This window comes from Bacillus velezensis, from assembly GCF_001461825.1.
GTDB classification, from domain to species: Bacteria; Bacillota; Bacilli; order Bacillales; family Bacillaceae; genus Bacillus; species Bacillus velezensis.
In genome coordinates this window covers 569,677-685,019 of record NZ_LLZC01000012.1, presented here as the reverse complement: position 1 = coordinate 685,019, position 115,343 = coordinate 569,677, and the positions used below count along the sequence as shown (strand labels likewise).

General features: G+C 49.0%; 72 protein-coding genes and 1 pseudogene (2 of these 73 only partly in view). 17 read left to right on the top strand and 56 right to left on the bottom strand.

The genetic code is table 11. The features are described from left to right. A protein-coding gene (locus AR442_RS07435; RefSeq protein WP_014418285.1) for a DUF1002 domain-containing protein crosses the window boundary here: on the top strand, window positions 1-800 show its 3' portion. 100 nt of this gene lie to the left of the window's left edge; 800 of the gene's 900 nt are visible here — the last part of the coding sequence; its start codon lies beyond the left edge, outside the window; it ends in the stop codon at window positions 798-800. A gap of 44 nt (window positions 801-844) precedes the next feature. Here the strand turns inward: AR442_RS07435 and lysA are convergent, their stop codons facing one another. From lysA to AR442_RS07315, 24 genes are all read right to left on the bottom strand, one after another. Next, window positions 845-2,164, bottom strand: coding sequence for a diaminopimelate decarboxylase (gene lysA, locus AR442_RS07430; protein WP_012117893.1), 1,320 nt, complete (start codon window positions 2,162-2,164; stop codon window positions 845-847). Window positions 2,165-2,288: 124 nt separating this feature from the next. Beyond that, window positions 2,289-3,770 carry a spore germination protein gene (locus AR442_RS07425; RefSeq protein WP_017418066.1) on the bottom strand — a complete coding sequence of 494 codons (1,482 nt, stop codon included), beginning with the start codon at window positions 3,768-3,770 and terminating at the stop codon, window positions 2,289-2,291. Beyond that, a complete protein-coding gene (spoVAEA, locus tag AR442_RS07420) occupies window positions 3,724-4,332 on the bottom strand; it encodes a stage V sporulation protein SpoVABEA (RefSeq protein ID WP_087920769.1) in 609 nt (202 codons plus the stop codon). The genes AR442_RS07425 and spoVAEA overlap by 47 nt, the downstream gene beginning before the upstream one ends. Before the next feature lie 3 nt (window positions 4,333-4,335). After that, window positions 4,336-4,686 carry a stage V sporulation protein AE gene (gene spoVAE, locus AR442_RS07415; RefSeq protein ID WP_007409415.1) on the bottom strand — a complete coding sequence of 117 codons (351 nt, stop codon included), beginning with the start codon at window positions 4,684-4,686 and terminating at the stop codon, window positions 4,336-4,338. After that, window positions 4,687-5,703: a stage V sporulation protein AD gene (gene spoVAD, locus AR442_RS07410; RefSeq protein ID WP_015240132.1), complete on the bottom strand. Its 1,017-nt coding sequence runs from the start codon at window positions 5,701-5,703 to the stop codon at window positions 4,687-4,689. Window positions 5,704-5,714: 11 nt separating this feature from the next. Beyond that, window positions 5,715-6,167, bottom strand: a complete 453-nt coding sequence (spoVAC, locus tag AR442_RS07405) for a stage V sporulation protein AC (RefSeq protein WP_053284901.1) — start codon at window positions 6,165-6,167, stop codon at window positions 5,715-5,717. Between the two features lie 12 nt (window positions 6,168-6,179). Then, window positions 6,180-6,605 carry a stage V sporulation protein AB gene (locus AR442_RS07400; protein ID WP_014418289.1) on the bottom strand — a complete coding sequence of 142 codons (426 nt, stop codon included), beginning with the start codon at window positions 6,603-6,605 and terminating at the stop codon, window positions 6,180-6,182. Further along, window positions 6,595-7,215 carry a stage V sporulation protein AA gene (locus tag AR442_RS07395; RefSeq protein WP_003153349.1) on the bottom strand — a complete coding sequence of 207 codons (621 nt, stop codon included), beginning with the start codon at window positions 7,213-7,215 and terminating at the stop codon, window positions 6,595-6,597. The genes AR442_RS07400 and AR442_RS07395 overlap by 11 nt, the downstream gene beginning before the upstream one ends. Window positions 7,216-7,341: 126 nt before the next feature. Beyond that, the gene (gene sigF, locus AR442_RS07390; protein WP_003153348.1) at window positions 7,342-8,109 is read right to left on the bottom strand and encodes an RNA polymerase sporulation sigma factor SigF; all 768 of its coding nucleotides are present in this window, start codon (window positions 8,107-8,109) and stop codon (window positions 7,342-7,344) included. Between the two features lie 11 nt (window positions 8,110-8,120). Next, window positions 8,121-8,561, bottom strand: a complete 441-nt coding sequence (spoIIAB, locus tag AR442_RS07385) for an anti-sigma F factor (RefSeq protein WP_003153347.1) — start codon at window positions 8,559-8,561, stop codon at window positions 8,121-8,123. After that, window positions 8,558-8,911 carry an anti-sigma F factor antagonist gene (gene spoIIAA / locus AR442_RS07380; RefSeq protein WP_007409411.1) on the bottom strand — a complete coding sequence of 118 codons (354 nt, stop codon included), beginning with the start codon at window positions 8,909-8,911 and terminating at the stop codon, window positions 8,558-8,560. The genes spoIIAB and spoIIAA overlap by 4 nt, the downstream gene beginning before the upstream one ends. 95 nt (window positions 8,912-9,006) lie before the next feature. Then, complete coding sequence (locus tag AR442_RS07375; protein ID WP_021494259.1) at window positions 9,007-10,176, bottom strand: D-alanyl-D-alanine carboxypeptidase family protein; 1,170 nt, start codon at window positions 10,174-10,176, stop codon at window positions 9,007-9,009. Window positions 10,177-10,312: 136 nt separating this feature from the next. Then, complete coding sequence (locus AR442_RS07370) at window positions 10,313-11,131, bottom strand: purine-nucleoside phosphorylase (RefSeq protein ID WP_007612343.1); 819 nt, start codon at window positions 11,129-11,131, stop codon at window positions 10,313-10,315. A gap of 11 nt (window positions 11,132-11,142) precedes the next feature. Continuing rightward, a complete protein-coding gene (gene deoB, locus AR442_RS07365) occupies window positions 11,143-12,327 on the bottom strand; it encodes a phosphopentomutase (protein WP_015417748.1) in 1,185 nt (394 codons plus the stop codon). Window positions 12,328-12,495: 168 nt separating this feature from the next. Further along, window positions 12,496-13,386, bottom strand: coding sequence for a site-specific tyrosine recombinase XerD (gene xerD, locus AR442_RS07360; protein ID WP_007612347.1), 891 nt, complete (start codon window positions 13,384-13,386; stop codon window positions 12,496-12,498). A 7-nt stretch (window positions 13,387-13,393) separates the two neighbouring features. Next, window positions 13,394-13,621, bottom strand: a complete 228-nt coding sequence (locus tag AR442_RS07355) for a YqzK family protein (RefSeq protein ID WP_003153331.1) — start codon at window positions 13,619-13,621, stop codon at window positions 13,394-13,396. Window positions 13,622-13,735: 114 nt separating this feature from the next. After that, window positions 13,736-14,185: a ferric iron uptake transcriptional regulator gene (gene fur / locus AR442_RS07350; protein ID WP_003153330.1), complete on the bottom strand. Its 450-nt coding sequence runs from the start codon at window positions 14,183-14,185 to the stop codon at window positions 13,736-13,738. Window positions 14,186-14,297: 112 nt separating this feature from the next. Next, window positions 14,298-14,942, bottom strand: coding sequence for a stage II sporulation protein M (gene spoIIM, locus AR442_RS07345; RefSeq protein ID WP_053284902.1), 645 nt, complete (start codon window positions 14,940-14,942; stop codon window positions 14,298-14,300). 76 nt (window positions 14,943-15,018) lie between these two features. After that, the gene (locus tag AR442_RS07340) at window positions 15,019-15,246 is read right to left on the bottom strand and encodes a hypothetical protein (RefSeq protein ID WP_012117898.1); all 228 of its coding nucleotides are present in this window, start codon (window positions 15,244-15,246) and stop codon (window positions 15,019-15,021) included. 56 nt (window positions 15,247-15,302) lie between these two features. Then, entirely contained in the window at window positions 15,303-15,593 is a 291-nt protein-coding gene (locus AR442_RS07335) for a hypothetical protein (RefSeq protein ID WP_003153325.1), read from the bottom strand. A 110-nt stretch (window positions 15,594-15,703) separates the two neighbouring features. Further along, window positions 15,704-17,017 carry an NAD-dependent malic enzyme gene (locus AR442_RS07330; RefSeq protein WP_007409402.1) on the bottom strand — a complete coding sequence of 438 codons (1,314 nt, stop codon included), beginning with the start codon at window positions 17,015-17,017 and terminating at the stop codon, window positions 15,704-15,706. A gap of 12 nt (window positions 17,018-17,029) precedes the next feature. Continuing rightward, entirely contained in the window at window positions 17,030-18,436 is a 1,407-nt protein-coding gene (gene nhaC, locus AR442_RS07325) for a Na+/H+ antiporter NhaC (RefSeq protein WP_007612350.1), read from the bottom strand. A gap of 141 nt (window positions 18,437-18,577) precedes the next feature. Further along, window positions 18,578-20,005 (bottom strand): aspartate ammonia-lyase, encoded by a 1,428-nt coding sequence (aspA, locus tag AR442_RS07320; RefSeq protein ID WP_003153322.1) that lies wholly within the window; start codon window positions 20,003-20,005, stop codon window positions 18,578-18,580. A 37-nt stretch (window positions 20,006-20,042) separates the two neighbouring features. Next, entirely contained in the window at window positions 20,043-21,032 is a 990-nt protein-coding gene (locus tag AR442_RS07315; RefSeq protein ID WP_003153321.1) for a type I asparaginase, read from the bottom strand. A gap of 176 nt (window positions 21,033-21,208) precedes the next feature. Here AR442_RS07315 and AR442_RS07310 point away from each other — a divergent pair, with 176 nt between their 5' ends. After that, a complete protein-coding gene (locus tag AR442_RS07310; RefSeq protein WP_003153320.1) occupies window positions 21,209-21,562 on the top strand; it encodes a helix-turn-helix domain-containing protein in 354 nt (117 codons plus the stop codon). Between the two features lie 12 nt (window positions 21,563-21,574). Here the strand turns inward: AR442_RS07310 and AR442_RS07305 are convergent, their stop codons facing one another. Together AR442_RS07305 and AR442_RS07300 are read right to left on the bottom strand one after the other, a co-directional pair. Then, window positions 21,575-22,723: a TIGR00375 family protein gene (locus AR442_RS07305; RefSeq protein WP_053284903.1), complete on the bottom strand. Its 1,149-nt coding sequence runs from the start codon at window positions 22,721-22,723 to the stop codon at window positions 21,575-21,577. Then, a complete protein-coding gene (locus AR442_RS07300) occupies window positions 22,723-23,277 on the bottom strand; it encodes an NUDIX hydrolase (protein WP_003153317.1) in 555 nt (184 codons plus the stop codon). Before AR442_RS07300 ends, AR442_RS07305 begins: the two co-directional genes overlap by 1 nt. 78 nt (window positions 23,278-23,355) lie before the next feature. Between AR442_RS07300 and mciZ the strand changes: the two genes are divergently transcribed. Both mciZ and AR442_RS07290 read left to right on the top strand, forming a co-directional pair. Further along, window positions 23,356-23,478 carry a Z-ring formation inhibitor MciZ gene (gene mciZ, locus AR442_RS07295; RefSeq protein ID WP_003153315.1) on the top strand — a complete coding sequence of 41 codons (123 nt, stop codon included), beginning with the start codon at window positions 23,356-23,358 and terminating at the stop codon, window positions 23,476-23,478. Window positions 23,479-23,540: 62 nt separating this feature from the next. Further along, window positions 23,541-24,461, top strand: coding sequence for an aldo/keto reductase (locus AR442_RS07290; protein ID WP_014418294.1), 921 nt, complete (start codon window positions 23,541-23,543; stop codon window positions 24,459-24,461). A gap of 32 nt (window positions 24,462-24,493) precedes the next feature. On the opposite strand, the gene AR442_RS07285 is transcribed toward AR442_RS07290, so the two are convergent. Continuing rightward, window positions 24,494-24,718 carry a YqkE family protein gene (locus tag AR442_RS07285; RefSeq protein ID WP_007409396.1) on the bottom strand — a complete coding sequence of 75 codons (225 nt, stop codon included), beginning with the start codon at window positions 24,716-24,718 and terminating at the stop codon, window positions 24,494-24,496. 122 nt (window positions 24,719-24,840) lie between these two features. On the opposite strand from AR442_RS07285, the gene AR442_RS07280 reads away from it, so the two are divergent. Further along, the gene (locus AR442_RS07280) at window positions 24,841-25,755 is read left to right on the top strand and encodes an alpha/beta hydrolase (protein WP_025649815.1); all 915 of its coding nucleotides are present in this window, start codon (window positions 24,841-24,843) and stop codon (window positions 25,753-25,755) included. Between the two features lie 39 nt (window positions 25,756-25,794). Here the strand turns inward: AR442_RS07280 and AR442_RS07275 are convergent, their stop codons facing one another. The 5 genes and pseudogenes from AR442_RS07275 to AR442_RS07255 all read right to left on the bottom strand — a co-directional run bounded on the left by AR442_RS07275 (window position 25,795) and on the right by AR442_RS07255 (window position 28,235). Continuing rightward, complete coding sequence (locus tag AR442_RS07275; protein WP_003153307.1) at window positions 25,795-26,034, bottom strand: DUF2552 family protein; 240 nt, start codon at window positions 26,032-26,034, stop codon at window positions 25,795-25,797. Continuing rightward, window positions 26,009-26,371 carry an iron-sulfur cluster biosynthesis family protein gene (locus tag AR442_RS07270; RefSeq protein ID WP_014305346.1) on the bottom strand — a complete coding sequence of 121 codons (363 nt, stop codon included), beginning with the start codon at window positions 26,369-26,371 and terminating at the stop codon, window positions 26,009-26,011. The genes AR442_RS07275 and AR442_RS07270 overlap by 26 nt, the downstream gene beginning before the upstream one ends. Window positions 26,372-26,445: 74 nt before the next feature. Beyond that, a pseudogene (locus AR442_RS07265) lies at window positions 26,446-27,411 on the bottom strand (GNAT family N-acetyltransferase); the annotation flags it as partial. Then, a complete protein-coding gene (locus AR442_RS07260; protein WP_014418297.1) occupies window positions 27,408-27,752 on the bottom strand; it encodes an antibiotic biosynthesis monooxygenase family protein in 345 nt (114 codons plus the stop codon). The pseudogene AR442_RS07265 and the gene AR442_RS07260, both read right to left, overlap by 4 nt. A gap of 12 nt (window positions 27,753-27,764) precedes the next feature. Then, complete coding sequence (locus AR442_RS07255; RefSeq protein WP_014418298.1) at window positions 27,765-28,235, bottom strand: GNAT family N-acetyltransferase; 471 nt, start codon at window positions 28,233-28,235, stop codon at window positions 27,765-27,767. Between the two features lie 215 nt (window positions 28,236-28,450). Here AR442_RS07255 and AR442_RS07250 point away from each other — a divergent pair, with 215 nt between their 5' ends. The 5 genes from AR442_RS07250 (at window position 28,451) to AR442_RS20285 (ending at window position 31,742) form a co-directional block, all read left to right on the top strand. Continuing rightward, complete coding sequence (locus AR442_RS07250) at window positions 28,451-29,677, top strand: DNA polymerase IV (RefSeq protein ID WP_014418299.1); 1,227 nt, start codon at window positions 28,451-28,453, stop codon at window positions 29,675-29,677. Window positions 29,678-29,692: 15 nt separating this feature from the next. Next, the gene (locus tag AR442_RS07245) at window positions 29,693-30,037 is read left to right on the top strand and encodes a YolD-like family protein (RefSeq protein WP_014418300.1); all 345 of its coding nucleotides are present in this window, start codon (window positions 29,693-29,695) and stop codon (window positions 30,035-30,037) included. Window positions 30,038-30,137: 100 nt separating this feature from the next. After that, entirely contained in the window at window positions 30,138-30,344 is a 207-nt protein-coding gene (locus tag AR442_RS07240) for a YqzH family protein (protein ID WP_003153294.1), read from the top strand. A 73-nt stretch (window positions 30,345-30,417) separates the two neighbouring features. Continuing rightward, window positions 30,418-31,488, top strand: coding sequence for an AI-2E family transporter (locus tag AR442_RS07235; protein WP_014418301.1), 1,071 nt, complete (start codon window positions 30,418-30,420; stop codon window positions 31,486-31,488). Between the two features lie 86 nt (window positions 31,489-31,574). Further along, window positions 31,575-31,742 carry a DUF4083 family protein gene (locus AR442_RS20285; RefSeq protein ID WP_007409388.1) on the top strand — a complete coding sequence of 56 codons (168 nt, stop codon included), beginning with the start codon at window positions 31,575-31,577 and terminating at the stop codon, window positions 31,740-31,742. A gap of 1 nt (window position 31,743) precedes the next feature. Here AR442_RS20285 and AR442_RS07230 read toward each other — a convergent pair whose 3' ends face one another. The 5 genes from AR442_RS07230 to AR442_RS07210 form a co-directional block, all read right to left on the bottom strand. Then, window positions 31,744-32,133 (bottom strand): VOC family protein, encoded by a 390-nt coding sequence (locus AR442_RS07230; RefSeq protein ID WP_029973629.1) that lies wholly within the window; start codon window positions 32,131-32,133, stop codon window positions 31,744-31,746. Between the two features lie 24 nt (window positions 32,134-32,157). Next, window positions 32,158-33,117, bottom strand: a complete 960-nt coding sequence (coaA, locus tag AR442_RS07225) for a type I pantothenate kinase (RefSeq protein ID WP_003153290.1) — start codon at window positions 33,115-33,117, stop codon at window positions 32,158-32,160. A 74-nt stretch (window positions 33,118-33,191) separates the two neighbouring features. Continuing rightward, window positions 33,192-34,541, bottom strand: coding sequence for a D-serine ammonia-lyase (gene dsdA, locus AR442_RS07220; RefSeq protein WP_021494269.1), 1,350 nt, complete (start codon window positions 34,539-34,541; stop codon window positions 33,192-33,194). A gap of 16 nt (window positions 34,542-34,557) precedes the next feature. Continuing rightward, window positions 34,558-35,334 carry an SDR family NAD(P)-dependent oxidoreductase gene (locus AR442_RS07215; protein WP_021494270.1) on the bottom strand — a complete coding sequence of 259 codons (777 nt, stop codon included), beginning with the start codon at window positions 35,332-35,334 and terminating at the stop codon, window positions 34,558-34,560. 5 nt (window positions 35,335-35,339) lie between these two features. Beyond that, a complete protein-coding gene (locus AR442_RS07210) occupies window positions 35,340-36,299 on the bottom strand; it encodes an MBL fold metallo-hydrolase (RefSeq protein WP_021494271.1) in 960 nt (319 codons plus the stop codon). A gap of 396 nt (window positions 36,300-36,695) precedes the next feature. Here AR442_RS07210 and proC point away from each other — a divergent pair, with 396 nt between their 5' ends. After that, window positions 36,696-37,535: a pyrroline-5-carboxylate reductase gene (gene proC, locus AR442_RS07205; RefSeq protein ID WP_021494272.1), complete on the top strand. Its 840-nt coding sequence runs from the start codon at window positions 36,696-36,698 to the stop codon at window positions 37,533-37,535. Between the two features lie 36 nt (window positions 37,536-37,571). Here proC and AR442_RS07200 read toward each other — a convergent pair whose 3' ends face one another. The 15 genes from AR442_RS07200 to fabD all read right to left on the bottom strand — a co-directional run bounded on the left by AR442_RS07200 (window position 37,572) and on the right by fabD (window position 107,101). Further along, window positions 37,572-38,318, bottom strand: coding sequence for a polyketide synthase (locus AR442_RS07200; RefSeq protein ID WP_014305356.1), 747 nt, complete (start codon window positions 38,316-38,318; stop codon window positions 37,572-37,574). A gap of 59 nt (window positions 38,319-38,377) precedes the next feature. Next, window positions 38,378-39,625 (bottom strand): hydroxymethylglutaryl-CoA synthase family protein, encoded by a 1,248-nt coding sequence (locus tag AR442_RS07195; RefSeq protein WP_053284904.1) that lies wholly within the window; start codon window positions 39,623-39,625, stop codon window positions 38,378-38,380. A gap of 57 nt (window positions 39,626-39,682) precedes the next feature. After that, complete coding sequence (locus AR442_RS07190) at window positions 39,683-40,837, bottom strand: cytochrome P450 (RefSeq protein WP_053284905.1); 1,155 nt, start codon at window positions 40,835-40,837, stop codon at window positions 39,683-39,685. 81 nt (window positions 40,838-40,918) lie between these two features. Beyond that, entirely contained in the window at window positions 40,919-47,134 is a 6,216-nt protein-coding gene (locus AR442_RS07185) for a beta-ketoacyl synthase N-terminal-like domain-containing protein (RefSeq protein ID WP_053284906.1), read from the bottom strand. Then, window positions 47,131-53,286, bottom strand: a complete 6,156-nt coding sequence (locus tag AR442_RS07180) for a type I polyketide synthase (RefSeq protein ID WP_053284907.1) — start codon at window positions 53,284-53,286, stop codon at window positions 47,131-47,133. Before AR442_RS07180 ends, AR442_RS07185 begins: the two co-directional genes overlap by 4 nt. Window positions 53,287-53,308: 22 nt before the next feature. After that, window positions 53,309-61,027, bottom strand: coding sequence for a type I polyketide synthase (locus AR442_RS07175; protein WP_053284908.1), 7,719 nt, complete (start codon window positions 61,025-61,027; stop codon window positions 53,309-53,311). A gap of 4 nt (window positions 61,028-61,031) precedes the next feature. Beyond that, window positions 61,032-76,646, bottom strand: a complete 15,615-nt coding sequence (locus AR442_RS07170) for an SDR family NAD(P)-dependent oxidoreductase (RefSeq protein ID WP_053284909.1) — start codon at window positions 76,644-76,646, stop codon at window positions 61,032-61,034. 51 nt (window positions 76,647-76,697) lie between these two features. Then, on the bottom strand, window positions 76,698-82,424 hold the full coding sequence (locus AR442_RS07165; RefSeq protein ID WP_053284910.1) for a type I polyketide synthase: 5,727 nt from the start codon (window positions 82,422-82,424) through the stop codon (window positions 76,698-76,700). 39 nt (window positions 82,425-82,463) lie between these two features. Then, complete coding sequence (locus AR442_RS07160) at window positions 82,464-88,760, bottom strand: type I polyketide synthase (RefSeq protein WP_053284911.1); 6,297 nt, start codon at window positions 88,758-88,760, stop codon at window positions 82,464-82,466. Between the two features lie 18 nt (window positions 88,761-88,778). Next, a complete protein-coding gene (locus tag AR442_RS07155) occupies window positions 88,779-101,372 on the bottom strand; it encodes a type I polyketide synthase (protein WP_060557613.1) in 12,594 nt (4,197 codons plus the stop codon). A gap of 39 nt (window positions 101,373-101,411) precedes the next feature. Then, window positions 101,412-102,149, bottom strand: a complete 738-nt coding sequence (locus AR442_RS07150) for an SDR family oxidoreductase (RefSeq protein ID WP_029973905.1) — start codon at window positions 102,147-102,149, stop codon at window positions 101,412-101,414. A gap of 14 nt (window positions 102,150-102,163) precedes the next feature. Next, complete coding sequence (locus AR442_RS07145) at window positions 102,164-103,528, bottom strand: long-chain fatty acid--CoA ligase (RefSeq protein WP_022552997.1); 1,365 nt, start codon at window positions 103,526-103,528, stop codon at window positions 102,164-102,166. Beyond that, window positions 103,525-103,797, bottom strand: a complete 273-nt coding sequence (locus tag AR442_RS07140) for an acyl carrier protein (RefSeq protein WP_003153264.1) — start codon at window positions 103,795-103,797, stop codon at window positions 103,525-103,527. The genes AR442_RS07145 and AR442_RS07140 overlap by 4 nt, the downstream gene beginning before the upstream one ends. Window positions 103,798-103,821: 24 nt before the next feature. Beyond that, window positions 103,822-104,802, bottom strand: a complete 981-nt coding sequence (locus tag AR442_RS07135) for an LnmK family bifunctional acyltransferase/decarboxylase (RefSeq protein WP_053284912.1) — start codon at window positions 104,800-104,802, stop codon at window positions 103,822-103,824. Between the two features lie 40 nt (window positions 104,803-104,842). Next, a complete protein-coding gene (gene fabD, locus AR442_RS07130) occupies window positions 104,843-107,101 on the bottom strand; it encodes an ACP S-malonyltransferase (RefSeq protein ID WP_014418318.1) in 2,259 nt (752 codons plus the stop codon). 734 nt (window positions 107,102-107,835) lie between these two features. On the opposite strand from fabD, the gene loaP reads away from it, so the two are divergent. Together loaP and AR442_RS07120 are read left to right on the top strand one after the other, a co-directional pair. After that, complete coding sequence (loaP, locus tag AR442_RS07125) at window positions 107,836-108,366, top strand: antiterminator LoaP (RefSeq protein ID WP_014418319.1); 531 nt, start codon at window positions 107,836-107,838, stop codon at window positions 108,364-108,366. Between the two features lie 35 nt (window positions 108,367-108,401). Then, window positions 108,402-108,635, top strand: a complete 234-nt coding sequence (locus AR442_RS07120; RefSeq protein WP_014721476.1) for a cupin domain-containing protein — start codon at window positions 108,402-108,404, stop codon at window positions 108,633-108,635. A 75-nt stretch (window positions 108,636-108,710) separates the two neighbouring features. On the opposite strand, the gene AR442_RS07115 is transcribed toward AR442_RS07120, so the two are convergent. Then, entirely contained in the window at window positions 108,711-109,589 is an 879-nt protein-coding gene (locus tag AR442_RS07115) for a LysR family transcriptional regulator (RefSeq protein ID WP_012117931.1), read from the bottom strand. Window positions 109,590-109,727: 138 nt separating this feature from the next. On the opposite strand from AR442_RS07115, the gene AR442_RS07110 reads away from it, so the two are divergent. From AR442_RS07110 to AR442_RS07100, 3 genes are all read left to right on the top strand, one after another. After that, a complete protein-coding gene (locus tag AR442_RS07110) occupies window positions 109,728-110,051 on the top strand; it encodes a GlpM family protein (protein WP_053284913.1) in 324 nt (107 codons plus the stop codon). A gap of 138 nt (window positions 110,052-110,189) precedes the next feature. Further along, complete coding sequence (gene namA / locus AR442_RS07105) at window positions 110,190-111,206, top strand: NADPH dehydrogenase NamA (protein ID WP_003153250.1); 1,017 nt, start codon at window positions 110,190-110,192, stop codon at window positions 111,204-111,206. 113 nt (window positions 111,207-111,319) lie between these two features. After that, complete coding sequence (locus tag AR442_RS07100) at window positions 111,320-112,093, top strand: alpha/beta fold hydrolase (RefSeq protein ID WP_014418323.1); 774 nt, start codon at window positions 111,320-111,322, stop codon at window positions 112,091-112,093. 49 nt (window positions 112,094-112,142) lie between these two features. Here AR442_RS07100 and rpmG read toward each other — a convergent pair whose 3' ends face one another. Both rpmG and rnz read right to left on the bottom strand, forming a co-directional pair. After that, window positions 112,143-112,292: a 50S ribosomal protein L33 gene (gene rpmG, locus AR442_RS07095; RefSeq protein WP_003153246.1), complete on the bottom strand. Its 150-nt coding sequence runs from the start codon at window positions 112,290-112,292 to the stop codon at window positions 112,143-112,145. Between the two features lie 78 nt (window positions 112,293-112,370). Beyond that, on the bottom strand, window positions 112,371-113,297 hold the full coding sequence (rnz, locus tag AR442_RS07090; protein WP_017418101.1) for a ribonuclease Z: 927 nt from the start codon (window positions 113,295-113,297) through the stop codon (window positions 112,371-112,373). A gap of 208 nt (window positions 113,298-113,505) precedes the next feature. Here rnz and zwf point away from each other — a divergent pair, with 208 nt between their 5' ends. Then, window positions 113,506-114,975 carry a glucose-6-phosphate dehydrogenase gene (zwf, locus tag AR442_RS07085; protein WP_012117935.1) on the top strand — a complete coding sequence of 490 codons (1,470 nt, stop codon included), beginning with the start codon at window positions 113,506-113,508 and terminating at the stop codon, window positions 114,973-114,975. An 89-nt stretch (window positions 114,976-115,064) separates the two neighbouring features. Here zwf and gndA read toward each other — a convergent pair whose 3' ends face one another. Continuing rightward, window positions 115,065-115,343 carry the final stretch of an NADP-dependent phosphogluconate dehydrogenase gene (gndA, locus tag AR442_RS07080; RefSeq protein ID WP_003153241.1) on the bottom strand. It continues 1,131 nt past the right edge of the window, so the window shows 279 of its 1,410 coding nt (coding positions 1,132-1,410); its start codon lies beyond the right edge, outside the window; the stop codon is at window positions 115,065-115,067.

The following is a 115,343-nucleotide window of genomic DNA, read 5'->3' as shown; positions in this document are numbered from 1 at the left end:
CACTGGGGGCGGATCTGTCAAACGAAAACCGGCAGAAAGTGCTTGACGAATTAAATGTCCCTGATAACGCGACAAAAGTGACGGTCACGAATAAAGAAGAACATGAATATCTGGGAAAATATATATCGAATGCCCAAATCGGCACAAGAGCCATCTCTTCATCATCCATCACGGTGGCAAAGAAAGGGTCCGGGCTTGACGTTAAGACCCATAATATCGATTCCATCACGGATGAAATGTACTTAAACGCCCTGATGACAGCAGGAGTGAAAGATGCAAAAGTATACGTGACGGCGCCGTTTGAGGTATCAGGCACCGCAGCATTAACTGGAATCATCAAGGCATATGAAGTCTCATCAGACAAAGCGATTTCAGAAGATGTAAAACAGGTCGCCAACCAAGAGCTTGTCACCACTTCAAATCTCGGGGATAAAATCGGGGATAAAAACGCCTCCGCGCTCATCGCAAATATTAAAGATGATTTCGCGAAAAACGGTGTGCCCGATACAAAAGAAGGAATCGAGAAAAAGGTCGATGATGCGGCTTCAAACCTTAACATTACACTGACTGACGCTCAAAAAGACCAGCTCGTTTCATTGTTTAATAAAATGAAAAACGCCAAGATTGATTGGGGCCAAGTCGGCAGCCAGCTCGATAAGGCAAAAGACAAAATCACGAAGTTCATTCAATCCGATGAAGGCAAAAGCTTTGTTCAAAAAGTCATTGATTTCTTCGCTTCGATTTGGAATGCGATCGTGTCTGTATTTACAGGAGACAGCGGATCAAGTTCTAACAGCTGAATGCAAAAAGAGACCGGACGCCATCGTTCCGGTCTCTTTTTTATTTATTGTTTGACCCCCGTCTTAAACGGCAGATCCAGTTTTACAATGTCTTCATAAGTTTCCCTTCTAATGACAAGATGCGCTTCGCCGTCTTCCACAAAAACGACGGCGGGACGCGGAATGCGGTTGTAGTTGTTAGCCATGCTGTATCCGTACGCTCCCGTGCAGAAAACGGCGAGAAGATCGCCTTCTTTCACTTCCGGAAGGTCTATATCCCAAATGAGCATATCCCCGCTTTCACAGCACTTACCCGCGATGGATACCGTTTTGTCGTGGTGTTCTCCGATTCTGTTTGCCGATACGGCTTCATATTTCGCCTGATACAGTGCAGGACGGATATTATCGCTCATGCCCCCGTCAACCGCTGCATATTTACGGGTGCCGGGCACTTCTTTTTGCGAACCGATGGTATAAAGCGTCGTTCCGGCGTCTCCGACGAGCGAGCGTCCCGGTTCAATCCAGATCTCCGGAATGTCAAAAGCGTGCAGCGCTGCGTTTTCTTTTACCGCTTCGATAATTTTTTCCACATAAACGGCGGGATGAAGAGGTTCATCCTCCTCCGTGTAGCGGATGCCGAAGCCTCCCCCTAAATTCAGCACTTCAGAGACAAAGCCGAATGATTCTCTCCATTCATTCAGTTTTGCGAAGATTTTTTCTGCGGCCAGCACAAAGCCCGCCGTATCAAAAATTTGCGATCCGATGTGGCAGTGAACGCCGAGAAGGCGGATATGGTCCGACTGTAATACTTGTTCAATCGCCTTTTCTATTTGCCCGTTATGCAGATCAAAACCGAATTTGGAATCTTCCTGTCCCGTCGTAATATAATCATGCGTATGCGCCTCTACCCCCGGAGTGATCCGCAGAAGCACATCCATTGTGCGCCCTGATTTGCGGCACAGTTCCGCGAGTAAGGAAATTTCATAAAAATTATCAACGACGATGCAGCCGATTTGATGATCGAGCGCCATTTTCAACTCTTCTTCGCTTTTGTTATTGCCGTGAAAATGAATCCTGTCAGCCGGAAAACCAGCCGCAACCGCCGTAAACAGCTCTCCGCCGGATACAACGTCCAATGAGAGCCCCTCCTGCTCAGCGAGCTGTATCATCGCAACGGAAGAAAACGCCTTGCTCGCGTACGCGACCTGCGCCTTTAAATCCGCGTCAATGAATGCCTGTTTAAAGCTTTTAGCGCGCTCACGTATTAAAGCCACATCGTAAACATAAAGAGGCGTGCCGTAATGCTCCGCTAAATACAGCGCGTCCACACCTCCGATTTCCAAATGACCTAGTTTGTTTTGTCTGCTTGTGCCATGTAAGAACAATGCTCATTCCCTCTTTCTGATCCGCATATGGGTGAAAAGGACAGCTTCTTTTGAGCTGTCCTTATACAAGTCCCGTATAAGTTAAGACATACAATATCATAATCTTCTGTCGGTTTCAATGCGATTATGAACCGCTTGGCTGTCTTTGACGGTCTTTCGGGTGAACAATGCTCGGTCTGACTTTCGCTCCCGGCACTGTCGTCCGGACGAGCACCTGCCACAGCGCCTTGCCGTTAAACGGTAAAAACGGCCATAAATACGGCGTATGAAACGAGCGGATATTCGCCATTATGATCAGCAGCAATGTAAAACCTATCACAAAGCCTTTCACTTGGAAAATGGCCACGAGCACCATTAAGATGAGGCGTATCATTTTATTGGCGAGGCTGAGCTCATAGCTCGGGGTCGTAAATGATCCGATGGCGGCGATCGATACGTACAGAATCACTTCTGCTGAAAACAGCCCCACCGCTATGGCGATTTGACCGATCAGCACCGCCGCAATCAGACCCATGGCGGTGGATAAAGCGGTCGGCGTATGGATCGCGGCCATCCTGAGAAACTCAATCCCCAAATCGGCCAAAAAGATTTGCAGAATGATCGGGATATGCGTATTTTTATTTAAACCGATAAAATCCAATCTTTCAGGCAGAAGAGACGGTTCAAGAACAAAGAGGAACCAGATCGGAAGCAGAACAGTTGAAGCGATAATACCGAAGAACCTGATCCATCTTAAAAATGTTCCCACTGAAGGCGCCTGCCTGTATTCTTCCGCATGCTGAACATGGTGAAAAATCGTGGTCGGCGTTATGATCACGCTCGGTGACGTATCAACGACGATGATGACGTGCCCTTCTAAAATGTGATTGGCGGCCACATCCGGCCGCTCCGTGTATCTGACCATCGGAAACGGGTTGTAGCCCTGTTTGACGATGAATTCCTCCACCGTTTTATCAGCCATCGTCAATCCGTCAATGTCAATCGCATTCACTTCGTTTTCGACGATGCTGACAAGGTCCGGGTCCGCGATGTCTTCTATATACACAATCGCAAGATCGGTCTTAGAGCGCTCGCCGACTTTCGTAATTTTGACGCGGAGCCTTTCGTCCCTGATTCGTCTTCTGATCAATGCTGTATTAATGACGATATTTTCGATAAAACCGTCTCTTGCCCCGCGGACGACCTTTTCCGTATCCGGTTCTTCAGGTGTGCGTCCGGGGTAACTTCTGACGTCGACGACGAAAGCGAAGCCCGCGCCTTCAACGATAACGGCGACAAGTCCGGAAAGCACTTGATCCGTTGCTTCGTCGAGCGTTTTGACTTTTTGGACCTGCTGATTGACAAGCCTGTTTTCAACAACGTCAATCGCTTCATCCGCATTTTCGTCATAATTATTGACGTCGACGAGCTGTTCCATTAAATGAATGATAAACAAAGTATCGGTTAATCCGTTGACAAAGTAAATCTGGACTTCCCGGTCTAATACTCGAACTTTGCGGACGCCGACATCATAGCTCGTTCCCATACCGACGCGGTCTTTAAAAAATTGTTCATTTTTTCTAGGATCCCGGTACACCTTGATCATGTTTTCCGGTTTTTCCGGCATGGCTTTCGCTCCTTTCTAAAATGAATTCGACCGCCTTCATCGTAATCGGCGAGCCTTTGGATATGTCATCTTTTCTCCCCATCTTTCCTATGTCGCCGATTCCCACAATGAGGGGAACGTCCAATTTATCCAGACAATACACCGTATCTCCGTTCATTCTGTGCTCGTCCATTTCTCTCATTCCGGTTTTATCGACGCCAAACTCCGTCACTTCTCCATCACGGTCAATGGAGACATCGACTTTCGTCCATTCAGCCTGATGGGTCTTAGAAGCGACCGCAATCACCCCCAGCACTTCAATGTCCTGATGTGAGGCGACATATTTCAGCGCCGTTTCGCCCGGCCCTTCCCCTTGCAGGCCTGAATCGTCAAACATGACAAACACCGGGTCATTCGGCGCGGCTTTAATCAGCTGAACAAGTTCGGGGCCGCTTCTCGTTGACGGATTGCCTTTTGATTGGGAAATACACCGTCCGCCTGCTTGTTCCGCGGCATATTCAATTGTTTTGGCGGCGTATACGTCCCCGTCTGTCACAAGAATGACCTTCCGTTTCGTCATCAGGCATTATCCTTTCGGTTTAAAAATAACGGCTACAAGAAATGCGAATAAAATCGCTGAAGATATACCGGCGGAAGTAAGTTCAAAAATCCCCATGGCGATCCCGATAAATCCATGCTCGTGAGCTTGATGCATGGCGCCGTGCAATAAGCTGTGACCGAAGCTGACGATGGGAACCGTCGCGCCCGCGCCCGCGAATTCGATAAATTTGTCATATATTCCGAACCCATCTAACAAGGCGCCGATGACGACAAAAGTTGTCATTACATGGGCGGGTGTCAGTTTAAAAATGTCAAGCAGCAGCTGACCGATAATGCATATGATTCCCCCGCAAACAAAAGCCAACAGATATTCCATTTATGATGCACCTCCCGCCCGCTCAAATACCACACCGTGCGCGATGGTCGGAATGGTTTCCTTCTGCTGGATCATTGTCGGACTTAAAAGCGCTCCTGTCGCGACAACGAGTACCCTGTTTAGAGTCCCTGCTTTTAATTGATTAAAAATATGTGTGTACGTAACAAGCGCGGAGCAGGCGCAGCCGCTTCCTCCCGCAAACACCTGCTGGTCCGGCGTATAGATGAGAAGACCGCAGTCATCGTGTTTCGTTCCCACGGGATAGCCTTCTTCTTTGAGCAAATCTTTCACGATCGGCGAGCCAACGCCTGAAAGGTCACCCGTTAAAATCAGATCATAATCATCCGCCGTGCGGTTTAAGTCCTGCAGGTGCTGTTTGATTGTGTCGGCAGCGGCGGGCGCCATGGCCGACCCCATATCGAATGGGTCTGTAATTCCGAGGTCGCTTACTTTTCCCACTGTTGCGCTTGTAATCTTGATGTCAGAAGGGTTTTGGCTGATGATGACCGCCCCGCCCCCCGTGACTGTTGAAGTGGCGGTATCCGGTTTTTGCCCGCCATACTCCGTCGGATTGCGGAATTGCCGTTCTGCCGTCGCGTTATGGCTGCTCGTGGCTGCGATCGCCCGGTTCGCAAAACCGCCGTCAATGAGCGCGGATGCGACCGCAATCGTTTCCATTGATGTCGAACAGGCGCCGAACAGACAGAGGAACGGAATTTTCAGATGTCTGGCGACGTAGTTGGCGGTCACATTTTGATTTAAAAGATCCCCCGCGAGTAACAAATCAATATCGCTCTTTTTCAAATTCTGTTTTTGCAAAGCGGAGTTGATGGCATCTTCCATTAACTGACGTTCCGCCATTTCCCAGTTTTTCTGATTGCAATGCATTTCATCGTATGTCTTATCAAACAGCGAACCGAGCGGGCCGTCTTTTTCTTTCGGCCCGGCTGCCGTCCCCGCCGCATTTACAAATAACGGGTTTTCAAACACCCAGGTTTGCTTTCCGGTCAATTTCATTTTTTCTCCTCCTACGAAAACAGTTTTTCAAAAGCAAACCGTATCAGGCCTACGATATAGGCTGCCACGACGCCGAATACAATGACGTTTCCCGCCAATTTAAACATGTTTGTCGCTACTCCGAGCACGAGTCCTTCACTTCTGTGTTCCAGAGCCGCGCTTGTCATACTGTTTGCAAAACCCGTCACCGGCACGGCTGAACCCGCTCCGGCAAACTGCCCGAGTCTGTCATAAATGCCGAATCCGGTCAAAAGGGCGGAAATTAAAATAAGAGTGGCGGACGTCGGGTTGCCCGCTGTTTTTTCATTAAAATTAAAAAAGTGGATGTAAAAGTCTTGAAGAGCCTGCCCGATCAGACAGATCAAACCGCCGATCAGAAAGGCTTTGACGCAATTCCAAACATATGGCGGTTTCGGCTGATAGTCTTTCACTTTTGTTTTGTAATTTTCTTTTAAGTTTGTCACGTCGGTTCCTCCTTATGAATGATGGATAAAATACAGCCAATGAAATAAAGAGCCGGCTATTTTGCCGAACACAATGGCCATCAGCAATATGATGATTTTGCTGCCGAAGCCGATCCGTTTGGCAAGAATGGGAAGCACATTCAGCACTTCTGTAAGCGCGGCGGCCAGCATGCCGACAAACATGCCGGCCAAAAGCCCGACCGGAACGGCCAGCCATTCAGATAAAAAAAAATGATTCATATTTAAGGTTTCCCAGCCGCCGAACACAGCTCCTGAAATAACAGCTCCTTCGTAGGCCTGTACAAAGCGCATTGTTTTTGTCAGCTGCATAAGGCGGGGGACGATTCCCATAACGGTTAAAAAAGCCACAAAGCCTGCCCCCACGGTCAGCCCTCCGCCAAGCCCGACAAACATAACGAAAAGAATGCTAACGATCATGCAGATCTTTCATCGTCTCTTCATTTTCGTGCATTGCGACATAATGATCGAGATCAAGCTGATAATTAAACATCTCGACTTCCAGCGGGCTTGGCTCTTCATTCAGGCGTTTTTTGAAGATGTGATTAAAAAAGACGATCATACCGAGACCGAGGCCGATGCTGTATGGAATCTGAAGCAGATACGGGTATTCATTCCGTTCGCCCGTTATGATTTCATATAAGGCGATATGAACTTCTCTCATACTGACATCTTCATGAAAATTCATAATGGCAAGACATGAACCGATAAAAAGCAGGAGCCAGACACCGACGAACAAAACGGCTGACAGCTGCTTTTTCTGGTAATGGATTTCCACTATCGTTTCAGCGCCGCCGACGGTCTGTACATCAAGCGCAGGAAAAGCGGTATGAATGGTTTTCAGCACTTTTATAATGTCCAGCACGACGATATTTTTGTCTTTTTTCGTGACCTTATACAGCGGCAGTGCCGACAGTTTTTTTTTCAGCTTTTGCTGTCCCGCGATCTGCGCGGCGTCGCCGACTGTGATGATATCTCCGGTATGAGCCTTCACGCGGTGGCGAAGTCTGAGAAATATTCGTCTTTCCATCTTGCATCACCATCTTTCGGGTGGTTATATATGTAGTATGTGGTTCACTTTTGTTCTCATTCATCAGCGGCAAAAGACCATAAATTACCACCGATGCACAAATAAAAAAAGCCGGCCCGTAAAAGGTCAGCTTTCCGTATGATCCATCTGCACTTTAATCTGCTTTAATATTTTTTTCTCCAGCCTCGATACCTGGACTTGGGAAATCCCGAGCCGTTCGGCTACCTCCGACTGTGTCTGATCTTTATAATATCTCAGATAGACAATGAGTTTTTCCCGTTCTTCCAAATCACTGATCGCTTCCTTGAGGGCGATTTTGTCAAACCACTTCTCTTCTGAATGATCGGCGATCTGATCAAGCAGGGTGATCGGGTCTCCGTCATTTTCATACACGGTCTCATGAATGGATGAAGGCGCCCGCACCGCTTCCTGCGCAAGCACCACATCCTCCGCATCAATTTCTAAATGGTCCGCGATTTCCTGGACGGTCGGCACTCTTCCGTATGTTTTTGACAGTTCATCTTTCGCCCGGCGTATTTTATTGCCGAGCTCTTTTAAAGATCTTGATACTTTGACGGTTCCGTCATCGCGGATGAAGCGCTGGATTTCTCCGATAATCATCGGCACGGCATAAGTTGAAAAACGGACATCATAGGACAAATCGAATTTATCAACGGATTTTAACAATCCGATACAGCCGATCTGAAACAGATCGTCCGGCTCATAGCCTCTGTTTAAGAACCTTTGAACGACGGACCACACAAGACGCATGTTTTTTTCTATGAGGAGGTCTCTTGCCTGCTGGTCGCCCTCTTGGCTCTTTTTGATCAATTCTTTGACTTCATGGTCCTTGAGCTGCGCGTTTTTGCTGTTTTTCTTAACCTCCACATCCATAACAAATCTCCTTAATTACAAAGCGCTTTGCTTTTTGATAGGTGTTTTGTTAAGCGTATCGTCGTTCCCATCTCCGGCGAGGAATCAATCGTGACATCATCCATGAAGTTTTCCATAATGGTAAAGCCCATTCCGGAGCGCTCAAGCTCGGGTTTTGTCGTAAAGAGCGGCTGGCGCGCTTCCTCAAGATCCGTGATCCCGAGGCCTTCGTCACGTATGGTCAGATAGACGACATGATCCTCCAGCGTAACGGAGATGTACACCTTTCCGTCGCAGTTTTCTTCATAGCCGTGGATGATCGCGTTTGTTACCGCTTCTGATACGACGGTCTTGATTTCCGTCAGCTCATCCATCGTCGGGTCGAGCTGTGCGATAAAAGAAGCAACTGTTACGCGCGCAAACGATTCGTTCTGACTGAGGGCTGAAAATTCAAGATGCATCTCGTTTTTCATGATGCCACCCCCAACGTTAAAAGCGCTTTTTGTTCTGATTGTTCAAACCTGATGATTTTAAACAGGCCGGACATGTCAAACAGACGTCTCACCGCGGGCGAAATCGCGCACACGACCATTTCTCCGCCGAGCTGTTTAATTTGTTTATAACGCCCTAAAATCACGCCGAGGCCGGAGCTGTCCATGAAGGTAAGATCTTCAAGGTTCAGCACGATGTGACGGATGCCGTCAGCCTCCAGCGATTCAGTAACCTTTTGTTTTAATGATTCTGCCGTATGATGGTCGAGTTCACCTGTTAATCGAATACAAAGCACGGATTCTTTGACATGAAAGTCAATTCCAAGGCTCATGCTCATTCCTCCTTGATATGATCGGATAATGAGTGTTTCGATTTTCGGGAAAGCAATTCCTTCACTATGACAAAACTAGTGCCCGTTCGCCACGATTATTTAAATTTTGTCCAATCCCCCATCGTGCGCTTCAGAAAAGTGAGAAAACCCGCTTTTTCCATGTCGTCTTTTGCCGTGACCGGGCTTTCAACGAGCACCTTTCCGTCTTTTTTCAGAACGAGGCTGCCGAGCACCTCTCCTTTTTTAACCGGAGCTGTTACATTGCCGTTGATTTTCACTTCTTTTTTTACTTTGTCCATGTTCTCTCCCTTTTTGGCCAGAAGAGAAATCGGCTCAGATGTGGTCAGCTTAACCAGTTTCTGTTTTCCTTTTTTTACTTTTACCGTTCCGACGATTTGATCCCGTTTGTACAGCGGGTGTGTTTTGAACTGGCTGAAGGCGTAATCAAGCATTTTGGTCACTTGGGCGTTTCTTTCTTTCGGAGTGCTGGCTCCGAAAACGACAGCAATGACCCTCATATTTCCTTTTTTAGCGGTGGCGGTTAAACAATACTTCGCTTCGCCTGTAAAGCCCGTCTTCACGCCGTCTACACCCGGATAAAATTTGATCAGCCGGTTTGTATTAACGAGCCAGAACTTTTTGTCTGTATTTTCTCTTAAATAATCCTCATACGTTCCCGTAAATTGAGTGATTTTATCATACTTTAATAATTCCTTCGCCATTTTCGCCATGTCATAAGCAGAGCTGTAATGGTCTTTTTCAGGCAGTCCCGTCGGGTTTTTGAAGGAGGTATCTTTCAATCCCAATTCTTTTGCTTTTTTGTTCATCCGGCTGACGAAATCCTCTTCTGAACCGGCGATATACTCCGCCATTGCGACGGATGCGTCATTTCCGGAAGCTATCGCAATTCCTTTGAGCATTTCTTTTACCGTCATTTCTTCTCCGGGTTCAAGGAAAATCTGTGATCCGCCCATGGACGCGGCATGTTCACTCGTCCTGACTTTATCGCTCATCTTTATTTTCCCTTTGTCAAGCGCTTCCATGATTAAAAGCATGGTCATAATTTTTGTCATGCTTGCCGGCGCCAGACGCTCCCGGCTGTTCTTGTTATAAAGAATGCTTCCCGTATCGCGTTCAATCAGCACGGCGCTTTTGGCTTCATGAGCGAGCTCCGATGTATGTTTTCCGTCCGGCTTTGCAAAAGCGGACGGTGCTGATGCCGTTAATAAAATGCCAATCAACAAAGTGGATATAAGACGTTTCATCTCCAAAGCCCTCCATTTCATAATCCTTTTTATTTTTTCCAAATCCGGTGGTTTTATACGCCTTATCTGGAAAATGTTTCGTGTTGAGGGCATAAAAAAACAGCTGCTTCCGAAGAAACAGCTGACTTATGCTGACTTATTTTTGAGATCGTGCGACTACGGCTTTTACAAGCTTCAAAAAGCCGCCTTTTACTTTTTCCGTCATTTCCATTACTTCTTCATGGGATAACGGCTGGTCAAGAATACCTGCCGCTGCGTTGGAAATGCATGAGATGCCGAGCACGCGCATCCCCGCGTGGTTGGCGACGATGACTTCCGGCACGGTCGACATGCCGACAGCGTCAGAACCCATCGTTCTTAAAAACCGAACCTCAGCAGGCGTTTCGTAAGACGGCCCCGTAACAGCTGTATACACCCCTTTTTGAACAGGAATGCCCAGCTCATCGGCCGTTTTTTCAGCCAAGCTTGACAGCTCTTTGTCATAGGCTTCTGACATGTCCGGGAATCTCGGTCCGAATTCAGCTTCGTTCGGCCCGATTAACGGGTTGGTGCCCGTAAAGTTGATGTGGTCTGTAATGATCATCAGATCGCCGGCGCGGAATTCAGTGTTGATACCGCCGGCTGCGTTCGTCACGACAAGAGATTCAACGCCGAGCGCCTTCATCACGCGGACGGGAAATGTGACCTGATCCATTGAGTAGCCTTCATAGTAATGAAAGCGGCCCTGCATCGCGATGACCTGCACGCCTTCAAGCGTTCCCATCACAAGCTGGCCGGCATGGCCTTCTACCGTTGAGACCGGAAAATCAGGGATCGTTTCATATGTAAGCTTGACAGCTCCTTCAATTTCATCGGCCAATACGCCGAGCCCTGACCCTAAAATCAGACCGATCTTTGGTGTTTCTTTCACGTGTTCTTTAATAAATGCAGCAGCACGTTCGATCTTTTGTTTCAAAAAAAGTCCCCCTACTGTAATCTTGATAAAAAGCTTTTTCCGTATTCCGGCTTTTCCGTTTTGAAATTATCCGCAATGGTTGCGCCGATATCGGCAAATGTATCCGCAAGCGGCAGCTGTTCAGTGTGTTTGTGCTTTTTGCTGTAAACAAGAAGCGGCACATACTCCCGCGTGTGATCCGTGCCGTGATGGACAGGATCATTGCCGTGATCCGCAGTGATGATAAGCAGATCGTCTTCTTTCATTTTTTCAAACACTTCCGGAAGCCTCGCGTCGAATTCCTCGAGCGCTTTTCCGTACCCTTCCGGATCGCGGCGGTGTCCGTACAGCGCGTCAAAATCAACGAGGTTGGCAAAGCTCAGGCCCGTAAACTCTTCACCGAGCGTTTCAATCACTTTGTCCATGCCGTCCATATTAGATACCGTGCGGCGGGAAGATGTAATGCCTTCTCCGTCATAAATATCAGAAATTTTGCCGATGGAAATGACGTCTAATCCGCTGTCTTTCATTCCGTTCATTACCGTGCGGCCGAACGGTTTGAGCGCATAATCATGACGGTTCGGCGTGCGTTTGAAGCTGCCCGGTTCTCCGACGAACGGTCTTGCGATAATCCGGCCGACCATGTACTTCGGATCAAGCGTCAGTTCTCTTGCCGTTTCACAGATGCTGTACAGCTCGTCAAGCGGAACGACATCTTCGTGAGCCGCAATCTGCAGTACGGAATCTGCTGATGTATAAACGATCAGCGCACCCGTTTCCATATGTTCTTTTCCGAGCTCGTCCAGAATTGCCGTGCCTGAAGCCGGCTTATTGCCGATGATTTTCCGTCCTGAACGCCGCTCAAGTTCCTGAAGAAGTTCATCCGGAAATCCTTCCGGGAACACTTTAAACGGTTTTTCAATGTAGAGGCCCATAATCTCCCAGTGCCCCGTCATCGTATCTTTCCCGTTTGACGCCTCCTGCATTTTTCCGTAGTACGCAAGAGGGTGCTCCGTTTTTTCCACGCCCTTAATGTCTCCGATCAGTCCGAGACCGAGCTGCGCCATATGGGGCATATGTAAGCCGTTCATGTGCTCTGCGATGTGTCCGAGCGTATTTGCGCCTATATCATTAAAATCGGCGGCGTCCGGCGCTTCACCGATTCCGACAGAATCCATTACGATCAAAAATACCCGGTTATATTTGTATTCAGACATCATAAAAGCCTCCTTTTCTTCCATCTGTCCATTGTAGCTTACAGAGGTCAGACAACTCAAGTATAAACCGTTTACATTCTTGTTGACAATGCCGATTCAAATAATTAGAACCTTCTCTGTATTCCGCCAATCCGGCAAAAAAAGCCGCGGCCCCTCTGGCAGCGGCTCCTAAGCGCGCGGATGATACTGTTTGTACACGTCCTTCAGCCTTGTTTTCGTCACATGCGTATAAATTTGCGTCGTGGAAATATCGGCATGTCCGAGCATCTCCTGCACGGCGCGCAGATCCGCGCCGTTTTCGAGCAGGTGCGTTGCAAAGGAGTGCCGGAGCGTGTGCGGTGTCAGCTCTTTTTTAATCCCCGCTTCAAGGGCGATTTTTTTCAGGTTTTTCCAGAATCCCTGACGGCTGATCTGCCTGCCGTGATGATTCAGAAAAAGCGCTTCGGTTACGTTTTTCTTTAATAATTTCCCTCTGGCTTTTTCAATGTACGCTTCTATCGCATGAGAAGCGGCTTCACCAATCGGCACAATCCGCTCTTTCCGCCCTTTTCCGAAGCAGCGGACAAATCCCATCGTCAAATGGACGTCGGATAATTTCAGCTCGATCATCTCGCTGACCCTGATGCCGGTCGCGTACAGCAGTTCAAGCATGGCTTTATCCCTGAGACCGAACGGGCTGTCAAGCTTAGGCGTGTCCAATAACCGCTCAACTTCGTGAAGCGCCAATACTTTCGGAAGCGTCCGCTCTGTTTTTTGTGTTTCAATATGTACCGAAGGATCTTTATCCGCGGCTTTTTCCCTTAACAGAAATTGATGAAAAGACCGGATTGACGCCAAATGCCTGGCAGACGTCTTGCCGGATTTCCCGGAGTCCTTTATATGCTTTAAATATTGAATAATATGAAGACGGGTCACATCATTCCATGAAGTGATCTGAAGGCTTTCAGTTAAGAAGAGAGAATAACTTTTCAGATCACGCTCATAGGACATCATCGTATTTTGGGACAGCCCTCTTTCAACCCTCACGTAATGGATGAAATCCTTAATTTGATCCTTCACTCTCGATCTACTCCCCGTTTTGGTAAAAAAAGATCAATCGGCCGAACCAGCCGTCTTTCTCCTCATGTTCCGTTTTGGCCACTTTGACGGCGGAGCCTTCCGGTTTATCGTACCGATGATAGTTTTCATACTCTGAATTCACCCATATCATAGCATAATAGAACAGCGCGGTAAAACCTGTGAACAGTATAAACACTTTGATCGTATCCGCGGCTGTTTTTAAGAATCTGCCCATCTTTCGATCGACCCTTTCTTTGGCGGCTGTTAGTACACCTTATGCCAATTTCAAAGGCTTTTATACATAAAAACAGTAAAAAACCCTTTCCTGGCAGAAAAGGTTCGTAGGCTTTTACTCTGTTTCATCCCCGCGGCAGCGGTGGCAGATTCCGTGAAAAGTCAATCTATGATCTTTAATTTTAAATTTCCAATCACGTTCAATCACTTCTTCAACGTCTTCAAGCAGATCTTCTTCAATTTCATCGACGGCTCCGCACTCCATGCACACCAAATGGTGATGAAAGTGAGCCGCGCCTTCTTTGCGAAGGTCGTAGCGGGATACGCCGTCCCCGAAGTTAATTTTATCAACGACTTTTAATTCTGTTAATAATTCTAATGTACGGTATACTGTAGCGAGACCAATTTCAGGAGATTTCTCTTTTACGAGGAGGTATACATCTTCTGCGCTTAAATGGTCTTCTTCGTTTTCAAGCAGCACTCTTACCGTTGCTTCCCGCTGTGGCGTAAGCTTGTAGCTTGACGAGTGCAGCTGCTTTTTAATTCGATCAATACGGTTTTCCATGTCTTTCCCTCCTACGCCGCATTCCATGACTCATTATAACAAAATACGCGCAGAGTTCCAACTATAATTATTATAAACTGATAAATAAAAGTATTATTTTGTGATAATCATTCTAAAATATGCGTGATAACAGCTTTTCCATAAACAGCGGAGACACGTACGCCTCGAGCAGCGAGGCGATGACCGAGAAGAAAACGATGAGAATCAGCACGAAGGCGTAGCGTCCGAACCATTGGATCGGCGCGTCATGAAGGCTGCGTTTGACAAACAGCTGCCGGATCAATTTCAGGGAAAAAGCGATGGAGCATGTCCCCATGATAAGGTATGCCGGAATGAGAACGATGTTTTGCGGCAGAACCGAAATAAATGACAGGAAAAACCCGTTCATCCCCATTTGATTCACTAAAAAACCGACCGTGAAGCCGACGACGATTCCTTTTAAGAACACCATAATGAAAATAACCGGAAGACCGATCACGGAAATACCGAGAATCCACATCAGCCCCAAATATTTTACATCATGAAAGACGGCCTGCCAAAACATTTCTGAAGCGCCGGCATGTTTTCCGTCAGACAGCTGTCCGAAAAACTTGCTTAAATAGTAATACAGATCTTCTTTCTGCGTGATGGTCATGCTGTTGACGATGATTGCCCCGAAAATGACCCCCATCAAAAACAAGACGAACACAAATATATAAAGTGACAGATGATCCTTTACATGGCGAAAAAACAGTTCTTTGTACGATTGTTTTCTCATACCGCTTTCCTCCCGCTAATCTATTGACTTGATTTAGTAGATTGTATGAAAGAAAAGAGAAAACATGACAGAGAAATCATAGAAAGGCGCGAGATTCCGGCATAAAAAAAGAACCCCCGTCATCACTCCGGTGATCATAGGGGTTCCTTTTTTTATGCTTTATTCTTTCAAGCCTGTCTTTTTTGGTTTTCGTCACTCTTTCATGGGTGCTGAAAGACGGCGCCGTCCCCCTTGACAGGACTGCGTCACGCATCCCGTTTCTTTTGAGATGCTCCCGCATTTTTTTCGTTTTGCTCTTCGCCATGTGCCAATCGCTCCTTTTTCCCTTTTCTTTATCATAACAAAAAAATCCAGATGTGTTCATGAATACGGCTCATGTTTCGACCGGTAAGCGCGCAGAGACGTTTTGGCAGATGAATAGCTCCCCATTGCGGCGTATCCGTAAAAAAACCCCATAAAAATCCCCGCATACACGTGTTCATGATGACCGAAAACGATAGACACAACATTTCCGGCAGCAAGGGCAATCGTGGGAACGAATATGCCCGGAACCCGGCAGAACACTTTGATCAGCTGTGTGACGCATAAGACGACCGGCACGCCGATCACAGCATCCCAAATATTTGTATGGATCAGCGGAAAATAATCCACATCGACACCTCTTTATTCCGTCTTTTGCTATCTGTTAGCCTGCCTAAGAATTCCGCTTCCTATTCATGAAAAAAACAGCACCGGCACATGTCCGGTACTGTAAGAGTTGTTTATTTTCCTGCCGCAGCCCGTTCTACGGCTGCTGATACGGCCTGATGCACGTCCGCATCCAAAGGCTGAGGCACGAGATCGCCGTGTTTTGTGCAAGAGGCGATGGCTTCTGCGGCCGCCACAAGCATTTCATGGTCGATTTTCTTGCTTTTGGCGTTCAGCGCGCCGCGGAAAATCCCCGGGAAGCCGAGAACATTATTGACCGAACGGCCGTCAGCTGCATAAGCGGCTCCGGCTTGTAATGCCTCTTCCGGTTCAATCTCCGGCTTCGGATTAGATAAAGCCAGAATGACGTGTCCTTTTCTGACATCCTCTTTTTTAATGAGACCCGGAACTCCTGTGGTGCTGATCACAATGTCACACGTGTCCATTAATTCTTTGATGCTTCCAAGCGGCTGACCTCCGTACTGAGCGAGGCGGTTCATTGCGTCTTCTGACTTGTCCGTTCCGCAGACCGCTTTGACTCCGTATGCCATAAACATGCGGCAGATGGCGACGCCTGCCGCGCCGAGACCGATCTGACCGACCTTCGCTTCTTTTAAATCAAGACCGGCGCTTTTACAAGCGGAAATGGCGGCGGCGAGCGTGACGACCGCCGTGCCGTGCTGGTCATCGTGCATAACCGGAATGTCCAGTTCTTCTTTCAGGCGGTCTTCAATGTCAAAGCAGTGAGGCGAACCGATATCTTCAAGCAGAATTCCGCTGAACCCCGGAGAAATATGTTTTACCGTGCGAATGATTTCTTCCGGATCAGAGGTATCGAGCAAAATCGGAATTCCGCTGATACCCGCCAGCTGGTCAAAAAGCGCGGCTTTCCCTTCCATTACGGGCATTCCGGCGACAGAGCCGATATTGCCGAGGCCGAGAATCGCCGTGCCGTCGGTGACAATGGCGACAGAATTGCTGATTGTCGTATAGATGGACGCTTTTTCAGGCTCGTTTTCAATCAGTCTGCACACATCGGCGACACCCGGCGTATAAACACGGCCAAGCTCAGCCAATGTCCGGATCGGCATTTTGCTTTTCATCTGAATTTTGCCGCCTTCATGAGCAGAGAGCACTTCATCTGAGACTGTATGAAGACGGATGCCTTCACCGAGAGCTTCAATGGCTTGAATGATTTCCTGCAGCTGCTCTTCATTTTCAGCCTGCACCGTAATGTTGCGCATTGTGTAGTTCGGGCCGACTTTAACGGTTTCAACTTCCCCGATATCTCCGCCCATCACTCCGATGGCGGTTGCCACTTTTCCGAGATTTCCGGGAACAGTCGGCGTTTCAATCATTAACGTCCGAATCATATGCTTTGTAATCATGAAATGAACCTCCTAACCCAATTTTTGAGATTGTAAGGATTTTTCTTTCGTGTACCAAATGAATTTCCCCGTGTATCCGTACAATATTGCCAGTCCGATAGATACAAAACTGAGCCACATGAACGGCAGATAAGAAAATGTGGATACGCCGAGAATGCCGGCCATATAGATGCCGTTATCAGACCACGGCACCATCCCTGAAGTAAGCGTGCCGCCCACCTCTGCGTTCCGGGATAAAACTCTTCTGTCAAGTTTCAGTTTATCATAACTGTTCTCCATGATTTTCGGCGTCAGAATCAATGACACGTACATCGCACAGCCGAAAATGTTTCCTAAAAGGGCGACGATCAATGTCGAAAGCGTCACATTTCCCGGTGTGGTCAGCTTTTTCTCAAAAGTTGAGACAATCACTTTTAATACGCCGAGCTTCTCAAGAATTCCTCCAAAACCAAGACCGAACAGGATAACGACTAACGTATCCAGCATACCGGTAATGCCTCCGCGGTTTAACAGGCCGTTTAAAAATTCGACGTCCGTTTTAATAGAAAAACCATTATAAGCAGTCGCGATGGCACTGGCAAAATTCATTCCCTGAAAGACGGAAGCCCAGATTGCGCCAAGCAAAGCACCGATGATAATAACGGGCATAGACGGCTTTTTCAAAATCAGAAGGACAACGACGACAACAGCCGGAATGAGCATCCATATATGAATGTCAAACGTTTTCTGCAATGAAGATTTTAAAAATTCCACTTTGTCGAGATCAATATTTTTTCCGCCGTATATAAATCCCGTTACGGTAAACAGAATGGCCGTAATAATATAGGACGGAATTGACAGATACATCATCGCTCTGACGTGTGACAGCACATCCACCTTAGAAAGCGTGGAGGCAAGCACCGTACTGTCAGACAGCGGTGAAAGCTTGTCTCCGAAGTAAGCGCCGGACAAAACGGCTCCCGCTACGATCGGAAGCGGTATACCCATTCCCTCTCCGATGGCAATCATGGCGATCCCCGCTGTACCCACGGTTCCCCACGACGTTCCGGTCGCAACGGACATAACGGAACAAATAACCAGTGTAGCAAGCAGGAAAACATGAGGATTAATAAACTCTAAACCATAATAAATTAACGTCGGCACAACGCCGCCGGCAATCCATGTCCCGATGAGCGCACCGACCGAAACAAGAATCAACACCGCTTCAAGACCGTTTGATATCCCGGTGACAATCGAATCCTGCAAGTCTTTATATGAATATCCCAGCCTGACTCCGAGAATAATAGCGAAAAACCAGGATATTAATAGAGCTAGCTGGATCGGCAGGTCTAAAAACACTGTGAACGATAAGACAAGTGCTAAAAACCCGAATAATAAGATAATTATTTCCAATAAATTTGGCAATCTGACCTCTTTCACAAGAAAATCCCCCTAGAAGAAAAAAGCTAAAACGCTTTCATCAAATGATATAACAAATTATACTATACTGCCTCATCCCTTTGTATGGCAACCGCCTATTCACTAAAAAACGTGAAAAGGCGGCTGTTGTTGCTTTAAAATTTATTTTTCTAATAGATCTTTTCCGGCAATTCCCGGTTTTGTCATTTCATACGGATTCAAAATGATATCCAATTCTTCTTCTGTCAGTACATCATTTTGAAGGCAAAGATCTCTTACAGATTGCCCCGTCATGATTGCTTCACGGGCAATTCGCGCAGCCGCTTCATACCCGAGGTGCGGATTGACCGCTGTAATGACGCCGACGCTTTTTTCCACGTATTGCTTCAGACGTTTTTCGTTGGCTTCAATTCCCGCCAGACAATGATCGGTAAATGAACGGAACCCGTTATTCATGATGCTGATGGATTGAAGCAGGTTAAATACGAGCACCGGCTCCATTACGTTAAGCTCCAGCTGGCCCGCTTCTGAAGCGAGGCAGATCGTATTGTCATTCCCGATGACCTGGAAGGCGATTTGGTTGATCAGCTCTGCCATTACAGGGTTGACTTTCCCAGGCATAATGGATGATCCCGGCTGACGGGCGGGCAGTGAAATTTCCGCAAGTCCCGCGCGCGGACCTGAAGCCATTAAGCGCAGATCGTTGGCGATTTTAGACATGTTCATCATGCATACTTTCAACGCGGCTGAAACTTCCGTATACGCATCAGTGTTTTGTGTGGCGTCAACCAAATGGCCGGCGCCGACAAGCGGCAGTCCGCTGATGTCAGCCAGGTGCTTCACAACCTGTTCTATGTAGCGCGGATCGGCGTTAAGTCCCGTACCTACGGCCGTTGCCCCCATGTTTACTTCATACAGATGCTGGCGGGATTGTTTAATTCGCTTTATGTCACGCTCAAGCACGCGGCTGTATGCTTCAAATTCCTGTCCGAGACGGATCGGCACAGCGTCCTGAAGGTGTGTGCGCCCCATTTTAATGACAGAATCAAATTGTTTCGCTTTATCTTTAAAGACACTGAGCATATGCGCCATCGTATCAAGGAGCTTATCCAAAAGTTTCAAGGTTGAAATATGGATTGCCGTCGGGAACACGTCGTTCGTCGATTGTGACATGTTGACGTGTGTGTTCGGGCTGAGGTGAATGTATTCACCTTTTTTATGCCCCATGATTTCAAGAGCCCTGTTGCCGATTACTTCGTTGGCATTCATGTTCATGGACGTTCCGGCTCCCCCTTGGATCGGATCGACGATAAATTGGTCATGCCATTTTCCCTCAAGAATTTCATCTGCGGCCTGTACAATCGCATTCCCGATTCCTTCATACAGCCGTTTTACATCCATGTTGGCAAGCGCCGCCGCTTTTTTGACGATGGCGAGCGCATTAATCATTTCTTCGTGGATGCGGTATCCGGTAATCGGAAAGTTTTCTTTCGCGCGCAGCGTTTGTATTCCGTAATACACATCAGCTTCAATTTGTTTTTCTCCGAGGAAATCTTTTTCCTGACGATATTCTTTTTGCGCGTTTGTCATGCTAAAACCCTACTTTCTCTTTGTGGTAGTCATGTTTTTACAGTACAACGTCGTCTGCGATCGGTGTCTCCATAATGTTTTTGACTTCAGCCAAGTTGTGAGACTGGCCGAGCGCCCACATTAATTTCGGCACGATGGCTTCCGTGTTCATATTTCTGGAGCGGATAATGAGATCTTGATTGACTCTTCGGCCGACTTCATAGACGCTCATGTCCTCTCCTTCTTCAAGACATTGTGTCGTAATGACGACGACAATGCCGCTTTCAATCATTTCATTGACTTTGGCGAGAATGTCTCTTCCTTCAAACGGCACGCCGCCGCTGCCGTAGCTTTCAATGACGATTCCTTTGTACATGCCCTTTAATGCGTCAAACATTTCCGGTTTCAGCCCCGGGTGGAGCTTGAGCAGGCACACGTCCGTGCAAAGTGAAGTATTGACCGTAAAAGCATCGTCTTTTGGCATGTGCACTTGTTTGTTATATTCAATTCCGTTTTCGGTAATAAACGCGATATACGGATAGTTAATGCTCTCAAATGCATCATAGCTTTTCGTTCTTAATTTAATGGCGCGTGTGCCTTGAATGACTCTGCCGTCAAATACGACGTATACGCCGCCCACCCCTTCACATGCGAAGCGGATCGCGTCCGTGATATTTTTTTTGGCATCGGTTTTTTGAAATGTAATCGGGATTTGCGAACCCGTAATGACGATCGGTTTATCAGCATGCTGAAGCATATAAGACAGTGCCGCTGATGTATAAGCCATTGTGTCTGTCCCGTGCGTAATGACGAACCCGTCATATGCGTCATATTTTTCTTTGACAGCATTTGCGATTTCGGCCCAGTATTCAGGCTGCATATTTGTGCTGTCGATGTTCATTAACGAATGGGTTTCCATCGTGTAATCGTTATCAAGTTTTGATACGTAGGTTAACAATTCGTCTGCTTTCACCCCGGGTGCAAGCCCGTTTTCTCCTTCGACTGAGGCGATTGTTCCTCCGGTTGTTAACAGCAATAATTTTTTCATACCCTGCACCTCTTCATCCATTTCTCAAGATGTGTTAAGCATTCGCTTTTCGCATACTTTTAATCAAATTATAGACAGACGAATGAAATTAATCAAGTGATTATTATTCAGTTCGCGTACACTTTTACATATCGATATGATATAATTTGCTCAAGTGAAAAGGAGCGGTTTTGAATATGAATTTAGATCGTTTAACTGAACTGAGAAAAAAGAAAAATTGGTCTCTTCAATATACGGCTGACCGTCTCGGCATCGCCAAAAGCACGTACGCCGGGTATGAATCAGGATACCGGCGTCCGTCATTCGAGGCGCTGGGCACGCTTGCCGATCTGTTTGACACGACGTGCGACGATTTACTGGGGCGCACTGAAAAAAAAGCGGAGCCGTTTACCCAGACCATCGAATTAACAAACGCCGCACAAGGCCGCGGCACACTGACCGTTGACGGACAGCCGCTGAATCAGGATGAAATCATCGAATTGATTGCGTTTGTCCGCACGAAAAAGAAGGTGCAGGAGGAGCTCCGCTAAAAACCGGCTTTTTTACGGCTTGATTCGGCCGTACGTCCCTCCGCCCCCGGCCTCAAGGACAAGTTGCCCGGTGCGCGCTTTATGAATGACAGCCGCTATTTTAGGCTGGACGACACGCGCCAATTCCTCTTCTTGCGCCTGATGAAGAATCGCCATCTCCGTCCCGAAGGCCCGTTTCAGTTTTTCTAACGTTTTCGGCCCGACCCCGGGAATGAACTGCAGCGGGGTTTGATGAATATACGGCGGCCGCGGCACGCGGCTTTTTTTCGGGCCGCTCAGTTCCTCCAGCCGTTCACTGACCCCTTTTGTCATTGTTTTCCCCCCGCACTCCGGACATGCGGAAGCTCCTTTTTCAACCGGGCTGCCGCAGCGGTCGCAAGCCGTCCGGTAATACTTCCCGAGCTTCGGGTTCAGCCCGTAATTCGCCGTGATTTTTCTTCCGTCCTTCCCTTTTAAAGCCAGCGAAAATTCCGTGAAATTCGCCTCTTTAAGAAGCATTTCATTATATTCTCTGCCGATTTTCCCTAAGGAATGCGCATCAGAATTTGTTAAAAATGTATACGGATCAAGTTCCGTTACCCGCGAAGCCATGTCGGTGTCGCAGCTTAACCCGAGTTCCGCCGCATCAAAAACTTCTGTCAAAGAAGATCTGACCCCTTTTCCGTACAGGCTTTTATGCGGGGTGAACATATGGGCGGGAATAAACAGCCCGCCCAATTCCTTTGTTTTCCTCTGAAGATTCAAACCGGTTTCATAAATGCGCTGGGAACTGAGATGGATATTTTTAAGCCTTTTTGCGAGCCACTCAGAAAACATCTTCATTTCGGCAAGAGACGGCATAAAGACGAGAACGTGAATCGGCCCGCGGCATGTGTGATCATAGATTTCAAGCTCACTGCCCAATAGAAGCGTCGTATTCCGATACCGGATGCCGCCTTCTTTCAGCTCACGGTATCTGCCTTCATCAATTCCGCGCTCGATTTCTTCTATGACTTCCGGGGAATGGCAGTCGATGATGCCCAATAGTTCAATTCCCTTCCCCTCACTGGCTTCTTCTAAAATCCGGTGCAGCGTCAACGTTTTGGCCCCGGTGATTTTGACCGGTTTTCCCGTATGGGTGCGGCCGATATGAATATGCAGATCCGCATAGATGGTTTTCATCATTTTTCCTTCAGCGCTTCTTTCAGCTGGAGATACTGAATCGCGTACGCCGTTTTTGCGTCATACACCCTGCGGGATTCAATCAGCTTCACGGCCTCTTCAAGCGTGACCTGCATGACTTCGACAAATTCATCCTCATCCAGCTCTCGTTTTTCTTCCAGCGGCGAAAGCCCTTCCGCAAGAAAGAGATGCACGATTTCATCAGCAAACCCGGGTGATGTATAAAAAGCGGTGATTTTCGTCAAGGTTTCCGCCGTATATCCCGTTTCTTCCTCGAGCTCTCTTAACGCCGTATGTTCCGGCTCTTCTCCCTTTTCAAGCTTCCCGGCCGGAATTTCAACGATTGTCCGTTCCAGCGGCTTCCTGAACTGGTTCACCAAAATGATTTTTCCTTCCTCGGTCACCGCAAGTACGGCCACCGCTCCCGGATGTTTGACGATTTCCCGCTTGCTTGTTTTTCCGTTCGGGAGCTCTACATCCTCTAAGTAAAGATCTATGACTTTCCCGTCATACAGCTTTTTTTTCGCAAGTGTTTTTTCTTCTAAATGTTTCATCATGTCATCTCCCGTTCTGTCTCTCTATTATGCCTCATATATTTTATCATACATGCATGAGAGGGAGGTGCTTTTCGATTGAAGGTGTACCGGAAGGATAAGAGTATCGTATTGGTCGGAAAGGCGTGGGAAGTGCGGGCTAAACTGAAAGAATACGGACGGACATTCCGCTATGTCGGAGATTGGATCACCGGGCCTTAACAGTTGAAAACTTCGCGCCTTTATATTACGGTCAATAAAAGACTATAAAAAGGAGCGAAACGATGAGAAAACGCACACTGGGACATTCTGATTTAGAAATAAGCGAAATCGGGCTCGGCTGTATGTCGCTGGGTACGGATAAAGCTAAAGCGCTGTCTATTTTGGATGAAGCGATCGAGCTTGGAATCAATTATTTAGATACCGCTGATCTTTATGATTTCGGCAGAAATGAGGAAATTGTCGGGGAGGCCGTCAAAAACCGCAGGCACGACATCATTTTAGCCACGAAAGCCGGAAACCGCTGGAATGATGATAAAGACGGCTGGCATTGGGACGCTTCCAAAGGATACATAAAAGAAGCGGTCAAAAACAGCCTGCGCCGGCTGAAAACGGACTATATCGACCTTTATCAGCTGCATGGCGGCACGATGGAAGACCATATTGACGAAACGATCGAAGCTTTTGAGGACTTAAAACAGGAAGGTGTCATCCGGTATTACGGCATTTCCTCGATTCGTCCGAATGTTATTAAAGAATATGTGAAAAAATCAAATATCACCAGCATTATGATGCAATACAGCCTGCTGGACCGGCGTCCCGAGGAGTGGCTTCCCCTTTTAGAGGAGAACGGAATCAGCGTAGTCGCAAGAGGGCCTGTCGCTAAAGGGCTTCTTACGGAAAAACCGCTTGATCAAGCGGCCGCAAGCGTAAAAGAGAACGGCTATTTAACATATTCTTTTGCAGAACTGGCAGAAACCAAAAAAGCGATCAGCGCTGCCGCACCTGACTTGAGCATGACGGAGCTTTCTCTTCAATACTTGCTGTCACAGCCGGCCGTCGCTTCTGTCATCACCGGAGCCAGCTCACTTGAGCAGCTGAGAGAAAACTGTTCGGCTGCAGAGGCCCGGCGTTTAAGCAGCCATGAAATCAAAGCCCTGCAATATCATACAAAACGGGACGTATACGAAGCCCATCGTTCTTAAACAATAAAACCGGCACCTTTTCAGATGCCGGTTTATTTATATTTGTGCCAATCGAGACTGCTTTCATTCAGCAGCTCTTCAAAGCTTTTATGTTTTTCTTTTTCTTTTCGTTTTCTGATTTGTTCCGCCTTTTGCTGCGCCTGCTTTTTCTCGTCTTCTTCCTTCAGCTCACTTTTCATTTGCAAAAGCCTGGCCTTCAGATCTTCCTCCAGATCGTCTTTTAAGCTGTGTTTTTCTTTAGGCAGCTGCTTTTTCATCATTACGCCCCCCGTATCTGAATATGGTGAAGCAAGTGTACCACGGAGCGCCGGAGGCCGGCAACGTTCACGGTCCCAAAAAGCCGGAGGAAGGATTTTTTATATTAAAGGAGGGTGCCTGTGTGAAAAAATGGCTGGCGGTGTTCGGTTCGGCTTGCGCAGTCTTTTTGGCTGCCGGATTCGCTTTTACGAATCTGATTATGTTTATGAAGAAAAAGACGGATGAAGATATCATGAAAAAAGAAACGGCGGACGGGCATGATAGATTTGATTCCTTTCAGGCCATGGAAAAAGAAGAGGCCGTCATCCTGTCACGCCACGGGTATGAGATCAAAGGCTTTTACGTCGCCCCGCATCATACGGCAAACACCATGATTATTTGTCACGGCGTTACCGTAAATTCGTTCAATTCATTGAAATACATGGATTTATTTTTAGATTTAGGCTGGAATGTGCTCGTATATGACCACCGCGGGCACGGAAAAAGCGGCGGCAGAACGACGAGCTACGGCTATTTTGAAAAAGATGATTTGGAAGAAGCCGTGAATTGGGTGAGACACAAAACCGGAGACGGCGGTCAAATCGGCATCCACGGGGAATCGATGGGAGCGGTGACGGCCTTATTATACGCGGGCGGGCATCAGGATGAAAACGGCGCTGATTTTTATATTGCGGACTGTCCGTTCGCAAGCTTTCGCGATCAGCTCGCCTACAGGCTGAAGCGGGAGTTCCGGCTGCCTCCGTGGCCGCTTCTGCCTTTGGCTGATTTCTTTTTGCGGATGAGAGAAGGATACCGTATCCGTGATGTATCTCCTCTATCGGTTATCAGCCGCATCCGGCAGCCCGTGCTGTTTATTCACAGTAAGGAAGATGATTATATACCTCCCGCTTCTTCCGAATTGCTGCACCGCAGAAAACGCGGCCCTAAGATGCTCTATCTGGCCGAATCGGGCGGGCATGCCATGTCGTACACCAAAAATCCGGAGAGCTACCGCAAAGCCGTTCAAACCTTTTTAGATACCATGACGCAAACGTAAAAAAGCGAAAGAACGTATGCTGGTTCTTTCGCTTTCCCGTCATAAAACGTCGGTAATCCCGTCCATATTTTCTCCGATCCAGTCAATGGCGAGGTCGATTGTCGTAAACTCCTGCGCTTTGAAGGTCATCTCATCCTGAAGCAGCCAGACATCCTTCTGAACGGATTCAGCGCCTCCGATGGACCAGTGCAGCAGACTGTACGGATGGTTGTTGTTCAAAAAGGATACCCACGTTTTATGCTGTGCCGTCTGTTTAATGGCTTTCAGCTTTTGATTCACTTTCCGTTTCTCCCTGCTTTACTAATATGCTCATTCTCGGGCTCAGCATCTCTGCCGGGCTTTTTAAGACGAGCGTTTTTGCCTTTTCATTGTAATCGATTGTCATTTCCTCGTCAAAAAACACTTTTTGTGAGGTCTGGATGTAAAGCGGAAGTCCGTTGGTTTCAATAGCTTCGCATTGTCCCGTTAATTCGTCCGCCAGCCAGATGGTCGGCACGCCGCTCACCGCGCACCCGCAGCCTTCTGCGTCATAGCGGAGCTGCGCTTTTTTCCCCGGGTTGGCGTCCATCGCCTGCTGAAGTGTGTGTTTCGCCGCATCCGTCACATGTATTTGCATAGATGATCCTCCGTTTTTCATTTTCGCCATTGTAGCATACCGAGCCGCTGTATGCATTGTTTCTGCTTTCTTTACAGCAGCCCGCTCTCCCAGACCTTTGCCTCTTGTTCAGCCGCCTTGATCCAGTCATTTTTCCCTTCACTATACTTTGCCATATCGTATGGGTGTGTCTCAGCGAGGTGCCGTTTCAGTTCCATGTATTGAGCCGCTTTTTCAGGCTTTGCAGTGAGGTAATCCCGGAACAGCAGATGACGCTTCACGTCCGGATGGCCTGTTTCGTATATGTGAACGTGGTGTGTGCGCTTGTTGCCGCCTTTTTGAAAGAAACGCCGGCCCTCTATCCCGTTTTCCCCTTTCGCCTCATAGCCGAGCGCTTCCAGCTGCGGACTGAATCGGTCGGCATCCAAAATATCTTTGACCTCCGCCAGTATATCGATGACGGGTTTGGCGGCCATCTGCGGGATGGAGGTGCTGCCGATGTGGCTGACAGAATGAAGTGCTGGACCGAAGATTCGGATCAAGTCCGCCTTCTCTCTTTCAAACATTTCTTTCCATTCCGGCTTGTACGGAACAACTTCCGCTTTCCTCTTCGGATAAAGATGAAAAAACGAGAGGGTCAGCCCTTCCGGCGTCTCAATCTGTCCGGCTTCCGTGAACCCGGTTTTTAAATAGAGAGAGACTGCCGGAACGTTTTGGCTGGCGGTAGCCGCCTCTATTTTTTGGGCGTCCCGGTTCTCGTCTATCACAAATTGAAGAAGCGCCCGTCCGATCCCTTTCCGAAAGCCGGACGGATGCACCGTCAGCCTGCATATGACAAGGTCATATCCCCTTTTTTCATACGAAATGACGCCTGCAAGCTGATCTTTTTCCTTGAAACCGGCAAACGTCTCCCGTGACCGCTGTATATCATCGGGTGTTTCATGCAGGGCGGGAATGCCGAAAAAACCGATCAGCTCGGCTTCTTTTTGATAAGAGCAGCGCTGAACCGCCGCAATTTCCCGCGCGGTCTGTTCTTGTGTATGCTGTAAAAATGTAATCAATCTTCCGCCCCTTTTGACGCAAACATCCGCTGTGACTCCGTCTTCGTAATGCGGACCGCGTACGCTTCATACCAGGCGCTTTTTCCTTTTTGTTTTGCCGCCTGGTGGTCCGTATGATCTTTCCACCTTTTAATCGCCTCCAGGCTGTCCCAGTAGGAAACCGTGATGCCGCAGCCGTTTTCCTCCCGAACGCTTTCCGCGCCTAAAAATCCCGGCTGTCCGCCTGCCAAATTCATCATGCGCTCTGCCGTATGTTCATATTCCTTATCATATTTTCCCTTTATTGATGAAAAAATGACCGCATAATAGGGCGGTTTGGGCGTGTTAGCTAAAAAACCCATATTCATCCCCCTCTACATATATTTCACAAACAGAATCCGGTCTTCTCCCGGACCGTCATAATTCGCAAAAACAGGGATTCCGTTTACGGTTTTGGTTCCTTTTTCAACTTCAAAGCCTAATTTTGTATGATAAGCGATTGATACTTTATTGACAGGCGCCGTCACGCAATTGACTTTTGTGCAGCCCCTTTTCTTCACCGTCTCCATAAATCGGTCGTAGAGCTGTTTTCCAATTTGCATTTTTCTGAAATCCGGATGCACACCGGAAAAATGAATGTAGGCTGTCTCAGGGTCTGTTTGTGACTGAAAACCGATTAAAAAACCGGTCATTCCCTCCGGCCCGTACGTGATAAAGCTTGTGTCCTGAAAATGTTCAAAAAACAAGCGCGGCAGTTTGTCTTTCATCTGCCTGCCGCCCCACCATTCATTCAAAACAGACGTAACCATTTCATAGTCTTCAGAGGTAATTGTTCGAATATCCATTATCGATTGACTCTCCTTTTCGTCCGGCAAAATGAATGTCAGCTCTTCTCATTGGAATATAAAAAATTATATGTGGGTTGTTTGCAATTGTAAATGATTTCTTTTCAAGCAAACGAATCAGCATGCCTTCCAGCCGGGGAATGATTTACCAGTATAAACGTGATCATTGTTCGGGTACAATGAAAAACAGAACAAATGTTCCCGGAGGTTTTTTTATGGCTGATATTCTTCTTGTAGATATGCAATCGTTTTATGCGTCTGTGGAAAAAGCGGAAGCGCCTCATCTCAAAAACCGGCCCGTGATTGTCTCGGGAGATCCCGAAAGACGCAGCGGCGTCGTGCTTGCGGCTTGTCCGCTCGCCAAACGATACGGCGTAAAAAATGCCGAACGGCTGTGGGAAGCGCAGGCCAAATGTCCCGACGCCGTTATTGTCCGTCCGCGGATGCAGCGGTATATTGATGTATCCGTCATGATTACCGAACTGTTTGAACGGTATACCGATCTTGTAGAACCCTACTCCATCGATGAGCAGTTTCTCGACGTGACCGGAAGCAGGCGGCTGTTCGGTGATCCTTTTACAATTGCCAAAAGCATTCAGCAAGCGATTATGCGTGAATTCGGAATTTATGCCCGTGTCGGCATCGGGCCGAATAAGGCGCTCGCGAAAATGGCTTGCGACCATTTTGCCAAAAAAAACGCATCCGGCATCCACAGATTGGATATGTCAAATATCAGGCAGGATCTGTGGCCGCTGCCGGTCGGAAAATTATTCGGCATCGGAAAACGGATGGAGCATCATTTAAGACGGATGGGCATCAGCACAATCGGCGGGCTTGCCGGGCACCCAGCCGAACTGCTGAAAAAACGCTGGGGCATTAACGGCGAATTGCTTCAGCGGACAGCCCGCGGCATCGATCCCTCTCCGGTCACCGTCAACACGCACAGCCGGCAAAAAGCGATCGGCCATAACATGACCCTCCCGAGAGACTACAGCCGCTTTGAGGATATCAAAGTCGTGCTGCTGGAGTTAAGCGAAGAAGTGGCCCGCCGCGCCCGTTTCAAACAATACATCGGCCATACGGTTTCGGTCAGCATCAGAGGCGCTGATTTTGAATTTCCTTCAGGTTTTCACAGACAGAGAAAGCTGGTGTCTCCGACTAATTTCGGAATGGATATTTTCAAATCGGCGGTCAAGCTCTTCAAAGAGCATTGGAACGGTGAGCCCGTCCGCAGCGCCGGCGTCTCCCTTTCCCAGCTGGAGCCTTGTGATTATGTTCAGCTGAGCCTGTTCGATGCCCAGGAAAAAAAGATCAGTCTCGGCAAAGTATTGGATGATATTCATGAGCGGTACGGCCCTGCGTCGCTCCTCCATGCCGCTTCACTGACAGAGGCCGGCCAAGCCTTTCACCGGGCTGAAAAAATCGGCGGGCATTACAAATAATTTGAGGTGATATACATGAATCCGAACAAATTAACACCCGGGTATAATGTCATGTGGGAATCAAGCCGGATGATGCTGCCCGAACATCGGGAGCAGCTGCTTGCGAAAAAACGAAAAGAACGGGAATTCCGGCCTCCGGAACTGAGCGAAGAGCAACTGAACGACATGAACCGCATCATTGCGGCGTCAATTAAAGAAGACAGGGCCATTTCGGTCACCTACGCTTCCGCACACGGCCCCCGCCGCTTTTGGGGCTGGGTAAAACAAGTGATGCATGACGAAAAACGTTTAAAAATCATAAACGATGAAGATGCGTTAACGCTGCCGTTTCATCGTATTCTCTCAGCTGAATTGGAATAAAAATCCTACCCCGGCCTGACAGAAAATATGATAGAAGAGTGGGAGGATCACATGATATTTAGTAGAATAAAGATGAATGACAAGAATAGGAGAATATATGATGGATCAATTTATAGAAAAAATGCTGGGACAAGCCCTCCGCCAGTATGGACGGAATGTGTCGACAGATCCGCTGAGCCCCTATGAAAAACAGAGTTTAAAAAAAGCTTTAGAAGAAAGAAGGAATGAAGAACCCGATGAGGATCTCCATGCCCATGTAGAAGATATTATCTACGATTACGTCACCAATCAGGGGCAGTTTTCCTGACACGGACGTTTATGCACCGGGCGATAAGGGAAACGTCCGAGAGTAAACCCTTAAAGATTGCGTGGTGCAGGATATGCCTGTCGGGCCTTATTTCAGGATCGGCTATGCCGTTCTTCTGTTATTTCTCATCATTTATCTCGGAACATTAATAGACTTTTTGTTCCAGCCTGTTGTGATTACGGTTAAAACCTTGTTTCCGCCTATTGTATTATCGGGCGTCCTTTACTATTTGTGCCGCCCGCTCGTCAGAGTGCTGCATGCGAAATTAAAGCTGCCCGAAGGAATCGCGATTTTAGCGATTTATGCGGGAACAGCCGGCCTTTTTGTCCTCTTCCTTTATACGGCGGGCCCTGCCGTTCAAAAACAGTTTACAGCCTTCACAGATCATATTCCGGAGCTTTCCGCAAAAGCTGAAAATTGGATCGGGCATCTTCAGGACAGCAAATGGTTTTCCCGGCTTCAGCATGGGGATTCCTTTAAAAAATTAGCAGACAAAGCCGCAAATTATTCCGGTTCAATCGCTGATTCTCTCAGCAGCCTGGCCGGTACGGCTGCCAATGCCGCCATCACCGCCGCCATTATTCCGTTTGCGCTGTATTACATGTTAAAAGAAGGACACAAAGCCCCCCGGCGACTGCTGCGGCTTCTTCCGGAAAAACATCAAAAAGAAGGAAAACAAATCCTTCGGGACATGGATGAAGCTCTCAGTTCATACATACAAGGACAGCTGCTCGTCAGTTTTTGTGTCGGCGTTCTCGTCACAATCGGCTATTTTATAATCGGGCTCGATTATCCGCTCGTTCTGGGCGCGTTCGCCATGGTGACAAACCTGATTCCGTTTATCGGGCCTTGGATCGGCACATTTCCCGGAGTCATTGTCGGATTGTTCGATTCACCGACCGAGGCGGTGCTGGTGATTACGGTCGTCGTCATTGTCCAGCAGCTTGAAAGCCAGCTGATTTCCCCGCAAATTATGGGACGGAAGCTGGACATTCACCCGCTGACCATTATTTTTCTTCTGCTTGCCGCCGGCAAATTCTCAGGAATTGCCGGGATGCTGCTGGCCATTCCGGGATATGCGGCCGCAAAAGTGGTCATAAGCCACATGCAGAAACTATTCATTCTCAGAAAAACACAAAGCTAGGACTGATTCATCCCCCATGTCTTCACATCGGTCAAAATGAAAAAACGGCGGGCTTCTTCAGCCCGCCGCACACGGAGGTAAAAAAGATGAACATCGGTGATGTCATTTTTCAATTGATTTCATTTATTGCAGCCGCGTTTTTCCTGTTTGCCGTGATATACGTATTCAGAAGCTTGAACAAGCGCCGCATACAATTGGACAGAATCGAAAAGAAACTCGACGCGCTGCGCGAAGAAAAAAACGAAAAGTTATAGTTCATTCAGAAGCAGGAGCAACGAGCTCCACTTTTATCCGATCCGGGTCCTCCGTGTATACGGCGTAATGCGTGCTTCCGCCTGCATATGGATGGCGGTCCCTGTAAAGCACGGGGCATCCTCTGGCAAGCAGCTTTTCTGTCATCTCGTCAACCTGCTCTCTTGATGCAGCATGAAAAGCCAGATGGTTCAGCCCGACCCGGCATCTGTGGTACTCCGGTGTTAAAAAACGCTCCTCTGTCTGTACAAGCACAACATAAAATCCTGCGTTTTTCCAGCTGATGCCGGAGTCCCAATTTTGAAATTCCCTATAACCGAGCTCACCTAAAAACCATCCCCAAAACCGGGCGGAGGCTTTCAAGTCAGATACATACAATTCAATATGATGCATCATAATATTCGCTTCCTCCTCACATCACACCCGCCTTACCAGCACCTCTTCAACTTTATGGCCGTCACCTTTTCTCAAAATCAAATCCGATCTGAATTTTGTCGGCAGGATATTTTCATACAGATTCGGACGGTTGACGCTCTCCCAAATGGAGGCGGCCATGGTATCCGCTTCTGCATCAGACAAATCCTTAAATTTATGAAAATAAGAAGCCGGATCCTGAAAAGCGGTTTCTCTTAAGAGGCGGAAACGCTCCAAATACCACGTGAAAATCCGGCTTTCTTCGGCATCCACATAGATCGAAAAATCAAAGAAATCCGATACAAAAATCCGCGGATCTTCCCTGTCGTCCTCTAATGTCGGCGACTGCAGGACATTGATTCCTTCGATAATAACGATATCCGCACCTTCGACAACCTCGACGGCGCCCTCTTCCCTGTCATACGTAAGATGGGAGTATACGGGCGCCTCCACTCTCTCTTTCCCTGACTTTATATCGTTCAGAAATTCAAGCAGCGCTTTCACGTCGTAGCTTTCCGGGAATCCCTTTCTGGACAGGAGGTTTTTCCTTTTTAATTCCGCTGTCGGATACAAAAAACCGTCGGTTGTCACCAGGCTCACCTTCGGCCTGTCCGGCAGACGGGAAAGAAGCTTTTGCAAAATTCTCGCCGTCGTGCTTTTGCCGACGGCGACGCTGCCCGCGATTCCGATGATAAACGGGATTTTGGCTGAATGCGGATGCTTCAGAAACACGTTGACATGCTGATTCCGTCTTGCGGCAGACGTGACATGAAGATGGAGCAGGCGCACAAGCGGAATGTAAATCGTTTCTACTTCTTCCACCGACAGGTAGTCATTCAGCCCCTCTACGGCCTTGGCTTCTTCCTCTGAAACGGCAATGGAAAGGTGGCCGCCGAATCCGGCCCACGACTCGCGGCTGTGCTGCGTATACAATGTATGTAAGTTCAATTCTTTACTTTTCACAATTCACACCAATCTCTCTGTATGGCTTTCCGATAAAAAACAAACGCTTACAAAGATTGTAACGGAAAACCGCTTCACTGTCTGCCCATTTTTTTCACAAATGAGGAACCGATCCGGCTGTACTCTTCCATTTCCTCCTCCGGAACCATGCTTCCGCCGGTGCTCCACACAAGGTGCACGGCATTTTCCATCTCAAGCCCCCGTTCTTTTATATAACGGTTTCCGGCTTCGGTCTGAACGACCTTGACGGCTCCGGCCAGTCCGGCGAGTGCAGAGGGTTCAAGGCTCTTATTCTCGGCCGCCCTTAATTGAAAAAGCAGCGAAAAAAGCGTGCCGTCATCGGCGGTATAACAGCCGCTTAGTATAGGCTCCATCAGAGGGCCGGCCAGTCCGGACGGCCTTCCCACCGCGAGTCCGTCGGCGGCCGTTTGATTATCAAGACCGATATCCTGCACGCTGATTCCGTCATGCAAGCCGGAAAACAGTCCTAACAGCATACACGGTGAATGCGTCGGCTCACCGAAAAAAATATGGACATGCTCGCCATAGATCAGCTTTAGCGCAAGCGCGACGCCGCCCGGGCCTCCTCCGACCCCGCACGGCAAATAAACGAAAAGCGGTTCATCTGCATCAGGCTTTATGTTCATTTGATCGAGCTGCTTTTTCACACGGCTTCCCGCAACGGCATACCCCAAAAACAGATCCCGGGAATGCTCATCATCAATAAAATAACAATAAGAGTCCTGCTTCGCCTGCATGCGCCCCTCTTTGACAGCCAGACTGTAGTCTGCTTCATATTCGATGACGCGAACCCCCTTTTCCCGGAGCAGCTCCTTTTTCCACTGCTTTGCGTCACTGGACATATGAACGGTCACACAAAAGCCGAGCTTCGCGCCGATTATGCCGATACTCAGACCTAAATTGCCCGTAGAGCCGACGGCTATAGAGTATTTTGAGAAAAAAGCGGTAAACCGTTCTTCAGTCAATATGCTGTAATCGTCGTCTGCTGAGAGCATTCCCGCTTTTACCGCGAGATCTTCGGCATGCTTCAGCACTTCGTAAATCCCGCCGCGCGCTTTAATGGAACCGGAAATCGGAAGTTCGTCGTCGCATTTCAAAAGCAGACGCCCGGGGAAAGCCTGAGCGGCGCTGTGTTCCAGACGCTTTTTCATTTCATTGATTAAGACAAGCGGAGACTCAATGAGGCCTCCCTCCGCTTCCGTCTCCGGAAAAGCCGATGCGATATAAGGCGCAAACCGGCGCAGCCTTTCTTCCGCTTCGGCAATCTCCTGTTTCCATTCAGCACCATGCTTTACTGGATCATCGGTTTTATGCGGGTTGATCCAAAATACTTCACGCGCCTCCGCCATTTGCCTGACGAAAGGCTCTGCCATCAATGTCTTGTGTATATCCCGGTCGGACATTCCTTTTTCCCCCTTGTTACTTTTTCTTTAATGCGCGGCCGGCCAGTTTTTCTGTAAACGATGGAAAAAGCTGATACAGCTTCGTCCCGAGGCTCATCCATCGCGGAAGATTCATTTCCCGTTTATCCGTCAGAATCATGGATGTAATGCGCTCTGCCACATGGTCGGCATCAAGCATCCATCTGCCGACGCTTTTCACATAACCGCCCTCTTTATCTGCAATTGTAAAGAAGTCTGTTTTGATCGGACCGGGATTAACCGTTGTCACAGCTACACCCGTACCGGCCAGCTCAAGCCGCAGCGCATTGGAATACCCTAACACGGCGTGCTTCGTTGCAGAATAAAGGCTTGATTTCGGCGTCGCCAATTTGCCGGCCTGTGAGGCGATATTGATAATATGGCCGCTTTTCGCATGAAGCATCACAGGAAGACAGGCCTTCGTACAGGCGATTAATCCGAAGACGTTGACTTCAAACATTGCCTTCATATCATCCAAAGATGAATCAGCGGCCGTTTCAAAAATGCCGAAGCCGGCGTTGTTGATTAATACGTCAACATGACCGATCAAACGCCTTACGTTTTCAGCCTCTTCTGCATGCCGGACGTCAAACGGAATGACATCACACTGCCCGCCGCGCGCGGTAATCGTCTTTTTCACTTCCTGCAAGCGGTCCTCCCGCCTCGCGGATAAAAAAACATGAGCTCCTTCTGCCGCGCAGGAATATGCAAGCCGTTCTCCGAGTCCGCCGGATGCTCCGGTGATCCAAATCCGCTTATCCGTTAATCTGCCCATTTCCTTCACCCCTTCACAGCTTTAAACATCAGAGTGTTCCCCGACTGAAAGGATACAGCCTTCCCTTCGGCGGCCAGCACGTCAAGATGGCCGATCGTTTCTGACATCGTTAAAAACATTTCATTTTCATAAACAGCCGGAAACAGCCGCCGGCATACCTGGAAAGCCGTCAGCGTATCCTCTGACAACAGGCGCAGCACATATTCCGACCGGTTTCTCTGTTTTTCAAGCCGCCTGTCAAAAGCAGGCTTTACGTCTGTCAACAGATCGCCGTGTCCCGGATATAATAAGGACGGGTTTAAGTCATACAGCCGCTTCATTGAGTTCAAGTAGTCGAGCATCGGGGCCGCGCGCACGCCCCCCTTTTCCGGAGCTTCCAGAATCGGATTGGTGGAGCTGTTGGACAAAAGCAGATCGCCGCTGAACATTTCACCGCTTTTTTCATGGTAGAGCGCAATGTGAGAAGCGGCATGGCCCGGGATTTCGAGCACCGTCCAGCCGTTAAGCCCGTCAATTTTTCCGCCTTCTCCCACTGTTTTCGTTAACGGACGGTTTGCAGAAAATAAGTATGACAGCTTAACTGTTTTATGTATGTCTTCAGGCGTCAGGGGAACGTCCATTTCAGTCATAAGCGACAGGAAAAAGTCCTCCTGCCGGGCGATATACGACTGATCCTGAGTAATGTACCTGTCATTCAGCGGATGCCCTATTACTTCCGTATCCTCAGAAAAAAGGTGCAGCAGACCTGAATGATCTGCGTGATGATGAGTGAGCACCACCTGTTCTATATCCGCCGCAGAAACCCCGTGTTCCTTAAGCTGCAATGAGAGCGATTCAGCCGCTTCCTTTGTATTCGGGCCGCAATCAATAAGGGTTAAGGCTTCATCTTTTATTAAATAAACGATAACGTCGCCGACTGCAAACGGAGTCGGCACACGTATCGGAATGATCTTTCTCGCTGCCATGTTTACGCTCCTTCGTTCTTTTCATTCCTGAATAATCATATTTTAGCGTTTTCTTTTCACTGTGTCATTATTGCCGCATATCGGAAAAAAAGATTGACATCCCGCTCTTGCGCATAGCATAATGAACAACAAACTAGAAAACACGGAACGCGATGACGAGGAACTAGTATATAAACAACGGCAGCAGAGAGCAATGTCCCCGGCTGAAAGACATTGCGGCCCTCTTGTTTACAGAACCTGCCCTCAGAGCGGTTAGGAAAACCTAAACGTATCCCCTCGTTACGGGATTTGAGCTGAGCACGGCTGATTCGTGCTAATGTAAGGTGGTACCGCGAAACCTTTTCGTCCTTTTTGACGGGAAGGTTTTTTTGTGTTTTGAGAAGAAGGAGGATTTATATGAAGAAAATCGGTTTTATCGGGGCCGGATCAATGGCGGAAGCAATGGTGAACGGACTGCTGCAAAGCGGAATGACAGCCCCCGGACATATATATATGACAAACCGGTCAAATGACAGCCGGCTTGAAGAGCTCCAAAAAACGTACGGAGTGAAACCGTGCCGGGATAAAGAAGAGTTTTTCAGCAATACCGACATTATCGTTCTCGCCTTTAAACCGAAAGATGCGGCAGAAAGCATTGAGAACATTCGCGAATACGTGAAAGATCAGCTTGTGATTTCTGTCATCGCAGGGCTGACGATTCACACGATTCAGCAATATTTCGGCAGAAAGCTCACCATCATCCGGGCGATGCCGAATACATCCGCGGCCATTCAGCAATCGGCGACCGGTTTTTCCGCAAGCTCCGAGGCGAGTGAAGCTGAAATCCGGACGGCAAAAGAGCTTCTGGAAACAATCGGAGAAGCGACGCGCTTTGAAGAAAAACACCTTGATGCCGTCACAGCCATTGCCGGAAGCGGTCCCGCCTATGTGTACCGGTATGTCGAAGCGATGGAAAAGGCCGCCCTTCAAGCCGGCCTGCCGGAAGAAACGGCAAAAGAGCTGATTTTACAAACCATGGCCGGGGCGACGGAAATGCTCAGAACAAGCAGCAAACGGCCTGAACGCCTGCGCAAGGAAATCACAAGCCCGGGCGGCACGACTGAAGCAGGCCTTCGCGCATTAGACGAGCGCCGCTTTGAAGAAGCCATCATGCACTGCATCGCAGAAACCGCAGCCCGGAGCGCCGAAATTAAAGAACAATTCGCAGGCTCCGTTCTGCAAAAGACGGATCAGTGATAAAGCATGGGGCTTCCCATGCTTTTTTCATTCTGTTTAACTGCCGTATAAGCGGCTGATTCTCTCTTTTACTTCTGGAAGATGGAATGTGGCTTCGTGCATGTTCACCTCTTCCTCAACCGCTTTTGTCAGCTCTCTTTTGATCCGTGCGGTCACATTGGTTTTCAGCGCAACCAGTGAGGCTCTCGGTTTATCCGCCAGCAGCCGGGCTAATTCGCGGCCTCTTTGAAGGGCGTCTTTTTTCGGCAGCACTTCAAACGGAACTCCCCGTTTTTCCAGAGCGGCGCCGCTGAAGTTCGCGGCCGTAAACAGCATTTCTTCCCCGAGGACAATTCCCAGTTTTTCAGGCACAATATACGTCGCGCCCATTCCCGGTGTAAATCCGTACTTCATATAATTACAAGAATAAAAACTCTCCCTGCTTAAAATCACGAAATCCGAGCTCAGACCGATCGTAAAGCCGGCTCCGATCGCATGCCCCTGCATGACGGAAATCACGGGAATCCTGCAATCCAATAAAAGACTGTGAAGCTTTAAATCTGTAAATTGGAGCTTTCCGCTCTGAATGGTCAAAAGCCCCTCCTGCGTTCCTCCCGTGCAGAAATAATTTCCGTAACCCGTCAGAAGGACGGTTTTATAGGACGGATGGGCATTGATGTCTTGGAATACCCGGTGCAGCTCTCTGACAAACTCTTCTGACAGCCCGTTTTTCCCGGCCGTATCCTGCATTGTGACCTGCACAATGCCCGGTTCTGTTTCCTGTACATCAATCATTGGATTCATGTTTATTCTCCGTTTCTTTAAAAATACTCAAGCCTTTCCGGCTCTGAGTGTTTCTGATACTAGGTCGTCCATTCATACTTTCTGTGAAACTCTTTTATTTCAGCCAGCACCAATCGCGCTTTTCCTTGATGCGCATTCGGGATGTCTGCTGCGGGCGCGGCATTTCTTGTGCCGAATTTTACGATGCCGCTGTCTTGGAGCAGCCGGTCGTAATCAGCCATCGATAAACGGACGCGTTCATCCAAATGCCGGCTGATCTGAAATTGATTCTGCCGCGTCCGGCTTTGCGGCATAACGACACCGCTGTAAAATTCAGAGCAGCAGCCCGAACCGTATGAAAAACAGCCGACGCGTTTCGGCGTTTCAAAAGAGCCGTTATCAATCGTGCTGGCAAGAGATAAAAATACGGTGGCCCCCATGATGTTGCCGACGCGCTGGCAGTATTGAATCCCAGGCAGCACGCGTTGCTGAAAATCCGCTTCAATGTCTTGCGGCTTAGCCTTTTCCAATTTTCTCATCATCGTCCGATGCGCTCCTTTTACCATTCCGCCAAACGGAGTATGAAAAGAAAGGTATTGAAATGTATTCTTATAATCCGCCCCGCTCACACGCTTTCCGTATTCCTGAAATGATTTTTCACAGCAGTCCAAATAAGACATGAGCGACAGATCAGCATCCCCCGCTTCACTATCCGGAATCGGGCGGCAGGTATCCATGACTTCATACCCGTAATACCCGCTTGCGCCTTGATCAAGCAAAAAGACATGAGGGGTGCTGCTGACTAAAAGCGCCACAGCTCCCGCCCCCGCACTCGGTTCGGCATAGGACCATTCCTCCGTCAACGCGTCACCGCCTTCAGCCACTAAAAAGCGGGAAATATCCGTTCCGATGATGAGCGCTTTCGCTCCCGGCGATGTTTGCGATAAGATGAAATTCACGCCCATTTGAAACCCGGCCGTTAAAGAATAGCAAGCCTGTTTCACCTCAAATAACCGGCAATTCCGCTTCAGCTGCAAATAATCATGGACGTATGTACTGATGGATTTGCCAAAATCAATCCCGGATTCCGTACAGGTGATGACCATTTCAATCTGATTCCGTTCCTCTTCTGACAGAGAGTCGATAATCGGTTTTGCGGCATTTACGGCGAACGTAATCGGATCTTCAAACGGAAGCGCCACCACTTTTTCTTTCATCAGCAGGTTCTCAAACCTTTTTTTATCCAGGTTCCGATGTTCCGCAAGCTCCATGACGTCTACATACGCGGTTCCGCCAAACACGTTCATTGCTTCGATTCCTACATTCATTTCTCCAAGCCCCCAGAGTAAAGAGGCTTCCTGCGGAAGCCTCTTTTATTTTTTCGTTCAAAACTCAACAAGCAGCCTGTCAACGCCGTGAAATACAGGGCTCGGAACCAGATTCGGCTCTTGATCCTCAGTAAAACGCCATGCGGGCATCTGTTCAAAAAAGTGGGAAAGCGCGATTTTCGCTTCAAGCCGGGCCAGCGGCGCTCCTAAACAATAATGGCTGCCCTGACCGAATGACAGATGCTGATTCGGCTTTCGTCCAAAGTCAATCTGATCGGCATTTTCAAACTTCTTTTCATCTCTGTTCGCCGATCCAATCCACGCATACACTTTTTCTCCGGCCGGAATCGTTTTTCCGCCAATCTCGCTCTCAACCGCGGTGTAGCGGGTTACCCGCTGAATGGAAGGTCTGAGGCGGATGACTTCCTCAATAAAGTCAGGAAGGAGCACCTTATTTTCAAGCAGCCGGGGCAGAATGTCCGGGAACTCCTTGAGACTGAGAAATGAATTTCCGATCACATTTTCCGTCGTTACGTGCCCCGCGACGATCAACAAGCCGCAAAAACCGATTAATTGCTTGTCTGACAGCGGCTCTCCGTCTAAATCAGCTGAAATTAAATGGCTGATTAAATCATTTTGCGGCTGTTTTCTCCGCTGTAAAATAAACTGCATGAAGTATCCGATCATCTGCTTTTGCACTTCATTCATTTTCTTTTCATCTTTTACATTCTGGCTTTGGTCGACCCAGCTTTTAAAGATATCCCTGTCTTTCGGAGGAAATCCTAGAAGCTCTGCGATCACGATAATCGGAAGCGGAAATGCGTAATCTTCAATAATGTCCATCCTGCCTTTTGAACGGACGGCCTGAAGCAGGTCATCAGCGATAGCGGCTATACGCGGTGCAAGAGACTCAACCGATTTCGGCATGAACGGCTGATTGACCAATTTTCTGAAGACGGTGTGTTCAGGCGGGTCCATTTTCAAAAGGCTGTCTTTGTTAATATGCCGGATCATTTTTTCCTGTTTGTCCGCACTTAAGTATTTATGATCGGAAGAAAAATGACTGTAGTCAGAAATCACCCGCTTCACTTCATCATAGGTGAAGATTTCCCAGCAATCTTCCTTTTCATTGTAATGAACGGGAGAGGTTTCTCTCATCGTTTGGTACCACTTGTACGGCTGCTGCTGTCTGATTTTTGTTAAACTGGTCATTTTCATTCCTCCAAGATGTGATCAAGATTTGAAATGACCCGCCGAAGCTTACGAGTAAACCCGGCGGGCGGATATATGAATTTACGGTCTTGTTTTGGCGGGCTGCTTCAGCATCTCACCATGCACGTTCAGTATCTTTTCCTGCAGCTGCAGGAAGCTGTGTTCTGTCATTCCGTCTGCCGAATATAAAACGCCGCAAAATTCAGAAATCGTTTCGGCTGCGCTGTCTTCAGCCAATAACGTCATATGGTTGGATACCGCCACATCCATGATGGCGATGTTTGTCATATGCTCTTCCCACTGGCTCCAATAGTTGACGAAATCAGCGGATAAAATATCAGCCCTGATCGTAAAATACGGATCAAGCTCACCCAAGAAAATACCGTTTTTATTTCGAAAATAATAGCATGTCACCCCGTTCGGATCTGGAAGCGGCAGGAGTTCGTAATCAGTGATTTCGTAAGCGTCCTGAACATTTATATTCTGCCTGATCAGATTTTTCACCAACGCGTCCGTCTTCGTTAACCCCCGCTGTTTGGCTTTTGCGATTAATTGCTCTAAAAATATGTCTTCATGAAGATCGGCATCTAGTTCATCACGATGAATCAAGGTTTCAGAAATGCGTTCCGGATATTGATAGATTGGTGCAAATAAAGCCATGTTCACCGTCTGCAGCATCATATTTTTATCAAATAATTCATCAGGAATGTTTATTTCCCGCGCACCCGCCGAGTCAAAGGAGTCGAGCATGACGATTGACTCAACGGTTTCTCCAGCCAGCTGCAATTGCCGGGTGACTTCATAAGCGAGCATGCCCCCTAATGAATAGCCGCCTACATCGTAAGGACCCCGGGGCTGCACGGTACGTATGAGCTTAACGTAATATTCGGCCATGTTTTTAATGCCGCGGATCGGTTCCCGGTCTGTCATCCATCCTCTTGCCTGAATTCCGTAAAAAGGACGCCCGGTCCGTTCGGCAACAGGCTGGTACAGCTCCACTGCCCCCAGCGCGGAATGAAACCAGAAAATCGGTCTTCCCTTTCCACCCGGGTTAAGACAGATCAGCTCGGGCGGTTCTTGATCATCTGTCTCTTCTGATATATCGTTTTGTTTCGTATGTTCCTCATGTACTTCCTCGGTGTCTTTTTGGACAGAACCGGTCAGATACCCGGCTAATGTTGCGATTGTCGGATATTCATAGACCAGATTTGCCGTAATAGACGCTTGATAGGTTTTATTAATGGACTGAACCCATTCCACACCGATAATAGAATCCAGCCCCATCTCAATGAATGCTTCATGCTCATCAATATCTTCCGGCTTCAGAAACAGGATGTCCGCAAGGCTTTCTTTGAGCTCTTTGCGCAAAGTGCCGTCAGAGATGCCGGCAAGGGGCGTTTCTGCTTCCGGGATTTGCGGACGTACCGCTGTTTCCTCCGCTTCAGCATACTCGGGTTTCTTTATTTGCCCCGCTATATATTCCGCAAGCTCCTTAAGCGTCGGGTGTTCATACACCTTATTGGCAGTAACCTCAGTGTGGTGCGTTTTATTTACTGTTTGTATCCATTCAACCCCGATAATGGAGTCAAGCCCCATGTCGATGAAAGGCTCATCAGCATCAATATCTTCCGGTGACAAAAATAAAATATCTGCCAGGCTTATCCTCAATTCTTCAAGCAATGTTCTATTGTCTTCGAAAGCGGCTTTTTCTGGATGCCGGACAGAAAAAGTACAATCCAAAGGCTGTAACACGATCGGTTTTTGCAATGTCTCCGGTTCAAATGCTGTCATTTCGATCTCAGTTAAAGGAGTCAGAGAAATCAGCCCTTCATGTTCAGGCTGCGGCGAAGACGGGAGAACGGTTTGCGTTTCAGACTTTTTCATGGCTTGGCCTGGTAAAGAACTGTTTACATCAGCCGCCCAATACCTTTCTTTTAAAAATGGATAGGCAGGCAGCGGCGTTTTATAATATTTCCCTCCGTCAAAAAGCCGTGTAAAAGGAAGATCATACCCTCTGCAAAAAAGGTCAGCGATATGTGCCAGGCTTTCTCTGTACTGTGCTGGCGAAGCCGCTGAGCGGCACTGTTCAATGCATTCCATTCCGAATGTTTTCATTCCGGCTTCTTCTGCCGGCTTCTGATCCTTCAAATTGGACACAAACACACCCGGAAGCTCTCTTTTTACAAGCCACTCCGATAATACCCGCTTCAGTTCGTCCGCACTGCTTACGATACAGGCAAACCGGTGATGTAAATGCTTTCTGCCGAGCAGGAGCGTATAACTTATATTTCCCAGATCGCTGTCTTTGTTCTTGCTGAGTGAATCCAGCAGGCGTTCTGCCTGAATTTCCAGCTGACGCTCCGTCCGCGCAGATAAAGGAATGAGGCAGGCCGGTTTTGCCGGTGACCGGCGCACGGTTTGCGGCGCCTCTTCAATCACAAGATGGGCATTTGTTCCGCTGAATCCGAATGAACTGATGGCGGCTCTGCGCGGTGCATCCGGGTTCCGTTCCCACGGTATCAGCTTGTCATTCACAAAAAACGGGCTGTCCGCAAATTGAATATGCTGATTGGCTTGGTGAAAATGCAGGGAAGCCGGAATCTGCCGATGCTTCAGCGACAGCAGGATTTTAAACAGTCCGGCCATCCCCGCGGCCGCAGCGGCATGTCCGAGATTGGTTTTCACAGAGCCGATGGCGCAATATCCTTTTTTATCCGTATAGCGGCGGAAAGCGCGCGTTAAGGCGCCGAATTCGATCGGGTCGCCCAGTGCAGTGCCCGTTCCGTGAGCTTCCACCATTTGAATGGTTTCCGGATCAATGTGAAAAGTGTCATAGACATGCCGTTCCAATCGTTCTTGAGATAGCGCGCTTGGAGCGGTGATTCCGTTTGTAGCGCCGTCCTGATTCATTGCCGAGCCTTTTATGACGCCGTACACATGATCTCCGTCACTAACGGCGTCGCTAAGACGTTTCAGCACCACCGCTCCCACGCCTTCACCCGGCACGAACCCGTCCGCGCTTTGATCAAACGTATGGCAGCGTCCGGTCGGTGACAGCATATTCGCCTTATTTGACGACTGATAAAAAGCGGGAGTGGATTGAATGAAAACCCCGCCCGCCACCGCCATTTCCGTTTCTTTCGTCCAAAGCCCCTGACATGCCAAATGAATGGCTGTCAGCGAACTGGAACATGCTGTATCAACAGTGATCGCCGGACCTTGTAAATTAAGGTGATAGGCGATCCTTGCCGGAGTGACGGAATTATGATTGCCCCAAAACGCCTGCGCGGGCCCCTGCTGTTTAAAAATGGCCTGGTAATCTCCGCCGCAGGAGCCGGCATACACGCCGCATTCCCGGCCTCTTACCGAGTCTCCCGCATATCCCGCATCTTCAAGCGCTTTCCATGATTCTTCCAAAAACAGCCGCTGCTGAGGGTCCATATAGGTCGCTTCACGTCCCGATATATGAAAGAAAACGGGGTCAAAACATTCAATGTCCTCTATAAAACTGCCATACTGGCATTGGCTGTCAGAGACATCCCATCTGTCTGCTTTTTTAATCAGCTCCCGTCCGGCAGCTAAGTGTTCCCAAAACTCATGGACATTCTCCGATTCAGCAAACCGCCCGCTCATCCCGATAATCGCGATCGGTTCTTTTTCAGGTAACACAGCTGCTGATTTTACTGTATCGGCCGGATCCTTTTGTTCGGGGCGGTACGTCATTTGATACGGCTCAGAAACGCTGATGACGATTTTCCCGATATTTCCGCGGTCATCCAGACAGTGATACGCTTCTTTTATGTCTTCAAAGGAAAAGATTTTTGAGATGACAGGCTGAATGACTCCCTCTTCCGCCAGCCGCTGCAGTTCCAATTGATAGTCCTTGACCTGATCCGGATTTTGAAGGGACAGCTTCCGCAAATCCACGCTGTGAAACGATTGATTGTTATGAAGGACGGACAAGTCGACTGATTTAGCGGATTTCAGCGCAGTCATGGCAATTTCGATATATCTTCCGCCCGGCGCCAGGCAATTCATCCCTTTTTGCATGGCATCACCGGCCAGGGTATTAATGACAACATCCACTCCACGGCCGCCGGTCATTCGCATGATTTCCGTTTCAAAATCTTCTTCTAAATAGCAAATGGTATTGTGGACCCCGAGCGAATGCAAATACTCAATTTTTTTCTGTGATCCGGCCGTGGCATATATTTCCGCGCCGATATGCCGGGCCATTTGCACCGCGATCAGCCCCGTTCCTCCCGTCGCGGTCTGAATTAATATTTTTTCGCCTTTTTTAAGTCCGGCTTTCCGGAAGGCGTCTATCATTGTCACCGCCACGGTGGGAAGAGCGCATGCTTCTTCAAAGGTCAGCCGGGCCGGTTTATGATAGACTTGATGTTCTTTACATGTGATGAGATTCGCCTGAGATCCAAATTCCTCTCCCATGCCGACAATCACTTCATCACCTGGAATGACGGATGTTACATGCCTACCTGTCTTGATCACGACGCCGCTTGCTTCAAATCCCGGAGTGAACGGATAAGGCGGCATCGTCGGGTACAGCCCTCTGACACAAAGCAAGTCTCCGAAATTTAAAGAAAAGGCGCGGACGGCTATTTGAACTTCGTCATCTTTTGTCTCGGGCACTTCACTGCGGGCAATCATCAGATCTTCAATGCCGCCCGGACGGTCAATCACAACCCGGAACATTCCCGAGTCATCGGACTTTGCGAAAGAAGGCGGCATACGTTCTTGTTTCGGTTTCTGATAACCGGTTTCCTTTCTTTCCGTCTGCAGAGGTTTTTCAGCAGGCCGTTCTTCCTGAAGCGCCGGGCGGATTTTCGCTCTTTCGGTCTCCAGAGACGAGGCTATGATGGTTTCGTATTCTGCCGAGATATAACCGGTCAGCAGTTTCACATGATAGTAATCAAATAAAATCGTTGTCTGCAGTGTAAGATTCAAACGCTTATTAATCTCGTTAATCACATTGACGGCCAAAATGGAATCAATGCCGTATTCAGAGAAATTCAGTTCTTCCTGAATATCCTCTTCTTTCATTTTTAATACATCGGCAATACTTGTTTTGATGACAGAGCGGACATGGGAAGCGACCGATTCCCCATCAGCCTTAACAGCTTGATGCTCCTCTGGCGCGCGGCTGCGGGAAACAGGCTGTGCGGGCTTTCGGAAAACTTCGGCCGGGGCGGCGTATGGCTTTCTGCCGTCTCTGATCCCTTGCATCCGGACGAGTCCGTCACTCTCAGCTGCGATAATCTGCTGACCTAAATCATGAGCCGTTTCAGCAGGGAAACAAACCGCTCTGTATCCTTCCGAATGCAGCACACACTCCCACGATTTTGGATATAAGCCGGGACTTCCCGGAATCCGAAGCTCAGCATCCTCATAGGACCACCACCCGTCAAGCAGCCCGAAGGTTAAATGGGTAAAAACAGAACGATCGCTGATTTCGTTTATCAGAATCATCCCGTTGTATTTCAGGAGCGCTTTCAGACGGCGAAGTGTCAAACCGATATTTTTTGTGGCGTGAAGCACATTGGCGGCGATGATAATATCGTAAACACCCGTTTTGATATTTTGTGATTCGCAAGGCTCCTCCGCATTAAACAAGGCTGTTGTCAAATACGGCACATCAGGTCCGTATTCCTGTTCGGCATGCATTAAAAAAGCTTTAGAAACGTCCGTATAACAATATTCCGCAATCTGTTTTGCGAATGGTTTCAGTTTTGTAAACAGCATGGCGCTCGTTCCGCCCGTCCCGGCCCCTACTTCTATCAGCCTGATGCGGGCATCGGGGTGTTCTGTAAGATAAGCTTTCAAGTAAGCGGCCGCGGAATCTGCTAACACTTCATTAAAATAATCCGCGACAGGATTATGCTTATAAACACCTTCAACGAGCCGCATTGATGAATCGGGAAATACGATATCCGTAGCCGGACGTTCCCCTTTTAAAATGGAAGGCATCGCTTTTATCGTCGCCTCAGCCAATTCAGCTTGCGCCTGCTCCCCATTGGGAAGCAGGCGTTTATGGGCATTCCACTCATTCCAGACTGTGCGGCCGTCCGGGCGCTGATCCCTGAGGAGAGTGATCGTGTATCCGTCATACGTGATATACCCGTTTTCTTTTAATAGATTCAGGCTTTCTTCCAGCCATCTGCCGTATGTGCCGATCACGCCGGCGCTCCGCATGGATGCTGAAGCTGTGGTGACAGGCTCGCTGAAAAACCCGATTGACTGTAATTGGTAAAAGAGCAGTTTGCAAAGAAGGCTGTTCATATGCGCAACTCCATTTCTCGTTTTAAAGTCTCAAGCCGTTCATTCCGATCCGGATTTTGCCGCTTGACGCTTTCCATAAATGAAGGCTTCGGGCCGGATACAACCGATATTGCATCTTGATCCGTCAGCGCGGCTAAGCCGTGCGGAGCAGCTTTAATGAATGCCGCTTGGCTGAACGGTTCTGATAGTAAGACTTCCAGAGCCTCCATTGCTTCATCGGGTTCAATAGAACCGATCCCTGACGCCTCCATCCGTTTTCTGTAAGACGGGTCTGATACAACGCCCAGACTGCCCCAATATCCCCAATTCATGACTTTCACTTCACAATCAAGCAAAGAAGCGATATGGCGGGCAAAGGCGTCTTGAAATGTACACCCTGCCGCATAGTTGCTTTGCCCGGCATTTTTTGTGAAAGAATTAACGGATGAGAAAAACAGCACAAAATCAAGCGGTTCTCCCTTAAAAGCTTCGATCATTCGGACGCTCGTATTCACCTTAGCTGAAAAAGCGTTTCTGAAAGAAGCTTCATCCATATTCGCCATACTTTTGTCGGCAAGCGTTATCGCGGAATGGATGACTCCCGTTATATTGCCGTATTGCTCTCTTACGGAACGGACGGCAGCCTTAAGCGCTGCGGCATCTTGAGCATCAGCCTGTATATAATGCGGCGCGGGGCCTGCTAGCGCCAGCCTGTCTATTTTGCTCTGAATCTCCTGATCCTTCGGCCGCCTGCCGATCCATATCATTCGTGCCTTGTAACGGGTGATCATGTATTTGCTCCATGCTTCTCCAATGCCGCCCGCTCCGCCGATGACAGCATAAACGCCGCCTTCTCTGTACGACATACGCGGAGCGGAACTTGTCAGCACTCGGACTGTTTTTTGCTTGTGCCAAGCTCCGTTACGGTACGCAGCAGCATTTCCGTCCGGATCTGGAGGAAGGCGCCAGATGTTTTTCATCTCAGACGAATCACTGCCTTCTTCTGTATCAATCAGCCTGATGTCCCAGTTCGGATATTCTTTTGCCAATGAACCGATCAAACCGTGTACACCTGCATGCTCAGGCTGCTGCAGATCACCCGGATACACGGACTGTGTCTGCCGGGTGACCGCCGTAAAGCTGATGTTTCGGTTTCCATACCCGAGTGACAGCAGCGCTTTGATGAAACGGAAACATTGAATCACCCCATTCTCCTGCTCATCAAGCATTTCCTGACTGACGGATGCGGGTGCGAAACGATCCGGCGCAATCCATAAGAAATGGCGGATATCCTGATACCCGGCTGTCAATTCACGTAATGTTTGCTCGCTTGAATGATCCGGCGTCTCCGCCAGATGGGCGCGGGGCCACATTTTTGCCGCAGCCTTTATGGTATGTCCCGGCTTTCCGATGATCAGCAATTGTTCCTGATCAACCGCTCGATTTTCTTCCAGAGAAAAGAAAGTTTTGTCCCAAACAGGGGCAAGCATCGCTGTCTGAACTTCCTGCCGCTTGCTTTCGGTTTGGTTTGTCTGCCGGACAGCCCGGCAGGAGAAGCCTGTCAATCTCATACAAACAGCGCCGTTTTCATCACATAAATCAATATCCAGCGTCAGCGCTCCGTTATCTGACCGATCGCTCTGTTTGCGGACAAGCGCCCACATCGTTTTCTGAGTCGGCTGAAATATTTCTGCCTGCCTCAGGGAAAACGGCAGCATCGGAGTGTCTCCGGCAGTATCTGAACCGGCACCCAGTGACGCCTGAAACGCGGCATCTAGAAGACTCGGGTGGATGACAAACTGATCGGCGGTACTGTCTGCCGTTTCCGGCAGCGACAGCCGGGCTGCAGCGCCCCTCTCTCCGATCATCAGCTGATCAATTCCTTGATGGCTCGGCCCGTATATCATACCCGCATGCCGGAAAGCCTGATAAACCTCATCAGACGTCATAACCGATTGGCTGCACCCGGACAGCCAGCCCTCTAAGTGAACTGACGGAACCGCTGCTATCTCTCCTGATACCGCGGTGCCTTTACTGTATAAAATCCGTTCTCCCCCGGGTCCTTCCGATAGGCTGTAAATCGTAAATTCAATGTCTTCATTTTCCTTAAGGATAAGGCTGATATGGACTTCTACATCCGTCCCCTTATGAACAACAGGCCTCATCCATATGAGATCTTTTAAATACATTCCTTTACGTCCGTCCGGCACAGCGTATGCGGCACGCTCAACGGCCGCCCTGGCCATTTCGATCACGGCGGCTCCCGGGAGCACTTTCTCCCCATTGACTGTGTGATCAGTGAAAAAGAATTCCCGTCCGGTAAAAACAGAAGTGAATTTCAGCTCCCACAGATCGGATGTGTTTTCATGAAGCAGCGAATGGATCACCGTTTTGCCGTCATCCCGTTTTGAAACCGCCTCGGCTTCATCTTGAATCCAGCATCTGACCTTTGCAAACGGATAGGCGGGAAGGCTGATTCTCCGGGGTTTTTGTCCCGAATATAACAAGTTCCAGTCCACATCGACTCCCTGCACCCACATGTTCAGCAAATGACCGTACTTTCTCTTTTTCAGCCATTTGCCCATGGCTTCCTGCAAATCTTCATCAGATTCAAACACAGCCACTGTCTCATGATTTCGCTTCGCCCGCCCCCTGTAAAGATGCGGTGCGTTTTCATTTTCCAAGTACGATCTGAGCTTGTCCTCCAGCTCCTTAAGGGAGTCCGCAATGAAAGCCAGCCGCTCATCCATCGCTTCCCGCCCCGCTTGTAAAGTGTATGCGACATCAAATAAGTCCGGCTTATCCGTATGCTTCTTTTGAAGAAAAGCAAGAAGGCGCTCCGCATATTCTGTCAGACGCTCCCCATTTTTCGCAGACAGCAGAATGACAGCCGGCTCTTGGCTGCTGATTGCTTGTTTTACAGGAGCCTCATATTCTTCAATAATGATATGCGCGTTAGAACCGCCCGCACCAAAGCTGCTGATCCCCGCCCTGAGCGGCTGTTCTTCTCCGTCTGCTGCAATCAGTTTCCAATCTGTTAATTCCCGGCAGACGGAAAACGGCCCTTCGTCAAATTGGATATTCGGATTTAAAACATCCGCATGCAAAGATGGGGCGATTTGTTTGTGCTTCATCTGCAGCAGCACTTTTGTGACAGCGGCGATGCCTGCTGCCGATTCCCCATGTCCGATATTTGATTTGACAGACCCGATGAGACATGTTTCAGGAACATCACCGAATGCATCGGTTAAAGCCCGGATTTCAATCGGATCGCCTAATTTCGTCCCTGTCCCGTGCGCTTCCACATAGCTGATCTGGCCCGGAGATACCCCCGCTTCCTGTAAAGCTTGAGAAATGACTTCGCTTTGCGCCTTGGGGTTCGGTACGGTGTAACCGCTCGCTCTCCCGCCGTGATTAATGGCAGCTCCTTTAATGACGCCGTAAATCCGATCTCCGTCTTGTACGGCGTCTTCTAAACGTTTAAGAAGCAGCACCCCGACCCCTTCTGCCGGAATATAGCCGTCACCCCCGGCGCCGAAACTCCCGCAGTGTCCTTTAGATGAGATGAACTGCCCCTGGCTCAGCATGAAGTACTTGTTAGGATGAACGGTGAGATTCACTCCGCCGGCAAGCGCCGCGCGAATCCGATGATCCCGCAGATCCCGGCACGCCATGTACAATGAAGTCAGCGAACCCGAACACATCGTATCGACCGAAATGCTCGGCCCTTGAAAATCGCAATAATAGGAGACACGGTTAGCAATGGATGAAATCCCGCCGGGGAGCCCGATATGCCGTCCTTTCACTCCCGCTTCAGCCGCGAATAACGGGTATTCCTGATACATGACTCCGGCATACACACCTACCTGACGGCCCAGTTCAGGTGATGTCCTCGTATATCCCGCATCCTCCATCGCCATCCACGCATGCATTAAAAACAGCCGTTCCTGAGGATCAAGGTGTTCCGCTTCACGGGGGGAAATCTTAAAGAACTCAGGATCAAAATCGGCGATCCCGTCAATGAATCCGCCCCATTTGCTGTAAATCGCTCCCGGCGCCGTACGGTCCTCGGAAAAGTAATGTTCCCATTTCCAGCGGTCTTTCGGAATTTCGGTAATACAATCCTTTCCTTGTTTGAGATTTTCCCAAAACGCATCGATATCATCGGCCTGCGGATACTTGCCGGAAATTCCGACAATGGCAATATCCAGCGGGTTTCCTTTCGTTTTCTGACGGCTTTGATTCCCGGACGGGGCAAAAGACGCATTTTCAAGCCGATTTGGCTGAAGCACTTCTTTCACAGACGCGTTTTTCAATTCCGCCAGCTGTTCTCCGGTATGGCTGAGGACTGCGGCGTCAAATGAGAGAAATCCGTCTTTTTTATGTTTGATTGTATTCACCACATAGACGGTATCAGACATGACAGGTCCGTAAAGCGTCAGCCTCTCAATCATGAGCGGAATGTGAATCCGCTTTTTCAGCTGCAATTCTTCTTCACCGAGCGACATATAACATGAATTCAATATAAGCGGGTCAAATGCAAAGTGATGCAGATCGCCTTTTTCTTTTTTTCCTGATAAGTCCAGCTGCAATAAAAAGGAGCTCTCACTCATTTTGTATCCCGCCGTTACCGTTTTCAGCATCGGGCCTATCGTGAAGTCGGCAACCGAATCGTACAGACGGGAAATGACATCCGGCGCTACCTTTTGTGCATGCGCCTTCATTTGTTCAACGTCATATGATTTTTTTACGGGTGCCTCTATACCTCTGCTTATTTCTCCTTCGGCACACGTCTTCCGGCTTTCTTTACCGGAGACAGTGTAGCTTGCGGTAAAGCGTTCGGCACTCTTTTCTGCCGCAAATGAAATGTCAACATGTGCGGCCTCTCCCGGCTCCAGTGTGACGGGCCCGCCCGTAAAACGGATATCTTTCAGCCCGGCGGGATACGTGCCGGAATGAGCCGCTCCGGATGCTTCAAGCACCAGACACGGATACACTACACCCATCAGTGCCGGTTTGCCGAAAACCAGATGATCCTGAAGGAATGCTTCATGTTCATAGAAAGTAAATGTCTGACTGCCTGATTGCGTTTCAGAGACCGGTGCTGCATCCGCGACAAGGCCGGGAGATTCATCTGTTCCTTTTGTTTTTATGTCTTCAAGCAGTTCGGATATGCTGCTGCATTCAAATAAAAGAGTCGGATTCAGCCGCAGATCAAACGCCTCTTCGATGTCTTTAATAATGGCCAGAAGCTGTGACGATTCAAGGCCTAATTCAAAAAATACGGTGTGCGCATCATTTCTTGTGACAGGACGGCCTACGTATGTTGAGAAAATGCGGTATAAGGTTTCCTCCATCTGCTGAACGTCTGGTATCAGCTGCCGGTCTGTCCGCACCTTTTTGGCTGTCAGGCCGAGCAGTGAAGCAATATGCGCACCGCTGGGGTTGTAAAAGTCAATATCCATTTTCACCATTTCAGAAGGCGTGCCGGATTTTTTCGAAATCACCGCGTAACAGCGCTCCGTAACCGTCTCAGCGGCAATAAACGAATCATAATAAATCGGTAAAAACAAACCGGCGCCTGCAGCTGTCTGCAATACGCCGGAGGCCATGGCGGCACCGTCCATCAGCGCGGGATGAAAGAGAGTGCCGGGGAGATTTTCCTGGCATGAATCAGACTGCCGAATATCAAGGAAACATTCCTCTTCATTTGCATAGATCTCTCCCTCCGGCTTCATCAGCCCGTCATGCGACAGTCCGCGGCTTCTCGCGTCTTCGTAAACCGTATGCAAAGAGACTGATGGAAGTGCGGCTTGTTGTTTTTTCTCCTCTGCGTCAAGGCGCCCATCTGATGAGAAGACTCCTTCATGCACCTCCGCTGATAAGAAAACCGTCCCGGAATCCGCCCCGCAAATCGAGGCTGTCCAGAACTCCTTTTCTTTACTGAATATGACACTCACATCAAGCCGCTCTGACCGTTTCACTGATAAAGGATGATAAATGGTCACCCGTTTCAGACAGATGGAACGGAATGAAAGATCAAGGCTTTGCTTTGCCAGCTGATACAGCATATCAATATAGGCCAGACCGGGCATGACAGATTCTCCGTGAACAAGATGGTTTTTCATAATGGGATGTTCTGCCGTCAGGCGCAGATTCACTGTTTTTTTCATGGTTAGTCCCCTTTTAAAAACGTCACGTTGTCACCTGCCAAAACGAGTCTGCAGGTGCAGTGCTTGTCTCTGCTTTTTTCTCATATTTCTTTAAAAGATCCGCGATGTCTGTTTTTTCATTACTTGTTTTTTCCGTTTCACTCTCCGTGCTGTTCCAGCCGCCCAAAAGCAGGTAGTGTTTTTTTCTGAATTCCGGCGGCTGAGGCGCCCGGTGATGTTCCCGCTGCCTTTCACCTCTGTATTCTTCAACGAGGATATGAGCATTTGTCCCGCCGTCAGGAAATGAACTCTGAGCTGCGACGCGGGGTTTCTTCTCTGAATGCCAATCAACGGGTTCACGATTAAAATGAATACGCGACGCTTCAAAGTCATAATGTTCAAATGGCTCACGCGCTGATAAGAAAGGCGGAATCCGCTTATGATAGACGCTCAGCACACATCGGATGAAGCCCGCAAGACCTGAAGACAGAAGCAAATGCCCTACATTCGGTTTCACCGATCCGATCCGGCAGGGCAGAAGCGTTTTCCGGTTCAGCTGATAGACATCTGAGAGCGCCTTGATTTCCACCGAATCAACGATTGGGGAACCGCCTCCGTTCACTTCTATATATCCAATGTCTTCGGGCGACTTTTCCGCCATGTCAAGCGCAGTTTGAATGGCGTCTCTCTGCGCTCTTATATTCGGTGAACCGGGACCGAGCGTCCGGCCGTCATTGTTTACCGAGACGGCTTTTATGACGCCGTAAATACGGTCTCCGTCCCGCACCGCATCGCTCAATCGTTTGATAAAAACCGCCCCCGCTCCTTCTCCGAGCACTTCTCCCGCTGATTCACGGTCGAATATATGAAACACGCCGTTCTCATTTAAAATATGGCGCGCTCCGAATAACCGGTGCGCGGACGGAGATAAGAGCAGACTCACCGAACCGACTAAGGCCGCGTCAATCCTTCCGGCCAAAAGGGCGTCTTTTGCAAAGGACAGCCCGATCAGCCCCGAGGAACATGCTGTATCCACGACAAGGCTCGGCCCTGTAACATTCAAAAATCGTGAAATGTTGGCCGCCAAATAGTTTTGCCCCGCCCCCAAAATCGGGTTAGGCGCCTGCAGGATATGTTCCATACCGGCTGAAGGCTGCGCCCTGCCGCCGATGTACACGCCGACTTTCCGGCCCGATAAATCCTTTTGGCCGTACCCGGCATCATAAACGGAATGAACCGCTTCTTCTAATATGATCCGCGCCTGCGGGTCCATAATTGCCGCGTCTTTTTCAGAGATGCCGAAAAAGCCCGCATCAAACATGTCGATATCATCAATCCACCCCGCATAATCCTTTGCATGTGCTGTTGCATGCCAACGCGTTGCGGGGACAGGCCGGATGGCGGTGTTTCCTTTCATCAGCAGCTCCCAAAAAGCATCCGTTCCGCCCGCCCCCGGAAAACGGCAGGACATGCCGACGACGGCAATATCGTCTTCGGTATCCGCTTTCGGCTTCATGGATGTTCTCTCTTCAGCAGCGGCGGTTAAATCAGGCTGTACGTCCCTGTCTTGAACGAAACCATTTTCTTTTGTCACAAAATCGGCTTCATGATGCGCTGCGAAATAGTCAACCATTTCTGTAATCGTTTGATATTGAAGCATTAAGGACGGTGTTAACTTTATGCTGATCCGTTTTTGCAGTGATTGAACCAATTCCGCAAAGAGTATTGAGTCAATCCCGTATTCATCAAACGGCATATCATCTTTTATCTGCTCATCCGTCATTTTCAGTTCTTCGCTGAAAACGGTGCGCACCCATTGACGAATCGTATCCTTCACCTTTTGGTCACCGGCAGTGCTTTTTTTCACGGGAGCTTCAGATTTCTTCACCTTCAGAAGATCACCAAAATCAGCCTCACTGTCTTCTGGAACACAAGGAATTCCGCAGCTTTGTCCGTTTAATATGATGTAATCTAAAAGCTTCAGTCCGTCTTCGGCAGACAGCCTGGAAAGTCCTGATTTTTGATAAGCAGGAGTTTCCGGCAGGCCTTCAGCCATGCCGGTTTCTTTCCAGACGGGCCATTGAACGGCTTTAACAAACACGTTTCCTTTACCTGCCTGATGATTTGCAAAAGAGTCCATAAATGAATTAGCCATCGCGTAGTCACTTTGCCCCGCAGCAAGCGAAGGGATCAGACCCGAAACGGATGAGAACAAAATAAAAAACGACAGCGGCTCATTCTGAACGGCTTCATAGAGACCGCGAAGCCCTGTTACTTTCGGCGTGCAAACGCTTTCGATTTCAGTTTCGGTTTTGTTATAAAAAGCGGGGTGTTCTCCCATTGCACCTGCGCAATGAAAAACGCCGGTAATCGGTCCCATCGTGCCGCGGATGCTGTCCGTCATGTTCCGGAGCCCCTTTTGATCCGTAAGAGAAACGCTGTAATAACGGATCTCCGCGCCCCGCTCGGCTAACCTCTGCATCCGCTCGGCTTTTTCCGGGAGAATGCCGTCCTTTTTCATGTCTGCCCACTCTGAGGAATCGGGAAGCGGCTCCCGCCCCATGATGACCAGTTTCCTGCATCCGCGTGAAACGGCATGCTCCGCCGCAATTGCGCCGATCCCGCGCGATCCGCCCGTTATTAACAGCACATCATCAGACGAATAGGAAAGCTCAGGCGCCGCCGAAACATTCATACCCTGCTTCAGAAACGGCACATAACGGCGATTCAGCCTGTAGCAGCATTCACTGCCGCTTTTGGCCCGCGGCTGTAAAAATTCAGTCTCAATCTGTCTGCTTAATTCTTCTGTATGCTCAATCGCACAATCGCTATCTATCGTAAAAGAATGAATGTTGGCATACTCAGCGCCCAGCATCCGGTACAGCCCCGCCGTTTTCGCCCCTTGCATTAGAGGTTTACTTTCTTTGAAAGGCTGGAGGCGGTGTGTCACTTGGCTGAACACAGCGCCGCTATGACGGAATGATTCAAGAGCCTGCTGTAAAAAGGCAAGCTTTCCGTGTTCTATCTCTTCCTGCCGTTCATATTCCGCGTCATATGCGGTTATGTCGACGACCCCGAGTATCTGTTTGTTTTGAAGAGACTCCCGCACTCTGCCGTAAAGGTTTCGCCCCGATGCGGCGGCGTAATAATCGGCGCCGTCTTTTGCCTGATGGATGAAACAGATCGTTTCAATATGGCTGTTTCCTTTAAAAAGAGCATCGGCCAATCGGCGCGTCTTATCCGTTGCAAGTATCATTACTGTTCCTGATAATGCTTCAGATTCCGCCGGATCTTGCTGCTTCCAGTCTTTTTGAAGAATGATCTTTTGGTTTTCCGCCGGTTCGTCTGTCTGTTTCCGGATATCCGCGGGCACAGGCACCCAATACCGCTCCTTCGCGAACGGATATACAGGAAGGCTGACCCGTTTCGGCTTCTCTCCTTCGTATAACAGGCTCCAGTCAACGGCGGCTCCTTTTGCCCACTCAGTGAGCAATCTGGAATATTGCTTGTTTTTCAGCAGCTCGGCCATTCCACTTGATGAAATATCATCTTGAGCACGTCCGCGGAAACATCCTTCAATTTCTGTTTTCCGTTCAAGCACATCCTTCAGTTTCGCTTGCAGGCCGCAAACGGATGTAACGATCAATGCCAGCCGTTCAGGCATCGCTTCTCTGCCAGCTTGAAGCGTGTAGGCCAGGTCTTTAAGGTTGACTTCTTTTTCCCGTAAAAAGCGGTCATACCGTTTGACATATTCTAATAGGCGTTCTTCATTTTTTGCCGAAAGCAAAAACAGAACCGGCTCGTCTTCCCGTATACTCACTGATTTCTTTTCAGCCTGCGGCGGCAGATATTCTTCTATGACAAAATGGGCATTGCTCCCGCTGGCGCCAAAAGAACTTAAACCCGCTCTTCTCGGCTGGTCAGGATGTGACGGCCGCTCCCATTCTACCAGCCGGTCCGCCACATAAAACGGCGTGTCCGGAAACGGAATATGGGGATTCAGCGTGTCCGTGTGCAATGACGGAAAGATTTCTCCATGCTTCAGCTGCAAAAGCACCTTTGCTAATCCGGCGATCCCGGCGGCTCCTTCTAAATGGCCGATATTTGATTTGGCAGAGCCGATGGCGCAAAAACGCTTCTTGTTTGTCCATTTGCGGAATGCGCGGCTCAGCCCTTCAATTTCAATCGGATCACCCAAAGACGTGCCTGTTCCGTGGGCTTCAATATAGCTCAATGTCTCCGGATCAACGCCGGCACTCTGAAAAGAATCTGTAATGACTTCCGCCTGTGATGCCGGATCAGGCACGGTCAAACCGGATGTTTTTCCGACATGGTTTAAAGCGGAGCCTTTTATGACGCCATATATCGGACAGCCCATTCTTTCCGCTTCTTGAACGGTTGTCAGTAACACCGCGCCGACGCCTTCTCCCGGCACATAACCGTCACCGCCGTCGGCGAAGCTTTTGCAGACGCCTTCTGAAGACAGAAATCCGGCATTCGCCAAAAACGCATATTTATGCGGGTGTGTGACCGCATTCACACCGCCGGCAATGGCGAATTCGCACTCCCCCCTTTTAATGCTTTCACATGCCAAATGTATGGATGTGAGCGAAGAAGAGCACATCGTATCAACAGCCATTGACGGCCCTGTAAAGTTCAGGCAGTGAGACACGATATTCGGAACAGAGGCAGGCGTCACGCCCATAGACAGCGGTGTGCCCCGCTGTGTAATTTCAGCGCCGAACAGCTCATAATGGCTCCAAAACACACCTGCGAATACCCCGACGCGTTTTCTTTTTTGTGAAGATGGCCCGCGCGCCGTTCTGTCCTGATAAAAACCGGCATCTTCACAAGCTTCCCAAGCCGTCTCTAAAAACAGCCGCGCCTGCGGGTCCATCATTTCAGCCTGGCGCGGAGTCAGATTGAAAAACAGCGGGTCAAAGCTGTCTATGCGATCTAAAAATCCTCCGTAACGGTAGAACTGATCTGCTTCATATGAGAAAGAATAACCTTTCCATCTGTCTTTCGGCATTGTTGTAATGCAGTCTTTACCTGAGCGCAGATTTTGGTAAAATTCATCAATGCTTCCCGCCTGCGGGTATCTTCCCGCCAATCCGATTACCGCAATATCATGCTCTTCTGTATGTCTCTCTTGTTTTCGGCTTCTTCTCTTGACAGCTGCGTTGGATAATGAAGATCCGTTCTTGTCTCCCTTTGGACCCAATCGGCCCATGCTTTCAGTTACAGCCGGCTCTTTCCCGTATAAAATAACGGATTGCAGCTTGCCGAGTCGCAGCATATATTCAAGTGAAGCCATCCCTTCCCCGGCCGGTAGCGGGCTGGTGCCTGTTGCATCATTCATGATCTCTTTCATCAAGCTGTCAACCTGCATGCCGCCATCTTCCCAAAGCGGCCAGTTGATCGTCATAGAAGCCCCGTTCCGTTCGCCTTTTTCCGCTTTGCAATCGCGATATTTCATATATTCATCCATAAAAGCGTTCGCCGCGGCATAATCTGTCTGGCCCGCATTTCCGGCCAACGCCGAGAATGAGGAAAAAACGGCGAAAAATTCAAGCGGTTCATGCCGTGAAGCTTCGTCCGCATGAATCAGGCCGCTGATTTTCGGCAGGAACACCTGCTTCAAGTCAGAACTGTCTTTTTGGATGATAAATTGATCTTTTAAAACACCGGCGCAATGAAAAATGCCCGTCAGCCGGCCGAAAGTCTCTGTAATCTGAGCAAATGCCCGCTCTGTTTCGGCTTTGCTGCCGATGTCCGCTTGAACGTAAAGAACTTCTGCTCCCAATGCTTTCAGTCTGCTGATCTTCTCAGACTGTTCCGGCGAACGGCCGATGAGTGCGAGCTTCACCTTTTCTTTTTCTGCAAGATGACGGGCAAGCAGAAATCCAAGACCGCCGAGGCCTCCTGTAATGACATATACGCCGTTTTGTTTCCAAGGAGACTGTGTCTGCCCGTCCAGTTTCTCAATACGTTCGAACAATCTGATCTGCCGCATATTGTCTTTATACCGAATGTCTGTGCAGCCTGCATAAGAGCAGTCTGCTTCTGTTCTAATGATTGCGGCCGTCTCACTTGGCAATCTCTCATTCTTGTCACAGAAGGTGATCACCTGAGTGCGAAGAGCCGGATTTTCCAGATGTGCCGTTTTCAGCATAGCCCCGAGAGCGGAAGACAATGCCGCTCCATTCTCAACGGCGCATACAAGCTGAATCAATGTATGTTCTTTCGGATGGTCTGTCAGTTCCCGTTTGAGCATACGAAATATACGCTCGGCATCTGCTCCAAACTGCTCATCTGCAGCCTCATGCTCCCTTTTCAGTTCTATCACTTCCGCTTCCGGGCAATGTATGCCGAGTTCACCGGTGAGACGGGGTTCTGCATCGGCAGCGATAATGAGATGACGGGTGTGTTTTTGCCCGTTCTGCACCGCCGTTTCCAGCGGATGATCTTTCCAGGCGGGTTCAAAAAACAGAACCTCATCAGCGATGTCAGCATCTGATGTATGCCGTTCTTCGGCCGAATCTTTCAGCACACAGCCCGCTTCATTGATAAGGTAATCCGCAAGGCGGCGGACAGATGAATATTCAAAAAGCAGTGTCGGATAAAACTGCTGCTGAAAAGTCTGCTCTAATATCTTTACAAGCTTCAGCAAATGCGCCGAGTCAAGCCCCATATCATAAAAGCCTTTCCGCACATCAATATCCTGTGCCGGACGATTGATCAGCCTGGCGATTTCCGACTTTATGTAAGTCACCATGTTTTGTTCCGGCGTTTGCTGTTCAGACACGTCTTCTGCGGCCACAGGACTTTCGGGCTCTCCACGGCCGCTTCTGTTCTGCTGAGGCGGCTTCTCTTTGTCTATCAGATGGGTAATCATATTCGCTTGTCTGACCCTTTTTACTGTCAGTTTCTCACATTCGGCCAATACGTTCCCTGCCCTGTCGTAAATCGTGAAGTCGGCCGAATAAACATCAGGTTCGCTGTCTGATACGCCGCTTTCAGTGTGGCTGTTTTTCATAGAATAAGTGTAAATCGTTTTCGGAAACGGCTGATACATGCAAAAACGATTGATCATAAAAGGAATATAAGGTGTGTCATTTTGCTTTTGGGCCGACAATGCAAAGGAAGAGCCGGCAAGGGTGGACGCATCTAAAAAAGCCGGATGCGCCTTAAATTTCTCCCGGAATCCTTCAGCCAAATCACTCAGAGTGAGCTCCATTAATTCTTCTTTATCCTGAAGCTGATAAACGGCCCCTTCATTTTTCATAAACTCGCCATGCTCAATATGGCTTCTTCTTGCAATTCCGTAAATGTCATGCATGTCCCATTTTCGGCTTGCGTTTTTCATGAACGCTTCAATATTCAGTTCTTTTGCCCGGGGCGTGTCTTCTTGCAAATAAAGCTGGCATTCCATATTCTCATCCAGGTTTCCGCCAAGCGGTGTGCCGTTTTTTGCTTTTTCGCTAGTGATCTCAACTTTCCAGCTGTCACGTGCCGGCGTAAAGGTGACATACAGGTGTTTATCAAACTCTTCAGATGTTACAACAGGCTGCTTAAAAATAATCTGTCTTAATTCTATAGGCCTTTCACCGAGATACCCGGCGGCGAGCCGATACAGCATATCTATTAAAGTCACGCCCGGGAGGACGCGGATTTGATGAACGCGATGATCCCGGACGATATAATTCGTATGGCTGATTTTCTGCAGGAACGTTTTGACTTGATCGGTGGCAACTGCCAATCTATCACACCTCGCTTATTTCAAACATTGCTTCTGTGCCCGCCTTATTTTCTTCCGCTTCGGACGACAACTGTGCTTTTTCAGGCCAATACCGCTGTTTCCGGTATACTGTCTGGCCGCCTTTCGGTTCCATGGCCGCTTTTCGCTCTTTCGGAATTCCTTCGTTGCTGACAATGATATGGGCGTTATTCCCGCCCAAACCGAACGCGCTGACCCCGGCCCTGAGTATCTCTTTTTTTCCGTTCCACCGCTTCAGCTCAAGCACAGGATAAAGCGGAGAATCATTAAATTGAAAGCGGGGGTTCGGTTTATGGCAATGCAAAGTCGGCGGCAGTTCTTCATTGGCAATCGCCAGCAAAACTTTGATGATTCCCGCCGCGCCCGCCGCACTCAGCAAGTGGCCGATATTGCTTTTGACGCTTCCTACACCGCAAAATTGTTTTTCATCGGAATAAGCAGACAAGACATTGGTTAATCCTTTTAATTCAATCGGGTCGCCGATCAATGTACCGGTTCCGTGCGTCTCTACGTATGTCATGGTGTCCGGCTCGATTTCCGCTGATTGAACCGCCTGCTCAATCAAGTCCTGCTGCGCCCGGGGATTCGGCGTCGTCACGCCCATTGTGCTGCCGTCATTATTTATCGCAGAGCCGTCAATAACGCCGTATATTTTATCTTCGTCTTCTATCGCTTTTTCGAGCGGCTTCAGCATCAGCACACCGCAGCCCTCTCCGATTCCTGTTCCGTCCGCATCGGCATCGAAAGATTTTGAACGGCCGTTTGGCGATAAGATTCTCGCCGCGCTCATTGTGAGAAAAGGTTTTTCATCAAGCAAAATGTCAACCCCGCCCGCAAAGGCCGCTTCCGCTTCTCCATTTTGAATAGCCTGCACGGCCAAATGAATTGCCGTAAGCGAACTGGAGCAAGCTGTATCTACGACCAGGTTGGGCCCTGTAAAGTTATAAATGTGCGCCATGTGTGCGGTAATAAAATTTTGCCCCGCGCCAATAATCGCGTCTTTTTGCAAATATTGAAATTTCTGATGAAACGCACCTGCCCTTGCACCGGCAAAAACGCCGATACGGCGGCCCCAGAGATCCTCTTTTTGATAACCGGCATCGGTCAAAGCTTCCGCGCTCACCTCGAGCCACTGCCTTTGCAGCGGGTCTATCATCGGTGCCAGCGTTTCTGAAATATTAAAATACTCCGGGTCAAATTGATCAATATCGTGAATAAAACCGCCCCATTTACTGATGCTTTTTCCCTCTTGATATTCACCCGGCTGATAGTGTTCCCCGGCGTTCCATCTGTCCGGCGGAACTTCAGTGACGGCATCCGTTCCGCTGCGGAGATTCTTCCAAAATTCTTTTATATCCCCCGCTTTCGGAAAATGACAGGCCATGCCGATGATCGCAACCTTTCCCCGTTTCCCGGGCTTATCTGCCGTTTTTTTGCTCCGTTTCGGCGTCTTCTGCAAAGGGACCTTCTCCGCGGAAACTGCTGCATCTGCCGAAAAAGCTTCCGGACAATGTGCGGCTAAATAATCCGCGAGCTGTTCTATGGTAGGGTGTTCCAGAAGGACAGTCGGATCAATTGAAACGGACGGCAGTTTTTGATCGATCTTTATCAGCACTTGAGCCAGAAAGATAGAATCCATTCCGTATTCCTGAAAAGGCACATCGATATCCATATGCGTTTCATCGATACTCAGCTCTTTTGCCAAAAGCGACCTCAGCCAAGATTGAATATCAGTCCGGTTATGTCCCCGCTTTTTGGTTTCAGGGGGTTTGGAAGCTGCTTTCATTCCTTTATTGGCGGCTGGCTTGGCGTTTTCCAGCGCTTTGATGTCCCAATCATGTTTCACTTGTGCCGGCAGCACGACAGCTCCGGGTCTTTCTCTTAAAATGTAGTCAAGCATCTTGAGACCTTCCGCGTCAGAGTGCCGCAGCAATCCCGTTTGCTCATAAATCCCGCTTTTTATATCCCTGCTCATGCCCGTCTCATCCCATGCCGGCCATTGTATGCTGATGATGCCGCTCTCATTGTTTTCTGCAAAATAGTCCATGTAAGAATTCGCCATCGCATAATCGCTCTGTCCCGCCGCAAGAATCGGGACGGCTGCCGAGACAGATGAAAACAGGACGAAAAATGCCGGCGCATCATCCTTTACACTCTCATACAGACTGTGAAGACCGTCTGCTTTCGGGGCGAGCACCCGCGCGATACTGTCTTTGGATTTGCGGAGAAAAGCAGGGTTTTCACGGTCCGCAATTCCCGCGCAATGCAGAATGCCTCCGACAGGTCCGAGCGTTGAGGTTACCTCTTTTATAAGCCGTCCGACGGCCTGCTTATCCGTCAGATCAACTGCTGAGACGCACACTTTTACGCCTTGTGATTCCAGCTGCCGGATAAGCTGTATTTTTTCCGAAACGACAGGGTCTGTTTGCTCAAGATCCCACTCGGTTTTCGGCGGCAGCTCCTTTCTGCCTGTCAAAAGCAGTTTCTTCACACCATACGCTGAAACGAAATGCTTGGCGCATAAAGCGCCGAGACCGCGCGTTCCTCCGGTTATCATCAGGACGGCGTCTTTTGGAAACACAGTCCGGTCTGTTTGCACGGCTTCAGGTTCAATCTGATCAGTCTGCCGAAGAACATAACTGAAGCGCATACCCTCCCTATAGCAAACAGCAGACTCCGTTAAGTCTGATTCAATTTCTTGTTTAATAAAAGCGGCTGTCTGCTCCAGCGGCTCTTCAGGATCAGTATCGGCGTGACAGGTGAGAATATGGCTGTATTCATGCCGCAGCATGCGATAAAGCCCCGCTTTTTCAATACCATGCATAGCGGCCGCCTTATTTTTGAAGGATTCAAGCCCTTTTGTAAGATAAAGCATTTTCATGTTTTCTTGTCCGCGGCCGTATTCAATCAGCTGCTGCAGCGATGCCACCCAGCTGATGTCCTGACGCTTTTGTCCGGAGCCGCAGCCGGTGAAGTCAATAAACCCGGAATAGACGGCCGCATTCGGACCATGTAAGAAAGAGATGAGCTGATTTTCCTGCACAATGTCAGCATCATTCAGCTGTTTTTTCACCTCGGCGGCAAGGTCTTTTGTATCCTCGGAAACGATGAGCGCTATTTTGCTGAATGGCTCGGATGAAGACACTGCCTCGCAAGGCTCCCATGTTTTCTGCAATAATACTGTTTTTTGATTCGAAAGCGGTAGCTGCTCCCGTTTCGGCACCCAATAGCGGTCTGCTCTGAACGGATAGGAGGGCAGGCTGATGCGGCGCGGCTTACTGTCCGTATACAGCTGCTCCCAATCTGTGTCAAATCCGTTTGCCCAGAGCCGCAGCACTTTCTTGTATTTCTTTTTCTCAAGCCAGGCGCTGACGAGGTCAGCGGCGTCTTCATCGTCTGAGAACATGGAAATCGTGTTATTCTCGCGTTTTTTACGGCCGCTGATGATATCTTCGCTGTTTTTTCCCAACAGAAACGCGTTCAGTTTTTCAGTCAGTTCCTCTGCGGAGCCTGCAATGATTCCCAGCCTCGCTTCCATCGCATCCCGTCCGGTCTGCAGTGTGTATGCGGCATCTGCAAGATCGATATGGCGGAATGATCCGTTTTGGATAAAATCGCGAAGGAGACGCGCTCTTTCTTTCAGCCGCTCTTCATTTTTAGCCGACAAAACAAAAAAAGATGACGCTTTCTCACAGGTTTCCTGCTGTTCCGTCTCACTTCTGCCCATGTATTCTTCAATAACGATATGCGCATTGACGCCTCCGAAACCGAATGAGCTTACACCCGCCCGGCGGGGCAGGACCCGGCCGTTTTCATCACGCAGCGCTTCCCACTCCTTTGTTTCTGTCACAATGTAAAACGGGCTGTCCTTCAATTTGATATGGGGATTGATGCTCTCGCAATGCAGACTTTTGGCGAGCGTCCGATGTTTCAGCTGCATCAATACTTTGATAACGCCCGCAATGCCTGCCGCGAGCTCCAAATGTCCGATATTTGTCTTCACTGAGCCTATCCCGCAATATCCGCCCGGAGCCCCGTCTGTTTGGAAAGCTTTTTTCAATGCATTGATCTCAATCGGATCTCCGAGTGCCGTTCCTGTTCCGTGCGCTTCTATATAAGTGATGGTTGACGGGTGAATACCGGCTTTTTGATAAGCGCTTTTCAGCACATCCGTCTGAGCCTGCGGATTCGGCGCGGTAAGCGACGCTGAGCGTCCGCCGTGATTTTCCGCTGTACCGCGGATGAGGCCGTAGATGTGGTCCCTGTCACGCTCAGCCTCTGAAAGCTTTTTCAAGACAATCATGCCGGCACCTTCTCCTCTGACATAACCGTCAGCCTGATCAGAAAATGTTTTGCAGCGCCCGTCTTCACTGAGCATGCCTGCTTTTTGAAAACCGATATGCCCTTCAGGCGTGACGATCGTGTTAACGCCCCCTGCGACCGCCATATCACAATCTCCCGTTTCAATGGCTTTTACCGCGCGGTGAATGGCGACTAAAGAGCTTGAACAAGCGGTTTCTACCGGCTCGCTCGGCCCGTGGATATCAAGAAAATAACTCATCCGGTTCGGCCCGACGGACGGCACGATTCCCGTCATCGTATACCCCTCGACAGGAAGACCCGCCTTATTGATTAAGGTTTGATATCCGCTTCCCAGTGTGCCGGTGAAAATGCCGGTTTTTGTTCCGGCAATCCGTTTTGCTGAGTACCCCGCGTCTTCAATGGCTTTCCACACATACATCATTAATAGACGCTGCTGAGGATCCATCATTTCAGCTTCTTTCGGAGATATCCCGAAAAACAGCGGGTCAAACCCGGCGATTCCATCTATAAAACCGCCCCATTTAATTGACGTTTTATTTGCATCCGCTGCCGGATCGCCGTAATATTCGCGCCAATCCCAGCGATCTCGTGGAATTTCTGTGATGCAATGCTCTCCTTTTTGTAAACGTGTCCAGAATTCATCTATGTCTTTCGCCTGCGGAAAAATACCGCTGATTCCGATAATGGCTATCGGTTCGGTTTTTTCTTCTGATTTTCCTTTTACGGACACGGGCGTTTCCCGCTTGACATGAACGGCCGCCGGAGCTTCAGCTTTTCTTATTCCGGCTTTTGGAGCGGTTTTTAAACTCTCTCTTTCTAAGCCGCTGAATGCTTCTTTCCATTCAGATATCAAATGGCCGCTCAGTTTGCGCAATGTTGGAAATTCAAAGAAGATAGTCGGGCTGAGCTCAAGCTGATAAGACCGATTTAATAGATTTGTAAATTCAGTGAAAATGATCGAATCAAATCCGTATTCCGTCAGTTCGCTGTCAGCCTCAATATCTTTCATGCTTACCTTTAAAAGATCTGATACATGCCGCTTTAGTTTCTCTTGAACCTGATCTTTCAGATCTCTTGCATCTGCCACTGCCGGAGCTTTTCCGGCGGCGCTTTGTTCTTCGCCCAGATCGAAAATATGGCTGCGAATCCGTTTTTCGTCGCCTTCTGCCACCATGACCTGGTGTTCTCCGGAGGCAAAAGCGGCGTAAAGCGCTTGGATGCCTGATGCCGATCGCATGGCTTTCATTCCGGTCTGTTCGTACATCAGCCGTTCGGTCTCTTTGTCCACACGCATACCGCCCTCTTCCCAAAGCGGCCAGTTGACGGACAGAGTCTGCCCGCTCCGCTCGTTGTCCCGCACGAGATGGTTCCGGCGGGCTGCATAAACATCCATAAATGCGTTGGCTGCCGCATAACCGGCCTGCCCCGGATTTCCCATGCCTCCCGCCAAGGAAGAAAACAGGATGAAAAAGTCCAGCCGCACATCTTTCGCTGCTTCATCAAGATTGATAAGCCCTTTCACCTTCGGCGCCATGACGGTCTTCCGTTCGTTTTCTGTCTGGTTCAGAATGTAATTGTCAGCGATCACGCCGGCGCCGTGAATGATCCCGTCGAGTGTTCCGTGCTCCTCCTGTATGCCGCGGACGAGGGCGATGACAGCCGCCCTGTCTGTCACGTCAACCGGTTGATAAAATACGCGGGCACCCGACGCTTCCAAGCGCCGTAAGCGGGCGGAGCGGTCTTCATCAAGCGCTTCCGCCCTCCCCGTTAATACAAGGACGGCATTTTTGACGCGGGAGGCTATTTCTTCAGCGAAAATCAGTCCGATGCCGCCCGCTCCCCCGGTGAGGAGGTAGACCCCTTCGTCTTTCCACGGAACGGTGCCGCTTTGAGAGGCCGGCAGATGACGCCAGTTTCTGACGAGACGTTTGCCGGCTTCATAACGGATTTCCGCTTGTTCAGGGTGCGCCCGATTTTCTTTCAGCTTGGCAAGAAGCGATGATGCTGACTCGTCCGGATCGGCTTGGATGACTTGGCCGTACAGCTTCGGATGTTCAAGGTGAGCCGTTTTCAGAAAAGCGGCCAGCCCCGCCAATACATTGTCTTCCCCCCTGTCGGGGACAAGAAGCTGGATCAGCGTTTTTTTCTTCTGTTTTTCTTTGATAAGACGCGTGACGATCGCTGACAGCTCCGCCGCGCAGGCGTCATAACAGTCTTCAATCGGACCTTCGCCGTCAGCCGCACATACGGCGCCGCTTATGTCCTCAGCGTTCATTCCGCCATACAGCGTCACGTATCTGAAAGACTCTTCTTGTCCGCCGCCTTCATCCGGCGGTGATTCCTGCCACTTTGGCTGAAGCAAGAGCGGTTTTTCCTCCGTGTCCTCTTCCAGAAAACGGGCGGTGAGCCCCGTCAATCGGACACATACCGCGCCGTTTTCATCACACAGCTCAATATGAAAGGCGCCGTCCTCTGAGGAAAGCACCGCCCACATCGTCTCACGGCACGCAGAAAACACCTGCATATCCCGGAGGGCAAACGGCAGGAACGGCCGTCCGGACGCAGAACCGTCTGAGAGCACGAGACCGATAGAAGCCTGAAGGGCGGCGTCCAGCATGCTTGGATGCAGGATGAACGGCTCCTTTTCTTCGCGGGCGGACGGCGGAAGAGTGAGCTTTGCGAGCACTTCTCCGCTTCCGGCATAGACGGCGTCAAGCGCCTGATGAGACGGTCCGTAGGTGATGCCGAGGCTGTCGAATGCTTCATAGCACTCAGCCTTTGTCAAGTGACGGCCGCCGCAGCGCGCCTGAACCGCTTCCACATCGAGAACAGGAGCACGCTCCGTCTCTTCGAGCACGGCCTTTCCCTGGAAAAAGACAAGCGGCTCTTCTCCTTCGGCATACGCTTCAAAAGCAATGTCTCCGTTTTCTTCCGGCTGAAGCTTCACATGAAGCGTCACTCCTTCAGAAAGCGCCGTCACCGGCCGGAGCCAAACGATCTGTTTGAGCCGGACACCCGTTTTCCCGCCCGGCAGGTCTTCAGCAGCCAGCGTAACGGCGGCCCGGGCCATTTCTAAAGCAGCCGCGCCCGGAAGCACCGGTTTTCCATTGACGATATGATCGGCAAAAAACGGTTCATGCCCTGAAAAAACAGAAGTAAAGCGCTGGGCGGTAAAGGTCGATGTATTCGCATGGAGCAGCGGGTGGAGCTTTTCACGTTCAGCTGAATTCCGGCTTTCAAGCTCTCTCTGAAGACGATCGGACGCCCAATACGTCTGTCTGGCAAACGGGTAGCCCGGCAAATTGCCGATTCGCGGCAAAGGTCCGCCATAAAGCAAGTCCCCTTCGATTTCATAACCTTGACAATAAAAATCTGCCAGCACGCATAACAGCTCCTGATACTTTCTATGGTCAGAATATGAGGCGCTGCACTTGCCGAGCACTTCTATTATGTGCTCCTGAATATGCTGACGGCCTGCAAAGTGCTGCGGTACTTTTCCCGAAAACACATAAGGATGATGTTCATTAAGCTTTGCCTGCTTCCATACATACACTGCGTCATCAGCATCTTGCACTACGATGGCGGCGCGATGGTTAAAGTGATGCCGTCCTTTTAACAACGTATAGCTGAGCTGGGCCAGATCATTTTCTTTCAGTCCGCCATTTTCCGCCCAAGTGATCATATCTTCGATTTTTTCCTGAAGGGCCTCCTCTGTTTTTGCAGACAAAGTAAGTAAATATGCAGGGGCATCACGATGAGGTGAAGCATTGCGCTTATAGCTTTCCATAACGATATGGGCATTTGTTCCGCTCATCCCGAATGCGCTGACTGCCCCCATTCGGTTTTTACCCGGCAGAGAAGGCCACGGTTTACCCGTTTTATTCACATAAAAAGGACTCTTCTCCCAGTTGATATAGCGGTTTTCCCCGCTGCAATGCAGACTGGCGGGAATCATTTCACGGGAAAACGCCTGTAAAAGACTGATCAAACTGACAATGCCTGACGCGGCAAACGTGTGGCCGATATTGGTTTTAATTGATGTGAGCGCGCAAAAAGCTTCTTCGTTTGTATAGGCAGAAAATGCGTCATAAAGCGCGTTAATTTCCACCGGATCACCGAGTTTTGTACCTGTACCGTGTGTGACGATATATTCGATATCTTCAGGGTTGATACGCCCCCGGTCATAAACGGAAGTAAGCAGCCGGGTCTGCGCGACGCCGCTCGGAGCGGTAATTCCGTTTGTTTTCCCATCATAATTGATGCCGCTCCCCCGAATCACCCCGTAAATCGGATCACCATCTTTTTCCGCCTCTCTCAGCGGCTTAAGAACAACCGCCGCGGCCGCTTCCCCCGGAACCATGCCGTCAGCCCTTTTATCAAACGCGAAGCATTTCCCGTTTTCCGACAGCATTCCGGCTTTATCTATCGTTTCAAAAAAGTCCGGGGTATTCATGATATTCACCCCGGCCGCAACAGCTGTTGTGCACTCTTTATTCTGCAGGCTTAATACCGCCTGATGGACAGAAACGAGCCCCGAAGAACATGCTGTATTTATCGCCATCACAGGACCGGATAAATTCAAGTGATAAGCCAGCCGCGCCGCCAAAATACCGTTATGATGAGACGTGACATTGCCTTTGTCCCGTGTTAAAAGGTGATAATCTCCTTCTTCCGCCCCCACAAACATACCGATCGTCTGCTGCCTGATGTGACTGGCGCCGTAGCCGGCGTCCTCAAGGGCCCTCCACGCTTCCTGAAGAAGCAGCCGCTGCTTCGGATCCATCGTTTCAGCTTCCCTCGGCGATATTTCAAAAAATAAAGGGTCGAATTCGTCCGCCCCCGGGACAGCGCCGAGTTTCCATTTTGAACTTGTGAAGCCTTTTTTTGCGACCGGTGCGACAACATCCTTTTCCTGAAACAGAATGTCCCACAGCTCGTCCGCCGTGCGCGCCTGAGGAAATCGGCCGCTTATGCCGATAATGGCAATGGAATCAGCTGCCTGACTGCCCTCGGTTCCGGCATTCAGCTTATTTCTTCCCCACTGCTTCTTTCGCTTTTCCGTTCCTGCCTTTTCAAAGACAGATTGATCTGCGGATTCAGGTTTCTTTTCTTCATAGACATGCTCCATGACGGACTTGTGTTCCGTCAGAAAATAGCAGACGACCTTCTCCAGTGTGGAATGTCCGAAAAACAGGGCCGGTGTCACTTCAATTCCGTAGTGAGCGGACAAAGAAGAGGCGAATTCCGCCAAACTGATAGAATCAAAGCCGAAATCAGCCAGATTGTCAGCGTCCGTCAGTCTGTTCTTGTCTATTTTCAAAAGCCCCGCCGCCAGTTCTTTCACATCCCAGCTTACGCATTCTTCCAGCGTGAAGCCTTTCATTTCACTCCGCCTTCCTGAAAACGGGACATTCCTGTTTACAGAACCCGAAATCGGCCGTTCGCCTTGATCTATCTGCAGGAAGCGTTTGGCCCTCGACGGAAAACCGGCCAGGACGAGATACTGGCTGGACGGCTGGACCAACAATGTTTCAAAAGCTTCGAGTCCTTCCTCTGTGTATAAATAACGCTGTCCGCTTGATTTTAAATACATATCGGTGCTTTCCGCCGTGCCGACATGCATCCCCCCTTCTTTCCAAAGCGGCCAATTGATTGCAAGTGACTTGCCGCTTCTGAGTCCGAGGCTCACAAGTTTATCCCGATGACGGACAAAAGCCATTTGGAAGCGGTTCCCCATCGCGTAGTCACAAGAACCGAAGTCTCCTAAAATCGCTGAAGAAGAAGAGAAACAACAGAAGAAGTCAAGCGGCTCCCGTGACAGAACCTGATCTAACACCGCGGTGCCGTCCGCTTTTGGCGATAAGACTTGCTGAAAGGTTTGCAGATCTTTCTCCAGAATGCTTTCAGTGCCTTGAAGACCTGCAGCGTGAATGACACCGTGAATCGGCCCGCATCCTTTCTCTTTCGCTTCTTGCAAACCTTTCTCCATCTGAGCCTGATCTGCGGCATCCGCCTGCACGTAAAACACCTTGGCGCCTGATTCTTCCAATCTCTTTATCTTGTTCAGCACCGGGCCGCCTGCCGCTGATCTCCCCGTCAAAATGAGCGTAACCGGTCCTTTTTCAGCAAAATATCCGGCAAATAACAAGCCTAATCCCCCGCATCCGCCGGTAATCAAGTACGTTTTCCCGCTTTTTATCACACGCTTCTCAACAGGGGCAATATCCGTCTGCTTCATTTCCATGACGTGACGAATTTCCCCACTGTACATGACACTGCGGAACGACTCGCTGTGAAGCTCTTCACATACGTTATGGATCAGTTTTTCAAACGGTCCTTTTTGTTCAAAATAAACCGCGGCCGTATCCGACTCCGGCAGGATCAGTTTCAGCGACCGTTCCAGCCCGATCCATGACTCGGCGTAACTGATATCGGTATCGGTCCCGCACTGAGCGGAAAGAAGGATTCGCCTCGGTTTAGAACGCAAAGAAGCAGCTGCGCGGATCACATGATACAGAATGAAATAGTCTTTCACGGCCTTTGCATCTTCAAGCGGCCATCCATATAAAACGGCATCCGCTTTGCCTGCAGCCGTTTCAATATGCCGAAACGTTTCTTGATATGCTTGTCCGTCAGTGATTTTAATTTGATAATGCGTGTTTGAAAGCTTTTGAGTTTCCTCACCCTGTGAAATAAAAAACACGCCGGCTCCCGGATAAAGGGATTGTAAAGACTGATAAGCATGCTTTCTGGCAGCTTCTCCCGTAAGAAAACAGATGACCGTTTTCAGCTCTTCATGAATGGATTTCTTCAGAGGCTGCTGCGTCCATATTTCTTCAAATATCATCATCTCGGATTGTTCCTCTTGCCCGTGACCCTGCTGAGACGGCTGTCTCATGCTCACCCCTTTGATTTCTGCGCAGACAGTGCCGGTTTCGTCACAAAATTGAATGTTACAGCCGGTTTGATTCTTTTTATTAATATACATCCACATGCCGGATGAGCACGGACGCATGACGCGCAGCTCTTCAACCGCTTCAGGCACGATATGGAATGACGGCTCCGTTTTTGCCAGGACATGAAAAGCTGCGTCCAGAAATTCCGGCGGCAGATGATATCCCGGATTACGACCGCTTTCATCTGTGAGAGCAAGCTTCGCCCAAACCGCATTTTCTCCCGCATAAAGCTTTTCAACGGTGCGGAACTCCTTACTGATCGTTACACCTGATGTGCCTGGTGTTTCATAATCAAATGACAGCGGGCGGCAGTCTTTTTGTAAGGAGGCAATATCAAGCACGCGGGATGGCTGTATGTTCCCTTGCCCGATGATTCCATAATGATGCAGCTTCTCTTCGCCACTGTATATTTCATAACGGATGCCTTCCTCGTCTTCGGACAGAAGGGAGAGATTGACGCCCGCACCGTGATGTCCGCTGGTAATCGGGTCAGTCCATGCCGCTGTTCGGATCCATATCTCTTTTTCTTCAGAGCTGTCTGCCGCATGATGATAAGCCGCAAGCGCCATTTCTAAATAAACGGCTGCCGACAGAACCCGCTCCCCTCTCACATCGTGGAAAACGTGTTCCCGGCCTGTAAAAGAAGTATGATAGCTTTGCTCCGCCAAGGTTGACGTATTTTCATGCAGGAGAGGATGCACATAATCAGTTGTTCCTGTTTTTTGTTCTGCCCGCTTCATCCAGTAGCTTTCTTTTGCAAATGGATAAGACGGCAGACTGATACGATGCGGCAGCGCGCCTTTATATAAAGATGCCCAATCGACGGGCGTCCCGTGAACCCAGGCATTCAAAAGACTGTCAAATTGATGTTTTTCCGTCCAATCACTGACTGTGCCTTCCGTCTCCGTGACAGCACTATCACTCCGGCCCGTAAACACCCCGCTTACGGAACCAGCATGATTCAGAAAAGCAGTCAGCTTCTGTTCCAATTCAGAAACAGAGTCCGCTCTCATCGCCAGCCGTTCTTCCATCGGGACCCTGCCGACTTGAAGGGTAAATGCCGCGTCAAGCAGGTTCGCATCTGTAATTGTTCCGTTTCCGGCGGCATCCGACAGCAACAGAGCCCGCTCGCGCAAGCGGTCTTTATCTTTTGCCGATAAAACAAAAAGCGCCGGACGGCCGGTGTCTGTCGAAGTCATTTCAGCCGGTTCATACTCTTCTATCAGCAGGTGGGCATTTGCTCCGCCCGCTCCGAAAGAAGATGTACCCGCGATTCTCGGATATTCCCGTGTTACTCCTTCAGATTCTATGACCGGCCGTCTCCATTCCGCCGTTTCCTGCTGCACGATAAAAGGAGAAGTTTCAAAATCAATTTCCGGGTTCAGCTGCTTTGAATGCAGCGACGGCACCAGATATCCGTGTTTCATCTGAAGAAGAATTTTGGTGACCGCAGCAATGCCCGCCGCACTTTCCAGGTGTCCGATATTGGATTTAACAGAACCGATGGAACAAAATTGCTTTGCATCCGTATAGCGTCGGAAAGCCTTGGTTAACCCTGCGATTTCAATCGGATCTCCCAAGGAAGTGCCGGTGCCGTGGGCTTCCAGATAGCTGATCGCTCTCGGATCAATCCCTGCCCGCTCCATCGCCTCTGCGATCACTTCTCCTTGTGCATTCGGATTCGGAACGGTGAACCCGTTCGTTTTGCCGCCGGCGTTCAGAGCGCTTCCTTTAATGACACCGTATATATGATCATGATCTTCAACAGCCTTTTTCAACGGCTTTAACACGATACAGCCGACGCCCTCTCCGTCAACAAACCCGTCAGCCTTATCACCGAACGCTTTGCACGCGTTTGACGGTGACAGCATTCTCATAGAAGAAAGTCCGATATAATGAACCGGATCTGTAATCAGGTTTATGCCGCCGGCAATCGCGCATTCAGATGCACCTGTTCTGATGCTTTCTGCGGCGAGATGAATGGCGGTTAAGGATGAGGAGCATGCGGTATCGACCGCGATGCTCGGACCGTGAAAATCAAACACATAGGATACGCGGTTCGGGATAAAGTGGTAGTGGGCCCCTGTCGGATAGTTGCCGTTCATGACACCCGCAAAGACACCAACCTTTTTACCGGCGCATAGTGAATCAGGGGTATATCCGGCATCCTCAAGGGCCGCATAAGCGGTTTCCAGAAACAGTCTCTCCTGCGGGTCCATGCGCTCCGCTTCTTTCGGGGAGATTTTAAAAAACAGCGGATCAAATTTATCAATATCTGTTAAAAAGCCGCCCCACTTTGTATACATCCGGCCTTCCTTACCTTTTGTCTCATCATAGTAGTCCCGCCAATCCCAACGGTCTTTCGGAATTTCGGTGATTCCGTGTTCACCGGTCTTTAACCGTTCCCAGAACTCATTAACATTTTCAGCTCCGGGATACCGTCCGGCAAGACCGACAATGGCCACTTCAAGGTGTTTTGACGGCGGTTCGGAAGCGGGCGGCGCTTTTTCAGAAAAAGATGCCGCTTGGCGCTTCGCCAATCCGGCGCTTTTTTTGCGGCTTTGCTTTTTCTGTAATGTGTGCGGCGCCTTTTCGGCTTCTTTATTTGTCTTGAAAATCCCAGCCATATCATCCTGTCTTGAGCTGACGAGATATTCCGCTAATCCGCCGATTGTCGGATACTCGAAGAACAAAGTGCTGCTGATATCAGGTATGTCTTCCCGCACGCGGTTGGTCAGCTGTACAATTAAGATGGAATCGATTCCGTATTCTTCAAGGGGCGTATGGGCTTGAACGTCCTCAATCGGCATCTTTAAGATGGCGCTGACGATCTGTTTCAGATACTCTGTGCTTTTTTCAAGCAAAGAGCCGGATGATACCGCTTCAATATGACGGACTTCTTCAGAAAATCGCGCATGCAGTTCGCGCTCCTTCGTTTCAGCCAAGAATGCGGCAAGCTCTTCTATCGTCCGGTATTCAAAAAACAGCGTGCTGCTGATATCAGGGACGAGATCCCGCAGCTCATTCGTCAGCTGAACGATCAGAATAGAGTCAATGCCGTATTCATCCAGAGGAGCCAGCGGATTTATCTCTTCTGCCGGCATTTTTAATACGTTTGCCGCAGCCTTTATCAGAAAAGCCGCTGTCTTTTCCGAAAGCCCCTCTCCCGCTTGTTTGATGGGGAGCTGACGATCAGAGGATGTTTGCGGTACGTTTGATTGGCGCTTTTGCGCGGTGTAAGCTTCCCTGCTCTGCCTGATGACTCCGTTGCTTTTCGCCGTGATAATCTGCTGGGTGTGCAGACGTTCGTTTTCAGCCGGAAATTGAATGGAATGAAAACCTTCAGCCATTAAAACGGATTTCCATGTTTCCGGATAAAGGCCGGGGCACCCCGGAATCCGCAGCGCCTCGTCTTCGTACAGCCACCAGCCCTCTAATAAGCCGAATGTAACATGTGTAAACGGCGTATGCCCGCCCAGTTCATTAACAAGCAGCAAACCCTCCTTTTTCAATACGGCTTTTGCCGTCCGTAATGTTTTCCGGATATTTTTGGTGGCATGCAGCACGTTTGCGGCAATAGCGATATCGTAGGTTCTCAGATGGAATCCCTGGCCCGCCGCAGGCTGCTCCACATTAAACAGCTGATACGTCAAATACGGATTGTCCGCGCCGTATTCCTTTTCGGCATGCATTAAAAAAGCTTTTGACAAGTCGGTATAACAGTATTCCTGAATATGGTTTTGATAGGGGCGGAGCTTTTTAAACAGTGTGCTGCTCGTTCCGCCGGTGCCCGCTCCGATCTCCAGCAGACGGATGTTTGCCTCAGGATTGTTTTTAATTACATTTTCCACGTAAATACACGCTTCATTTGCCAGCACATCGTTGTAATAATCAGCGAGAATATTATGCTTATAGATTCCTTCAACAAGCTCCATTGAGGAATCGGGAAACATCACGTCAGTGGCTTTTATTTTGCCTGTTAAAATGTCAGGCAAAGCTTGAATGACGGTATCCGCCAGCAGTGCCTGCGCTTTCATATCCGGATCTTTCAGCCATTCGTTTTTCTTCTTATGCCACTCTTCCCAAACCGCGGCCGTTTCACCGCTTTTAAAATCGCTGTCTAAAAGACGGATACTTTCTTCCAGCCAGCGCTCATATAAAGGCAGACAGGAAGCCGCCGGCGCTTCGCCGGTCAGACCCATTGAACGCAGCGTCACCCGCAATACTTGCAGCAAAAGCCGATTCAATTCTTTCATTTGATTGCTTATTTCTGTTCTTAAGGATAACTGTGTACGGTCTTTTTGTTTGTCTCCCTTACCCAAAACCTTATCCTCCTAAGAAAATTAAATTTGCTCCGTCATTTTGACAGGCAATCAGATAGTCACAAATTCATGAGGGTTCATTCCCTCGATCGGAATCGGCTTGGTCAGCTTCATCAGCCCCATGCGGGAGATCGGCTGCGTCAGCAGAGTTTCCAGCGCCTGCATCCCTTCCGCCCGGCTGATCAGCCCGAGACCGATTGCACTCAGTCTGTCAAACTCTTCAGAAATGTGATTGTCAGCCCGCTCCCAATAACCCCAGTTCATCACTTTGACCGGGCATGACAGCCGTCCGGAAAGCTCATGGGCAAATGCGTCTTTAAATGCGCACCCCGCCGCATAATGACTTTGATTCGGATTCTTAATATATGAAATAACCGAAGAGAAAAAGAGAATAAAGTCCAAAGACTCTTTCGCAAATACTTCGGCAATGTTGACGGAAATATCCACTTTCGCCGCAAGACCGGCGTGAAACTGTGATTCTTCCATATCTTTTACGCTTTCATTCGCAAATACCATCGCTGAATGAACGACGCCGCTGATGGTGCCGTATGTGTTTTTAATCTGTTCATAGGCGCGCTGAAGCGATGGAAGATCAGAAGCATCTGCGGCTATATATTCGGGAGCCGGGCCTGATGGCCGGTACCGGTCTATTTTTTGGCGTATCCGGCTGTCCAGCGGCCGCCTCCCGATCCAGACGACTCGGGCTTTATACGTCGTCACTATATAATCTGTCCAAACCTCGCCGATGCCTCCCGCACCGCCGATGATGACATATACGCCTCCATAGCGGTAAGGAACACTTTCAGACGGCCCGCTTTGGACCGGAAGCAATTGAGGCCTGTACCATTCCTGATGTCTGCGCACCCATGCTTTACCCGTACGGTCGCGGGGCAGGCTGAATATGTCTTCTGCGGGGAAAACCCCCCCGTCTTCAAGATCGACCAGACGGATGTGCCAGCTCGGATGTTCTTTTGCGAGAGACCCGACGAAACCGTGCACACTGGAATGAGCGGGACGCACCTCATCATATTGGGTGATAGGCTGTGCTTGGTGCGTAATCACCGTCATCCCGAGCTGCTCTTTTCCATACCCGAGACCGATAAGAGCTTTGGCCGCTCTGAAAATTTGCAGCACCCCGCTTTTTTGATCATGGCTGTCAGAATCAGCCGGCTGAGGGGCAAACCAGATCATATGCTGAATCTCACCGAGACGGCGGAGCCGATCAGATATCACTTCAACGGAAGCACTTTGGCCGATATCAAATCGCACAGCTTTAGGAAACAATCGTAAAACCGCGTCCGCCTGCCCATCTGTACCGCCTATGATGACAGCTTTTGCTTCAGAAATGGGGAAGCCGGTTTGGTTGTCTATCGGTTCCGCGTCCCATACCTGCATCAGTTTGACGGCTCCGGTAAGGTTACCCGGCAGATCGTATTGCTTATTATCGGTTACGGCCGGCGCACTTTCGGCCATCCGGGCAGAAAATCCTTTTATCCTTACACACACATTGCCGCGTTCATCACATATATCAATGTCCATTCTTCGCACGGCCGGTGTTTCATGCGTCACAAACACGGCCGCCCACATGTTTGGACTGCACGGATGAAAAACGGTCAGTTCATGTAATTCAAAAGGCATTAACGGCTGCTCCGGATAACCCGCTTGATCTTCATTCATAACGCCGATGGCCGCCTGAAAAGCGGAATCAATCAGACTCGGATGGAGCACAAACTGTTCGGCTTCATCAGAAACGGAAGCAGGGAGCACCAATTTAGCCAAGGCTTCTTTTTCCCCGCAATAAATGTGATCAATTCCTTGATGTGAAGGTCCGTATACAATTTCCGCCTTTGCAAACGCCGCATAGCAGTCTTCTTTTGACAGCACTTTTTTGCGGCAGCGCGCTTTCAGCTGTTCAATATGCAAAACCGGCGCCTCAGACAGCGGCTCAATCACAGCGCTGCCTTCACAATAAATGTCTGAATCGTTTTCATTGCTGTACACTTGAAATGAAACATTGCCGTTATCCTCCAAGGAAAGCCCTGTCGTCATACGCAGCGGCTCTTTTTTGTGAACGGCCTGGCGTATCCAGCTGATATACCGCAGCGAAATGCCGGTTTTAGCCGTGTATTCAGCGGCTAACGGCGCGGCAGCCAGTTCAGCCGCGGCTCTCGCCATTTCAAGATAAGCCGCCCCGGGGAGAACACGCTTGTTTCGGACGATATGATCAGCTAAGAAGAATTCATCTCCGTTCAGTATCGTACTGAATTTTTGTTCTAACAAATCTGATGTATTGCGGTGAAGCAGCGGGTGAAGCCTGCTTTCTGTATTTACGGAAGTGACGGTATGATCGGGCTCCGGTATCCAATATCGTTCCTTTGCAAACGGATACGTCGGCAGACTCATCCTGCGCGGTTTCTCCTCCTGATACAGCCGCGTCCAATCTATCTCAAATCCTTTTGACCACAGCTCCGCAAGTTTTTTGTAAGTGCCGCTGTCCATCCATTTTCGGATCAGCTCCTCCGTATCCTGATCATCGTTCAGGAAACCCCTGATTTCCGTTCCGCTATCAGACCGCCCTTGAAAGCAGCCGTCAATCTGCCGTTTTCGTTCTGTAAATTCGGTTAATTTCCTGATCAGGTCCGCTTGATCGTTCACTAAAAAAACAAGCCGTTCTTCCATTGCCAGCCGTCCCGTTTGCAGCGTATACGCCAGTGACCGCAGGGAAAAAGATTCATCAGGCTGCTTATCTAAACCGGACTGGCCGAAAAGACCGGAAAGAATATCCTTATGTTTCTCATCGTTTGTAAGACATTCTGCTAAAGTCCGGACGGAAGTATGCTGTATGAGATCAGTCATGTCTATTGCCAGCCCGTATTGATCCGTCATCAGCTCAGAAAACTGTGTCAGCTGCATGACATCCAAGCCGAATTCCTTCCAATCCTGTTCACCATCTACCGAGCCGGCCTCTACATGCAGAACATCCGCCAGAACACTGCGCAACGCATTTTCCAGCTGATTTTGCATTGTAACTCTTTTGTCATGAAGCGGCCCGCTTCCTTCAAGCGCTTTATCTTTGAGAAACATCAGCAGCCGGGCAGCGTATTCCTTCAGCCGCTCCGGATTTTTCGCTGATAGAGGCACGATATACGGTCTCTCTTGATTCTCCGTAATGCCGGGGTTTTTGGGCCTGTACTCTTCTAAAATGAGATGAACGTTTGAACCCGTCGCCCCGAATGAACTGATGCCTGCGCGTCTCGGACAGGAATGTTCACGGCCGTTCTCTGTATACACCGGCTTTTTCCATGACTCGGTTTTTTGCTGCACGTAAAATGGCGAGTCCTCTAAACGGAGATACGGATTAATCGTCTCTGAGTGCAAAGAAGGGACAAGCGTTTTGTGAAACAGCTGCAAAACCGTTTTATGAAGCCCGCTGATCCCGGCGGCTGATTCCGCATGTCCGATATTCGATTTAACGGAACCGATCGCACAAAATTGCCGATCCTCCGTAAACGTGCGGTAAGCTTTAACAAGACCTTGTATTTCAATCGGATCTCCTAAAGAAGTTCCGGTTCCGTGCGCTTCCACATAAGAAATCGTCCGGGGATCGATCCCAGTCTTTTCAAGGCATTCAGCTATCATATCCCCCTGCGCCACGGGGCTCGGCACGGTAATCCCGCTGACGGTTCCCACGTGATTGACGGCGCTGCCTTTTATCACCGCATAAATATGATCCTTATCTTCTTCGGCTTTGTGGAGCGGCTTCAGCAGCACGGCCCCGATGCCGTCAGCTGAGACATAGCCTGTGCCGCCTTCACCGAACGTGCGGCACAGCCCGTCACTCGAATGCATATCCATTAAGCCGTATGTGATATATTTTGTCGGGTGCAATGATAAATTGACGCCTCCGGCAAGAGCTGCTTCACATTCACCGCGTCTCAGACTTTCCGCCGCCATATGGACGGCCGTCAAAGATGACGAACACACCGTGTCAACCGCCATGCTCGGCCCGTGAAAATTGCAAAAATATGAAACACGGTTTGCGATCGGCGCATAGTTCAAGGGATAAGGAAAGACCAGCCCTTTCGCCGCAGCTTCAGCGCCGGCGAGAGAATAATCCATATGCATCACCCCGGCAAACACACCGACGTTCATTCTCTTATTCGGCCCTTTCGGCTGAACGATTGTTTCCGGGGTGTAGCCCGCATCCTCAATCGTTTCCCAGCATGTTTCCAAAAACAATCGTTCTTGCGGATCTTTAGCTTCTGCCTCCCGCGGAGAAATCCGGAAAAATTTCGCATCAAAACAATCCGGATCGTCTATAAAACCGCCCCATTTGGAAATCGGCTTGCCGGACGGCGATCGCAAATGCTCATATGTCCTCGTATCCCAGCGGGAACGAGGCACTTCCGTTACGCTGTTTTCTCCATTTTTTAAATTTGTCCAAAATTCACGAAGATTTTTGGCGCCGGGGTACCGTCCCGCCATCCCGACGATCGCAATATCTCCATTCTGCGTTCCGGCTGATGCCGACTTTTTCACGCGGATTTGGGTCGTCCTCTTTTTTTCCCGGGGCAAAGGCTCAGCACTTGAATGTCCGCTTTGAGCATGGCCGAAACCGGCTCCGTAATGTTCGCACAAATATCCCGCCAATTCCGCGATTGTCGTGTATTCAAATAACAGCGTCGGCAGTAGCTGCGTTCCGATTTTTTGTTCAATTTCCTTCACCATGTCCAACAGCCCCGGAGAATCCAGCCCCATTTCATAGTAGCCGATATCCGGGTCAATCTCTTTCACAGGTTTGTTCAATCGGGCGGCAAGCAATTCTTTTAAATAAAGGATGCACTGTTCAGTAAGGCCGGCGGAAGCCTCCGCACGGCGGGGCTCAGAAGGCGCCGGTTCCGCTTGCGGAGCCGGGACGGCATTCCGCCCGTCAGGTTCTTTCTTTTGCCGTTTCTGATTGATCAGTTCCGGGTCCCTCACCAGTTTATTGGCGAAGTTTTTCAGTTCGCCGACTTTTCTGCCTTCCTCATTGAAAAACTCCATTGTCACGTAAACGAGATCTTTCTTACGGGTGACGGATTCTTTTTTTATCTTGGTGATACATGTTGTCTGCAGCAATTCGGCGCAATAAAACGATTCATAAAACAGCGGCAGAAATAATTGCCCCTCCTTCCTCGTCAAAGGAGCGAGGTATACATTGGAGCCGATGCTGCTCGCATCTATCAATGCGGGATGAAACATCGCCTCTTCTGCATGTTCCAGCTGATCCTTTTGCACCGACAGATCAATATAAATCTCTTTTTCAGTTTGGTAGACGCTTCCGCAGCCTTTCATCATTCCTGAATGAACCAGTTCTTGATCCCTGCATTCCGCGTAAATGTCCTCAAGCGGTATTTCTGCCGCCGTTTGTTTTACGGCATCCATCCGGACGCTCTCTTGGAAGCCGGCGGGCTTGACGGAATGCATTTGCGCCGCGGCATATACCTTTGTCTCTGCTGCTTCGTCACCTTGTTTTTGCCCTTTCACCTCCACCTTCCACTGCTCTTCGCCGTTCTCTGTACAGTCAACGGAAAGCAGGATTGATTCTCCCTGTTCAGGAGCTAAAGGGTGAAAAATCGATAAGTGCCTGAGTTCAAGGCCGGCATGAAAAAAACCGTTTTCTCTGAAAGTCTGATAGATCAGGTCAATATAAGCCAGACCCGGCAGCAGTTCCTTTCCATAGGCTTTATGATGTTTCAGAACGGGATGCTGATTGTTAATAAGAAGCTGCTCTTGCATATGAACTTCCTCCATATCGACGTTCAATTTTCAGCGCAATCAGTAAGTCTTCATTTGTTTCCAAAACGTATTCGGGCGGGACTTATGTGCGTTTTCATGCAGGCTTTCGGCTTTGTCCGGACGAATGGGCCGGCGTTTTAATTCCTGTCTCGGCAAAGGCTTTCTGACCGGGGTATACGCCTCTTGCTCCCAGGCTTCCACTATGACATGGGCATTCGTCCCTCCGTCAGCGAAGCTGCTGACGGCGGCAATCCGCGGTGAATCCGTCCATTCACGCAGCGCGTGCGAAAAATAAAACGGCGAGGCGGACAGATCGTAATGCGTCATCGGCTCTTTGCCGGAAAGGAAAGGCACACGTTTTCGGCGCGAGAGCATAAGCACTGTTTTAATGAAACCGGCAATCCCTTCAGCACATAACGGGTGTCCGATATTCGGCTTCATCGACCCCAATTCGCAAGGCGCGCTGTTTTGCATACGGTATACCGCTTCAATCGCCCTCAGCTCCAAAAGATCCGTTACTTCAGAGCCAGAACCGTTTGCTTCAATGTAGCTGATATCCTCCGCTTTTCTGCCGCTTTTGGCAAGCGCCTTGGCCATCACTTCTTTCTGCGCCTGTATATTCGGTGTGGCAGGCCCCGCGGTTCTGCCGTCATTGTTTACGGAAATGCCTTTAATGACCGCATGAATCCGGTCCCCGTCTTTTACAGCCTGGGCCGCTGTTTTTAAATACACCATTCCGACGCCTTCTCCCAATACGATGCCGCCGGTGCGGCGGTCAAAAATATGAAACGCAGGCTCTTCACTTAACAAATTGCGGAGTTCGAACATCCGGTGGGTTTGACCGGATTCCAGCAGACTGACTCCCCCGACCACCGCTGAGTCGATTTCACCGCAAGAAAGCGCCTGTATCGCCATATTCATACCGACAAGCGCTGAAGAACAGGCCGTATCCAAAACAAGACTCGGCCCCTTCAAATCAAAGAACTGAGAAAGATTGGCCGCTAAGTAATTCGGGCCGGCGGCGACTATCGGATTTTTTGCATGCTTCAGACGGTTTTCGTCAGGCATACTGCCCCCGCGTCCTCCTAAATAGACACCGGCTGACCTGCCTTTCATTTCTTGTAACGAGTAACCGCTGTCTCTGAACAGATGAAGCGCCTCTTCTAATAAAAGAAAGGACTGGATATCCATTGCCTTGATGTCTTCTTCGGGAATAAGGAAAAACTCCGGGTCAAAATGCGTTACATTTTTTAAAAGGCCCGCATAATCCGCCTTCTCCGTTTTCCAGCGCTCTTTCGGCACCCTTTGAATGGCTGACGTTCCTTCAGACAGCAGCTTCCAATAAGCTTCAATTGATTCAGCTCCCGGAAAACGGCAGGACATTCCGACAACAGCGATATCTTGCGCCGCTGCACCGCCAGAAGGCTGAATGACAGCGGCTGCCGTTTGTTTGGGAACGTCCGGGATTACAGGCTGAACCGGTTTTGAAACGGCAGCTTTGATTTCCGGATATGCTGTTTCAAGCCATCCGGCCAGCGCAGCAACCGTAGGGTATTCATACAGCACCGCCGGGTCAAGGTCAGCTTTGATCCTCTTTCCGATCGCTCTGGACACTTGGGCAAGCATGATGGAATCGGCTCCGTAATCTTGAAACGGTGTATCAGATTCAAATCTTGACGGCTCCAGTCTTAATTCCCGGCAGCAAATGCCCGTCAGCCACTCCTCAACGCTTTCTGTATCGGCCTGTTCCTGCTTCTTTGTTTCGGTAAGGCCGGATGAAAGCAGCAGACGGCCAGGCTCCCATTTTTCCGGGTGAATGACGGCCGGCATAATAACAGACCCGCAATCGCCTGCCATAATGGCATCAAACAGGCTCAGCCCTTCTCTGTCAGTGATGCTCTTTAAACCGCTTTTCAGATAGGCCCGGCTTTTTGATTCGCCCATACCCGTTTCTTTCCAGCTCGGCCATTGGATGCTCAGCACCGGAAAACCTTTTGCGGCCGCAAAATAATCCATATAGGCGTTAGCCATGGCATAATCGCTTTGTCCCGCTCCTAATTCCGGCATCACGCCGGACACTGAAGAAAACAGCGCAAAAAACCGGAGAGGCTCCTTGTGCAGCGCTTGATACAAAAGGTCCAGTCCGTCTGTTTTAGGCTCAAGCACGGTCATCATCTGTTCTCTTGTTTTGCGGATAAAGGCCGGATGATCGAGATCTACGGCTCCCGCCGCGTGTATCACGCCTCCTATCGGCCCCATCTTCTCTTTCACCCGGCTGACGGCCTGCTCATATTCAGGGCCGGAAGATACAGACAGCACTTCCGTTCGGACACCTTTTTGTTCGAGCTCTCTGATTCTTCTCACTTTATCGGAAAACGGGGAATTCCGTTTGACATGATCATCCCACTCCGCTTTCGGAGGCATTGTTTCTTTTCCGGTAAGCACGAGTTTCGTGACTCCGTATCGTTCGGCAAAATGCCGGGCGAATAAATATCCGAGTCCCCGGGTTCCTCCGGTGATCCAGAGCACATGGTCTTTCGGAAATGAAAATTCTTTTTCTGCTAAGCTGTTTGTTTCCTTTAACCGCGCGTGATAGCGCACACCGTTTCGGTAACACACTTCGATGTCTTCAGAATCGCGAAAAAACTCCTCTGCGATCTGGTTTGCCAGCTCAGGATCTTCGGCAGTCTGTTCTGCATCCATATGCCGCGAGCGAATATCCTTATACTCACTTTGGAGCATCCGGTACAATCCGGCCTTTTTTGCACCTGAGAGATTTATCGTTTCATTTGCAAAAGGTTCAAGCCCCTTTGTCACACAAAGCAGCTGAAGCTTTCGGCCGCGGTTTCTGTTGTCAATGAGAGACTGCAGACGATGAATCCAGCCGTCATCATGATTGATTTCCGTCCCGCATCCGGTCACATCAATCAGACCGCCAAACCGGGCCGCGTCCCCGGATATTTCCGGTGATGCAGCGTCAATGATTTCAGACTCGGGGAAATAACGGGACAGCTCAACGGCCAAATTTCCTGTCTGGTGATCGGCGGCTATTCCGATGACGCCCCGCACTTCCTTAACCGGAACACTGCTGCTTTCTGCCCAGCTTTTCTGTAAAAAGCGGGTTTCACGAAATGTTTCAGAATGTGTTTCAGCACCGCGAACATTGTCAGGCGCTGCATCGTCCGGCCAATACCGATCCTTTATAAATGGATAACCGGGAAGGCTGATGCGGTGCGGCAGGCTGCCGTTATAAAGCTCTGACCAATCAATCTTCAGCCCTTTTACCCAAAGTTCCAGAAGCTTCGCGAATTTTTTTCGTTTCATCCATTTACGGACGGCTTCCTGCATATCTTCATCCTTAAAAACGGCTAGAATGTCTTTATACTGTTTGCTTTTCCCCCTGAAGCAGCCGTCTGTCCCGCCGTCAATAAAACGCTGCAGTTTTTCCGCTAACTGCTCTGTCGACGTCACGATAAACGCCGCACGTTCTTCCATCGCTTCTCTTCCGGTTTGAAGGGTGTAAGCCGCATCCCGGAGGCTGCGGTCTGTGACGTCATTTTTTCTGATCGCTTGAAGAAGCTGCTGCGCCCGCTGCTTCAGGCTGGCCTCCTGTTTGGCGGATAATAAAATGACTGCGGGATCTTCATCTGTGAATGGCTCAGAAATCTCCCTATCAGGTTCAATATATTCTTCTATCAATATGTGGGCATTTGCCCCGCCCGCGCCAAAAGAAGAGATGCCCGCGATTCTCGGAATCTCCTTTTGCGCTCCGTTTTCCTCAATGACCGGCCGCTTCCAGTCTGCCAATTCACGCTGCACCACAAACGGCGTCCGGTCAAATGCAATATTCGGATTCAATTTTCGGCAATGTAATGAGGGGGCAAGCTTTCGTTTTTGAAACTGGAGCAGCAGTTTCGTTACACCGGCAATGCCTGCCGCGGCTTCCAAATGCCCGATATTGGATTTAACTGAGCTGATGGCGCAAAAGCCTTTATCTGACGTTTTCGTTTGAAATGCGCGGGTCAAACCGTCAATTTCGATCGGATCTCCGAGTTCAGTGCCCGTGCCGTGGGCTTCGATACAGCTGATCATCCGCGGATGTATTCCTGATTTTTCAAGCGCGCCGGAAATCACGTCAGCCTGGGCGCTCGGACTCGGCACTGTATACCCGTTTGTTCTGCCGCCGTGATTGATATGAGTGCCGCGAATCACCCCGTAAATACGGTCCTTATCAGCTATCGCTTTTGACAGCGGCTTTAACAGCACGGCTCCGACGCCTTCCCCGGGAACAAATCCGTCCCCGCCTTCACCGAAACTTTTGCACGTTCCGTCTTTTGAAAGCATTCGATAGGCGCTGAGCTCCGCATAAGCCGAAGGATGCGTATACACATTCACACCGCCGGCAATCGCCATGTCGCATTCGCCGCGAAGGATGTTTTCACACGCTTCATGAATTGCAGTCAGAGAAGACGAGCACATCGTGTCGACCGGCATGCTCGGCCCTTTCAGATTAAGAAAATAGGAAACTCTGTTGGCCGCTGAACTGAACGACGTTTTCGGCTGCAGGGCGCCGCCGTTTTTCCAGTACATTCCGTACCCGTTTTTCGTAATGCCCGCAAAAACGCCGACCCGGCCGTTATACAGATTCTCAAGCTGTTCCTTCGTATAACCGGCATCCTCCATCACCTGCCAGCACATTTCAATAAAGAGACGCTCCTGCGGGTCCATATTCAAAGCATCACGGGGTGAAATTTGAAAAAACAGCGGATCAAAGAAAGCGGCATCTTTCAGAAACCCGCCCCGCTTACTGTAACTTTTCCCTTCTTTCACGGCCGCTTCGGGAACAGGGTTGTAGTACTTGTCCTTTTCCCAGCGCTCTTCGGGAATTTCCGTCACACAGTCTTTTCCGGCTGCTAAGTTATCCCAGTACGCTTCAAGTGTTTCAGCTTGCGGATAACGTCCGCTGACTCCGATAATCGCAATTCCTTCTTTTGTCTGGTTCTCATTGGAAAAAGAAGGCCGTTTCTTTCGCTTGATAAACGACGGAAGCACCGGAAAATCTTCATTTGCCAAAACCTGTTCTGATACGCCTGAACGGTGCTCATCATCATTTGTCCATTTTCGGCATTCTTTTGGATAATCCGTGACAAAGTGAGCTGCCAGGGAGCCCAGTGTCTTATATTCGTAAAAAACCGTTTTGGAAAGGTCACCGAAAAGCAGAGACAATTCGCGATTCAATTTCGTCACAGTGACTGAGTCGATTCCGTAGGTTTCCAGCGGCTCTTCAGTATCTATGTTGGAAACAGCAATTTTTGTAGTCAGGGCAAAAAGCGTTTTGAGCTGAAGAAGCGTTTGTTCATACAAATGTTCACTGCGGTGTTCGGCACTGATTTTTCCGGAAGCGCCCGTCTTGATGACAGGCTGCAGCTTCAACCCCGACAGGGAAGCCCATATTTTTCCTTCTCCGTCACATAAATCAATATAAAAGCTCCCCGCCTTCTCTTGTATCTCGGCCCATACCTTGTCAGGACAAGATTCATAAAACAAAAGCTCGTCCAATGAAACCGGGGCGAGCGTTTTATATTCTTTGCCGCCAAGCAGCGCGCATGCCTTTGTCACACTTTGCATCACACAGGGAGGGAGGCCGAATCGGGCGGATTCTTTTTGGTTTGTCAATGGGATTGATATATCTGCCAGCATCCGTCCTGCTGAGGCGTAAATACGCTCAATTCCTTTCATGTGCTCACTGTATTGAACGGTATCGTTCTGAGTGATGGCTACAATTTGCTGCTGATCCATCAGGGAACCGCTGTTTTCCTTCAAGCGGCTGATATCCAGCATGCCGGGCGCAGTATCAACTGGCTGAATCGTCCCTTGGCTGTACACATCATGATGACTGTAATCGGCAGAAAATGGATTATAAATCTCAAACCTTTTGGCTTCACCCTCTGCGGGTATCAGCCTGATTTCGATATGGAACGGCTCAGCCTCAGTCAGAATGGGCTTTGACCACACGATATGCGTCAGCCGGACAGCCTCAGTCTCCTTTACTGTCAAAACAGCCGCAGCTCTCGCCATTTCCAAAAGAAGTTCTCCGGGCATAAGCTTTTTACGCTGTAAAGAAACATCAGCGAGAAAAAATTCCCGGCCGCTGAAAGCTGCCGAGAATCCCTGTCCCGTTTCATCGGAAATATGCTGCTGAGCAAGCGGATGAAGGGATGCCGCTTGGCGAAGTCCCATCCGCATATCATAATCGCGCAAAATGCCGATCGCATCCTGTTTTGTCATTTTTTTATTTTTGACGTCAGAAAAAACCCGGTGCAGAAACTCTTTCATATGGTTTCCTCCATTACGCTAATCCCTGTAAAAACCGATCGTTCTTTTTACAGCGGCTTCTATGCTTATTTCGTTTCTCTCCAATTCATCAAGCAGGTGTTCATAAGTCTCAAGCGGGGACGTATCAGTCTCATAAGTCTCCCGGTGCCTTATATGCTGCGCTCTGTGCGGTATCCAGCAATGTGTTTTCGCAAAAGGATAGACGGGCAGGCTGACTTTTTTTGGCCTTTCGTCCGGATATAATTTATTCCAGTCGACATGTAAACCTTGCACCCATAATTTTGCAAGCATTGCATACTTTCCTGCTTCCATCCATTGATCTACGGTCCCGCTCATTTCTGCGTTGTCCGTCATCTCTGTAAACAGCTGTTTCATCGCTTTGTTCCGGCCTGTAAAGAAATTCTGCCCCGTCTCCTTGCCGCTGAGGAAATCATTCAGCGCGTTCGTAAGCTCTTCTTTTGTTTCAGCAATGACGGCAAGGCGCTCTTCCATTTCATCCCGGCCAAGCTGAAGCGTATAAGCGATACCCGCAAGATCTCCGTCAGCTGAATGTGACTTTTCCAAATATCTGCGCAGCTGTTCCGCACGTTCCTTCAGCTGTTCCGCCGTCTTTGCCGAGAGAATGAATAAGGACGGCTGAAGTTCACCGGCCGTCCATTGTTTCTCTTCAACAGGAGAAACATATTCTTCGAGCACGACATGAGCATTGACACCGCCAAATCCGAACGAGCTGACACCCGCTCTCCGCGGCAGTTCATTTCCGCTATCATCAGTCGCCGCTTTCCACGGCTGAGTGTCGCGGACGAAATAAAACGGGCTGCCGTCGAGGCTGATATATGGATTAACGGTTTCACAATGCAGACTTTTAACGAGCGTTTTGTGCTGCATCTGCAAAATAATTTTTAAAAGCCCGGCCATGCCGGCGGCAAGCTCTGTGTGGCCGATATTCGTTTTGACGGAACCGAGGCCGCAATGAGGCTGATCGGGCGCCGTTACTCTGGCTTTCTGATAAAGCGCTGCAAAAGCCGCTTTGAGTCCGTTGATTTCTATCGGATCTCCGAGCGCCGTTCCCGTGCCGTGGGCTTCAATATAACTCACTGTACGGGGGTCGATGTTCGCTTGCTGATACGCTTTTATCATGACTTCTGTCTGTGCTTTCGGATTCGGCGATGTAAGGGAAGCCGCCCGTCCGCCATGATTTTCCGCCGTTCCGCGAATAACGGCATAAATACGGTCGCCGTCACGTTCCGCAGCGGATAATGTTTTCAAAACAATCATGCCGGCACCTTCAGCTCTGACATACCCGTCCGCTTGATCGGAAAATGTTTTGCAGCGCCCGTCTTCACTGAGCATTCCCGCTTTATTAAAGCTGATATGCATATCCGGCGACACAATGGCATTGACGCCTCCTGCAATCGCGATGCCGCAGTCTCCGGCCTGAATTGCCCTGACCGCACGGTGAACAGCGACCAATGAGCTTGAACAGGCGGTTTCAATCGGTTCGCTCGGCCCATGTATATTCAGAAAATAGCTCATGCGGTTCGGACCGATTGACGGAACCGTTCCGGCGGCGGAAGAACCCTCAATCTCTATATGGAACTTTGAAGCTTCCTGGGCGTAACCGCTGTTTGTCGTGCCTGCAAAAATGCCTGTATTTGTACCTGAGAGGCTTTTGGCAGAGCAGCCGGCATCTTCAATCGCTTTCCATACATGCATCATTAAAAGTCTTTGCTGAGGATCCATCATTTCGGCTTCATGCGGAGAAATACCGAAAAATAAAGGATCAAATTGAGCGGTTTCATCAATGAAGCCGCCCCACTTTACATTGCTCGCATTTTTATCTTTCTGCGGATCTCCGTAATACTGTCTCCAGTCCCAGCGCTCCGGCGGTATTTCAGAAATGCAGTCCTTTTCTCCGGCTAAATTCTCCCAAAACATTTCCGGATTTTCAGCCATTGGAAATGCACAGCTGATTCCGATTATCGCCACGGGCTCAGGTGCAGCTGCGGTTTTTGTTTTAGGAAGGCGGGACGGAATCGAGAATGGCTCCGTCTTCATTTTTTTACGCACAACCGGTTTCTCCGTTTCTGTTTCTGCCTGTGAGCCGAATGTATCCGGATGTTCCGTCAGCAAGTATTGGGCAAAACTAAAGACTGTCGGGTATTCAAAAAACACGGCCGGTGTCAGTTCAAGCCCATACGTTTTATTTAGTTCATTTGCAAACTGCGTGAATGAAACCGAATCAAAGCCATAATCTCTCATCTCTGATTCAGCATCTATCTCGTCTTCTTTCACCTTCAGAATGCCTGATATCATATGTTTGAGTTCTGCTTGTACTTTATTCGGCAGATGGACGTGCGTCTTCCTTGACACATGAATGCTACGGGACGGTTCCGGCGCTTCAGGCATCAGGTTTTTTCGAATCCGTTTTTCGTTGCCTTCTGCCACCATGACCTGGTGTTCTCCGGAGGCAAAAGCGGCGTAAAGCGCTTGGATGCCTGAGGCCGATCGCATGGCTTTCATTCCGGTCTGTTCATACATCAGAAGCTCTGTCTCTTTGTCCACGCGCATACCGCCTTCTTCCCAAAGCGGCCAGTTGACGGACAGGGTCTGCCCGCTCCGCTTGTTGTCCCGCACGAGACGGTTTCGGCGGGCTGCATAAACATCCATAAATGCGTTGGCTGACGCATAACTGGCCTGCCCCGGATTTCCCACTCCTCCCGCCAAGGAAGAAAACAGGATGAAAAAGTCCAGCCGCACATCTTTCGCTGCTTCATCAAGATTGATAAGCCCTTTCACCTTCGGCGCCATGACGGTCTTCCGTTCGTTTTCTGTCTGGTTCAGAATGTAATTGTCAGCGATCACGCCTGCGCCGTGAATGATCCCGTCGAGTGTTCCGTGCTCCTCCTGTATGCCGCGGACGAGGGCGGTGACCGCCGCCCTGTCTGTCACATCTACTGGTTGATACAGTACGCGGGCACCCGACGCTTCCAAGCGCCGTAAGCGGGCGGAGCGGTCTTCATCAAGCGCTTCCGTCCTCCCCGTTAAAACGAGGACGGCGTTTTTGACGCGGGAGGCTATTTCTTCAGCGAAAATCAGTCCGATGCCGCCCGCTCCCCCGGTGAGGAGGTAGACCCCTTCGTCTTTCCACGGAACGGTACCGCTTTGAGGGGCCGGCAGATGACGCCAGTTTCTGACGAGACGTTTGCCGTTTTCATAACGGATTTCCGCTTGTTCAGGATGGGCCCGGTTTTCTTTCAGCTTGGCAAGAAGCGATGATGCTGACTCGTCCGGATCGGCTTGGATGACTTGGCCGTACAGCTTCGGATGTTCAAGGTGAGCCGTTTTCAGAAAAGCGGCCAGCCCCGCCAATACATTGTCTTCCCCCCTGTCGGGGACAAGAAGCTGGATCAGCGTTTTTCCCTTCTGTTTTTCTCTGATAAGACGCGTGACGATCGCTGACAGCTCCGCCGCGCAGGCGTCATAACGGTCTTCAATCGGTCCTTCGCCGTCAGCCGCACATACGGCGCCGCTTATGTCCTCAGCATTCATTCCGCCATACAGCGTCACGTATCTGAAAGACGCTTCTTGTCCGCCTCCCTCACCCGGCGGTGATTCCTGCCACTTTGGCTGAAGCAAGAGCGGTTTTTCCTCCGTGTCCTCTTCCAGAAAACGGGCGGTGAGTCCCGTCAATCGGACACATACCGCGCCGTTTTCGTCACACAGCTCAATATGATAGGCGCCTTCCGCTGAGGAAAGCACCGCCCACATCGTCTCCCGGCACGCAGAAAACACCTGCATATCCTGCAGGGCAAACGGCAGAAACGGCCGTCCGGACGCGGAACCGTCTGAGAGCACAAGACCGATAGAAGCCTGAAGGGCGGCGTCCAGCATGCTTGGATGCAGGATGAACGGCTCCTTTTCTTCGCGGGCGGACGGCGGAAGAGTGAGCTTCGCGAGCACTTCTCCGTTTCCGGCATAGACGGCGTCAAGCGCCTGATGCGACGGTCCGTAGGTGATGCCGAGGCTGTCGAACGCTTCATAACACTCAGCCTTTGACATGCGCCGGCCGCCGCAGCGCGCCTGAACCGCTTCCACATCGAGAACAGGAGCACGCTCCGTCTCTTCGAACACGGCCTTTCCCTGGAAAAAGACAAGCGGCTCTTCCCCTTCGGCATACGCTTCAAAAGCGATGTCTCCGTTTTCTTCCGGCTGAAGCTTTACATGAAGCGTCACTCCTTCAGAAAGCGCCGTCACCGGCCGGAGCCAAACAATCTGTTTGAGCCGGACACCCGTTTTCCCGCCGGGCAAGTCTTCAGCGGCAAGTGTAACGGCGGCCCGGGCCATTTCTAAAGCAGCTGCGCCCGGAAGCACCGGTTTTCCATTGACGATATGATCGGCAAAAAACGGTTCATGCCCTGAAAAAACAGAAGTAAAACGCTGGGCGGTAAAGGTCGATGTATTCGCGTGGAGCAGCGGGTGAAGTCTGGCTGCTTTCTCACTTTCCGCTGAGCCTGTTTTGTCAAGTGACACATCAGCTTTTGTCACCCAATATCGGTCTTTGGCAAAAGGGTAGGCCGGGAGACTGATACGGCCCGGGTTGCGCTGATAAAGAGCTGACCAATCGACGTCAAGTCCTTTAACCCAAAGGTCAAGCAGCTTTCCGTATTTCCCTTTTTTCAGCCAGGCATTTATGGTAAGCGCCATATCTTCATCAGAAGTGAGCGAAGCCGCCAATGAATGATGTTTGGCTGTCCTGCCCCGCCAGATATGAGCATGGTCGATATTATGATCGTTTGAGAAACTCATAAGCTTCATTTTCAGTTCTTCTATCGACTCGGCCGTAAATGCAAGCCGCTCAGCCATCGGTTCTCTTCCCGCCTGAAGCGTGTAAGCGATCTTGGCCAAATCCCCGTCAGAATGTTTTTTTCTTATGAGATCATCCAGAAGCTGGCGGGCGCGCTCTGTCAATTGCTGCTCATTTCGCGCTGATAAAATAATAACAGCCGGTTTTTGCGGAGAAACAGCTGCGGTTTCCATTGGTTTCAGGCTGTCAGACGGCACATATTCCTGAATGATGACATGCGCGTTTGAACCTCCTGCTCCAAACGAGGAAATGCCGGCAATTCTCGGATATTCCTTCATTTCACCCGTGATATTCAAGACAGGTCGTTTCCATTCCGTTTCTTTTTGCTGTACGAAAAACGGAGTGTGCTCAAACTCAATATTCGGATTCAATTCCGCCGCATGCAATGAAGGGGCAATCCTCTTATGTTTCAATTGCAAAAGCAGTTTGGTGATCCCCGCAATCCCGGCAGCGCTTTCTAAATGTCCGATATTTGATTTAATGGAACCGATGGAACAAAACTGCCGGTCTTCTGTTGTCAGGCGAAAAGCTTTCGTTAACCCGTCGATTTCAATCGGATCACCGAGCGCAGTGCCCGTTCCGTGGGCTTCCAAGTAACTGACCGTTCTCGGGTGAATGTCTGTCCGTTTCAACGTCTCTGCGATCAGATCAAACTGCGCTTTCGGATTCGGCACCATATAAGCGTTTGTCCTGCCTGCTGCGTTCAGCATGCTTCCTTTGATAACGCCGTAAATATGATCGCCGTCTTTCTCCGCTTGAGCAAGCGGCTTTAACACAATCGCCCCTACTCCTTCACCGTCAACAAAACCGTCCGCACTGTCTCCGAAAGATTTGCATTTATCACCGGGAGACAGCATTGAAAAAGCGGACAGCCGCTCATAGTGGGCCGGATCAACGATAAGATTGACTCCGCCGGCAATCGCTGTTTCACTCATTCCGCTCCGCAGGCTTTCTGCGGCGAGATGGACAGCTGTTAAAGAAGAAGAGCATGCTGTATCCACAGCCATACTCGGCCCTTGGAAGTTGAACAAAAACGATACTCTGTTTGCGATAGACCAGTCGCTGGGGACTGTCGGGTAATTGCTGTTCATCACACCGACAAAGACTCCGATTTTCCGGCTGTCACAAAGCGCGGCCGGGGTGTACCCCGCATCTTCAATGCTTGAATAAGCAGTCTGCAGAAACAATCTTTCCTGCGGATCCATCCTTTCAGCTTCCGCGGGAGATATACGGAAAAACAGCGGATCAAATGTATCAATGTCATCGAGAAAACCGCCCCATTTTGAATAAATGGACCCCCATTTTCCGCGTTCCTCGTTATAAAACGTTTTCCAGTCCCAGCGATCTTTCGGCACTTCAGTAATAGAATGCCTGCCGGCTTTTACATTTTCCCACAGCTCATCAACGTGATCGGCGCCCGGATACCGGCCTGACAGACCGATGACAGCGATATCCTGGACATAGGGATCTCCGTTTGTCCTGCTGCCTTCCTCGTTTTGAGGAATCTTGTTTTGTTTTACATTCAGATTATCTGTGTGATCAGACAGCTGCTCCTCACGCACACCCATCGCTTTCATAAATGCTCCCCGCTGAGAAAGAAGCAGGTAATCCGCGATTTCTTCTATCGTCTGATATTCAAAAAAGAGGGTGCTGGTCATTTGGTCAAACACGTTACGAAAGGCATTTGTGAGCCGGACGACCAGAATAGAATCCAAACCGTATGCGGTTAAGGAAACCGACGGATCCATTCTCCCGCTCGGAATCTTCAGCGTTTTTCCTATTAATTCCGTCAGATATGTGATGCCCCGTTCTCTTACGTTTGGAATCGGCGCGGCGCTTTCTGCGGGAGCCTGCACCCGTCCGGCGTTTTCGGGATGAGCCGGTCCATTCCCGAATTGCCGCTCGAGCGCTTCTTTACGGGAAGACAGAAAGTAATCAGCAAACTCATCAATGGTTTGATATTCAAAAAACAAAGTGCTGCTGACAGAACCGAAGACGTCTTTTAACGCGTTGGTCAGTCTGACGACCAGTATGGAATCCAATCCGTATGCGGTTAAAGGTTCATGGGATAAAAGACGATGCGCCGGCACTTTAAGCGCTTCACCGATTACCTTCTTCATCAGTTCAACGCTTTTTTCTCTCAGGCTGAAATGCAAGGTATCATCCGAAAGACCATCTGCGTCATACGGACGGCGCTCCGGCTTTTCTTCTGACGCCTGCGGGAGGGCAAGCCTGACCGTTCCGTCACTTTCAGCCGCTATAATCTGCTGGCCTAAGTCGTGTGCGGCTTCAGCCGGAAACAGAGGATGGACGAATCCTTCAAGCGAAAGCGCTTCCGCCCAGCCGGCCGGCTCAACCCCCGGACAGCCCGGAATCCGTAAATCATGATCCTCATACAGCCACCAGCCTTCAAGAAGGCCGAACGTCACATGGTTGAATATGGTGCGGCTGTTGATCTCATTTATAAACAGCTGGCCGTTTTTTTGCAGCATTGCTTTCGCATGGCGCAGCGCAGAGCGGATATTTTTTGTCGCATGAAGCACATTGGTCGCGATCACTGCGTCATACGTGCCGATGTCCGGCGCTTCTGTTGATACCGGCTGCTCAGCGTTGAATATTTTATAAGTGACATAAGGATATTCCGGATCGAATATGTCTTCTGCATGTAAAAGAAATGCTTTAGAAATATCCGTGAAACAATATTCGGCAATATGCGCTTCATACGGTTTCAATTTTCTCATGACCGCGGCGCTCGTCCCGCCCGTTCCGGCTCCGATTTCTAAGATGCGGATTTTCGCCTGCGGGTCTTTTTCCAGACGTTCCCGCAGAACTGCAATCAATGTGTCAGCAAGCTTGTCATTGAAAAAATCAGAAATGATATTATTGCGGTAAATGCCTTCCACAAGACGGAAGGAGGAGTCAGGGAACATCACTTCCGTTGCCGGAAGCTTACCGGTTAAAATGTCTGGAAGCACACGCAATGTCTCTTCTGCCAATCTGACATGCGCCCTCATGTCTTTCTGGCGCAGCCAAGTCTCTTTTTTCCGCTCCCATTCCTCCCACACCTGCCCTAGATCCGTTTTTTCCGGAGCAAGCGCTAATCCAGTCAGGAGGACAAAGCTCTCTTTCAGCCATCTGCTGTATTGTTCCGTTATGCCGGCAGCCGATTGAAATAACGGCAAAGCCTGATCAAGCCCGGCTCCCATCTCATAAAGGGTTGATACAAGCATTTTTTCAATAAGGGACTCCATCTCTCTCATGCAGCTCATGACACTTGATGCTTTTAACCGCTCAGCTTCGTCATTCTGCGTGATGTTAACCGCTAATTGTCCGAGTGCGGAAGGAATCTTTTCCGGATAAACCGTTACTTGTTCTTTCAAATCGTCCTTCATAAAAAGCGGATCTGTCGTTTTAATCAGCGCCAGCTGGTCATGAGGTCCGGAAAGCAGGGTTTCCAGCGTTTTCATCGCTTCGGGCGCCTCAATAGAAGCGATTCCGTCCCGCTCCATCCGTTTCCGGTATTGTTCTGAAGCGACAACGCCGACACTTCCCCAAAAGCCCCAATTGACAACTTTTACGGCATACGGCGCTTTTTGTGAGATCCGCTTAGCAAAAGCGTCTTTAAACGTGCACCCGGCGGCATAATTGCTCTGTCCCGGCGCTTTTTGAAACGACATCATCGAAGAGAAAAACAGCAAGAAATCCAGTGGTTCCCCTTCAGCTACCCGGGCAATCTGCAAGCTGACATCAGTTTTTGCAGAAAGTGAAGCGCGGAACTGATCCTCTTCCATATTGGCAAAACTTCGGTCTGATAACACGATGGCGGAATGAATGATTCCGCGGACCTTTCCATTTTCCTTCACAATGGTGTCATACGCCCGTTTGAGAGAGTCATAATCCGCAGCATCCGCGCTGAAATATTGCGGTGCGGGACCTAAAGCCGCAAGTCTTTTCAGCTTTCTTTCAATCTGTGTATCTTTTTTCCGTCTCCCGATCCAGACAATTTTCGCCTGATAGGTCTGAATCATATATTCAGTCCATACTTCTCCTATTCCGCCTGCTCCGCCGATAATCACATAAACCCCGCCGTGCCGGTATAATGAAGGCTCATCTGCATAAGGCCGGCAGACGGCCAATTGCTGGCGGTGCCACTGACCTGCGCGAAAGACCCACGGATTTCCCTCGGGGTCCGCCGGTAAAGAGAAGACATCAGGAAGATGCCGGTCTCCCCTTTGAGATTCCAAATCAAGAAGCCGGATGCTCCAATTGGTGTATTCTTTTGCGAGCGACCCAGCTAATCCGTGTATGCTTGCATGACTCGGATTGACCTCATCATGTTCATGAATCGGCTGTGCTTGAAACGTGCAGATTGTCAATGATAGTTGTTCCGTGTCAAAATTCAGAAGCAGAAGCGCTTTTACCAGCCGGAAAAGCTGCATGACCCCGTGCTCCTGTCCCTCGGCCGTATCCGCATCATAAACGGATGGAATGGGATGATCCGGCGCCGCCCATATCATGTGTTGAAAAGAACCTTGCGCTTTCAATGTTTCAGCCATTTGTTCCGCGCTGTCCAAAGAAGTGATGTCCGGAAAACGGATATCGGAATACATCTCTTTCAAAGCCTGCTGAACATCCGGCCCGGCCCCGATGACGATTATTTTTTCTTCACGCATGAAAGGCATGCCGGTTTCCGGAATGGTGACGGTGTTCCAAACCGGTGTCATAAGCAATTCCGTTTCACGGCTTTTCTTCGGCGTGACGCCGGCTTTTTGGTTAAACCCGGCGCTTTCCTGCACCTCTTTTATGATAAAATCTTTCACTGCCGCCAGCAGCACGCCGCGCTCATCACAAATATGCAGATCAAATTGGTGAACGGAGGCCGCTTTTACCTCTGCATGCACAAATACGGTTTTCGCTAACGGTTCAAACAGCTGTATTTCTCCGAAGGAAAACGGTACGATAAGCGCAGGCTCTTTTTGAAATTGCAGCACATGCGCCATTGCAGTTTGAACAGCGCCATCCATTAAGGACGGATGTAGGATGTACTGTTTAAAATCGGCTTCCAAGTGTGACGGGAGCGTTAATTTGGCCAGTGCTTTCCTTTCTGTATAAGAGAATTCGCGGATGACCTGAAAACTGTCCTTTTGCACGATTCCCGCCTCAGAGAACGAGTGATAGATGTCTTTCGGCTCCGTTCTCTGCGCAAATGGCGCCGGGAGCTGAAAAGCCGGGGCCTCAAAAGACGCTCCTTTTTCTTTACAAATCACTTCTCCTTGCGAAAAGAGGATGCCGTCCGCTCCTTTTTCTTTAATGACATAGCTTATACGCTCTTTTTCCGCTTCAAACTCTATCATGACGGATCTTAGGTCTGTCCCTGTCACAATCGGCTCCATGTACCACACACTTTGAAGAGAGACGACCGGGCGTTCTCCCCACAATCCCGCGCCGTATGCCGCCATTTCCAGATGACAGACTCCGGGAAGCACATATTTTTCGTTCACTAAATGATCTTTAAAGAAATATTCATCCTTGGAAAATATCTTTTGAAACATCCCTTTCCGGGCGGATGAAATATTCTCATCAAGCAGAGGATGCAGCGCTTCACGCCTTTTGGTATTTTGGGGCTTTTTTGTATACCGCTTTTTTTGATCGGTCAGCCAGGACGTTTCCTTTAAAAACGGGTACGTAGGAAGCGGAACTTTCTGATACGGCGTTTCCGGCTTTTTGCAACCTTGAAGACCTTTCACCCACAGCGCGGCAAATTTCTCAGGATCTGAAACGGATTGGCCTGAAACGTCCGGCCGCCCGGGTGACGCTTTTCCGAAGTAAATATGCCTTTCGTCTCTGTGACCGCTTACAAATCCGTCCAATCGCTGTTTCAGCTCAGAAAGGGATGATGCAATGACAGCAAGCCGGAAGGAGAAAGGCTCTCTGCCTGACAATAGGGTGGCAGCGATATTTTCCAGAGTGTATCCGCCGGCAGAAGACGGGTTTTCCAATCGGGTAAGAAAAGAGCTCAATTTCCCGGCATATTCTTTCAGCTGCTGTTCGGAATGTGCGCTTAATACGACGGCATGCGGTTTTGGCTCAGTATTCCCGTCCGCTTGCCGTTTTGGCTGATAAGCACCTACGATCAGATGGGCATTAGAGCCTCCTGCGCCGAATGAACTGATTGCGGCGATTCTCGGTTTATCTCCTTCAGCCGGCCACGGCCGGTTGTTTCGGACGACATAAAATGGCGAATCAGAAAAAGAAATCTTGCGGTTCAGTTCCGCGGAGTGCAGACTGGCGGGAAGCGTTTCATGTTTCATGCTTAAAAGCACCTTGATTAAACCGGCGATCCCTGCAGCCGCTTCCAAATGTCCGATATTGGATTTCACCGAGCCGATTCCGCAGTCATTTTTCTCATCGGTCTGTTTATCAAATGCCATAGACAGGCCGCGTATCTCAATCGGATCGCCGAGCGCCGTGCCGGTTCCGTGAGCTTCAATGTAGCTGATATCCGCCGGACTTACCGCGGCTCTGTTTAGAGCGGATAAAATCAAGTCCCGGTGCGCTTCCGGATTCGGCACCGTATACCCGGTCGTTTTGCCGCCGTGATTAGTGGCGGACCCCTTAATGACACCGTAGATGTGGTCTTTGTCCGCAATCGCTTTTTTCAATGGTTTTAACAAAACGGCTCCCGCGCCTTCGCCGGGCACGTAACCGTCTCCGCCTTCACCGAAACTGCGGCATTTTCCTTCAGAAGACAGAAAATGCGATTGGCTTAAAAACATGTATTTTTGCGGATGTAAGCTGAGGTTGACGCCTCCGGCCAGCGCCATTTCACAGTCGCCCGACATAATGGCCTGACAAGCCTGATGGACGGCGACAAGCGATGAAGAACACGCCGTATCAACAGCGATGCTCGGGCCATGGAGATCAAGGAAATAAGAAACCCGGTTCGGAATGCCCCAATATAAGGAGCCGGGGCCTTTGTACTGATCTTTGAGGAAACCTTCTTCGTGTGCAATTAATGAATATTCATTCCAGGTCACTCCGGCGAATACACCGATTTGATCCGTCGGCCTCGCCGCCGGGTTCCCGTAACCGGCATCCTCCATCGCTTCCCAGCAGCACGTGACATACAATTTTTGCTGAGGGTCCATTAAATCAGCTTCCCACGGGGAAACAGAAAAAAACAGCGGGTCAAATTGATCCGGATGATCAATAAAACCTCCCCATTTACTGTATGACGCGTATTCTGCCGTTTTCTCTTCCGAGTAATAAGAGCTGTCCCATCTATCCTCTGGGATTTCGGAGACACAATCTTTATTTTCTATTAAATTGGTCCAAAAATCATGCTGGTTTTCCGCTTTCGGAAACATCCCGCTCATTCCGATAACCGCAATATCAGAGCTCCCGTCCGTTCCCGGTTCAGGCACCTTTTCAGCCGCCTGTACAGGAAGCAATTCTTCTTCCTGCCGGCTTCCCGTATCAGGCTCCGTTTCTTTGAATTCAAGAACGCTTTCGGGATTTCGTTTCTGCGCACTTAAAAATTCACTCAATTTCTCAATGTTCGGATATTCAAACAGCAGCGTTTCAGAAAGGCCGGTAAATTCTTTATGCAATATGGTCATGATTTCTTCACTGATGAGAGACGTCACGCCAAGAGTAAAAAAAGCGGTTTTATCTTCTGCTTCGGTCACCTCGGCACCCAGCTTTTCCGCTATTACCGTTCTTAAAAATTCGTTAATACATTTCATGAGGATACCATCCCTTGTACAAAAGAATTTTTCTGTGCTTTAACAAGTTAATCCGCCGTCTATCGCCATTGTCTGTCCGGTCATAAAGGACGATTCAGGAGAAAGCAGGAAACGAACGAGTCCGGTCATATCGTCTGTTTCGCCTAAACGCCCCATCGGCGTCCTTCTGATAATCTGCGATTTTTGTTTTTCCGGCATATTTTTCGTCATATCAGTGTCCACAAAACCGGGCGCAAGTGAATTGACACGGATTCCTTTAGACCCGAGCTCCCTGGCCAGACTTCGCGTCAAGCCGTCAAGAGCCGCTTTGGATGCGCTGTAGACTGAAGTGCCTTTAAATCCTCTTGAACCGATAATGGAGCTTATGTTAACGATTGATCCGGAATTTTGTTTCAGCATGACCCGGGAAACGTTTCGGGTCAGCTTGATGACTGAACCGATATTCAGATTGAGGATGCGGTCAATGTCTTCATCATTGGTCAGGGGCAGAAGCTGATCAAGGTTCAAACCGGCGTTATTGACCAAGCCGTCTATTCTGGAAAACTTGCGGTATACTTGAAGAACAAACTGTTTCATGGCGGCAGCATCCGCCGCATCCGCCGCTTCCCAATAAAAGCGGCCGCGGTACTTTTCACTCTCTCTCAATGTGTTAATAAAATCAGATTCACTGCGGCTGAAAGCGGCTACTTTGTAATCCTCATCCAAAAGCGTCTGTACAATCGCTTTTCCCAGCCCCCGGCTTCCTCCGCTGACGACCGCTACTTTTCCGTTATTCATATTTGCCTCCTGTTTTACACGTTTCTTATTTTTTTAAATCGATCATTAGACAGTTTCCGATCTGTAACAGAGATGATCTGCGGTATCTGATATGGCTGCAGCTTCTGTCTGCAATGAGCTACGGCCCGCTTTCTGAAAGATTTGATATCTTCCTCTTTTTCAAGCACGGCCTCTGCCGCGACAATCTCGCCCGTAATCGGATTTTTTCTGCCCGTTATGAGAACATCCCGGACATTCGGTATCTCCAGAAAGACGCTTTCCACCTCTGCCGGAAACACTTTCTCTCCGCCCACATTAATGATTTCACTCTTTCTTCCGAGAATTCTTATATATTCGCCGTCTGTTTCCACCTGGTCACCGGTGTCGTACCAGCCGTCCTCATCGAAGGGTGACGGTGCGTTTAAATAGCCGAGCATCGCCGACTCAGAACGGACCCAAAGCGTGCCTCCGGTAATTTTGGTCTCTGTTCCGGCACCGCCCACTTTCATCCAAGTGGATTGGCTGTCTTTTGATTTCGTTGAGAATATACCCAGTTCAGTTAATCCGTATGTTTGTTTCAGCCGTACATCCGGAAACAGCCGGTGGATGCCGCGCAGCGTTGATTGGGGCATCGGCTCTGTGCCGTAAGTGATCAGCCGGAGTGAAGAGAGGTTATATCCGGCATCCGCCTTGGACATCAGCAGCATGTTTAAAAAGGTCGGGGTGGCGGGGAGCACTTGGACAGCATGTTTGTCGACCGCCTGATAAACGGACTCCGGCGTTCTGCTGTCTGATGTGACGATCGTCCCCCCGTTAAACAGAATCGCAAACAGCGTATTAATGCCGCCTATATGATCCAATTTCAGAAAAATAAGCGTACGCAGCGGTTTTCTCTTCGCCGTTTTATATTTTTCAAGCAGCCGGCCGGCGCTTAACACGGATGCTTTGCTTTTGCCGGAGGTTCCCGATGTGAAAATAATAATGCCTGACTCCCCTCTCTCGCGCAGATCATCAAGCAGAGGGTGAGAGGCGCTTTCAAAACCTTCACGAAGCGTCCAGCTGTCATTTTCATTTATTTCAATGATTTGATTCACTTTCGCGTCTTCAAACATATCGAGATGCTTTTCCCTTGACTCATTACTGAGAGGGACAACGATATTTCGGTTTAACAAAAGCGCCATCAGCAAAAAAATGGCGTTCGGGGAATAATCCCCGATAAGCGCCACACATTCTCCTTCACGTATTCCGTTTTGTTCAAGTTCTTTCTGAAAAAAGCTGATTCGTGTCAGCAAATCATCATACGTAAAAGTCTGCCCTTTAAAAATGAGAAACTCACTGTCTTGCGTTTCCCTAAGCTTATCAGTCACCCAGCTGATATCTCCCCCGCTTTCTGTTTTCATGATTGAGCACTGTCCATATATTTTTGATAAATATCACAAATGCTGCCGACGGTTGTAATGCTGGAAATCGTTTCTCCTTGGGAAAAAGGATCTACTCCGGTTTCCATCTCCATCTGTGCGACTAATTGAGCGATATCCAGTGATGAGAAGCCCAGATCCTCTATGACTCTCACATCATCTCCCGCTTCGACGGCCCGATATGACTGCTGTTCTTGAATGTCCTGAATGATTTGAGCGATGATCTGCTTCATTTCCTTGGTTTGTTCCATTTACTTTCAGCTCCATTCTTCATTTTATAAACTCCTGATGACCCGTTTATAATCCGGAATATGATCTTGTGAAGAGGTCGGCACCGCCAGCAGCTTATCCACCTTGGAAATGGCCAGCAATGTATGATTTCTTTTCATATAGACTTCAATCTGATAGCTGATTTTCGCCACTGAGATCATACCGAGGGACTCACCGTGAAAGTCGGGATCGCATTCTTCAATGTGTCCCGTCATATAAATATCAAGCTCTTCATCTGCAAAACAATTTCCGTAATAATACGTCTCTCTTTCAAGCAAAAATAAATGCCGCGCGATTGAAACCGGAAAACCCGGCTTCGACCGGCGCGTCATCCATTCAAATTCCGCCGCATCCATTATCTTGCTGAATTTCGCAAACACCATGGCATGCCCCTGCGCAGCATCCTGATCAACAGGAACCCGATATGAAACGGGGTCTGCTGTTTTGAGATTGCCCGGCTTCATACCGAAGGCGTCCGTTCTGATTTTCTTTGACCGCATCAGCGCGTAAGGCGGCTTGGCTAGCTTAGAAAGTTCCGCAATGCATTCAGCCTTAGGCGCTGAGACTTTTCGGGTCGAACCTTCTGTTTGTGTGACGTCGACGACAATTAAACTATTGGCTTTCATAGAAGGAAACCGTCCCCGGTCCCACTCGCTTTTATCAGAGCTGACCGCTCCTTTCGGCCCGAACAAATAATCAGATTCTAATATGGTTTCTCCAAACCGGGAGATATCGACTCCGACGGAAACCTCGTCCCATAATCGGTACTGATCAAGAGGCTTATCTGAAGGAACTTTGAGATGTGTCATAAAATAAGCCGGATACAAAATCAGCCCTTGGTGATCGGCCATCTGATCAGGCCGGAATCCCGTTCCGTCCGTTAAATGGTGACTGTGTGCGTTGCCGAATAACAGCAGCAGCGCGTACTCATTCAAATTCCCTAACCCGACATGGCTCATCGTTAATTCATGATTTTCAATCAGCATGGTCTGTCCTCCGCAGAAAAAATGTAATGGCTGGTCATACTCAGCCTGTAATCGATACCAGCCTTTGCGCAAGAAGGCCGGCTGTTTCTTCCATGAGCTGTTTGCCGATCAGATCGACATGCCTGTTTCTCCAATTTTCAAGCGGGGTTCCTTTCACCCATTGATTAAACGCGCCGAGCGCAGGGCCGCAATGAATTTGGTAATCTATTTTACTTTCGCTTTTTCCTTCCAGAGCGAGCCTTGTCGTATGAGAAAAATACCATTTAAATACCATCGCCATTTTGTGTTTCGGATTCTGTTCGGCTTTGGCGATCTGTGCAGGAGATTTATCACGTTTCAACTGCTCATACACCTCTTCAAAACTGCGCTGGAAATACTTTTCTTCAATTAATGTTTTCGTTTTTTCATCTATTTCATCTAAAGAATTGTATTGTCTGTACAAGTCAAAAAGTTTATTGGCTCTTGCCGGGAAAAACAGGCCTTTTTTCAGCACCTGCACCCTTGCTCCCGCTTCAAACATATCTCCCGCGGGAGCGTATGACGTATCCTGCACGTTCGCTTCTTGAAGCAGATCTTTCACTGAATCACTTGTCCCGGCTTCGACCGTGCATTGATTAATAGAACCGGTTCCGATAAATTCGGCGCCGAGCAGAAACGCCGCAGCAGCCGCTTCCGGAGTGCCGATGCCCCCGGCTGCGCCGATTCTTACTTTTTTCGCATAACCGTGCTTCTCCATCATGCGGTCTCTGAGTCTGATCATGGCAGGCATTAATGTATACGGAATCCCTTGGTCGGTATGCCCTCCTGAATCCGCTTCAACGCAAATGTCATCAGCCATCGGAATTTCTTTGGCAAGCGCCGCTTCCCCGGCTGTCAGCCGATTATCAGACACAAGTCTTTCCAGCACATGAGCCGGAGCCGGACTTAGAAAGGCCTCAGCGACTTCAGGCCGGGATACTTTCGCGATGATTCTGTTTTGAACTGACACCGACCCGTCATGATTCCTGCTTAATCCCTTTGCCCTGTATATAACGAGAGCGGGGGTTATGCCCATAAATGCCGATGCTTCAATAAGATGAATGCCGTTTTTCAAATATAAATCTATCATTCTGACTTCCTTGTCAGGTGACATCATATGATGAAGAAGATTCATTCCGAATGTTTCCCCTTGCCGCAGTGCAGACCGGATGGTTCCGATGGCCTGTCCGATCCGTTCGATACTCAATCCGCCCGTTCCGAAAAAGCCCAGCATTCCCGCTTTTGCCGCTTTAATGACCATCTGTTCCGAAGCAATTCCCCTGTACATGGAGCCCGTCATGTAAGCATATTGGATGTTATACTCTTTTTTAAAATCTTCGTTCCCTAATCTCATTCCCGCCGTTTTTTGCGAATCAGCTGCCGATGCTTTAACATCAGCAGTATCAGACTCTTCTTTCGGCATAGGTAATGGGACGGCATCTTTTTTAATCTGACGCGTCAGTTTTGTCAGCACTTCCCCGGGCCCGACTTCTGCAATTTCATTATTTTCAAGTCCCATCAGACGGCGTATCGTGTCCGTCCACTTTACCTGATTGGTCATTTGCAGAGTCAGATTTGTTTTGATTTCATCATTCTTATAAGGTGCGGCATGAAGATTTGAGATCACCGGAAAACGAAGAGGCAAAAACGCCGTTTCTTCTAAATAATCTGCAAACTCTTTTTCAGCATCTTTCATATAGCGGGAATGGAAGGCGCCGCTCACATTTAAAGGAAGGTACATTCTCACGCCGGCTTTTTCAAAGACGGGGCCCGCTTTTTCAATGTCTTGTTTCGTTCCGGCGATCACAATTTGCGAAGGTGAATTGTGGTTAGCGATATCAATGCCGGTCAGATGATAATCGGATAGAACCTCTTTTACTTGTTCAGCCGTAAACCCCAAAACCGCCGCCATGCCTCCGGGAGCTGCCTTGCTCATGAGCTCCCCTCTTTTTTTAACAAGCTGCAAACCGGTCTCAAAATCAAAGCAGCCGGCCGCAAATAACGCATTATATTCTCCTAAACTGTGCCCTGCGGCGTAATCAGGCTCTCTGCCGGACTCTTTCATTTTCTTTAAATAACTGAGTGCACTCACCGTATATAACGCCGGCTGGGTAAATTGCGTTTTCCCCAGCTGGTGATTCGGATCCTCCAGACACAATTCTTCTATAGAGTAGCCTAATATGTCATCAGCCTGACGTGTCAGATCTTGAAATTCATCAAACAGTCCGGCTCCCATTCCTTTAAATTGAGAACCCTGCCCCGGGAACACAAACGTAAGCATCTTATCCTCATCCTTTCCGCATCGCCAATTTTGTACATCACATGTGGTTCTCCATACAAAAACGTCTCTTATTTTCATATATTGACTGGTGTAAACACCGGCATAAAAATAAAAACACAAACGCGTTTGCGATTCAGCACAGGTTTAAAAATCGCAAACGCATTGTGTTTTCCTTTTCTAACATAATTTATATTAAAACATATTGCTTGTTTACTGAATGTTTCTCATGACAAGCTGCAGTGCCAATATGCCCGAAAACAGCGATAACGGCACACTTCTCCCTTATCATGTATATGTAGATATATACACTACAATCATTTTTATAATCCCTATTTCCTCTTCAACGTGCCGAAACAGCGATTGAAATTTAATAGGTGCTTTACATCAATTTAATAAATTTAACAAATAGTTGCTATTTAAAGAGAATAATATCAATTTATAGATAATAATGTCAAGGCTTTATTTCGTTATTTTCTGACATTTATTCCACAGTTTTATATTCGGTGGACAGTCGGCATAATTGTTTCGGGATAAATGTCAGATAATTCCCTGAACCCTTTTCATGTCAAAGAAAATTCATCGCTTCTCTATCAATTGGGTCTATACTTATTTTTCATTTTCATATATTATGTAAAAAAAAGACGAATTAGAAAAATTTTTAATCACTTTAAATACTATCCATTAAATACTTTCTTTGTATAATAATTTCTTATTATTCTAAGGAGGATCCAGTCATGAAATGGTACGCACTTTTTGTAGAGTCGGGAAAAGAAGAAATAGTTCAAAAATTTCTGCGTCTGCAGTTTGATGAGCAGGCTCTCTACTCAATCATACCCAAGAAAAAAGTCACAGAACGAAAAGCCGGAATCAAATACGAGGCACTCAAAAAGATGTTTCCGGGATATGTGCTGTTTAAAACGAAGATGACAGAGCGGACATTTCATAAAATCAAAGAACTCCCCATTTCATGCAGAATCGTGAATAACGGCGCATATTATTCCAAAGAGCGTAAAACCTATTTCACGACAATTACAGATGAAGAAATCCTCCCTATTATCAGGCTGATCGGAGAAGGAGACACTGTAGATTATTCAAAAGTCTATATTGAAAATTCAAAAGTAACCGTTGCCTCAGGGCCTCTTAAAGGAATGGAAGGCATTATTAAAAAGATCGATAAAAGAAAAAGACGCGCCAAAATCTGCCTGTCTTTTATGGGACTGGACAAAATGGTCAACGTCGGAATTGAAGTGCTCTCCAAACCCTAGCATGTCAAAAAAAGCATCAACAGCATGTGCCGTTGATGCCCTTTTTATATAAACAAGCGAAAGCCCGCCATCAAAATAATCTCGCTCACCACCGTCACGGTCAGACTTTTTGTTTTCAAGGCATAGTTGACCTGAAGCCGGGCTGCGCCCATGAGGCAAAATCACATTTAGGGGAAGAATACATTTTAATCAAAAGCGGTGAATTGACGGTTGAGCTTTATGACGAAAAGCATGTGCTGACTTCGGGCGATGCCGCACAGTTATTTTAATTCCTCGGATGAACCGGTGACATATTTTATACAGGTCTATTATGCTGAACCGGCTTAAACGCATATCAGGCTTCTTCAGACAGAAGCCTGATGGACCGCAACCCATTCTTGTATACATTGAATCAGTTTCTGGACAGAAGGTGTCTGCGTCTCCTTTGCATGAGCTGTCAAAATGCCGAGCTGCCTGGAGACATACCGGTCGAACCGTTTGATGAGCACATCACAATCATTCACCAAAAGCTGCGGCAAGATGCTGATCCCCAGATTGTTCCGCACCATTGCAATAATCGCTTCATCCCCTCTGATTTGATAGGCGACCCGCGGCGTGATCTTTTCTTCCTTCAGCACTTTCAGCACATCAAAATGTGTCTCCGGATAAGGCACGATACATTTGACGGACTCCATGACATGTAACGGAACCGTTTCACATTGCGCCAATTCATGCTGCGGGCTCATCACCGCTACAATCGGGTCCTCTGCCAACGGGTAAAAATGCCACTTCTCGCTGTGGGATGTCCCGATCGCCGCATCAATCCGGTCATCTTTCAGCCATTCTTCCAGTTCAGTAGAATTTCCTTCAAACAAATGCACCTTAATGGAAGGATACAGCTCATTAAATTCCCTCAAAATTTTCGGCAGCCATTTTACCGCCACGCTCGTAACAGTGCCGAGCCGGACTTCCCCTCTTTCTAACCCATTAATATTATCAACGGTTTCAGACAGTTTTTCATAGTTTTTTTGAATTTCCTTCATAATATGTAACACTTTCAAGCCATTTGCGGTCGGCCTCACTCCATGCCGCTGTCTGATCAAAAGCGGAAAACCGTACTCTTCCTCTAATTTACTGATCATTTGGCTGATGTTCGGCTGTGTGTAATTCAATATGGCAGCGGCTTGGGTCAGGCTGCCGCTTTCAACCGTTTTAATAAAGGCTAAATGCTTCTTTAAATCCAACCGGCTTCATCTCCCAGATATCATTCTTTATTATCCAATGCATTAGTTATATTTAGTTTACTTATACATCAATCAAAAATAAAATGGCAATGTCTCCATCATTATACTTGATAACAAACAGAAGGTGAGCGTTTCAGCATGAGTTTTCTCATTCAATTTTTTATCGGCGGCACTGTTATGGTGGCCGCCGCGTATTTAAGCAAATCGAAATACTTATTTTTATCCGGCGTTATTACATTGCTGCCAATCATGACGCTACTGAATATTCACTTGCAGCTGAAAAATATGAGCCCCGACGATTTCAGAGCCGCTCAAAAAAACGGAATATTCGGTGCCTTCGGCGCGGTGATCTTCATCAGCAGTATTTTCATCCTGACAAACTGGTTCAAAGGTGGCCACGCAGTCATCGGTGCGTTTCTCATCTATATTTGCTATATGATCGGCTGTAAATACCTGTTATGAAGATACGGCACCGATGTGTATAAAAAAATGCCCTTCCAGAACAATAATAACAATGCGCTCAGTCGTGAGCAGTTTATATGACTGAATGATCATGAATTGTTATAATCAATGTCTAAAACATTCCGGGAGGCGAAATAAATGGCCAGAAAATTATTCACACCATGGACCGTTAAAGATGTAACGATCAAAAACCGTATTGTTATGGCACCGATGTGCATGTATTCCTCACATGAGAAGGACGGAAAACTGCAGCCTTTTCATATGGCGCACTATATATCGCGTGCAATCGGCCAGGTCGGCCTGATTATCGTGGAAGCGACAGCCGTTAATCCGCAGGGGCGCATTTCCGATCAGGATTTAGGCATTTGGAGCGATGATCATATCGAAGGTTTTGCCAAACTGACGGAACAAGTGAAAGCGCAAGGATCTAAAATCGGCATTCAGCTTGCGCACGCCGGACGTAAAGCTGAGCTTGAGGGAGACATTTACGCTCCGTCAGCCATTCCGTTCGATGAGCAGTCCAAAACACCGGCTGAAATGACGACAGAACAAATTAAAGAAACCATTCAGGAATTCAAACAGGCAGCGGCGCGCGCGAAAGAAGCGGGCTTTGACATTATTGAACTTCATGCGGCACACGGCTACTTAATGCACGAATTTTTGTCCCCTCTGTCCAATCACCGTACAGACGAATACGGAGGCTCACATGAAAATCGCTACCGCTTCTTAGGCGAGACCATTGAAGCCGTCAAGGAAGTCTGGGACGGCCCGTTATTTGTCCGTATTTCTGCATCGGATTATACAGACAAAGGGCTGGACATTGCGGATCATATCGGTTTTGCGAAGTGGATGAAAGAACAGGGAGTCGACCTCATTGATTGCAGCTCAGGCGCACTCGTTCAAGCTGATATTAACGTCTTCCCAGGCTACCAAGTGAGCTTTGCGGAGAAAATCCGTGAACAGGCCGAAATCGCAACAGGCGCCGTCGGTTTGATAACGACGGGAACAATGGCGGAAGAAATTCTGCAAAACAACCGCGCTGACCTTATTTTTGTCGCGAGAGAACTTCTGCGCGATCCGCACTTTGCAAGGAGTGCAGCGAAGCAGCTGAATACTGAAATACCGTCACCGGTTCAATACGACAGAGCATGGTGATGAAGTGACAGCCGGAGTTTTTCGATCCGGCTGTCTCTTTTTTTATTTTTTGAGAAACGATTGCCGAAGCTTCTCCGTCTTCCCTATAGAACCAATTAGAGGGGATGACTCCAATGAAAGCAGCATGGATGGAAAGGACATATCTGATTGACGGGTGTCCGTTTTATACGAAACACCGTAAAGGCGCCGGCGAAGTGACGATCGTCTTTGAAGCCGGCTACGGCACTTCTTCTGAAACATGGACATCATTACTCGCTGACATAGATGAAGAATTTGGGGTTTTCACATATGACAGAGCCGGAATCGGCAAAAGCGGACAAAGCCGAAACAAGAGAACGGCGGACCACATGGTACAGGAATTAAACGCTCTTCTTCTGAAGGCCGGCGTCAAGCCTCCTTATCTTGTCGTCTCGCATTCATACGGCGCGATTATCAGCAGACTTTGGGCGAGCCGGAACCGCCGGGATATTCTCGGGATGGTGATGCTTGATCCGGTTTCTGAGGATCAGGAGACGAAAGTGCTTCCGCTTCTTCCCGAAGAAATGAAAGCCGCCTATTTGAAACAGTTCATATTGGAAGGATCACACGCGGAATTTTTGACGAGCCTTCGTCAGATCAAGCATCAGCAGATTCATTTCGGCGATATGCCGCTGTTGATTTTATCATCGGGAGAGCGGGATGAGCACTTAAAGCACGCTCATGAACAATGGGTGAAACTGCACAGAAGCATGCTTGATGTCTCTTATCAAAGCGGATGGATTCAGGCCAAAAACAGTTCTCATGCCATTCACCACGATGAACCGCACATCGTCCACCTTGCCATTTATGATGTTTGGTGCGCGGTGCGCCAGCAAATGAATGCTCCTGCCTATCAGGCGGTAAACTGATTAAACAAAAGCCATTGTGCAGCGGCACAATGGCTTTTGTTATCGTGATCTATTTTGTCTCACGATGCAACGTATACTTTTTCAACCGGGGTGAATACTTTTTCATTTCTAACCGGTCCGGATTCGTCCGTTTGTTCTTCGTCGTAATATAATTTCTGTCCCCTGTCTCTGTACAGGCCAATGTAACATTCACACGCATCATTTTCACCCCTTATACAAATCGTAATTATTTCGTTTTATTATATCTCATCAGAAAAAAATGTCAAGCATCCATTTTTTAAGACCGCTCCACAGTGACCTCCATGAAGTCAAATGCGATCTTACTGTTTTCAAATACCGCTTTCGCCTCATGTTCGAGACGCTCTATCGGCGATTCACCCTGATACCTTGCGCTGATATGAGTTAAGATCAGCTGTTTGGCGCCTGCTTTTTTTGCCGTTTGCGCAGCCTGTTCTGTCGTCGCGTGATAATAATTATGTGCGAGCTTTGCATCTTCCTTGGCAAACGTCGCTTCATGAACAAGCACATCCGCATTGCGCGCCAGCTCCGTTACCCGCTCTGATGCCCTCGTATCCCCGGAAAAAGCGACGATTCTCCCCTTTTTCGGCGGTTCCAAAAAATCCCGCCCGTTAATGATTCTGCCATCGTCAAGTGTGACCGTTTCGCCTTTTTTGATTTTCTGATAGACGGGTCCGGGCGGGATATTCATTTCTTTCAATCTGCCGGCCTGCAATGCGCCGGGAATATCCTTTTCCTGAACCCGGTAGCCGAACGCTTCCACGCCGTGAATGACGGATGCTGCGGTAACAATGAATTGCTCATCTTCAAAAACCGTCCCCTCTTCGATTTCATGTACGGTAAGAGGATACGTCAGATGAGTCGCCGTCACGTGCAGGCTTGTTTCGATAAAGGCTTTAATGCCTTTTGGCCCGTAAATCGTCAGCTCTTCTTCACCGCCCTGAAATGAACGGCTCCCCAACAGACCCGGAAGACCGTAAACATGGTCGCCGTGAAGGTGGGTGATGAAAATCTTCTCAATTTTCCTCGGTTTGATTGTTGTATGTAATATCTGATGCTGAGTGGCTTCTCCGCAATCAAACAGCCATACGGAACGCCTTTCTTCAAGAAGCTTCAGCGCGACGGACGTTACGTTTCTCGTCTTTGCCGGCATGCCGGCCCCCGTCCCTAAAAATAATAATTCCACAATGCTTCCTCCTAGATCTTTGTACTACTAAGGATACAGGATCAGGCTGAAAATGTGAATTCACCCGGACCTTCTCCGGCCTGATTAATTTTTTTCCGCAAACCACAAAAAACAGGCTGAAATGTTTGCTTTCAACGAATTTTAGATTTAAAATGAAGGAAATATGCGGGGTTTTAAACCATGCTTCAGATAAAGTGAGGTACTCTAAGTGAAAACAAACGACAAACCAAAAGCAGTAATTGTAATATTTGGTGCCACAGGGGATTTGGCAAAACGAAAACTTTACCCATCCATTCACCGTTTATATAAAAATGGTCAAATTGGTGAAGAGTTTGCAGTTGTAGGTGTTGGAAGAAGACCTTGGTCAAACGAGGACCTCCGGGAAACCGTTAAAACGTCTGTTTCTTCTGCCGGGCAAAAAGACATAGACGATTTCACATCTCATTTTTATTACCATCCGTTTGATGTAACGAATCCGGGTTCCTATCAGGAGCTGAATGTCCTGCTTGATCAGCTTGAACATACATATGAAATCCCGAACAACAGAATGTTTTACTTGGCGATGGCTCCTGAGTTTTTCGGCACTATCGCAAAATCACTTAAAAACGAAGGTGTCACAGCGACAAATGGCTGGTCCCGTCTCGTCATTGAAAAACCGTTCGGCCATGACCTGCCGAGTGCGAAAGAGCTTAACAAAGAAATACGCGAAGCTTTCACGGAAGATCAAATTTACCGGATCGACCATTACTTAGGCAAACAAATGGTTCAAAATATCGAAGTCATCCGGTTTGCGAATGCGCTGTTTGAGCCGCTGTGGAATAACCGCTACATCTCAAACATCCAGATTACGTCAAGTGAGGATCTCGGCGTTGAGGATCGTGCGAGATATTACGAGAAATCAGGCGCACTCCGTGATATGGTTCAAAACCATATTTTACAAATGGTCGCTCTCTTGGCGATGGAACCGCCGATTAAACTGAACACGGAAGAAATCCGCAGCGAAAAAGTGAAGGTGCTGAGAGCTCTCCGCCCTGTCGCTCCAAACGAAGTGAGTGACTTCTTCGTCCGCGGACAATACCAAGCGGGAACGATTGACGGAAACGCTGTACCGAGCTATACAGATGAACAAAATGTAGCACCGGATTCCAATACGGAAACATTCGTGTCCGGAAAGCTGTTAATCGATAACTTCCGCTGGGCCGGCGTTCCGTTTTATATCCGTACAGGGAAACGGATGAAAGAAAAATCAACGAAAATCGTCGTTCAATTTAAAGACATTCCGATGAACCTTTATTACGGCAATGAAACGAATGTAAATCCGAACCTGCTTGTCATCCATATTCAGCCGGATGAAGGCATCACACTATATCTGAACGCTAAAAAATTAGGCGGAGCCGCTCATGCTCAGCCGATTAAGCTGGATTACTGCAGCAACTGCAGTGATGAAATGAACACACCGGAAGCCTATGAAAAATTAATCCATGACTGTCTGCTCGGTGATGCGACAAACTTTGCCCATTGGGACGAAGTGGCGCTTTCCTGGAATTTCGTCGATGCGATTTCCGAAACGTGGGCAGCCGACAAAACCCTTTCTCCGAATTATGAAGCCGGGTCAATGGGACCGAAAGCTTCGGACGATCTTCTTGAAAAAGACGGTCTCCACTGGTGGAATATATAAGAAAACATCAAAAACCGCGGTGCCGTTCATGACGGCCCGCGGTTTTTAATATCAGAAAAGCCCCCGCAATAACTGCGGGGGCTTCTTCATTACTTCATCCATTCAGTATGGAAAATGCCTTCTTTATCTGTGCGTTCATACGTATGCGCGCCGAAGTAATCACGCTGCGCTTGAATCAAGTTTGCAGGAAGCACTGCCGTACGGTAGCTGTCGTAATACGCAAGTGCGCTTGAGAACGAAGGTACCGGCACGCCTTGGGCTACGGCAAGTGAAATCACTTGGCGAAGGGCGCCTTGGTAGCTTTCTGCAATGTTTTTGAAGTAGCTGTCTAACAGCAGGTTGTCAAGCTCCGGTTCACGGTCATATGC

Coding starts and splice junctions, on each gene's coding strand:
- spoIIAB (WP_003153347.1), bottom strand. CDS start 8,561: ATGAAAAACGAGATGCATCTTGAATTTTCAGCCCTCAGTCAGAACGAA.
- AR442_RS07150 (WP_029973905.1), bottom strand. CDS start 102,149: ATGAATAACGGAAAAGTAGCGGTCGTCAGCGGAGGAAGCCGGGGGCTG.
- AR442_RS07145 (WP_022552997.1), bottom strand. CDS start 103,528: ATGAAAACAGAAAGCGGGGGAGATATCAGCTGGGTGACTGATAAGCTT.
- AR442_RS07210 (WP_021494271.1), bottom strand. CDS start 36,299: ATGGCAGCGAGAAAGATCATTCCGATACGTGTGCCGACTCCGTTTGCA.
- AR442_RS07330 (WP_007409402.1), bottom strand. CDS start 17,017: ATGATTACAAAGCATATGATTCGGACGTTAATGATTGAAACGCCGACT.
- AR442_RS07200 (WP_014305356.1), bottom strand. CDS start 38,318: ATGAATCCAATGATTGATGTACAGGAAACAGAACCGGGCATTGTGCAG.
- AR442_RS07270 (WP_014305346.1), bottom strand. CDS start 26,371: ATGCAAATACATGTGACGGATGCGGCGAAACACACACTTCAGCAGGCG.
- fabD (WP_014418318.1), bottom strand. CDS start 107,101: ATGCTTACGTTTGTGTTCCCGGGGCAGGGTTCTCAATTTAAAGGAATG.
- spoIIAA (WP_007409411.1), bottom strand. CDS start 8,911: ATGAGCCTTGGAATTGACTTTCATGTCAAAGAATCCGTGCTTTGTATT.
- AR442_RS07315 (WP_003153321.1), bottom strand. CDS start 21,032: ATGAAAAAATTATTGCTGTTAACAACCGGAGGAACAATCGCCTCAGTC.
- AR442_RS07135 (WP_053284912.1), bottom strand. CDS start 104,802: ATGCTGATTGAAAATCATGAATTAACGATGAGCCATGTCGGGTTAGGG.
- AR442_RS07195 (WP_053284904.1), bottom strand. CDS start 39,625: ATGAATGTAGGAATCGAAGCAATGAACGTGTTTGGCGGAACCGCGTAT.
- AR442_RS07140 (WP_003153264.1), bottom strand. CDS start 103,797: ATGGAACAAACCAAGGAAATGAAGCAGATCATCGCTCAAATCATTCAG.
- proC (WP_021494272.1), top strand. CDS start 36,696: ATGAAGAAAATCGGTTTTATCGGGGCCGGATCAATGGCGGAAGCAATG.
- AR442_RS07120 (WP_014721476.1), top strand. CDS start 108,402: ATGCCCTTTTTATATAAACAAGCGAAAGCCCGCCATCAAAATAATCTC.
- AR442_RS07240 (WP_003153294.1), top strand. CDS start 30,138: ATGGATCAATTTATAGAAAAAATGCTGGGACAAGCCCTCCGCCAGTAT.
- AR442_RS07375 (WP_021494259.1), bottom strand. CDS start 10,176: ATGAAACGTCTTATATCCACTTTGTTGATTGGCATTTTATTAACGGCA.
- AR442_RS07355 (WP_003153331.1), bottom strand. CDS start 13,621: ATGGGCAGATTCTTAAAAACAGCCGCGGATACGATCAAAGTGTTTATA.
- AR442_RS07400 (WP_014418289.1), bottom strand. CDS start 6,605: ATGATCGTTAGCATTCTTTTCGTTATGTTTGTCGGGCTTGGCGGAGGG.
- AR442_RS07160 (WP_053284911.1), bottom strand. CDS start 88,760: ATGAAAGAGTTTCTGCACCGGGTTTTTTCTGACGTCAAAAATAAAAAA.
- AR442_RS07305 (WP_053284903.1), bottom strand. CDS start 22,723: ATGAAAACCATCTATGCGGATCTGCATATTCATATCGGCCGCACCCAT.
- aspA (WP_003153322.1), bottom strand. CDS start 20,005: ATGACAAACGCGCAAAAAGAATATCGTCAGGAAAAAGATTTCCTCGGA.
- AR442_RS07425 (WP_017418066.1), bottom strand. CDS start 3,770: ATGCCGGAAAAACCGGAAAACATGATCAAGGTGTACCGGGATCCTAGA.
- AR442_RS07340 (WP_012117898.1), bottom strand. CDS start 15,246: ATGGCGAAGAGCAAAACGAAAAAAATGCGGGAGCATCTCAAAAGAAAC.
- AR442_RS07300 (WP_003153317.1), bottom strand. CDS start 23,277: ATGAAACATTTAGAAGAAAAAACACTTGCGAAAAAAAAGCTGTATGAC.
- AR442_RS07255 (WP_014418298.1), bottom strand. CDS start 28,235: ATGGATATTCGAACAATTACCTCTGAAGACTATGAAATGGTTACGTCT.
- AR442_RS07100 (WP_014418323.1), top strand. CDS start 111,320: ATGAAAGCAGCATGGATGGAAAGGACATATCTGATTGACGGGTGTCCG.
- spoVAE (WP_007409415.1), bottom strand. CDS start 4,686: ATGGAATATCTGTTGGCTTTTGTTTGCGGGGGAATCATATGCATTATC.
- AR442_RS07215 (WP_021494270.1), bottom strand. CDS start 35,334: ATGGGCAGATTAACGGATAAGCGGATTTGGATCACCGGAGCATCCGGC.
- AR442_RS07285 (WP_007409396.1), bottom strand. CDS start 24,718: ATGAAAAAGCAGCTGCCTAAAGAAAAACACAGCTTAAAAGACGATCTG.
- AR442_RS07260 (WP_014418297.1), bottom strand. CDS start 27,752: ATGGGTTTTTTAGCTAACACGCCCAAACCGCCCTATTATGCGGTCATT.
- AR442_RS07230 (WP_029973629.1), bottom strand. CDS start 32,133: ATGCATCATATTGAATTGTATGTATCTGACTTGAAAGCCTCCGCCCGG.
- AR442_RS07310 (WP_003153320.1), top strand. CDS start 21,209: ATGAATTTAGATCGTTTAACTGAACTGAGAAAAAAGAAAAATTGGTCT.
- AR442_RS07235 (WP_014418301.1), top strand. CDS start 30,418: ATGCCTGTCGGGCCTTATTTCAGGATCGGCTATGCCGTTCTTCTGTTA.
- dsdA (WP_021494269.1), bottom strand. CDS start 34,541: ATGTCCGACCGGGATATACACAAGACATTGATGGCAGAGCCTTTCGTC.
- AR442_RS07180 (WP_053284907.1), bottom strand. CDS start 53,286: ATGAAAAAAACAGTGAATCTGCGCCTGACGGCAGAACATCCCATTATG.
- rpmG (WP_003153246.1), bottom strand. CDS start 112,292: ATGCGTGTGAATGTTACATTGGCCTGTACAGAGACAGGGGACAGAAAT.
- deoB (WP_015417748.1), bottom strand. CDS start 12,327: ATGTCTGAATACAAATATAACCGGGTATTTTTGATCGTAATGGATTCT.
- AR442_RS07190 (WP_053284905.1), bottom strand. CDS start 40,837: ATGACCAGTTTAACAAAAATCAGACAGCAGCAGCCGTACAAGTGGTAC.
- sigF (WP_003153348.1), bottom strand. CDS start 8,109: ATGGATGTGGAGGTTAAGAAAAACAGCAAAAACGCGCAGCTCAAGGAC.
- AR442_RS07245 (WP_014418300.1), top strand. CDS start 29,693: ATGAATCCGAACAAATTAACACCCGGGTATAATGTCATGTGGGAATCA.
- AR442_RS07250 (WP_014418299.1), top strand. CDS start 28,451: ATGGCTGATATTCTTCTTGTAGATATGCAATCGTTTTATGCGTCTGTG.
- namA (WP_003153250.1), top strand. CDS start 110,190: ATGGCCAGAAAATTATTCACACCATGGACCGTTAAAGATGTAACGATC.
- AR442_RS07110 (WP_053284913.1), top strand. CDS start 109,728: ATGAGTTTTCTCATTCAATTTTTTATCGGCGGCACTGTTATGGTGGCC.
- AR442_RS20285 (WP_007409388.1), top strand. CDS start 31,575: ATGAACATCGGTGATGTCATTTTTCAATTGATTTCATTTATTGCAGCC.
- spoIIM (WP_053284902.1), bottom strand. CDS start 14,942: ATGAGAAAACAATCGTACAAAGAACTGTTTTTTCGCCATGTAAAGGAT.
- AR442_RS07165 (WP_053284910.1), bottom strand. CDS start 82,424: ATGCAAGAGCAGCTTCTTATTAACAATCAGCATCCCGTTCTGAAACAT.
- spoVAD (WP_015240132.1), bottom strand. CDS start 5,703: ATGAAATTGACCGGAAAGCAAACCTGGGTGTTTGAAAACCCGTTATTT.
- AR442_RS07185 (WP_053284906.1), bottom strand. CDS start 47,134: ATGAACAGCCTTCTTTGCAAACTGCTCTTTTACCAATTACAGTCAATC.
- loaP (WP_014418319.1), top strand. CDS start 107,836: ATGAAATGGTACGCACTTTTTGTAGAGTCGGGAAAAGAAGAAATAGTT.
- AR442_RS07395 (WP_003153349.1), bottom strand. CDS start 7,215: ATGGAAAGACGAATATTTCTCAGACTTCGCCACCGCGTGAAGGCTCAT.
- AR442_RS07290 (WP_014418294.1), top strand. CDS start 23,541: ATGAGAAAACGCACACTGGGACATTCTGATTTAGAAATAAGCGAAATC.
- fur (WP_003153330.1), bottom strand. CDS start 14,185: ATGGAAAACCGTATTGATCGAATTAAAAAGCAGCTGCACTCGTCAAGC.
- AR442_RS07155 (WP_060557613.1), bottom strand. CDS start 101,372: ATGAAATGTATTAACGAATTTTTAAGAACGGTAATAGCGGAAAAGCTG.